This is a genomic window from Sulfurihydrogenibium azorense Az-Fu1 (assembly GCF_000021545.1).
GTDB classification, from domain to species: Bacteria; Aquificota; Aquificia; order Aquificales; family Hydrogenothermaceae; genus Sulfurihydrogenibium; species Sulfurihydrogenibium azorense.
The window spans coordinates 1,145,318-1,260,660 of record NC_012438.1 but is presented as its reverse complement, the minus strand read 5'-3'; the positions used below and the strand labels follow the sequence as shown (position 1 = coordinate 1,260,660).

114 protein-coding genes, 1 tRNA gene, 1 other RNA gene, 4 pseudogenes and 1 riboswitch (2 of these 121 running past the window's edge) are annotated in these 115,343 nt (G+C 32.2%); of the genes and pseudogenes, 45 read left to right on the top strand and 75 right to left on the bottom strand.

Annotated elements, in window-relative coordinates; translation table 11 throughout:
• The 42 genes and pseudogenes from fliP to SULAZ_RS09340 form a co-directional block, all read right to left on the bottom strand.
• Positions 1-14, bottom strand: the start of a protein-coding gene (gene fliP, locus SULAZ_RS06615) for a flagellar type III secretion system pore protein FliP (RefSeq protein ID WP_012674659.1). The gene continues 706 nt to the left of window position 1, outside the view; the window shows 14 of its 720 coding nt (coding positions 1-14); its start codon is at positions 12-14; the stop codon falls past the left edge of the window.
• On the bottom strand, positions 7-222 hold the full coding sequence (locus SULAZ_RS06610) for a flagellar biosynthetic protein FliO (RefSeq protein WP_012673639.1): 216 nt from the start codon (positions 220-222) through the stop codon (positions 7-9). Before SULAZ_RS06610 ends, fliP begins: the two co-directional genes overlap by 8 nt.
• Before the next feature lie 52 nt (positions 223-274).
• The gene (locus tag SULAZ_RS06605) at positions 275-526 is read right to left on the bottom strand and encodes a FliM/FliN family flagellar motor switch protein (protein WP_012674169.1); all 252 of its coding nucleotides are present in this window, start codon (positions 524-526) and stop codon (positions 275-277) included.
• A 3-nt stretch (positions 527-529) separates the two neighbouring features.
• Positions 530-1,039: a flagellar basal body-associated FliL family protein gene (locus SULAZ_RS06600; RefSeq protein WP_012675041.1), complete on the bottom strand. Its 510-nt coding sequence runs from the start codon at positions 1,037-1,039 to the stop codon at positions 530-532.
• Positions 1,040-1,053: 14 nt separating this feature from the next.
• Complete coding sequence (locus tag SULAZ_RS06595; RefSeq protein WP_012673547.1) at positions 1,054-2,283, bottom strand: flagellar hook protein FlgE; 1,230 nt, start codon at positions 2,281-2,283, stop codon at positions 1,054-1,056.
• A gap of 13 nt (positions 2,284-2,296) precedes the next feature.
• Complete coding sequence (locus SULAZ_RS06590) at positions 2,297-2,956, bottom strand: flagellar hook assembly protein FlgD (protein ID WP_012674490.1); 660 nt, start codon at positions 2,954-2,956, stop codon at positions 2,297-2,299.
• Positions 2,953-4,266, bottom strand: coding sequence for a FliI/YscN family ATPase (locus tag SULAZ_RS06585; RefSeq protein ID WP_012673612.1), 1,314 nt, complete (start codon positions 4,264-4,266; stop codon positions 2,953-2,955). The genes SULAZ_RS06590 and SULAZ_RS06585 overlap by 4 nt, the downstream gene beginning before the upstream one ends.
• On the bottom strand, positions 4,226-4,897 hold the full coding sequence (locus SULAZ_RS06580; RefSeq protein WP_012674344.1) for a hypothetical protein: 672 nt from the start codon (positions 4,895-4,897) through the stop codon (positions 4,226-4,228). The genes SULAZ_RS06585 and SULAZ_RS06580 overlap by 41 nt, the downstream gene beginning before the upstream one ends.
• Complete coding sequence (gene fliF / locus SULAZ_RS06575; RefSeq protein ID WP_012673804.1) at positions 4,897-6,501, bottom strand: flagellar basal-body MS-ring/collar protein FliF; 1,605 nt, start codon at positions 6,499-6,501, stop codon at positions 4,897-4,899. The genes SULAZ_RS06580 and fliF overlap by 1 nt, the downstream gene beginning before the upstream one ends.
• Before the next feature lie 3 nt (positions 6,502-6,504).
• On the bottom strand, positions 6,505-6,795 hold the full coding sequence (fliE, locus tag SULAZ_RS06570) for a flagellar hook-basal body complex protein FliE (protein ID WP_012674715.1): 291 nt from the start codon (positions 6,793-6,795) through the stop codon (positions 6,505-6,507).
• An 11-nt stretch (positions 6,796-6,806) separates the two neighbouring features.
• Positions 6,807-7,220, bottom strand: a complete 414-nt coding sequence (gene flgC, locus SULAZ_RS06565) for a flagellar basal body rod protein FlgC (RefSeq protein WP_012673558.1) — start codon at positions 7,218-7,220, stop codon at positions 6,807-6,809.
• Positions 7,221-7,234: 14 nt separating this feature from the next.
• Positions 7,235-7,603: a flagellar basal body rod protein FlgB gene (flgB, locus tag SULAZ_RS06560; protein ID WP_012674293.1), complete on the bottom strand. Its 369-nt coding sequence runs from the start codon at positions 7,601-7,603 to the stop codon at positions 7,235-7,237.
• On the bottom strand, positions 7,593-9,494 hold the full coding sequence (locus tag SULAZ_RS06555) for a tetratricopeptide repeat protein (protein ID WP_012673780.1): 1,902 nt from the start codon (positions 9,492-9,494) through the stop codon (positions 7,593-7,595). Before SULAZ_RS06555 ends, flgB begins: the two co-directional genes overlap by 11 nt.
• Complete coding sequence (locus SULAZ_RS06550) at positions 9,491-10,786, bottom strand: hypothetical protein (protein WP_012674610.1); 1,296 nt, start codon at positions 10,784-10,786, stop codon at positions 9,491-9,493. Before SULAZ_RS06550 ends, SULAZ_RS06555 begins: the two co-directional genes overlap by 4 nt.
• A complete protein-coding gene (locus SULAZ_RS06545) occupies positions 10,755-11,432 on the bottom strand; it encodes a sigma-70 family RNA polymerase sigma factor (protein ID WP_012673989.1) in 678 nt (225 codons plus the stop codon). Before SULAZ_RS06545 ends, SULAZ_RS06550 begins: the two co-directional genes overlap by 32 nt.
• Positions 11,429-12,301 carry a MinD/ParA family protein gene (locus tag SULAZ_RS06540; protein ID WP_012674773.1) on the bottom strand — a complete coding sequence of 291 codons (873 nt, stop codon included), beginning with the start codon at positions 12,299-12,301 and terminating at the stop codon, positions 11,429-11,431. The genes SULAZ_RS06545 and SULAZ_RS06540 overlap by 4 nt, the downstream gene beginning before the upstream one ends.
• Positions 12,301-13,458, bottom strand: coding sequence for a flagellar biosynthesis GTPase FlhF (gene flhF, locus SULAZ_RS06535; protein ID WP_012674660.1), 1,158 nt, complete (start codon positions 13,456-13,458; stop codon positions 12,301-12,303). The genes SULAZ_RS06540 and flhF overlap by 1 nt, the downstream gene beginning before the upstream one ends.
• Entirely contained in the window at positions 13,448-15,529 is a 2,082-nt protein-coding gene (flhA, locus tag SULAZ_RS06530; protein WP_012673713.1) for a flagellar biosynthesis protein FlhA, read from the bottom strand. The genes flhF and flhA overlap by 11 nt, the downstream gene beginning before the upstream one ends.
• 2 nt (positions 15,530-15,531) lie before the next feature.
• Positions 15,532-15,822, bottom strand: coding sequence for a rod-binding protein (locus tag SULAZ_RS06525; RefSeq protein ID WP_012674317.1), 291 nt, complete (start codon positions 15,820-15,822; stop codon positions 15,532-15,534).
• Positions 15,823-15,831: 9 nt separating this feature from the next.
• Positions 15,832-16,926, bottom strand: a complete 1,095-nt coding sequence (locus SULAZ_RS06520) for a flagellar basal body P-ring protein FlgI (RefSeq protein ID WP_041676124.1) — start codon at positions 16,924-16,926, stop codon at positions 15,832-15,834.
• 11 nt (positions 16,927-16,937) lie between these two features.
• Positions 16,938-17,609: a flagellar basal body L-ring protein FlgH gene (locus SULAZ_RS06515; RefSeq protein ID WP_012675066.1), complete on the bottom strand. Its 672-nt coding sequence runs from the start codon at positions 17,607-17,609 to the stop codon at positions 16,938-16,940.
• Positions 17,610-18,113: a flagella basal body P-ring formation protein FlgA gene (locus tag SULAZ_RS06510; protein ID WP_012673869.1), complete on the bottom strand. Its 504-nt coding sequence runs from the start codon at positions 18,111-18,113 to the stop codon at positions 17,610-17,612.
• A gap of 5 nt (positions 18,114-18,118) precedes the next feature.
• Complete coding sequence (flgG, locus tag SULAZ_RS06505) at positions 18,119-18,919, bottom strand: flagellar basal-body rod protein FlgG (protein ID WP_012674855.1); 801 nt, start codon at positions 18,917-18,919, stop codon at positions 18,119-18,121.
• Positions 18,920-18,936: 17 nt separating this feature from the next.
• Positions 18,937-19,650, bottom strand: coding sequence for a flagellar hook basal-body protein (locus SULAZ_RS06500; protein WP_012674505.1), 714 nt, complete (start codon positions 19,648-19,650; stop codon positions 18,937-18,939).
• A 2-nt stretch (positions 19,651-19,652) separates the two neighbouring features.
• A complete protein-coding gene (locus SULAZ_RS06495) occupies positions 19,653-20,231 on the bottom strand; it encodes a FliM/FliN family flagellar motor switch protein (RefSeq protein WP_012673776.1) in 579 nt (192 codons plus the stop codon).
• Positions 20,212-21,180 (bottom strand): flagellar motor switch protein FliM, encoded by a 969-nt coding sequence (fliM, locus tag SULAZ_RS06490; protein WP_012674384.1) that lies wholly within the window; start codon positions 21,178-21,180, stop codon positions 20,212-20,214. Before fliM ends, SULAZ_RS06495 begins: the two co-directional genes overlap by 20 nt.
• Before the next feature lie 24 nt (positions 21,181-21,204).
• Positions 21,205-22,221, bottom strand: a complete 1,017-nt coding sequence (gene fliG, locus SULAZ_RS06485; protein ID WP_012673991.1) for a flagellar motor switch protein FliG — start codon at positions 22,219-22,221, stop codon at positions 21,205-21,207.
• A 4-nt stretch (positions 22,222-22,225) separates the two neighbouring features.
• A complete protein-coding gene (locus tag SULAZ_RS06480) occupies positions 22,226-22,618 on the bottom strand; it encodes a chemotaxis response regulator CheY (protein ID WP_012674925.1) in 393 nt (130 codons plus the stop codon).
• Positions 22,619-22,632: 14 nt separating this feature from the next.
• Entirely contained in the window at positions 22,633-23,190 is a 558-nt protein-coding gene (locus tag SULAZ_RS06475) for a protein phosphatase CheZ (RefSeq protein WP_012674001.1), read from the bottom strand.
• Positions 23,190-23,663, bottom strand: coding sequence for a DnaJ domain-containing protein (locus SULAZ_RS08755; protein WP_012674532.1), 474 nt, complete (start codon positions 23,661-23,663; stop codon positions 23,190-23,192). The genes SULAZ_RS06475 and SULAZ_RS08755 overlap by 1 nt, the downstream gene beginning before the upstream one ends.
• Before the next feature lie 7 nt (positions 23,664-23,670).
• The gene (locus SULAZ_RS06465; RefSeq protein ID WP_012673784.1) at positions 23,671-24,144 is read right to left on the bottom strand and encodes a chemotaxis protein CheW; all 474 of its coding nucleotides are present in this window, start codon (positions 24,142-24,144) and stop codon (positions 23,671-23,673) included.
• 11 nt (positions 24,145-24,155) lie between these two features.
• On the bottom strand, positions 24,156-25,298 hold the full coding sequence (locus SULAZ_RS09130; protein ID WP_012674675.1) for a chemotaxis protein CheA: 1,143 nt from the start codon (positions 25,296-25,298) through the stop codon (positions 24,156-24,158).
• Positions 25,299-25,313: 15 nt separating this feature from the next.
• A complete protein-coding gene (locus tag SULAZ_RS09125) occupies positions 25,314-26,117 on the bottom strand; it encodes an Hpt domain-containing protein (protein WP_012674926.1) in 804 nt (267 codons plus the stop codon).
• A complete protein-coding gene (locus SULAZ_RS06455; protein ID WP_012674195.1) occupies positions 26,114-27,061 on the bottom strand; it encodes a chemotaxis protein in 948 nt (315 codons plus the stop codon). The genes SULAZ_RS09125 and SULAZ_RS06455 overlap by 4 nt, the downstream gene beginning before the upstream one ends.
• Before the next feature lie 15 nt (positions 27,062-27,076).
• Positions 27,077-27,301 (bottom strand): annotated as a pseudogene (locus SULAZ_RS06450) (methyl-accepting chemotaxis protein); the annotation flags it as partial.
• A 44-nt stretch (positions 27,302-27,345) separates the two neighbouring features.
• Positions 27,346-28,851, bottom strand: a complete 1,506-nt coding sequence (locus SULAZ_RS09230; protein WP_012673642.1) for a methyl-accepting chemotaxis protein — start codon at positions 28,849-28,851, stop codon at positions 27,346-27,348.
• A 2-nt stretch (positions 28,852-28,853) separates the two neighbouring features.
• Positions 28,854-29,150 (bottom strand): CZB domain-containing protein, encoded by a 297-nt coding sequence (locus SULAZ_RS09110; protein WP_266105206.1) that lies wholly within the window; start codon positions 29,148-29,150, stop codon positions 28,854-28,856.
• A 123-nt stretch (positions 29,151-29,273) separates the two neighbouring features.
• Positions 29,274-29,765, bottom strand: a pseudogene (locus SULAZ_RS09105) (methyl-accepting chemotaxis protein); the annotation flags it as partial.
• 545 nt (positions 29,766-30,310) lie between these two features.
• Positions 30,311-30,835 carry a PAS domain-containing protein gene (locus SULAZ_RS06435; RefSeq protein WP_012673746.1) on the bottom strand — a complete coding sequence of 175 codons (525 nt, stop codon included), beginning with the start codon at positions 30,833-30,835 and terminating at the stop codon, positions 30,311-30,313.
• Positions 30,836-30,849: 14 nt separating this feature from the next.
• Complete coding sequence (locus SULAZ_RS09370; protein ID WP_012674708.1) at positions 30,850-32,439, bottom strand: methyl-accepting chemotaxis protein; 1,590 nt, start codon at positions 32,437-32,439, stop codon at positions 30,850-30,852.
• A 30-nt stretch (positions 32,440-32,469) separates the two neighbouring features.
• Entirely contained in the window at positions 32,470-34,950 is a 2,481-nt protein-coding gene (locus SULAZ_RS06425) for a diguanylate cyclase (RefSeq protein WP_012674783.1), read from the bottom strand.
• A 42-nt stretch (positions 34,951-34,992) separates the two neighbouring features.
• Positions 34,993-35,323: pseudogene (locus SULAZ_RS09340) on the bottom strand (hypothetical protein).
• Positions 35,324-35,479: 156 nt separating this feature from the next.
• Here SULAZ_RS09340 and SULAZ_RS06415 point away from each other — a divergent pair.
• The 8 genes from SULAZ_RS06415 (at position 35,480) to SULAZ_RS06390 (ending at position 45,514) form a co-directional block, all read left to right on the top strand.
• Positions 35,480-35,704 carry a hypothetical protein gene (locus SULAZ_RS06415; protein WP_012674864.1) on the top strand — a complete coding sequence of 75 codons (225 nt, stop codon included), beginning with the start codon at positions 35,480-35,482 and terminating at the stop codon, positions 35,702-35,704.
• On the top strand, positions 35,694-36,566 hold the full coding sequence (locus tag SULAZ_RS09035) for a hypothetical protein (RefSeq protein WP_012673720.1): 873 nt from the start codon (positions 35,694-35,696) through the stop codon (positions 36,564-36,566). Before SULAZ_RS06415 ends, SULAZ_RS09035 begins: the two co-directional genes overlap by 11 nt.
• A gap of 109 nt (positions 36,567-36,675) precedes the next feature.
• Positions 36,676-36,813: a hypothetical protein gene (locus tag SULAZ_RS09095; protein WP_012674329.1), complete on the top strand. Its 138-nt coding sequence runs from the start codon at positions 36,676-36,678 to the stop codon at positions 36,811-36,813.
• 111 nt (positions 36,814-36,924) lie between these two features.
• Positions 36,925-38,670, top strand: a complete 1,746-nt coding sequence (locus SULAZ_RS08930; protein ID WP_012673785.1) for a site-specific DNA-methyltransferase — start codon at positions 36,925-36,927, stop codon at positions 38,668-38,670.
• 1 nt (position 38,671) lies between these two features.
• Positions 38,672-39,109 (top strand): hypothetical protein, encoded by a 438-nt coding sequence (locus SULAZ_RS06405; RefSeq protein WP_012674684.1) that lies wholly within the window; start codon positions 38,672-38,674, stop codon positions 39,107-39,109.
• A gap of 66 nt (positions 39,110-39,175) precedes the next feature.
• Entirely contained in the window at positions 39,176-42,310 is a 3,135-nt protein-coding gene (locus tag SULAZ_RS06400) for a site-specific DNA-methyltransferase (protein WP_012674425.1), read from the top strand.
• 69 nt (positions 42,311-42,379) lie between these two features.
• On the top strand, positions 42,380-45,319 hold the full coding sequence (locus tag SULAZ_RS06395) for a DEAD/DEAH box helicase family protein (RefSeq protein ID WP_012674934.1): 2,940 nt from the start codon (positions 42,380-42,382) through the stop codon (positions 45,317-45,319).
• A 3-nt stretch (positions 45,320-45,322) separates the two neighbouring features.
• On the top strand, positions 45,323-45,514 hold the full coding sequence (locus SULAZ_RS06390) for a hypothetical protein (RefSeq protein ID WP_012674647.1): 192 nt from the start codon (positions 45,323-45,325) through the stop codon (positions 45,512-45,514).
• On the opposite strand, the pseudogene SULAZ_RS09335 reads toward SULAZ_RS06390, so the two are convergent.
• A pseudogene (locus SULAZ_RS09335) lies at positions 45,492-45,822 on the bottom strand (hypothetical protein). The gene SULAZ_RS06390 and the pseudogene SULAZ_RS09335 sit on opposite strands and share 23 nt — an antisense overlap.
• 208 nt (positions 45,823-46,030) lie before the next feature.
• Here SULAZ_RS09335 and SULAZ_RS06380 point away from each other — a divergent pair.
• From SULAZ_RS06380 to SULAZ_RS06345, 8 genes are all read left to right on the top strand, one after another.
• On the top strand, positions 46,031-47,164 hold the full coding sequence (locus SULAZ_RS06380; RefSeq protein ID WP_012674922.1) for a DNA double-strand break repair nuclease NurA: 1,134 nt from the start codon (positions 46,031-46,033) through the stop codon (positions 47,162-47,164).
• Positions 47,161-47,472, top strand: a complete 312-nt coding sequence (locus tag SULAZ_RS06375) for a ComEA family DNA-binding protein (RefSeq protein ID WP_012673755.1) — start codon at positions 47,161-47,163, stop codon at positions 47,470-47,472. Before SULAZ_RS06380 ends, SULAZ_RS06375 begins: the two co-directional genes overlap by 4 nt.
• A gap of 2 nt (positions 47,473-47,474) precedes the next feature.
• Positions 47,475-47,795 (top strand): tetratricopeptide repeat protein, encoded by a 321-nt coding sequence (locus SULAZ_RS06370; protein WP_012674586.1) that lies wholly within the window; start codon positions 47,475-47,477, stop codon positions 47,793-47,795.
• Complete coding sequence (locus SULAZ_RS06365; RefSeq protein WP_041675881.1) at positions 47,777-48,721, top strand: glycosyltransferase family 9 protein; 945 nt, start codon at positions 47,777-47,779, stop codon at positions 48,719-48,721. The genes SULAZ_RS06370 and SULAZ_RS06365 overlap by 19 nt, the downstream gene beginning before the upstream one ends.
• A gap of 59 nt (positions 48,722-48,780) precedes the next feature.
• Entirely contained in the window at positions 48,781-49,263 is a 483-nt protein-coding gene (locus SULAZ_RS06360) for an NADH-quinone oxidoreductase subunit NuoE family protein (protein WP_012674850.1), read from the top strand.
• The gene (locus SULAZ_RS06355) at positions 49,238-50,527 is read left to right on the top strand and encodes a complex I 51 kDa subunit family protein (RefSeq protein ID WP_012673738.1); all 1,290 of its coding nucleotides are present in this window, start codon (positions 49,238-49,240) and stop codon (positions 50,525-50,527) included. The genes SULAZ_RS06360 and SULAZ_RS06355 overlap by 26 nt, the downstream gene beginning before the upstream one ends.
• A 3-nt stretch (positions 50,528-50,530) precedes the next feature.
• A complete protein-coding gene (locus SULAZ_RS06350) occupies positions 50,531-50,926 on the top strand; it encodes a secondary thiamine-phosphate synthase enzyme YjbQ (protein WP_012674740.1) in 396 nt (131 codons plus the stop codon).
• A gap of 156 nt (positions 50,927-51,082) precedes the next feature.
• Positions 51,083-51,505, top strand: coding sequence for a DUF302 domain-containing protein (locus SULAZ_RS06345; RefSeq protein WP_012674214.1), 423 nt, complete (start codon positions 51,083-51,085; stop codon positions 51,503-51,505).
• A 15-nt stretch (positions 51,506-51,520) separates the two neighbouring features.
• On the opposite strand, the gene SULAZ_RS06340 is transcribed toward SULAZ_RS06345, so the two are convergent.
• The 4 genes from SULAZ_RS06340 to SULAZ_RS06330 all read right to left on the bottom strand — a co-directional run bounded on the left by SULAZ_RS06340 (position 51,521) and on the right by SULAZ_RS06330 (position 52,905).
• On the bottom strand, positions 51,521-52,207 hold the full coding sequence (locus SULAZ_RS06340) for a response regulator transcription factor (protein ID WP_012674954.1): 687 nt from the start codon (positions 52,205-52,207) through the stop codon (positions 51,521-51,523).
• A 2-nt stretch (positions 52,208-52,209) separates the two neighbouring features.
• On the bottom strand, positions 52,210-52,641 hold the full coding sequence (locus tag SULAZ_RS06335) for a phosphate-starvation-inducible PsiE family protein (RefSeq protein ID WP_012673555.1): 432 nt from the start codon (positions 52,639-52,641) through the stop codon (positions 52,210-52,212).
• 61 nt (positions 52,642-52,702) lie between these two features.
• Positions 52,703-52,798: signal recognition particle sRNA small type (gene ffs, locus SULAZ_RS08840), an RNA gene on the bottom strand.
• A gap of 17 nt (positions 52,799-52,815) precedes the next feature.
• A tRNA-Ser gene (locus SULAZ_RS06330) sits at positions 52,816-52,905 on the bottom strand.
• A gap of 170 nt (positions 52,906-53,075) precedes the next feature.
• On the opposite strand from SULAZ_RS06330, the gene SULAZ_RS06325 reads away from it, so the two are divergent.
• From SULAZ_RS06325 to SULAZ_RS06285, 9 genes are all read left to right on the top strand, one after another.
• Complete coding sequence (locus SULAZ_RS06325; protein WP_012674381.1) at positions 53,076-54,368, top strand: OmpH/Skp family outer membrane protein; 1,293 nt, start codon at positions 53,076-53,078, stop codon at positions 54,366-54,368.
• Between the two features lie 112 nt (positions 54,369-54,480).
• The gene (pstS, locus tag SULAZ_RS06320; protein WP_012673764.1) at positions 54,481-55,485 is read left to right on the top strand and encodes a phosphate ABC transporter substrate-binding protein PstS; all 1,005 of its coding nucleotides are present in this window, start codon (positions 54,481-54,483) and stop codon (positions 55,483-55,485) included.
• 97 nt (positions 55,486-55,582) lie between these two features.
• Positions 55,583-56,539 carry a phosphate ABC transporter permease subunit PstC gene (gene pstC, locus SULAZ_RS06315; protein ID WP_012674374.1) on the top strand — a complete coding sequence of 319 codons (957 nt, stop codon included), beginning with the start codon at positions 55,583-55,585 and terminating at the stop codon, positions 56,537-56,539.
• Between the two features lies 1 nt (position 56,540).
• On the top strand, positions 56,541-57,383 hold the full coding sequence (gene pstA / locus SULAZ_RS06310) for a phosphate ABC transporter permease PstA (protein WP_012673434.1): 843 nt from the start codon (positions 56,541-56,543) through the stop codon (positions 57,381-57,383).
• An 18-nt stretch (positions 57,384-57,401) separates the two neighbouring features.
• Positions 57,402-58,166, top strand: a complete 765-nt coding sequence (gene pstB / locus SULAZ_RS06305; protein ID WP_012674002.1) for a phosphate ABC transporter ATP-binding protein PstB — start codon at positions 57,402-57,404, stop codon at positions 58,164-58,166.
• Between the two features lies 1 nt (position 58,167).
• Positions 58,168-58,455 carry a nucleotidyltransferase domain-containing protein gene (locus SULAZ_RS06300; RefSeq protein WP_012673670.1) on the top strand — a complete coding sequence of 96 codons (288 nt, stop codon included), beginning with the start codon at positions 58,168-58,170 and terminating at the stop codon, positions 58,453-58,455.
• A complete protein-coding gene (locus SULAZ_RS06295) occupies positions 58,424-58,864 on the top strand; it encodes a hypothetical protein (protein WP_041675877.1) in 441 nt (146 codons plus the stop codon). Before SULAZ_RS06300 ends, SULAZ_RS06295 begins: the two co-directional genes overlap by 32 nt.
• Positions 58,858-59,517: a phosphate signaling complex protein PhoU gene (gene phoU, locus SULAZ_RS06290; protein WP_012673711.1), complete on the top strand. Its 660-nt coding sequence runs from the start codon at positions 58,858-58,860 to the stop codon at positions 59,515-59,517. Before SULAZ_RS06295 ends, phoU begins: the two co-directional genes overlap by 7 nt.
• Positions 59,507-60,505, top strand: a complete 999-nt coding sequence (locus tag SULAZ_RS06285; protein ID WP_012674843.1) for a sensor histidine kinase — start codon at positions 59,507-59,509, stop codon at positions 60,503-60,505. The genes phoU and SULAZ_RS06285 overlap by 11 nt, the downstream gene beginning before the upstream one ends.
• 412 nt (positions 60,506-60,917) lie before the next feature.
• Here SULAZ_RS06285 and SULAZ_RS06280 read toward each other — a convergent pair whose 3' ends face one another.
• A complete protein-coding gene (locus tag SULAZ_RS06280; protein ID WP_012674979.1) occupies positions 60,918-61,355 on the bottom strand; it encodes a ribonuclease H-like YkuK family protein in 438 nt (145 codons plus the stop codon).
• On the bottom strand, positions 61,352-61,642 hold the full coding sequence (locus SULAZ_RS06275) for a hypothetical protein (RefSeq protein WP_228357441.1): 291 nt from the start codon (positions 61,640-61,642) through the stop codon (positions 61,352-61,354). Before SULAZ_RS06275 ends, SULAZ_RS06280 begins: the two co-directional genes overlap by 4 nt.
• A gap of 64 nt (positions 61,643-61,706) precedes the next feature.
• Between SULAZ_RS06275 and SULAZ_RS06270 the strand changes: the two genes are divergently transcribed.
• From SULAZ_RS06270 to SULAZ_RS06240, 6 genes are all read left to right on the top strand, one after another.
• The gene (locus tag SULAZ_RS06270; protein ID WP_012673576.1) at positions 61,707-61,898 is read left to right on the top strand and encodes a hypothetical protein; all 192 of its coding nucleotides are present in this window, start codon (positions 61,707-61,709) and stop codon (positions 61,896-61,898) included.
• Entirely contained in the window at positions 61,895-63,490 is a 1,596-nt protein-coding gene (locus SULAZ_RS09090) for a 1-acyl-sn-glycerol-3-phosphate acyltransferase (protein WP_012674142.1), read from the top strand. The genes SULAZ_RS06270 and SULAZ_RS09090 overlap by 4 nt, the downstream gene beginning before the upstream one ends.
• Entirely contained in the window at positions 63,475-64,176 is a 702-nt protein-coding gene (locus tag SULAZ_RS06255) for a polysaccharide deacetylase family protein (RefSeq protein WP_012675112.1), read from the top strand. The genes SULAZ_RS09090 and SULAZ_RS06255 overlap by 16 nt, the downstream gene beginning before the upstream one ends.
• 67 nt (positions 64,177-64,243) lie before the next feature.
• Complete coding sequence (locus SULAZ_RS06250; RefSeq protein WP_012673953.1) at positions 64,244-66,550, top strand: glycosyltransferase; 2,307 nt, start codon at positions 64,244-64,246, stop codon at positions 66,548-66,550.
• Positions 66,547-66,678, top strand: coding sequence for a hypothetical protein (locus tag SULAZ_RS09200; RefSeq protein WP_012673889.1), 132 nt, complete (start codon positions 66,547-66,549; stop codon positions 66,676-66,678). Before SULAZ_RS06250 ends, SULAZ_RS09200 begins: the two co-directional genes overlap by 4 nt.
• Positions 66,679-66,784: 106 nt before the next feature.
• Positions 66,785-67,927 carry a glycosyltransferase gene (locus tag SULAZ_RS06240; protein WP_012675057.1) on the top strand — a complete coding sequence of 381 codons (1,143 nt, stop codon included), beginning with the start codon at positions 66,785-66,787 and terminating at the stop codon, positions 67,925-67,927.
• On the opposite strand, the gene SULAZ_RS06235 is transcribed toward SULAZ_RS06240, so the two are convergent.
• The 5 genes from SULAZ_RS06235 to SULAZ_RS06215 are packed head-to-tail and all read right to left on the bottom strand — an operon-like array spanning position 67,903 to position 73,066.
• Complete coding sequence (locus tag SULAZ_RS06235) at positions 67,903-69,072, bottom strand: hypothetical protein (RefSeq protein WP_012673809.1); 1,170 nt, start codon at positions 69,070-69,072, stop codon at positions 67,903-67,905. The two genes, SULAZ_RS06240 and SULAZ_RS06235, sit on opposite strands and share 25 nt — an antisense overlap.
• Before the next feature lie 44 nt (positions 69,073-69,116).
• Positions 69,117-70,349: a HEAT repeat domain-containing protein gene (locus tag SULAZ_RS08735; RefSeq protein ID WP_012674253.1), complete on the bottom strand. Its 1,233-nt coding sequence runs from the start codon at positions 70,347-70,349 to the stop codon at positions 69,117-69,119.
• On the bottom strand, positions 70,346-70,852 hold the full coding sequence (locus SULAZ_RS06225; protein ID WP_012674617.1) for a GTP-binding protein: 507 nt from the start codon (positions 70,850-70,852) through the stop codon (positions 70,346-70,348). The genes SULAZ_RS08735 and SULAZ_RS06225 overlap by 4 nt, the downstream gene beginning before the upstream one ends.
• A gap of 2 nt (positions 70,853-70,854) precedes the next feature.
• The gene (locus SULAZ_RS06220) at positions 70,855-71,307 is read right to left on the bottom strand and encodes a roadblock/LC7 domain-containing protein (protein ID WP_012673684.1); all 453 of its coding nucleotides are present in this window, start codon (positions 71,305-71,307) and stop codon (positions 70,855-70,857) included.
• A gap of 22 nt (positions 71,308-71,329) precedes the next feature.
• A complete protein-coding gene (locus SULAZ_RS06215) occupies positions 71,330-73,066 on the bottom strand; it encodes an EAL domain-containing protein (protein WP_012673654.1) in 1,737 nt (578 codons plus the stop codon).
• A 156-nt stretch (positions 73,067-73,222) separates the two neighbouring features.
• On the opposite strand from SULAZ_RS06215, the gene SULAZ_RS06210 reads away from it, so the two are divergent.
• Positions 73,223-74,605: an amino acid permease gene (locus SULAZ_RS06210; protein ID WP_012674671.1), complete on the top strand. Its 1,383-nt coding sequence runs from the start codon at positions 73,223-73,225 to the stop codon at positions 74,603-74,605.
• A 55-nt stretch (positions 74,606-74,660) separates the two neighbouring features.
• Complete coding sequence (gene mgtA / locus SULAZ_RS06205) at positions 74,661-77,111, top strand: magnesium-translocating P-type ATPase (RefSeq protein WP_012674876.1); 2,451 nt, start codon at positions 74,661-74,663, stop codon at positions 77,109-77,111.
• 21 nt (positions 77,112-77,132) lie between these two features.
• Here the strand turns inward: mgtA and SULAZ_RS06200 are convergent, their stop codons facing one another.
• Positions 77,133-77,495 (bottom strand): winged helix-turn-helix transcriptional regulator, encoded by a 363-nt coding sequence (locus SULAZ_RS06200; RefSeq protein WP_012674153.1) that lies wholly within the window; start codon positions 77,493-77,495, stop codon positions 77,133-77,135.
• 116 nt (positions 77,496-77,611) lie between these two features.
• Between SULAZ_RS06200 and namA the strand changes: the two genes are divergently transcribed.
• Genes namA through SULAZ_RS06180 form a run of 4 tightly spaced genes read left to right on the top strand, consistent with a single transcriptional unit; the run spans position 77,612 to position 82,285 of the window.
• A complete protein-coding gene (gene namA, locus SULAZ_RS06195) occupies positions 77,612-78,664 on the top strand; it encodes an NADPH dehydrogenase NamA (RefSeq protein WP_012673701.1) in 1,053 nt (350 codons plus the stop codon).
• Positions 78,665-78,679: 15 nt separating this feature from the next.
• The gene (locus SULAZ_RS06190) at positions 78,680-79,138 is read left to right on the top strand and encodes a (2Fe-2S)-binding protein (protein WP_012674972.1); all 459 of its coding nucleotides are present in this window, start codon (positions 78,680-78,682) and stop codon (positions 79,136-79,138) included.
• A 3-nt stretch (positions 79,139-79,141) separates the two neighbouring features.
• Entirely contained in the window at positions 79,142-81,271 is a 2,130-nt protein-coding gene (locus SULAZ_RS06185; RefSeq protein WP_012673478.1) for a xanthine dehydrogenase family protein molybdopterin-binding subunit, read from the top strand.
• A 15-nt stretch (positions 81,272-81,286) separates the two neighbouring features.
• The gene (locus SULAZ_RS06180) at positions 81,287-82,285 is read left to right on the top strand and encodes an aldo/keto reductase (RefSeq protein WP_012674125.1); all 999 of its coding nucleotides are present in this window, start codon (positions 81,287-81,289) and stop codon (positions 82,283-82,285) included.
• A 45-nt stretch (positions 82,286-82,330) separates the two neighbouring features.
• Here the strand turns inward: SULAZ_RS06180 and thiC are convergent, their stop codons facing one another.
• Complete coding sequence (gene thiC / locus SULAZ_RS06175) at positions 82,331-83,689, bottom strand: phosphomethylpyrimidine synthase ThiC (RefSeq protein WP_012674814.1); 1,359 nt, start codon at positions 83,687-83,689, stop codon at positions 82,331-82,333.
• A gap of 59 nt (positions 83,690-83,748) precedes the next feature.
• Positions 83,749-83,852, bottom strand: a riboswitch (TPP riboswitch).
• Between the two features lie 88 nt (positions 83,853-83,940).
• Here thiC and SULAZ_RS06170 point away from each other — a divergent pair.
• The gene (locus SULAZ_RS06170) at positions 83,941-84,288 is read left to right on the top strand and encodes a 6-pyruvoyl trahydropterin synthase family protein (protein ID WP_012674960.1); all 348 of its coding nucleotides are present in this window, start codon (positions 83,941-83,943) and stop codon (positions 84,286-84,288) included.
• Here SULAZ_RS06170 and SULAZ_RS06165 read toward each other — a convergent pair.
• The gene (locus SULAZ_RS06165; protein ID WP_012674201.1) at positions 84,276-85,160 is read right to left on the bottom strand and encodes an ROK family protein; all 885 of its coding nucleotides are present in this window, start codon (positions 85,158-85,160) and stop codon (positions 84,276-84,278) included. The genes SULAZ_RS06170 and SULAZ_RS06165 overlap by 13 nt on opposite strands.
• A gap of 68 nt (positions 85,161-85,228) precedes the next feature.
• On the opposite strand from SULAZ_RS06165, the gene flgK reads away from it, so the two are divergent.
• Positions 85,229-86,680 carry a flagellar hook-associated protein FlgK gene (flgK, locus tag SULAZ_RS06160; RefSeq protein WP_012674419.1) on the top strand — a complete coding sequence of 484 codons (1,452 nt, stop codon included), beginning with the start codon at positions 85,229-85,231 and terminating at the stop codon, positions 86,678-86,680.
• A 64-nt stretch (positions 86,681-86,744) separates the two neighbouring features.
• Positions 86,745-87,686 (top strand): flagellin N-terminal helical domain-containing protein, encoded by a 942-nt coding sequence (locus SULAZ_RS06155; RefSeq protein WP_012673455.1) that lies wholly within the window; start codon positions 86,745-86,747, stop codon positions 87,684-87,686.
• A 1-nt stretch (position 87,687) separates the two neighbouring features.
• Here SULAZ_RS06155 and SULAZ_RS06150 read toward each other — a convergent pair whose 3' ends face one another.
• The 7 genes from SULAZ_RS06150 to metG are packed head-to-tail and all read right to left on the bottom strand — an operon-like array spanning position 87,688 to position 96,872.
• Entirely contained in the window at positions 87,688-90,342 is a 2,655-nt protein-coding gene (locus SULAZ_RS06150; RefSeq protein WP_012673954.1) for an AAA family ATPase, read from the bottom strand.
• Positions 90,339-90,653 carry an MTH1187 family thiamine-binding protein gene (locus tag SULAZ_RS06145; RefSeq protein WP_012673613.1) on the bottom strand — a complete coding sequence of 105 codons (315 nt, stop codon included), beginning with the start codon at positions 90,651-90,653 and terminating at the stop codon, positions 90,339-90,341. Before SULAZ_RS06145 ends, SULAZ_RS06150 begins: the two co-directional genes overlap by 4 nt.
• A 3-nt stretch (positions 90,654-90,656) precedes the next feature.
• Positions 90,657-91,055 (bottom strand): EVE domain-containing protein, encoded by a 399-nt coding sequence (locus tag SULAZ_RS06140; RefSeq protein WP_012673610.1) that lies wholly within the window; start codon positions 91,053-91,055, stop codon positions 90,657-90,659.
• 3 nt (positions 91,056-91,058) lie between these two features.
• Positions 91,059-92,252 (bottom strand): cation:proton antiporter, encoded by a 1,194-nt coding sequence (locus tag SULAZ_RS06135; protein ID WP_012674339.1) that lies wholly within the window; start codon positions 92,250-92,252, stop codon positions 91,059-91,061.
• On the bottom strand, positions 92,252-93,976 hold the full coding sequence (locus tag SULAZ_RS06130; protein WP_012675037.1) for an NAD+ synthase: 1,725 nt from the start codon (positions 93,974-93,976) through the stop codon (positions 92,252-92,254). The genes SULAZ_RS06135 and SULAZ_RS06130 overlap by 1 nt, the downstream gene beginning before the upstream one ends.
• Complete coding sequence (locus SULAZ_RS08730; RefSeq protein WP_012674220.1) at positions 93,963-94,958, bottom strand: hypothetical protein; 996 nt, start codon at positions 94,956-94,958, stop codon at positions 93,963-93,965. The genes SULAZ_RS06130 and SULAZ_RS08730 overlap by 14 nt, the downstream gene beginning before the upstream one ends.
• 33 nt (positions 94,959-94,991) lie before the next feature.
• Positions 94,992-96,872, bottom strand: coding sequence for a methionine--tRNA ligase (gene metG / locus SULAZ_RS06120; protein ID WP_012673934.1), 1,881 nt, complete (start codon positions 96,870-96,872; stop codon positions 94,992-94,994).
• A 141-nt stretch (positions 96,873-97,013) separates the two neighbouring features.
• Here metG and SULAZ_RS06115 point away from each other — a divergent pair, with 141 nt between their 5' ends.
• Positions 97,014-98,975 (top strand): EAL domain-containing protein, encoded by a 1,962-nt coding sequence (locus SULAZ_RS06115; RefSeq protein ID WP_012675086.1) that lies wholly within the window; start codon positions 97,014-97,016, stop codon positions 98,973-98,975.
• Positions 98,976-98,994: 19 nt separating this feature from the next.
• Here the strand turns inward: SULAZ_RS06115 and SULAZ_RS06110 are convergent, their stop codons facing one another.
• The 3 genes from SULAZ_RS06110 to SULAZ_RS06100 all read right to left on the bottom strand — a co-directional run bounded on the left by SULAZ_RS06110 (position 98,995) and on the right by SULAZ_RS06100 (position 102,172).
• Positions 98,995-99,921: an RpnC/YadD family protein gene (locus tag SULAZ_RS06110; protein WP_012673772.1), complete on the bottom strand. Its 927-nt coding sequence runs from the start codon at positions 99,919-99,921 to the stop codon at positions 98,995-98,997.
• A gap of 114 nt (positions 99,922-100,035) precedes the next feature.
• On the bottom strand, positions 100,036-100,617 hold the full coding sequence (gene lipB / locus SULAZ_RS06105) for a lipoyl(octanoyl) transferase LipB (protein WP_012674902.1): 582 nt from the start codon (positions 100,615-100,617) through the stop codon (positions 100,036-100,038).
• Positions 100,607-102,172 (bottom strand): helicase HerA domain-containing protein, encoded by a 1,566-nt coding sequence (locus SULAZ_RS06100; RefSeq protein WP_012674322.1) that lies wholly within the window; start codon positions 102,170-102,172, stop codon positions 100,607-100,609. Before SULAZ_RS06100 ends, lipB begins: the two co-directional genes overlap by 11 nt.
• Positions 102,173-102,533: 361 nt before the next feature.
• Between SULAZ_RS06100 and SULAZ_RS06095 the strand changes: the two genes are divergently transcribed.
• Complete coding sequence (locus SULAZ_RS06095; RefSeq protein WP_012675093.1) at positions 102,534-103,097, top strand: DUF488 domain-containing protein; 564 nt, start codon at positions 102,534-102,536, stop codon at positions 103,095-103,097.
• Positions 103,094-103,531 carry a DUF488 domain-containing protein gene (locus SULAZ_RS06090; RefSeq protein ID WP_012674503.1) on the top strand — a complete coding sequence of 146 codons (438 nt, stop codon included), beginning with the start codon at positions 103,094-103,096 and terminating at the stop codon, positions 103,529-103,531. The genes SULAZ_RS06095 and SULAZ_RS06090 overlap by 4 nt, the downstream gene beginning before the upstream one ends.
• Here SULAZ_RS06090 and SULAZ_RS06085 read toward each other — a convergent pair.
• Genes SULAZ_RS06085 through SULAZ_RS06060 form a run of 6 tightly spaced genes read right to left on the bottom strand, consistent with a single transcriptional unit; the run spans position 103,518 to position 112,270 of the window.
• Entirely contained in the window at positions 103,518-105,092 is a 1,575-nt protein-coding gene (locus SULAZ_RS06085) for a DHA2 family efflux MFS transporter permease subunit (protein ID WP_012673940.1), read from the bottom strand. The genes SULAZ_RS06090 and SULAZ_RS06085 overlap by 14 nt on opposite strands.
• A 2-nt stretch (positions 105,093-105,094) precedes the next feature.
• Positions 105,095-106,231 (bottom strand): HlyD family secretion protein, encoded by a 1,137-nt coding sequence (locus tag SULAZ_RS06080; RefSeq protein WP_012673861.1) that lies wholly within the window; start codon positions 106,229-106,231, stop codon positions 105,095-105,097.
• Positions 106,228-107,490, bottom strand: coding sequence for a TolC family protein (locus SULAZ_RS06075; protein WP_012674564.1), 1,263 nt, complete (start codon positions 107,488-107,490; stop codon positions 106,228-106,230). Before SULAZ_RS06075 ends, SULAZ_RS06080 begins: the two co-directional genes overlap by 4 nt.
• A complete protein-coding gene (locus SULAZ_RS06070; protein ID WP_012673465.1) occupies positions 107,487-108,065 on the bottom strand; it encodes a TetR/AcrR family transcriptional regulator in 579 nt (192 codons plus the stop codon). The genes SULAZ_RS06075 and SULAZ_RS06070 overlap by 4 nt, the downstream gene beginning before the upstream one ends.
• Entirely contained in the window at positions 108,062-109,225 is a 1,164-nt protein-coding gene (locus SULAZ_RS06065) for an iron-containing alcohol dehydrogenase (protein WP_012675079.1), read from the bottom strand. Before SULAZ_RS06065 ends, SULAZ_RS06070 begins: the two co-directional genes overlap by 4 nt.
• A 3-nt stretch (positions 109,226-109,228) precedes the next feature.
• Positions 109,229-112,270, bottom strand: coding sequence for an efflux RND transporter permease subunit (locus SULAZ_RS06060; protein WP_012674079.1), 3,042 nt, complete (start codon positions 112,268-112,270; stop codon positions 109,229-109,231).
• A 71-nt stretch (positions 112,271-112,341) separates the two neighbouring features.
• Between SULAZ_RS06060 and SULAZ_RS06055 the strand changes: the two genes are divergently transcribed.
• Both SULAZ_RS06055 and SULAZ_RS06050 read left to right on the top strand, forming a co-directional pair.
• Positions 112,342-113,445, top strand: coding sequence for an efflux RND transporter periplasmic adaptor subunit (locus SULAZ_RS06055; RefSeq protein ID WP_012674919.1), 1,104 nt, complete (start codon positions 112,342-112,344; stop codon positions 113,443-113,445).
• Positions 113,442-114,665 carry a TolC family protein gene (locus SULAZ_RS06050; RefSeq protein WP_012673923.1) on the top strand — a complete coding sequence of 408 codons (1,224 nt, stop codon included), beginning with the start codon at positions 113,442-113,444 and terminating at the stop codon, positions 114,663-114,665. The genes SULAZ_RS06055 and SULAZ_RS06050 overlap by 4 nt, the downstream gene beginning before the upstream one ends.
• Before the next feature lie 48 nt (positions 114,666-114,713).
• On the opposite strand, the gene SULAZ_RS09085 is transcribed toward SULAZ_RS06050, so the two are convergent.
• Positions 114,714-115,256 (bottom strand): RpnC/YadD family protein, encoded by a 543-nt coding sequence (locus SULAZ_RS09085; RefSeq protein ID WP_041675869.1) that lies wholly within the window; start codon positions 115,254-115,256, stop codon positions 114,714-114,716.
• A 2-nt stretch (positions 115,257-115,258) separates the two neighbouring features.
• Positions 115,259-115,343, bottom strand: the 3' portion of a protein-coding gene (locus SULAZ_RS09080; RefSeq protein ID WP_012674217.1) for a hypothetical protein. 80 nt of this gene lie beyond the right edge of the window; 85 of the gene's 165 nt are visible here — the last part of the coding sequence; its start codon lies off the right edge, out of view; the stop codon is at positions 115,259-115,261.

Below are 115,343 nucleotides of genomic sequence, written 5' to 3'. Positions count from 1 at the left end.
AAAGCTTTACCCATTTTCTTTTTTTTCTAACTCCATTTCGTCAATTTTTTCAATATTTGTAGGACTAAAAGAAAATAGAATTACTTTTTTGTTAAACTCTACCGTAAAAAGACCTTTCTCCTTTCCAATAAACTTTAAATCTCTTATCTTTATATCATTTTCAGTGGAAAATCCTGACCCAATGGGAGAGTATTTTTTCACAATAAACAATAAACCGTACATAGTGAGAATAACAATAATCAACGAAAAAATTACTTTAACAATGACAGTAAGTTCAAACATCTTCTTTTATTAAATCTACTATTCTTATTCCGTACTTTTCATTTATGTTAGTCATCTCTCCGATGGCAAAGGGAATATTCCCTACGTGCATTATAAGAAAATCTTCTAAACTTTTTTCAAGGGGGATTATATCTCCTTCTTTTATGTTTAGTAAAAATTCAAAATTTCTAACAATAGTTGAAAGCTCTACCCTTACTTCTACTTCTACATCTTTTAAAAGTTTTAAATCTTCTATCGTTATCATCGTTTAACTAGTTTGTATTATAAATTCTGTAAAGTAAACATCTTTAACACCACCTGTTGGTAAGATGGCATTCACTCTTCTTATGATTTCTTCTTTAAGTCTTTCTATACCTTCTGGAGATTTTAAATCTTCTGACGTTTTTGTAAATAATAGAGTGTTTATTGAGTCTTTTATTTGAGGCATTCTTTTTGTTGCTTCTTCTTTTACTTTCTCATCTTGAACTTCCATCACTATAGTTACTTTTATGTATCTATCAGCATCTTTATCAGCTAAGTTTGCGATAAATGTACCTACTTCCAGTTCAACTCCATGCTCTTCAACGTTTTTTACTTCTTTTGTTACTTTTTCTGCTGGTTTTTCTTCATTTTTTGAAGCAAATAGGAATTTGTAGGCGGCAAAGCCACCGCCTCCAAGTATAAGTAGTAAAACCGGTATAAGTATGATTATTAGCTTTTTCTTGCCACCTTTTCCTTCTTCTTGTTGCAGTTCTTGCTGTTCTTTTTCTTCCGCCATTAACTTACCTCTTATTATCTTTTAATGTTCATTGCCTCTTGTAGAATTTGATCGTCTGTAGTGATTACTCTTGCATTTGCCTGGTAAGCTCTCTGTGCAGTTATAAGATTTATAAATTCTTTAGAGATATCTACGTTAGAGAGTTCTAAAAATCCACTTCTAACCTTACTTAATATCCCCCCTGGTGTGATAATAGGCGTAAAGGATTGAGTGTTAGGTAGATATAAATTATTGCCCTTTCTTACTAACATCTCTTTATCTTTAAAGGTTGCAACTGCAAGTCTTGCAATGAGCTCCACTTTACCGTTAGAGTACATTCCCCTAACTACACCGTCTTCTGATACAGATACCCCTATTAAATCTCCTTTTGCAAATCCGTCTTGATTTGCATAAAAGATAAAGTCAGAGGCAACCTGTTTAACTTGAGTAAGATCCACCGTAACAGTTTGTGGGGTTGTAGCTCCGTTTGTTAAAGGTATACTTAAAGTGATTGGAGAACCAGATATTAATTTTCCTGTAGAATCAAACTGTAAAGTCCCACTTCCAACTGGTGTAGTCGTATTATTATCTACGTAAGCTGCAACATTCCAAGTGTTTGGAGAACTTTTTTGGAAGTAAAATGTTAAAGTATGAGGATTTCCTAAAGAGTCGTATATAGTCATAGAGTTTGCATAGTTGAATGTTGCAGGGTTAGTTGGGTCTATGGTTCCAGAGATTGTATTTACCCTTGAATCTAAGTTTGTAGGTTCTACAAGATTTATTTTTGTGGTTATAGATGGTAGTATAGAGTATGGAATGTTTATTTTGTCTAAAGCAGCGGATATATTTCCAGCAGTATCTAACTTCCACCCTTGAAGTTTCATACCATCTACGTTTACAATATCACCATTAGCGTCTAATCTAAACTGTCCAGCTCTTGTATAGTAAACAGTCCCTTGATTATCTTTTACCATAAAGAATCCTTCTCCATCTAACGCCAAATCCAACGGATTAACTGTATTTTGGAATGACCCCTGTGAAAAATCTTTAGTTGTTAACGCTATAAACGACCCACCACCTATCTCCATATTTTTAGGTGTGTTATTTGCAAAGGTTGTTAAACTTTTTGCTACTAAATCTTCAAAAGTAACTCTCTCTGATTTAAAACCAATTGTGTTAACGTTTGCAATGTTATCAGATATTACGTCTATCCATTTTTGATTACCGTTTAATCCACTTACAGCTGTGTAAAATGATTGAAGCATGGCTACTACCCCCTTACATACTTATTTCTAAAATTTTATCCATAGAAACTGGATCATTTGCTATCTTAGCAGATATTGAACCGTTTTCGTCTTTGTAAACACTGTTAACTATCCCTGTTGAGTATAAAGTGTATGATACGTCTTTACCTTGAGAGTCTACAGCTGATATAGAAACTCTGTAATAACCGTTTTGTAGATTTGTGTTATTTATCTCATAAGGATATATAGTATTACCTTTTAAATCTTTAAATGTATTTTCTTCCACTACATTACCATTTTGGTCTATTATAGAGACTTTCACTAAAGAAGCTGGAGCTTCTAACTTAAACTCTATCTGGGACTTACCATTTTCTAAGTAAGTCTGATTTCCTTCGTACTTTACTTTTTTACCTATTAAAGAAGATGCTGTAAGAATACTGTTTGTAAATTTAGACAGCGCATCTGCTAACTTTTGAAAACTATCTAAGGACTCCATCTGTCTTAGTTTTACTGTATTATCAAGAAAGTCTGATATATCTTTAGCGTTTAATGGATCTTGCCATTGAAGGTCTGTTAGAAGAATTTTTAAGAAGTCTGAGTTTGATATCTTAGAGTTATCATAGTTTGCATCTACGACTTTAGGTTTACCTGTATTTACTGTATCGGGGAACTTTATGAAAGAGGTATCTATCATCTTATCTCACCTCCCATCTTTAGATAATATTCTATCACTTTTTTTAAATTTTCAACAGAAGAGTTAAAGTCAAATTTTTCATTTATACTTTGTCTAATAAAATCTTCTATTATCGGATGCATCTTTATTGCAATATCTATCTCTTTTGAAGAACCTTCTTTATAAAGTCCAAGGTTTATCATATCTTCCATATCTCTGTATTTACTCTCTAAATTTATAATAATCCTTTGATAATTCATTATTTCGTCATTTACCAGTTGGGGCATTAGTCTACTAATACTTTTCAATATATCAACAGCTGGATAGATTCTTTTATTGGCTATCTGTCTTGATAGGAATATATGACCATCTAAGAATGATACAGCTGCGTCTGCCACTGGGTCTGTAGATATTTCTTCTCCTTCTATCAAGACTGTGTATATTCCTGTTATACTTCCCTTGCCTTTAAAGTTTCCGGCTTGTTCTATTATTTTAGGCATAAGAGTAAAGACTGATGGTGTGTAGCCTTTTGTAGTTGGTGGTTCTCCAGCAGAAAGACCTATCTCCCTTTGAGCCATAGCAACTCTTGTTAATGAGTCAAGAAGGTAAAGAACGTTTTTACCTTTGTCTGAGAAATACTTTGCAATAGTTAAAGAAGTCAAAACAGCTCTTATTTTAGCCAGTGGTGACATATCGGATGTTGCAACGACAACCACTGATTTTTTTAAACCTTCTTCTCCCAAGTTATCTTCTATAAACTCCTTTACTTCCCTTCCTCTTTCACCTATTAGAGCAATAACGTTTACATCCGCGTCTGTGTATCTTGCAATCATTCCAAGAAGAGTACTTTTTCCTACTCCAGCCGGAGCAAGTATTCCTACTCTCTGCCCTTTTCCTATTGTAATCAGGGCATTTATTACTTTTACACCAACGTCTAAAACTTCTTTTATCCTTTCTCTTTCAAGGGGATTTATAGACTCTAACTTTAAATAATAACTATTTGAGTAATTTATATTTTCTCTATTGAGTGGTTTTCCGAAAGGGTCTAAAATAGACCCTAAAAGATCATCTCCCACTAAAACATTTCCTTTTGTATAACTTAAAACAACAGGACTGTCTACTTTTACTCCCTCAACATCTTCGTAAGTCATCAGTATTGTGTAGTTATCGTTAAAACCTACCACTTGAGACTCTATTTTACCGTTTATAAAACAGACATCTCCTATACTAACTTCAGGCATAACAGCTTCTATTGTGTTCCCTTTAATTTTCTTTACTTTCCCTATTATCTTATACTTCGGATAGCTTTTTAATCTCTCTTTTAATCTCATCTTTTACCAGTTCTATTTTTTCTTTAACATTATTTTCCATTTTTACAATGTCTAACTCCACTTTAAAATCGTTTGGGTTTAAACTTTCCTCAAGTATTACTTCTACATCTGGTAAAGCTTTTTTTAAGAGTTCCTGTAATTCTTTCGTTCCAACTTTTATCTTAACAAGGTTGTTAGACTTTAAGGTTTCTATTATAGATAGAATGTTATCTTTAATTGTTTGAGGATTGTGATAATTTAAAGATAGAAAATCTAAAATTTCTTCTATAGAGTCAGATATGATTATGTTTATTTTGTCTAAAATCTCTTTCAAGCTTTGATTTAGTTTATAATTTAGATCTTCAAAAGTTTTTTTGTAAGTTTCTAACTTTTGAGCTATTTGTTTTTCAAACTCTTGCTTTAATTGATTGTAATAGTTTTGCTTTTCAAGTTCTAACTCTTTTAACATCTCTTCTTTTGCTCTTTCGTAACCTTCTATTAGGGAAACCTGTCTAACTTCTTCTAACTTTTTTTCAAGTTCTTGAATTTTCTGTTTTAAAATAGAGTTTTCTACCAAGAGTTTTTGATATTTTTCATCATCTTCTAAATTATTGCTTTTATTTATATTACTAAAATCTATCAGGTCTAACATTACTTTTTACCTTCTTCTTTTAACCATTTTGATATGAGATTAGCAATAAGTACAGGGTTTTCTTCCGCTATTTCTAATAGTTTTATATACTCAGGTATTTTTTCAAACTCTGGTTGTAGTTCTTTTTCTTCTTCGTATATTTTAGATAGCTGGGTAGCTAAACTTGAAGGAACTTCTCCAGAAGGTAAAGGTGCGATGATAGTCTCTTGTTTTTTCTTTTTCGTCTTAAGTAATAAGAATACTACTAATCCGAGTAATACTAACCCTAATAAACCTGCAATTATATACTGGATTATATTTGCTTGCTTTACTTCTTGTTTTTGTGTTTCTAATGATTCAAAAGGTACGCTTATTACAGTAACTTGGTCTCCTCTGTTTGGATCAAAACCTATCGCACTTTTTATAAGATTTTCGTAAGATTGGAGTTCTTGTGGAGACCTTGGTTCAAACTCTAACTTTACGTTTCCATCTTTGTCTTTAACTTCTTTATACTTGCCATCTATCATAACACCTACACTTACTTTCTTTATAACAAACAAAGGTTTTTGAGTTTCTATCATAGATTTAGAAACATCGTAGTTTGTTGTTATATCACTTTTTTCTTTTTTCTTACCACCTCCACCAAAAATAGGTGTGTTCATTACTGGTGGAACGTTTGTAGGAGTTCCCGGTGGTGCGTTAATAGTGTTTGCTTCTTCTGTTTCTGATTCTTTTATCTTCCTTTCGCTGACTACTGCTACTTTGTCAGGGTCGTATATTTCATCTTTTTGATTTACTTTTCCTGTTTCAAGTTCTACACTTGCTTTAACAACAACCCTCTCTGGTCCTACTACCTTCGCAAGCATTGATTGAATATCTTTTTCTAACTGTTTTTCAAGTTTTCTTTTTAACTCTACCGTTTTATCTCCTGAAGCTTCTGAAACATTTTCGTCTATTAGGTCTGATAAAACCCTTCCTCTGTTATCTACAACAGTTACATTTTCTGGCTTTAATTTTGGTACTGCATGGGAAACTAAAAATACGATAGCCTTTATCTGTTCTTTTGTTAAGTCTTTGTCAGGCCAGAGTTTTATTATTACTGATGCTTTTGCCTCTTCATCTTCCCTTACAAAGAGAGAGTCTTTTGGCATTGAGATGTTTACTTTTGCATCCATTACGGCATCAAGCTGTTTTATAGTTCTTGTAAGCTCTCCTTCTACAGCTCTTATATAGTTAACGTTTTCTTGGAATTGAGTAGTTCCAAGCTTTGGTTCTTCAAATATCTCAAATCCAACAACTTTCCCAGAAGGAAGTCCTTTTGCAGCAAGTTTTAACCTTGCATCGTAAACCTTATCTTTTGGAACCATTATAATTGTTCCATTCCCTTCAAGCTTATAAGGTATGTTTTCTTGTGATAAAGCTGTAAGTACGTTTCCTGCATCATCAGGAGATAAGCCGGAGTATAAAACTGCGTAATCCTCTTTGTGGAAAGATTTTAGCAGTACTATTGATAGAATAACAACTAAAAAAAGTCCTATAAGACCCGATACTATGTATTTGAGGTTTTTCTTGTCTTTTAAAAATTCTCCTACTTTTTGTTTTATCTGGTTAAAATCTACAGCCAAAGATTACACCTGCATTCTCATTATTTCTTGGTAAGCTTCTAATGCTTTGTTTCTTATTTCTGTTAACAGTTTGAATGATATATCAGCTTTTTCAATTAGATACATAGCTTCTTGAATATTTTCTACCTTTCCTACTGCTAAATCTTGTCCAACCTGCTTTGCCGTTAGAAGGTCGTTGTTTACATCTTGGATAAAGTTTTTTAAAATATCTGCAAAAGATTGTTTTTCTTGACTATTTATTTGTGTTTCTTGGTCTATCTTTAATGGAAGAGTATTTAAACCTTCTACCTTCATAGCTTACTCCTTTACACTCTTATTATTTCAAGACTTTTTAAAATCATATCTTTATGGGTGTTAAAAGCAGTAAGGTTTGCTTCATAACTCCTCATTGCTGACATCATATCTACCATCTCTCTTATAGGGTCTACATTTGGTAGTCTTACGTAGCCGTTTTGGTCAGCGTCAGGATTGTTTGGATCAAACTTTAATTTAAAAGGAGAAGGGTCTGTTTGAATCTCTTTTACTCTTACTTTGTATATAGGCGTATTTTTTGACTGGCTATCTAATACGGCTTCAAATACGGGAACTTTCCTCCTGTAAGGTTGCCCATCTTCTGCCCTTGTTGAGTTGACATTAGCAAGGTTGCTGGCAGATAAGTCTATCCTTACTCTTTCTGCTTGCATCCCTGAAACTGATACTTCAAGCCCCTTAAAAATCATCTTTTAATCCCTCCTTACTTACCTGATATTGCATACTTTAATTTTACCATTTCTTTTTTCATAACTTCAACAAGGGTCTTATACATTATGGAGCTCTCTGCAAGTTTAGCCATCTCCTCTTCAAGATTAACTTTATTTTGGTCGTAGCCTGTTATGTATCCGTTTTCAAAACTCGTTATTTTAATATCTTCACTACCTGCTGGGTTAATGTGCTTTGGATTAGTTAATTTCATAGGAATGAAGTTCTTAAAAACCTCTTCAAATTTTAAATCTTTAGGTTTATAAAACGGTGTATTGACGTTTGCAATGTTTCCTTGAATAACTTTAAACCTTTCAAAGTAAAATGAAGACATCTTATTTATCTTATCTAAATTATCGAACATTTCCCTTCACCTCCTGTATTACTTTTAATGTTTCGTAAAGCTCAAGAGAGACTTTAGCCATTTCTGTATTACAATTTTTAACAGTATTATAATACAAGTCTTTAACGTTAGTTGAGTTTAGTTTAACCTTTGTAATTAGGTAGTAGGAAGATACATCACAAAGTTTTTCTTTTGGTATTAAGTTCTCTGGAATGTTATCTAGAAGCTGGGAAAGTTCTTTATACATTTTACTACCGTAAAGTTTTGAGATTAAGTCTAAAATTTTATTCTTAGTGTTATCGTCATCTTTTAATCTGTTTTTATTCTCTAAAATAGTAGATACTGCTTTTGGTAAATCCTTTTTCATCAAGTAGTAATCAAGAGCAATCTCAAAAGGTAGTTTTAAATCTTTACAGCTTTTTTCCATATTTTCCATATCATCTTTGTAATTCATATTCATAGCTTTTTTAATTAACGCTGAGATAATGTAAAAATCACAGTTTTTATCTTTTATACCAGAAAGGATCTCTAAAGCCTTAGAGTACTGTTTTTCTTCATAGTATATCTTTGCAAGCTGTATTTTATATTCATCTTTATCGTAGTTTTTGATTAGATGTTTTAGTAAATCTTTTCTATAGTAATTATCTGTTAGATTTTGTAGTATTTTTTTGAGAATATTTTCATCAAAAATATCTTTAAAAAACTTGGGATTTGCTTTGTAAAGTTTTATAAGTGCTTTATTATCTAATTTTTCCAAGTAAGGAGTCCACAAACCTCTTATGTACTCTGCTTGTTCATAGGTAAAGTTAGCAGGATACAGAAGAGAAAGTTCATAAGAAAGTTTATCAATTAAAAAATCTGTAGGATTTTGCAAAACTAAAACACCGAAGTTTCCTATAGCGTACTTTCCTATGTAGTTTGTCCTGTTTGACACTAATGTCTGGACTATAAACTTAACAGGGTCTTCAAGCTGTTTTACTTTTTTTATTCTACTTTCTAAATCAGGATACTTTAATCCAAGAGCTAACATTTTGAGTCTTGCTACTGTATTTTCATTTGTCTCAGGAAATCTGTTTATAACTATGTAATAGTTGTTAAATGCTTCATATTTATCGTTTTGTATTACAGCTATATCTCCAAGTCTTAAGTAAGCTTTCCTTATAACATCATCATTTTTCACATTGTTCACAATTTTTCTAAAAATCCTTTTTGCAAAGTCATACTTTTTAAGTCTATACGCAGTCTCTCCAATGTAATAATAAAATTCGGGATTGTAAAGGAGATACTCTTCAAAATCTTGGTAAACCTGTGAAAAATAGTTAAATGCCAAATCGTAATTACCCTCGTAAAAATACTTCATCCCTAAAACGATTGAGAGCTCCTGTCCCTCCCTTGCTTCTAACGGTGCAAGGTACACTATGTACTTTGTTATGTTATCAACCCTTCCCATTAAGATGGAAGTTCTCATAATTCCAAGAATTATTTTGTTTGTAAGATTACTTCTTTCTGATTTTGATAGTAAAGCTATTTTATAGTTTGTAAGTGCTCTTTCATAAAATCCAAGTCTCTCGTATGCCAATCCTTTTGTATAGTAGTAATCTTCATTTCTTTTGCCGTTATAACCTACGTAGTAGTTTAGATAGTAAACTGCGTTCCATAGATATTTTTTTATCCCAGACTTTATTCCTATACTTAAATAAGTTTTTGCTGTTAAAAGTAAAACATCAGGATAAAATTTTAGATTTTTCTTGTAGATTATTTTATCTAACTCTTCTAACGCAGAGTAGTAAGAACCGTAGTTATAGTAAGATAAAGCTTTTTGGTAGATTTGATAATCTTCGTTATTGTTTTTACCGTAAGAGTTTGAAATGATAAAAAGAAAGATAAATGTTATAAAAAAAAGTTTTTTCATACTGCAATATTAATACCTTTTTCGGTTATGGGTTGAGTGTTTTTTTCTACACTATTTAATTTGTAAACTTTTTCTCTATCTTTCAAAGTAAGTTTTAAATCTTTATAACCGTTTGTTTCAAGAATGTTTTTTATACTATCTATCATCTGTGGTGTAAATACTATATCTGAAGTTTTTATGAAAAGGTTTAATGTTGTTTGTGTAATAATAGCGTTGATAGTTGTGTTTTGATAAGTTAGGTTGAAATTTTGGAAGCTGTTTTGTTGAAAAGTATGGGACTGATTTTGAGTAAAATTATTTTGGTTATCACTTGATGATTTTGAGCTATTGTATCCAGAAGTAATGTCGTAGTTGATAGCTGTAAGGTTGTTGCCATTAATAGAATCAAAGTTGTTGTTTTTAGTTGTGTTTTGGTCTATGATCTTGTTATTAAAATTATTATTACTATCCTGTTTCTCTATAGTTTTAAAGTTTTCTATTGAAAAGTTAACATTTAAGTTGTTTACAAGGTCTTCTCTTTCAAGGTTTTGAAGTTTATTGAAATTTTGGTTTTTAGATTCTGTTTTTATATCTAAAAATTTATCATTAGAAGTATCTTTTCGTCCTGTTTGAGTTATATCTTTTTGAATTTCAGATATATTTTTTCCTTTATTATTTTCCCTTTTTAGAGAGGTATTTTGAGGGATTTTCAAGTTTTCGTTAAGTTCTGTAGTCTGTTTTTGTGATTTATTTGATTTTATATCTAATTGATTCTCTAACTGGCTTAGTGTAAGTTTAGGAGCTTGCTGCGGTAAAGTTTTTTTAGTTTTAGGCTCTTCAGAAACTTTTACTTGGTTTAAAAGTTCACTATGCTTTGGTTCTTTAACTTCTTGCTGGGATAAAATCTTTTGAGGTTTATTTTTTTCTTGAAAAGTTTTAATTTCGTTTTTTAAACTTACATTGTTAGAGGTTAATGATTTTTTATCATTATCTATTTTCAATATATTTTTTATTAATGCTTTTTTAGTGAGTTCTAAATTCTTACTTACTTCAAAGCTGTTAAAATCTATTTGCGGTAAAGATGTATTGTCTAGAGTTTTATCGTTTTTTTCTGATTTGGTTCTAAATTTTTTATCTAAGTCTATTAAATTTTTGCCATCTACAGCTGACTTTTCTGATTTTAAAGATTCTTTTGAAATAAACTCTTTAGATAGGATTAAATCAAAAATAGATGTCTTTGGTTTTTGCTTTCCTTTAATACTTTTTGTTTCTATTAAGCTGCTATTTATACTGCTTTCTTTTATAGAGTTCATGTTTCCCTCCAACTTTCTCATTATTATGATACATAATTTCTCTAATTTTTTCCACTGCTTTTGCTTTTATTTGAGATATTCTGCCAAGGCTTATTCCCATAATCTCTTGTATCTCTTTCGGATCTTTTTCTTCAAAAAATAGGTAGTTTATAACTTTTTTTTCATTTTCGTCTAAGTACTGCTCTATTATTTGGGATATTTTCTCAATCTGTTCTTTTAGAGCGTACTCTTCTTCTGGTGTCTTTGAGTTTGATACTATAGAATCTATTAAAGATATACTGTCATCTTCTATGGAAATAATTTTATCAAGGCTAAGTATAACAGCAGTGTTAGAGTAAGGTAAATTATCGTCAGGTTCTGCTTTTTCTACTGTTATATAATCTTTTTCTGTATGTGGAAAAACCTCTAAACTTCTTAAAAAATCTAAAATCTCTCCTCTAATTCTTATGTAAGCGTAAGTTGAAAATTTTCCTTTATCTTGGTGATAGTTTTCTGTAGCTTTAATAAGTCCTATCACTCCTACTTGAAATAAATCATCAAAATCAATACTACAATCTGGTAGTCTATAGTAAATCTTAGATGCAACCTTTTTAACAAGGTTTAGGTTTTCTTCTACTAATCTTTTCTTCTCTTTGTCTAGTTTCATTTACCTTTTATCATAGATAAAAATTTCTTAAAAAAGCTTTTTTCTTCTTTAATTTTAACTTCTTCTCCCGTTTCTTTTACTGCTATTTGGGTAAGTTTTTCTGAAAAGATATCTTTTGGATACTCTTCACATATTAATTTTCTTTCTAAAACTGATTTTTTTAAGTTGTCAGATATAGGTAATAATCCCGAAAACTCTAAATCTAAATCTAAAAACTTTTTACAAGATTCTTTTAATCTTTCAAATACTTCGTACCCTTCTTCCTCTCTCTTCACCATATTTATAACTATTTTAAAGTTTTTATAGTTGTAGATTTTGTATAAAGACTTTATAAAACTGTATGCATCTGTAAGCGCTGTAGGTTCTGGAGTTGTTATAACGTAGGTTTTATCTGATGGAATTACAAAATTTATAACATCTTTTCCTATACCTGCTCCAGTATCTATAATCACGTAATCGTACCGTTTTGAAATTTTATCAAGTTTATCAATCAACATAATTATCTTCTCTTCTTCTAAATCTGATACATTATCTATTCCTGAAAAGCCAGGTATTAAGTCAAAGTTTTTTACATTAAGTATATTTTCTTCTATATCTTTCTTGCCTTCAAAGAAATCTTTTAACGACTTTATTAATGGTATATTTAAAATAACATGAATATTACCAAGACCTATATCTGCATCAATAAGAAGGACTTTTTTATTAAATTTATTAGCCAAAATGTAAGCAAAGTTTATAGAAAAGTTTGTTTTTCCTACTCCTCCTTTTCCAGAAGCTACACATATAAATTTTGAGTTTTTTATAGTATTATCACTGTTATCTAACTTCTGTTTTACTAACTCTTTCAAATGTTGAAGTTGCTGTTCCATCAGTCTGTCTCCTTTAGTAGTAAAGAGACAAGTCTTTCTGGTGTTAAAACTTTTATGTCTTCTGGCACGTTTTGACCCGTACTTATGTAGGTTAGAGGTATTCCTGTTTTAACTGTAAGGTTGAGTATCACTCCAGGATAGGAAGTTTCATCTATTTTTGTAAAAAATAAGTAATCTATCTTAAAAAATTTCTGGTATTTTTTTATAATGTTAAAACTTTCTTTTGTATTCATATTAGCACTAAGAACCATCATATACTGAGCTTCATCTAAAAACCTTAAAGTTTCTTTCATCTCTCCTAACTTCCAGTGGTCGTAATGACTTCTACCAATAGTATCTACGAGTATAACATCTACAAAGTTTAAATCGTCTACAGTTTCTCTTATTTTTTTAGGGTCTGATAGTAGATAAAATGGTATTCCTAAAATATTAGAATAACTCCTCGCCTGATCTGCAGCTCCAGCTTTAAATGTATCTATAGAAAGCACCGCTACTTTTTTATTTTTATTTAAAACCAAGTTTGATGCTATTTTAAATAGATTTGTCGTTTTTCCAACACCTGTTGGACCTAAAAATACTAAAACTTTTTGTCTTGTTAAATTTTCAAATATATCCCCTTTAAAATCAACTTTACTATTTAAACCTTCTATAAGAGACTCTCTAAAAGTAAAGTGTCTTAAATCAAGTTTGTTAGAAGACAACTCTAAACCACATCCTCCTTTTACAACCTCTTTAGCTATGTCTAAGCTTACTTCTTTTTGTGTTAAAATATTTATTAAATCTATAGCTTTACCTGAAAACTCTTTTGTAATCTCTTCTAATTTATTATCGTTTATTGTTATTTCTTTTTTAGTCTCCGGTTCTTTTACAACGCTCTCCTCTACTAATGGATAATTTCTAAGTGGATTGTAAGTAGGTTGATACGTCTCTTTCTCATCTTGTTCAAGTTCTAACTCTTTTTCTAACAATTCTTCAAATTCTTTTTTTTCTTCTTCAGGCTCAACTATAAGTATATGTTTTGTTTTTTTTATAAAAGGTATTTTTGTTTTTACCTTTACCGTATCTCTATACAGTATCTTGTATTTATCTCCTAACTCTTGACTTACCTTATTTAACAGTTCTTCTAAATCAAAACCCTCGTATATTTTAATTTTCATCTACATCCACCATCCCTATTATATTTAATTTTACACTGTTTTCTATCTCTCCGTAAGATAAAACAACAAGATTTGGAAGATAATTTTCAAGCATCTGTTTTATGTGTCTTCTGACAATAGGTGAAGTTATAAGTATGTGCTGGCTTGAGTTAAGTATAAACTTATCTAAGTGTTGGCTTATGGTTGTTATTAATTTTTGTACAAAAACAGGACTTACAGGTAGATTTCCGTTTTTGTTTTCATTAAGCAACTTATTTATATAGTTTTCTGTTCTATTTCCTAAAACTAACGCAATGATTTCTCCATTTTTCTGATACATACTTGTAATTACTCGTTTGAGAGCCATTCTTACGTATTCTGTTAGAATGTCTGGGTCAGCTGTTTTATTTATGTTATCTGACAGTGCTTCTACGATAGTAGGTATGTCTTTTATAGGGATACCTTCTTTTAATAGGTTTTGTAAAACTTTGTGTAAAACGTTTAAAGGTACTTGGTCTGGAACGATATCTTTTACCATAGGATAGTTTTTAGATACAATGTCTAAAAGTTCTTTTACCTGTTGTCTTGTGAGTATTTCGTAAGAGTACTTTTTAATTGTTTCTGAAAGATGTGTTATTATAACTGTGTTTACGTCTACAACTGTATAGCCTGATATCCTCGCTTTATCTTTTAGATTTTCATCTATCCATAGAGCATTTAAACCAAAGGCAGGGTCTTTTGTAGGTACACCTTCAACCTTTTCTCTTATCATTCCTGTATCTATGGCTAGGTACTTTCCTGGGTAAACTTCGTATTTTGCAACTTCTACACCTTTTATCAGTAGTCTATACTCATTTGGTTTTAATTCGAGGTTATCTTTTATATGAACCAATGGTATTAAAAGGCCAAGTTCTTTTGTTAACTGTTTTCTTAGATTTTTTATTCTTTTTAATAACTCTCCTCCTTGATTTTCATCTACAAGGTATATAAGTCCGTATCCTATCTCTAATGTTAGAGGTTCTGGAGGTTGAACATAATCTTCCGGTTTTTCTTCCTCTAAAGACTTAACCATTTCCTTTGCTTTCTCTTCTTTTTCTTTAGCTTCTTTTTCTTTAAGTATCAAACTCATCATATAACCAGAAATACCTACTATAGAAGCCAAGATTAAGAAAGGTAATGTAGGCATTCCCGGAATAATACCCATAACAAATATTGCACCGGCAGCCATAAACAGTGCTTTTGGATAGCTTGTAAGCTGTGTAAATATCTCTCTTCCTAAGTTCATCTCAGAGGCTGCTCTTGTTACCATAAGGCCGGCAGCTGTTGAAGTGATTAAGGCAGGTATCTGGGATACAAGCCCATCACCTATTGTCAGTATTGTGAAGTTTTGTAAAGCTGTTTGAAAGTCCATACCCTTTTGAACCATACCTATTATGATTCCACCTATTATGTTTATAAAAACGATAATTATTCCGGCTACAGCATCTCCCCTTATAAACTTAGTAGCACCATCCATAGCCCCGTAAAAATCAGCTTCTCTTTGAACTTCTTGTCTTCTTCTTTGAGCTTCTTTCTCATCTATAAGACCACTGTTTAAATCAGCATCTATACTCATCTGTTTTCCGGGCATAGCATCAAGTGTAAACCTTGCAGCAACTTCTGATATTCTCTCTGTTCCTTTTGTAATTACAATAAAGTTGATTATAACTAACACCAAAAATACAATAATACCAACTACATAATTACCTCCAACAACAAACTGACCAAAAGCCTGTATAACATGTCCTGCCGCATCAGGTCCTTCGTGTCCGTGAAGAAGTATTCTCCTTGTAGATGCAACGTTTAAAGATAATCTAAAAAGGGTGGCTATAAGTAGTATTGATGGGAAGGATGAAAATTTTAAAGGACTTTCTACATATACAGCGGCCATTAAAATCAGCATAGAAAATGTAATACTAAACGTAAGAAGTATGTCAAGTAAAAAAGGTGGGACAGGTAAAACTAACGAACCTAAAATTATTAAAATAAGAATAACTACTATTGCATCTGAATATTGATTTATTTTCTCAAATACACTTAAAGCTCTTTCCAAATTTAACCCTTGTTGTTTTGGTTTTGGGTGTAGGTTTTTATTGCGTTTAGTATGTAATCTTTTAAACCAAGCTGGTCTGAATCTGCCATTACCTGTGCAAGTTGCATATCAAACATATCAAGGTACATCCTACTTCCAAAGTCGTTTGACGAAAACTGAGGAATAGTTTTTCTCATCTCCTTAACTAACATTGATAGAAAGATAGTTTGAAAGTTTTTTGCTACTTCTTCTGGTGTTTTTGCTTCTTGGATACTTTTTAAATCAAAGTAAGAGTTTATACGATTTATCTCCATTTTAACTCCTCACATGATTATTATGTTTGCGTTAATCTTTCCTGCACTTTTTATTGCTTGAATAATAGCTATCAGGTCGTAAGGGGAAACACCTAAATCATTGAGAGCTTTTACTAAATCTTTTAAAGAAGGCTTTTCTATCTCTATAATTCTTCCTTTTTCTTCAACTACTTTTGTTATGGTCTTCTGAGCAGTTACAGTTTGACCACCTGATAGAGGTGGAGGTTGAGATACTAAAGGAATTGTTTCAACAGATACGTAGATATTACCGTGGGACACGTAAACAGGAGGGTCTATCTTAATGTCTCCACTCATTATAACAGTTCCTGTTTTTTCATAGATAACAATAGTTGGATAGTCTGTATCTAATGAAACTTTTAGGTCTAATATTGAGGCTAAAAACTCTGCTTTTGAGCTTCCGTCTGGGAGTTTAACTTTAACAGAAGTTGCATCTAAAACATTGGCTATGTTTGGATATTTTTTATTGATAGTCTCTGCAATAAGTGTAGACCTTTTAAAGTCCGGGTTTTTCAGGTTAAGGGTTATCTCCGTCAATGAGTTAAAATCAAAAGGAAGTTCCTCTTCTATAACTGCACCGTTTGGTATTATTCCGGCTGTTGTAAATCCTTTTTGGACTTTACCAGTCTTGTTAGATTCACTAAATCCTCCTCCAGTTGATACGGGACCTTGGGCAAAAGCGTATATCTTACCATCTGGACCGTAAAGTGGAGTTCTTATTAAAAGTCCATTTCTTATGTCTTTTGCATCACCTAAGGAAGCTACTTGAACATCTACACTCATTCCCGGTTTTGCAAAAGGTGGAAGGTTTGCTGTAACAATGACAGCTGCTGCGTTTTTTGTCCTTACTTGGGCTGGGTCTATGTATATACCAAGTTTTCTAAGCATGTTGGCAATACTTATAAGAGTGTACCTACTTGTTGTTCCATCTCCCGTACCGTTTAGTCCTACTACAATACCATAACCTGTAAGATAGTTAGTCCTAAATCCTTCTACTTCTACTAAATCTCTAATTTTTATTTCATTAGTAGCACCAAATGTTGTTAGAGATATAAAAAGTAATAAAACGATGATTTTTTTAAACATTTTTCCTACCCTTAAAACGGCCAAATTTTCTTTAAGAATTGGGCAAGCCAACCTGGTTTTGTACTGTCAGCTATATAGCCTTCTCCATTGTATTCAACGTACATATCAGATATTCTTGATGAGTCAACAGAGTTATCTTGTAGTATATCTGTAGGTTTTACTATTCCAGATATTACAAGTGTTTGGTAATCATCGTTTACTTTTACAACTTTTTTTCCTACTATAAATAGATTTCCATTGGGATAAACCTTAGTAACTCTTGCAGATATTGTAGCAATAAGTTTAGAAGACCTGTTTGTTGAAGCTGTTCCTTTATAACTGTCTGAGTTATTTTCTGTAATACCAGCTATAGGTGTTTTATTTGGTACTTGTTTTCCCATTATTGTCGGAGATGGTACACCTAAAGACATTTTAGATTGTTCTTGTGTATTCGTTCCAGAAGCTGTTTGACCTGCTATCGTCTCTACAACTTTTATAGTAATAATGTCTCCGACGTTAAACGCTTTTGAATCTGTAAACAGGTTGTTATAACTTCCAGTGTATAGAGATCCTGCAGTTCTTGAGACTTTTTCTTGAGGAATATCAGGTGGAACAGGGTTGTAAGGTTTAGCGTACTCATCTTTTTTAGATGCACATCCTATAACAAAAGCCGACAGTATTAAAACTAATTTCTTTAATTTCATCTACTCTCCCTCAACTAAAACTGTCTGGTTATCTACAACCTTTCCTACTATCTCTTTTCCGGTGGAGATATTTTTAACTTTTATGTAATCTCCTTCTTTTCCACTTTCCAGTGCAACACCAAGAAGCTGAATCTTTATAGGGCCGTTTATATATAAAATATTCACTTTCTGATTTTTTTGTATAACTGTAATTAATTTTCCGTCTTTTTGCTGACTTATTCTGTAAGTGATTGGTATTTCTACTAAGTTCTTACCATCTTTTAGTACCAAGCAAGACAAATAAAGGTACAGTCCACTGTTTCCTTTACTTTTACAATCTACACTGTCAAAGTCTTGGGGAATCTGTTTTGTATAACTTTCAGGTATCTTAACCATATTTACAATTTCAAACTCTTTAAAGTTCGTCTTTACGTAATTGTCAACTAAATTTTTAAACTTTTCTATGTTATCAGAAGAAAAACTAAACTTAAAAAAAATTAAAATTAATATAAAAACCCATACCATCCTAATTAACTTTTAAGGGTTGAAACAGTCCTTAACATCTCGTCAGCTGTAATTATTCCTTTTGAGTTTACTTCGTAGGCTCTTTGGGCAACTATAAGGTTAACCATCTCTTCTACTATATTTACGTTTGAAGCTTCTAAAAATCCTTGTGTGATTTTTCCAAAGCCGTCTGTGTTAGGGTCTCCTTCTATTGGCTCTCCAGAAGCTTCTGTATACTTAAATAGGTTTTGCCCTATTGCTTTTAATCCTGCTTGGTTCATAAATCTATAAAGTTTTATATCTCCTACTTCTTCCGTTGTTTGTTGTCCTCCGCTATTTCTAACTACGACCACTTTACCGTTTGGGCTAACTGATATATTTATAACCGTCTCAGGAGCTGATATTTGGATGTTTGGACTTAATCTATATCCTTCTGGGTTTACTATATAACCTTCGTTGTCAAGCTGGAAGTTTCCGGCTCTTGTAAATGCTTCACTACCATCTGGCATTTCTATTTTGAAAAAACCATCTCCTTGTATAGCAAGGTCTAATGGATTATCTGTTTTTATAAGGCTTCCTTGGGAAAATATCTTTGCAACGTCAGAAACTTTTACACCTAAACCTATTTGTATCCCTGCTGGAACCCTGTTTTGGGTAGAGCTTAAAACTCCCGGATCTCTTATGTCTTGGTAGATAAGGTCTTCAAAGTTTGCTCTACTTCTTTTAAATCCGACAGTATTAACGTTTGCAATGTTGTGGGATATAACGTCTAAGTTTGTTTGTTGTGCTTCCATTCCTGATGCTGATGTCCAAAGTGCTCTAAGCATTTTTATACACCTCCCTTTTAAGCTTTTCCTATTTCGTTTAATCTTCCTTCAAGTTGGTCCAAAGATTTTGCTAAATTCATATAAATATCAAACCTTCTGTGACTGTTTATCATTTCAACCATCTCTTTTACTATGTTTACGTTAGAACCTTCTAAAAATCCTTGTCTTAATGTGTATCTTTCAGTTGCCTGCTCTTGTCCGTTATAGTATCCATTTCCTACAGGTTGAAGGTTTTGTAGGTTTACTACCCTTAACGTTGCAACAAGTCGGCCGTTTTGATATATTTCTCCTTTAGTTGTAATGTCTACTCTACCGTTTGTATCTAACTTTATTCTCTGTCGGTTTGTATCAAGTATATATCCACCGTTTTGATCAACTAAAAAACCTTCGTTGTTTATAGAAAAGTGTCCATTCCTTGTGTAAAATCTCCCTACATTTGTCTCTACGTTAAAAAATCCTTCTCCTTCTATTGCTACATCTAAAGGGTTATCTGTTTTTATTAAAGCTCCTTGATTGTTTATAACAGGCGTATCTCTAAATCTTGGAAATACAAGTAAGTCTCCTGTCTGTCCTACATTCTCTGGGATTTTTTGGCTTATCTCCCTCATGAGTATTTTTTTAAATCCGGATGTGTTTGCATTTGCTATGTTGTTTGTTATAGTGTCTAACTGCTCTACGGCTCTACTTCCTCCGGAAGCTAAAATATATATTGGTTGAAAGTTTACTGCCATCTTTATAACCTCTTAAATTGTTTTGATATAAGGTTTACTCTTTCTTCTTTGGTCAAAATCTCTTTTATTTTTATTGCAAACTGGTCTTCAACCTGATAAAGCTCTCCTTTTGCTACTAAAACACCGTTTACCTTTAAGTCTATTGGTTCTGTTATGAATCTGTCTAAATCTACCACACTACTTGGAGATAGTTTTACTATCTCTTCAATTGTCATTACTTTTGAGCCTATCTCTACAGTTATAGTTATAGGAAGGTCTAAAAGTAAATTAAGCTTTTTCTCAATATCAGCTGGAAGGTTTTGAAATCTATCTTTTTTCTCTTCTTTACTTTCTATTTTTGGTTGGTCTTTTATAGGTTCTTCATTTATATTTTCTTTCTCTTCATTCTTTTCGGGCTCAAGCATCTGTGCCCATGCAGCTGCCAAGTCTTCTTGAGATTCTGAAGGCGTAGTTTCTTCTTTTTTTTCTTCTTTTTCTTCTACAACAGGCTCTTGCTCAAGCATTTCTGCCCAAGCTTTGGCTAAATCTTCTTGGGATATTTCTTCTTGATTTTCTTGGTTATTATTCTCTTTCTCTTCCATCTTCCTCACCTTTTACTCTATCTACTATCATTGCTGCGTACTTTTTATCGTATCTTCCAAGTTTTGCAGTAAACTTTGGTTTTCCTTCAACCATTAAATTAATACTGTCATCTTTTTTCACATTAAGGATTATATCACTTCCTACCTCTAAGTTTAACAGTTCTTCTACAAGCATAGTAAAACGGCTTAACTCTAATGTAAAGTTTAGTTCTACCTTAGATAGTTTCTTTAGTATGTTCTCTTTCCAATCAGCTGGTATCTCTAAACTTGAAGTTTCTGAGAAGATAATATCTTTTAGTGGTAAAAACATCATCTGTGGAAAGGCAAAACTAAAAGGTACTTCCAAGCCTTCTATGTCAAGTATCATCTCAACCACTATAACTTTTTCAGCTGGAGATACTATCCTTACTAAGAATGGGTTTAGTTCTACAGATTTTCTTTCTACTTCAACGGGATAAACAGTTTGCCATATTTTCTCAAAACTGGTTAAAACTGTATCTACAAAATCATGGATTATATTAAGCTCTAACTTTGTAAAATCTCTTCCCTCTATCTTAAATGGTCTTGCTCCTCCTCCAAACAAAGCACTTATCAAATTAAAAACTACTCTTGAGTCTATTACCAAAAGAGCAGACTCATTAAGTGGTTTCATAGTAAATATTGTGTAAGATGCAGGCAGTGGAATTTTGTTAATAAAATCTCCAAACTTCATTACAGTTATACTGTTTTTAGAGACCATGTTTATAACTGGAAATAAGGATCTTATCTCTTCACGGAAGATTTTAGCCCATCTCTCAAAGATTACCTCTAATCCGGGGAATCCGCCTTTTTTTATCTTTTCAACTTTAGAAAAATCAAAAGGTTTTTCCCTTTTTGTTTCAACAACAGTTTCTTTTTTCCCACCTCCAAGTAGTGCATCAATCTCTTCTTGAGATAAAAATTCAGACATTTAAATCACCCCACTTACTTATAATTATAGCATCTCTTCTCCACCACCACCATACTCAATAACACCAGCCTGAATAAGATTTTTAATAACTTGTATAATTTTCTTACGGGCATTTTCAACATCTGATTTTTTAACAGGTCCAAGTACTTCCATATCTTCCATAAACATTTGGGCAGCTCTCTTTGACATGTTGGCAAGGAATTTGTCAATAATCTCTTGAGGAGCGCCTTTAAGTGCAATAAGAAGGTCGTTTTTGTCAACCTGTTTAAGTATTTCCATAATAGCTCTGTTGTCGAGTTTGATAATATCTTCAAATTTAAACATTCTTTCTTCAATATTGTCTGCCAGAGAAGGAGCTTCTTTTCTAATTTCGTCTAGTATTTCCTGTGCAAAGTCTTTTGGAAGGTTGTTTACAATCTCAGCTGCTATATCTAAACCGCTTAACATCTCTTCTTTTCCAGCTCCTATAGTGTACAGCTCAGCTTCAAGGTTATCAGCAACCATCTTAATCATGTTAGATGACACTTTCTCTAAAGAGGCAAGTCTTTTTATTACTTCTTCTTGAATGTTTGATATTCCTTGTCTTCTTGGTAAAAATTGGATTATCTCAGCTGCTTTATTTGGTTTTAGTTGACTTAGTATAAGTGCTATAACTTGAGGATGCTCATTTTTTATGAGGTTAGCCACCACTTTAGAGGGGAGTTTTTCAAGTTCATTGAATATGGCTTTTCCTTGCTCTGCTAAAAGTAATCCGTCAAAAAGCTCTTTAACTTTCTCAGGGGGAAGAGCTTTTTCCAGTATCTTTCTAAGGTTTTCTGGAAGAAGTCTTAAAGGAGCTGCCTCAGATATTTCCTTATAGGCATCTTCTATAACCTTTTTCAAAGTCTCTTTATCTGGAGATTCAAGTGTAAGGAGTCTTTTAATAATTTTTTCTAAGTCTGTCTGTTTTAAGTGTTTAAAAATCTTTACGTTTTTATCTTCTGGCAGTATTGATAAAAGTATTGCTGCTTTATCTAATCCTGAAAGCTTTTCTTTATCCATTTTATTAACCCTGTAGTTGTGCCCAAACTTTATCCATTTTTTCTTTTAAAGTTTCAGCTGTGAAAGGCTTAACAATGTAATTATTGGCTCCAGTTTGTATAGCTTGTAATACATTTTCTTTTTTTGCCTCAGCTGTAACCATTATAACCGGTATATTTTTCAAATCTGGGTCTTTTTTTATTTCTTGTAGTAATGTGATTCCATCCATCTCTGGCATATTCCAGTCTAATAAAACTAAGTCGTATTTTTGTTGTTTTAACTTTGCTAAAGCCTCTTTTCCGTTTTCAGCTTCATCAACGTTTGTATATCCCAGTTGTGTTAAAAGACTTTTTATTATCTTTCTCATTGTAGCCATATCGTCTACTGTTAAAATTTTAGCATCTGAAGGAAATCCCATTTCGTTAACCTCCTTTATAATCCTAATTCTTCTAAAAGTTTGTCTACGTCTTGTTGGTTAATTCTATCTCCAGTGATAAACTCGTGAACTTTTCCAACTGCTTTTTTCTTATCTTCTTCTGATAAAGAAGACATTTCTATAGATGTAGCTGCAAATTTTAATAGATTTTTCTTTGTTTCTTCAAGTATATTTATAACTTCTTTTATCTGTTGTGCCATAAGGTCTTGAAAAGAAAACAATTCATAAACTTTTATTAGTATATTCATGTTATCTTTATTTTTTTCTTTTATTAAACTTAACTTTTCTTTGATTGTACTTACAGGATTTAGATTTAACAATTCATCTACTGTTTTGTCTATTACTTTACAGTTTTCTTCTACTTTGTCTATCTGCTGTATAATGTTGTTTGCACTCTCTTCACTGAATTTTATCACTTCTCTAAGACTTTCTGTAGCTGTAGGTGTTATGACTTTTGTTGTGTGTGTGGCAACTTTTGCAGTTTCTTCTATCTTCTCTTCAAGTATCTTTACCTCCTCAAGTATGCTCTTTATAACAGTCTTTAGGTCTTCCATTACTCTCCTCCGTACTTTTCTAAAAATGCTTTTAAAATCTGGTAGTGATGGTTTATTTCCATCATTTTTAACGTTGCTTCTTTTTTGTTCGGATGGATGTCAGGATGGTACAACTTCACCATTTCTCTGAACTTTTCCTTAAGCTCTTTTTCTGAAAGTTCTTTTATTCCAAAGAAATCCATCGCAACTTTTATATGGTGTGGCCTTGCGTTTGGGTCATTGCAAAAACTCCAGTAAGCCTTTACGTAAGCCTTTATAACATTTTTATTTTTATTAAAAAACTCGTCTAAATCGTTTCTAAACAAATCCTCTTTAAAGTATGTTTTTAGTGTTGCATAAGTATACCTTCTAAACCATTCTTCTACAAAGTGGTCTGCGTCTCCGTTATACTTCTCATAAAGGTTAAAAAACAAACTTTGAAATAAATCCATTCTTTTACTGTTTATAAATTCCATAATTTTCACTATAAACATTTACCCTTTACTCTTCCCTTGCAGGAAAAAGTTTGTCTAAATCTATTATACTTATAAATCCTTTTGGTGTTAAAGCTACATTTGAAAGGTAATCACTGTATATACTTGTCATTGGGTTTGGCTCTAAGTTATCTTCTGGGATTTTTATTACACCGTAAACAGAGTCTACAAGGATTGCCAACTTACCTAAGTTTGTTTCTAACACTATAAGCCGTGTTGGTTCTTTAGTCTCTTTTACCCCTACCATCTCTTTCACTGACACAACAGGAAGTATCTCACCTCTAAGATTTATCACACCTTTTATATAGTGTTGAGTTAGTGGGACGGGAAATATTTCTAAGATTTTGGATATCTCCAAAACGTTTTTGAGGGATATGCCTATAAACTCATCTTCTAAGTATACCCCCAAGAACTCTAAAATTTTAGATGTATCTTGTCCGTATATTATTGGCTTTTTTTGAGATGACAAAACTAAACTCATAGCTTACCCCCCTAAACTTTTAAAGCGTTACTATTTATATTCTTGAGAAGTTCTACCAAATCAAGTATTAAAACGATTTTACCATCTCCTGTTATAGTAGCTCCTGATATGCCGTGTAAATCTCCAAATATTTTCCCAAGTGGTTTTACAACTATCTCTTCATCTCCAAAAAGGTCTTCTACTGTAAATGCCACCCTTTGATTACCAATTAGACATACTATTATATATCCTGTTTTACATGGAGGGACTTTTAACATATCGTATATGTTTATAAGTGGTAAAGCTTTTTCTCTTAAGAGTAAAACCTGCTTTCCTGATAATGTTTTTATTGTTGCATTTTCCACAGAAATAATTTCTGTCACTAAGAATATAGGTATAGCAAACCTTCTTCCACTTACAGACACAAGCAGAGACCTTATTATTCCAACTGTTAATGGGAATGCCATAGATATCTTAGTTCCCTTACCTTTCTCACTCCATATATCTATGGTTCCTCTAAAGTTTATAACTGTATTCATTACAGCATCCATTCCTACACCACGTCCGGATATCTCTGATACTTTGTCTTTAGTTGAAAAGCCCGGTAAGAAAACAAGTTGCAATATCTCTTTTTCTGTCATCTTTTCCAGTTGTTCTTTTGTTATTATTCCTTTTTCTATGGCTTTTTGAGCTACTTTGGCTGGATCTATTCCTCTTCCATTATCTTCTACTTCAAGATAAACCCTATCTCCTTGATAGTATGCTCTTAGTACCAATTTACCGATAGGTGGTTTTCCAAGTCTCTTTCTTTCTTCAGGAGTTTCTAATCCATGGTCTAAAGCGTTTCTTATAAGATGAACTAAAGGTTCTTCTAATCTTTCAAGGATAGATTTATCCATTTCTGTGTCTTCACCTTCTATTATAAGGTTTACCTCTTTTCCAACTAACTTTGAAAGGTCTCTTACTACTCTGGTAAACTTTTGGAAAAGTCTTTTAACTGGTTGCATACGGGTTTTCATAACTGCAAGTTGTAAATCTCCTACTATCTTGTCTATAGATGATGCAACTGATTCTATCTCTTCTATGTACTTGTTTGAAGTCATGTTTTGTGTCAGTTCCTGCACACTTCTTAAAAGTCTGTTTCTGTCTAAAACTAACTCTCCTACAAGGTTCATAAGGTTTTCTATCTTTTAAACGTCTATTCTTAAAACTCTCTCTTCTTCATCTTTTTTCTGCTGTTTCTGTGGTTTTTTATCTTCCTTTTTAGTTTCTTCTATCTTTGTCTCTTCTACGTTATTTTCTTCTACTGTTGGTGTTTCTAAATCTTTCTTAATTATATCTTCTTCTATAGCTTCTAACATCTTCTGAGCTGTTTCTTCTTCTACTTTTTGGATTATATCTGTAGGTACAGGTTTTGCTTCAGTTTTACCGTTTATTATATTTTCTATGTAATCTACTATCTCTTTAGGTCTTTTGTTTGGTGGCATTAAAACTAACTCTTCAAGTATTTCTTCTATAGTAAGTCCTTTTAAGTGTGATAGTCCATACTTATCTAACAGTCTATCTAAGGTTATCTCTTCTTTGTCTTGAGATGGAGAGTGTTTTGGTTTACCTTCTAGTATTTCAGTAAGATTTTCTATAATATCTGTAGGTTCTTCCGGTTCTTCTCCAGATTGATAGTCTTTTATAGCGTTTTTAATGTAATCAACGGCTTTAAGTAAAACGTCAAGAATTTCTGAGTTAATCTTTAATTTCCCCTCTTTTACTTTTCCAAGTATATCTTCTGCTTTGTGGGCAACTTCTACTATTTTTGTTAACCCTAAAAAACCAGCTCCACCTTTAAGAGTATGCATACTTCTAAAGGCTGAGTTTATTAAATCTTGATTCTCGGCATCTTTCTCAAGGCTTAGTAGTGCTGCTTCTAAATTTTCTAAGTGGTCTGATGCTTCAACTACAAACTCTTCAAAAATTTCTCTGAGTTCATCAGGAATCATTGCCCACCTCCATACTTTTCTATCAGTTCAATTAAATGTTTTACATCAAACTTTACTAAGTAATCATCCGCTCCTACGCTTTTTGCTTTTTGTTGGTTCGCTTCATCAGAAAGTGTTGTGTTTACTATTACAGGTAGGTTTAAAAATCCGGGAGTGTTTTTTATTAAATTTGTCAATGTAAGACCATCCATCTCTGGCATCTCAATGTCTGTCAGTACTAAATCTATGTAATCTCTAACGCTTTTACCGTACGCAGAAGCTTCGTTGTAAATCTCTTGTAGTTTTTCCCACGCCTGCTTTCCACTTTCTGTAAGTATAACTTCGTGTCCTGCAGACTCTAAAATGTCTTTTATTATCTTTCTTGCTACTGCAGAGTCTTCTGCTACAAGTATTCTTAACTTTTTTTTTGCTTCTTTTTTTTCTGACTCAGTAGGTACATTAAATACGTAAAGTAAGTTCATATCGTTTAGTATTCCTTCAAAGTCAAGGATAAGCAAAAGTCCATCTTCTACTTCTACTACACCTGTAATCCTTCCATTTAATCTTTGATTAACGACTTCAGGTGCTTTTTTTATGTCCTTCCAAGATATTCTTCTTATTCTGTTGGCTCTGTGTATGATAACTCCTACTTTCTCCCTTAGGAATTCCATAAAAAGTAGGTACCTTTTTCTTTCTGGTGGTTCGTGAATGTTCATCCATTTTGCAAGGCTGATAACAGGTATAAGTTCTCCCCTTATCTCTGCCATACCTTCTACCTGAGATGGCATATTTGGAATCTTTGTTAATGTTGGAGTCCTCAAAACTTCTCTTACTTTGGCTACATTAACTCCTAATATCCACTCGTATAGTCCTTCTTCTCTATCTTCGTATATTCTAAAGTCTATTATCTCAAGTTCATTCTGTCCGGTTTTTAGTATATCCGGAAGTCCGTAGTTATCACTCATATTAAATCCCTCCAATTAAATGTTATCCTTTTCCTTACACTTTTCCTCTAACTTCTCTAACTCTTGTTGAAGTTCGTTTACGATTATGCCTATTTCAGCTGCTATCTTGTTAGTGTCATCAGCTAACTTCCTAAACTCTCCTGCAACTACCGAGAAACCTTTCCCCATCTCTCCTACCCTTGCAGCTTCAATAGCAGCGTTTAAAGCCAAGAGATTACTCTGTTTTGCAATCTTTTTTATATTTTCTACCATCTTTTTTATTTCATTTATCTTTTCTATATGTTTCATAACTCTCTACCTCCGTTTACTTGAATACAAGATTTGGCTAACTTTAATATATCCTGTATTATATGTTTAGAAAATTCTACCATTTCAAAACCTTTCTCTACCATCTCTTTATACTTGCCTTGTCTTAAAAACTCCATTGCTTCCCTTGCTATATTATGATATTTTTCGTGAGGTGTTTCTAAATCCCTAAAGTATCTTTCCCCATCCAATCCACACATTTTAACATCGCTAACACCTACAGAGTAATACCACTTACCCAAAGCACACTCTCTGTGGGATTGAGTTTCTACATAAGTTCTGTTTTTTATAGCTTTTATTATGTTAATCATAAATTTTGCGTCGTCTAATATTCTATCAAGAAGATTTATGTAAAGTTTTAAGTTTTCAGAGGTAGTTTTTTGAGCAAGTTGTCTTAAAATGTCAAAGTTGTTTACTAACCTTTCAAATGTTTCAAAGGATGCTTTTTCCGATTTTTCTGTAAGACTGTTTATCTCTTCAAATGAAGATTCAAAGTCTTTGGCGTTTGATATTATGGCTTTAACTGAGTTATCTACATCCCTTGTCATTGATCCTACTTCGTTTATAACAGAAGATATAATCTTTCTTACTTCCTCTGTGCTTTTTCCTGTTCTTTCTGCAAGTTTTCTAACCTCATCTGCAACTACTGCAAACCCTCTTCCCATCTCTCCTGCTCTTGCAGCTTCTATCGCTGCGTTTAGAGAAAGAAGGTTTGTTTGTTCTGATATTTCAAGTATCAAACCTAAAACACTCTCAGACTCCTTTATTTTGTTTTGGGTAAAATCGGCTTTATCTTTAACTTTTTCTACCTGTTTTGATATCTCTATAGTTTGCCCTAAAACAGACTTTAAGTTGTCGTCTATATAAACGTCTAATAAAATCTGATATGCCGTTCCTACTGATGCATTATACGCACTCATAGCTACAGTTTCAGCAAGAGATGTTAAAACCTCGCTTTCTACAAATCTACTGTAAGTTACGTCTTTCATAATGGTTTGGTAGTAAATGATGTTTCCTTTCTCGTCGGTTATAGTTGTCCTATTAGATTCTAAAATTGTGTTTCCTACTTGTATATCTGCATTTTTCTTTATCTCACCCGGTTTTAAATCTTTAAGGAGCTGTTTTATCCTGTCTGGATTTTTGTGGAAAATATGTATAGATTTTCCAAGTATGTTTGAAGAGTTTATCTCCATACCTGCTATACTTCTCAAATCAGGTGATAAAGCATCTACTATCTCTTTTGCTCTCCTGTTTAGATAAACAATATCGTTTCCTGCTTTACCTTCTTTAAAGTCTGTTGTAGCAAGGATAACCGCTTCTTCTGTAAGATTGTCAAGTGCTTTTTTGTAAACATCTAACTCTTCTTTGAGTTTGGTTAACTGCTGTAATGACCTTTCCTTTTCTTGAAGCTGACTTTCAAGTCTTGCGATTTCCTGCTTGAGCCTTTCAACTTCTTCTCTGTTGCTTCCACCAAATAAACCCATGTCTAAACCTCCTTAAATAGATGTTGTTTTCTTTCTTCTACCAGTTTATCTATCAAGTTAAATAGTTCTATAGATTCATCTTCAGCTCTTTGAAGGTGGTCAAATATAAACTGTTTATGTTTTACAATGTCTTCTCCTCTCTCTATAAGCTGTATAAGAGGGTAAAGTGTTTGATGGAAGTCTGCGTGATACTGTTCTATCTGTTTGAAAGTAGGGAAGTTTTTAAACTCTTCTGATTCTTGTGAATAATACCACTTTCCGAATCTGCAGCTGTGATGGTCTGTAAACTTAAAGACCATTTTTTCCTGAGATACTGATAAGTATGTGTTGTTTTTAAATATTATGTGGTCTAACTTTCTTGCAGAAAGGTATGCTATATCTGAGATGTAAATAGCTAATCTGTTTACTGTGTCTGCTTGTCTTTGGAATGCTTTTGCTACTTCTTTAAACGATTTAATCTCTTCAATAGAATTCTTAGCCATATCTACCATCTTCTCTGTTTCTTGTGCCACATCTTTACTCTGTGCTTGAAGCTGAGTAATAGACATTGTTATCTCTTCAGTTGCTTTTTGTGTTTTTTCTGCAAGTTTTCTAACCTCATCTGCAACAACTGCAAACCCTCTTCCCATCTCTCCTGCCCTTGCTGCTTCTATCGCTGCATTTAAAGCAAGTAAGTTTGTCTGGTCCGCAATCTCTCTAATAAGGTTAACCACTTCTGAAATATCAGATATTTTTCCTGTAAGGTTAAGTACAACTTCAGAAGACTGTTTTATTGAGTCTATAATTTGGTTTAAATGCTGTACTATCTCTTCTATCTTTTTTAAACCTTCTTCGGATACTTCTTTGGTTTTAATGCTTTCATTTTTTATAGTTTGTATTTCTTGCACAATCCTGTCTAAATCTCTATGTATCATCTGTGGATTTGCAGATATTCCACCACCTAATTTGCTCATCTCTTCAATCATAAGTGTCTTCTCTATAAATCTGTCATTTTCCTCTATAGCTTTTAAAGGTTTTTTCAAAGAAATCATAACAGCCTTAAACGTTCCAGTAAACCCAAAATCTACAGGTTTTCTCCAATATTTTTTATGGGAAGCATACTCTATTGGTGTTTTTAACTCTCTTATAAACACATCAACTTGGTCTAAGAGGTAGTTTATATCATGGGCAAGTTTTAAAAGCTCTCCTTTTTCTTTTTCTTTTATTAACCTTGGTTCAAGATTACCTTTTTCTGCCTCTGTTAGAACGTAAGATATCCTCTTTATAAAACCTTGAACTTTTCTAATGTTTACAAAGATTATCCAAGCTGTTATAAAGTTAATAATGTTTAATACTCTTATCAAATCAAAGCCGTGTTTATAAACCTCTATAACAAGTGCAAAAGAAAATATACCTATGGATACCATGTTAGCATACTGTACTATTGTCAGTGAAGATGGTTTGTTATACTCTTTCATCCTCAATCCTCCTTAAATGTTATTGTAAATATGAACTCTTCATAAGATTTACCCATTTGCTTTAACTTTTCGTCTAAAAGTCTTAATCCTGCTTCCAATCCCCCTCTACTTTCAGCCTCTTTTAGTTCTCTATAGAGAGGTTCTATAACATTTGTAAGAATATCCCTATTTAAAACAGGTCTTCTATCAGAAGTATAACCAACTATTTTCCCACTACTGTCAAATGTTGGCGTTACATGAGCAAAAACCCAGTAATAACTGCCATCCTTTGCCATATTCTTTACATACGCAAATATTTCACTCCCTTTTTGAATTGTGTCCCACAGAAGTTTAAATACGGTTCTTGGCATATCAGGATGTCTTACAATGTTGTGTGGTTTTCCGATAAGTTCCTCTTCTGAGTATCCAGCAATTTCACAAAAGATAGGGTTGGCATAGGTAATAATACCCTTTAGGTCTGTTTTCGATACAAGAAACCTATCTGGTGGTACCTGAATTTCCACCGGTTTTGGTGTTGGTCTTTCCATTTTTTTACCTCCATCTATGATAGTTTAAATTTCATAATCAACTGAGTTATCTCGTTTTTGACTTTGTTTAACTTTTCGGTTGTGTATCGTAACTTTTCACTTATTTCTTTTGTTTCTAAAGATTTTTCGGAAATATCTTCAATCTTTTTACTTATATCTTCTACTGCTTTTGTTATTTCTATAGCAGAGTTTAAAGACTGCTTTGAACTTTCAAGTATTTGTAGTACTTTCTCTTTTGTTAATATAGAGTTTTCTTTAAGTTTTAATATATCATCACTTAAATTTTGAATTTCTCTGGAATTTTTAAGCATACTATCGCTGGTTTGGTATATCTTAGATATAACATCTCCTATTACATTTTCTATCTGAGATATACTACTTTGGGTTTTCTCTGCGAGTTTTCTAACTTCGTCTGCAACGACTGCAAAACCTCTTCCCATCTCTCCTGCCCTTGCTGCTTCTATTGCTGCGTTCAGTGCAAGTAAGTTTGTTTGTTCAGCTATATCTAATATTAATGACATAACTGATTTTATATTTTCAGCTTGATTTTGTAATTTTAAAATTTCCTGAGATATGTTTTGCTCTTCATCACTTATAATGTTTATATCTTTAATTAGATTATCTATCTCTTTTTCAACCTTTTCAAGATTATCTTTACTTTCATTAGCTAACTTTTCTGTCTCCTGTGCAACATTTTTAGACTGGAGAGCTTTATCTTTAATAAAATCACTCATATTTTTAACTTCTTCTATAGATTCATTTTGTTTTATAACTTTTTCTGAAATATTTTCTACACTTTCTGAAACTTCTTTTTCAGACGATACTAAATCATCTACTTTCTTTCTAATGTTTATTAGTACACTTTGAACTTTTTCTATAAACTTATCTATGTATGACGCTGCAATTCCTATTTCGTCTTTACTTTTTATATTTAGTCTCTTTGTTAAATCTCCTTCTCCTTCAGATATATTTTTTGCTGTTTCAGTTAATAAATTTAGAGGTTTAAACAAGAAAAATTCTAAAAAGATTAGAGAAGATACAATAATAACTAAAATTAAAATAATAAACAAACCAACAAGTGTCTTTAAATTGTTAGATATAGTCTCATCTGTTTTCTTCATACTTTTGGTAATATCTATAACACCTAAGACATCTCCTTCTTTTGCATTAACATGACATTTTAAACACATCTGTTCTGCAATGGCAGGTTTTAAGATTCTTAAATGTCTAACTCCATTTTGTGTAAACTCAAATATCTTTTCTTTTTTACTTTCAAAAACTTCTAAAACATCTTTATCGTCTGTATACTTTGCATCTGGTCTAAATAGTTCTATAACTTGCTTAGATTTGTGAACGTTAAAACTATGCATACCCTCAATTCTTTTTATCTCGTCAGCTGCTGATTCAACAAGTTCTGGATTTCCGGTATTCATTGCTATTCTTAGAGACCTAAATGCTGTTTCCGCCAATAAAGAAATCTCATCGTAAGAAGACTCTTTTTGTAATTTTTTAAAGTCAATATATACTGTTAAAGTAATGATAATACAGGCAATAATTGAGCCAACTATTAAACTCCATACAATTTTTCCTTTAATCGTTTTCATGAACATTTAACCTCCTATGGGGTTAATTTTTTATCTAATTGTTAAATTTTTGCCACTTTTCTTTGCTTGGTATAGTTTTTCATCAGCTACCTTTATGAGATCGTCTAAGTTATCTCCGTCCTTTGGATATACTGCCATACCTATACTTACAGTTATATTTAAGATTTTATTATCTGGTGTAAATATAACCTCCGAACTAACCTTCTTTCTTATCCTCTCTGCAATTTGATACGTACTCTCTTCGTCTGAACCTGGCAAAATTACTATAAACTCTTCACCACCCCATCTTCCAACAATATCCATCTCTCTTACGGAATTTAAAAATACATTACTTACCTTTTTTAAACACAAATCCCCAACTAAATGTCCATACGTGTCATTTAACTTTTTAAAGTTATCAACATCTATTACTAATACCCCAATATTGTAATCTAATCTTTTTGCTTTACCTATCTCCTTTGTAAAGAATTCTATTATATATCTTCTATTGTAAAGATTTGTTAACGAATCCTTCAATGATAATTCTTTGTTTATCTCTATTAAATTTAATGTTGAAGCAAATGGAGAAAATGCATTTATTAGGCTTTCTATAAATTCGACTTTTTCTTTTGTAAAAAAGTTTTCTTCCATGCTAATCATATTAATTATAGCTATTGTTTTACCACTGGAAACCACATTACTACATAAAAACGAACCGTGGTTTAACTTTAATTTTCCACATTGAAATGCAAATTTATCATTCTCTACTATAGTATCACCTGATATCATAACTTTACACTCCAGAAGTTCTCCATTTAAACATAAATCTGCTGGCTCTTTATCAAAACCGTAATACAGCTTTTCAACCACTGCATTTAAAGAAGGGTTTATTCTATAAATAATTAATTTATCAATTTTAACAATGTTTAACAAAATTTTTGCTAAGATATTATAAGATTCTTTTATAGAGGTAGCTTTGTTTAAAGCTAAAACAAAGTTGTGTAAAATTTGCATTTGACTATTCCTATAATTTATCTCTTCCTCAAGCTTAATTCTAAGACTTATATCTCGTGCAACTATCAAAATATGAGGATTTCCGTTGAACGTAACACTTGTAGCGTTAACTTCAACAGGTATCTTTCCTCCGTGTACTTCTTTATAGGTGCGTTTTCCACTTACAACCTCTCCCTTCCTAACTATTTTTTCTATATTTTGTTTTAGAAAGTCTTTATCTTCCTCTACAATGTCAAAGATTGTCATATTTTTAAGTTCTTCCTGAGTATATCCCAACTTTTTCATAACAGACCTGTTAAACATTTTAATTCTTCCATTATCTGCTTGATAAATAATTATCATATCTTCTATTGAATCTAAAATAGACTTATAGGTTTGAAGTTCTTTTAAAATGATATTTTGATCTTCTTTTTCTTTAGAGATATCTCTAAGAAGTAATTTTATTTTACCTCTGAATTCTTTAATGTCCGATATTATGTATGACCCCGAAACTTCAAAAACCCTTTCACCATCAGTTACTTTTAATTTTTCAACCTTCTTATCTTTTAATAGTTTTGAGTAAAGGTATCCCCAATCTTTCTCTGGAATTATGGTAACAATATCATTACCAATTAAGTTTCCAAAAAAATCTTTCGCCTTTTTGTTCATCCACTGTATATATTGACTTTCTACCATGTCTATAACTTCAACGATTAATTCAGGGAAAATATCAAGTATGTCTTTTGTACTCTTTAACTTTCTTTCCAAAAAGGTTTCAAAATTTCCACTTATTGCTTTTATAATATCCCTTTGTGTAATAAAACTTACAAATTTACCTTCTTGTGTTAAGACCAATCTACTTATCTTTTTTGAATCCATAACTTTTAAAGCATCGTAAACAGATGTTTCTATATCTATTGTTTCCACTGGAGAAGACATATACATCTCTATTGGCTGATTAGAGTCAAGTTCATCAAACTTGTTTAAAACATCTCTTTCTGTAAATATTCCTACAGGGTGCTCATCATCAACAACCAATATAGAACCAATATTATTTTCAAACATTATTTCTATCGCTTCTTTTACTGGAGTTTTTCTACTGACAGAAATTATGTTCTTTCTTCCTTGAAGATCTTTTAAAGTTAAATTCTTCCTGTATATATCTTCCTCTAACTTTAAAAGTAATTTTTTCATAGTTACTGTGCCTACAAAGTCCCCTTTCTCATCAACTACTATCAACCTTCTGATATTGTTTTCTACTAAGAGATTTACAGCAAAAAATACACTTCTATCTTTTCTAACTGTTATTAGACTTTTAGTTGCAAACTTCATTACATTTTCACTTAAGTCTACTTTTTGTTTAAACAACCTTATTACGTCCCTTTCACTAAGAATACCGACAGCTGATTTATCTTTTAAGATAACCACGAAACCTTGATTATACTCCCTCATCTTTTTTATTGTATCTTCTAACGTATCATTTGAATTAACGATAGGATTATTTTCTTCTAATAAACTTTCTATGGGTACGTTTATCATCTTATCACCTAAGTTAAACTCTAATTTCCAATTTAAATAATTTTAAAACAAACCAAGACAAGTAGCAAAACTTAAAGCTAAAATGAAGAAGTTTATCTTAGCTTTAAATCCTTCTAAAGATACTGCCCTGATATCCTCTATTCCCATATAGTATAACTTGCTAAATACTGTCTCTATTCTCTTCCTTACTCTCTTTAAATTCCTTAAGTGTTATTTTGTAATCACCTTTTCTATAGCTCATAGAAAATATGATGAGAGTTATAAGCTCTACATCAGAGAATTTAGGCTTATTTGTTTTATGTTTATGTTTTATGAGTTTTAGAATTTCATCTGTCAAAATATAAACGTTTATGATATAATTTCTAAATGTCATGGTTTAACCTCCAGTGGTAGTTTTACTTTATGATACCACCGGAGGTTTTTTATTTCATCTTTTTTTTGAATTGGAAATTAGGGTTATATTTCAGTTGTAAATAACCCGCAAGAAGTTGAAAATGTTTTAAAGGAAATCTTGGGAGGTGAAAAAGAGATGATGACATTAACAGAAAAATGGAAAATGGAAGGAATAATTGGAGCTAAGAAAGAAGATATTCTTAAACTTATCAATCTTAAATTTGAAAGAGTTCCTGAGGAATTGGAAAAATTAATTTCAGGCATTAACGACTTAGAAGAATTAGATAAACTATTTACAAAAGTCTTTTTGGCTAATAGTTTAGAAGAGTTGTTGAGAGATGGAGGGATAAATGGGCTTTAAAAATGAACTTGAAAAATTTCAAAATTTAATGAAAGACCTATTTCAGTTTGAGGCATCCGATTTAGATTTTGGAATTTATAGAATTTTAAACTATAAAAGAGAGCAGATAAGAGATTTTATTGAAAATAGGTTAAAAGATATTGTTGAGTCTTCTTTTGAAAAGCATAAAGGTGCTTTAGCTGAGAATATAGATGAAAGGTTTAATAGAGCAAAAGAAAATGTAGAAAAAGCTCTTGGGAAAAATGCAATTTTACCTACCGGAGATCTAAATAAAAGTTTTGAAGAAACACCTCTTGGCCAGGAGTATTTAGAAGTAAAAGAGCAAAAAGAGATGATTGAAAAGATTGATGAGATAAAAGGTCAGGTTTATAATGACCTTTATACTTTCTTTTCAAGATATTATGAAGATGGGGATTTTATACCAAAATACAGATACTCTATAAAAGGTCATAAGTATGCTATACCTTACGATGGTGAGGAAGTGAAACTTTACTGGGCAACCGCTGAGCAGTATTATATAAAAACTGGACTTTTATTTAGAGATTATACTTTTAAATCTGATAATCTTAAGGTTATTTTTAGAGTTGTAGAGGCAAAGGATGAAATCGCATCTAACAAGGCTACAAAGGAAAGGTTTTTTGTTTTAGATGATGAAAATTATTTAGAGATTAAAGACAATGAGATAATCGTAAGATTTCAGTATAGGGAGCTTTCAGATAAGGAAGTTAAAGATTATGATGTCGAAGGTGGCAGTAATACTGCAAAGCAGGAGAAAATCAATAATAAGATTTTCGAAACTCTAAAAGCAGATTTTGGGAAAGAAGAAAAAAAAACTAAATCTTGTCAAATCTTTGATTCTTAAGTTTAAAAATGATAAACCTTTACTTTTATATCATATAAATAGGTTTACCGCTAAGAATACAAAAGATTATTTTATTCATAAAAATTTAAAAAGATTTTTGTCTGAGCAGTTGGATTATTTTATTAAAGCTGAAGTTTTAAATTATGAGACTTTATCGCAGGAGAAGTATTTAGATAAGCATATTACAAGGGCAAAAACTGTTAAGGATATTGGGGAAAAGATAATTGAGTTTTTATCTCAGATTTAGGATTTTCAAAAGAGGCTATGGGAAAAGAAAAAGTTTGTTGTCAGGACTGATTATGTAATTACATTAGATAGGATTAAGGAATGGACTGATGAGGGGTTTTATGAGTGGGTTTTGGATAGGGTATTAGATAATTCTAAACAGTTAGAGGAATGGGAAGAGCTTGGATTTGGTAGCATAAGGAGTAAAGATGATTTAAAAGATAAAAGGCTTCCTATTGATACAAGATATTTTGATGAGGAGTTTAAGTTTAGGCTTTTAGAGAAGATTAGTGAGAGTGTGGATTTGGAAGATGCTTTAGATGGTTTGCTTATAAAGAGTGAAAACTGGCAGGGTTTGAATACGATTTTAAATAAGTATGGCAACCGAGTTCAGACTATTTATATTGATCCGCCGTTTAATAAGGAACAGGATGCTGATTATTTGTATAATGTGAAGTATAAGGATGCTACTTGGATTAGTATGCTTGAAAATAGGTTGAGTTTGGCAAGAGAGTTGTTAAATGAAAAGGGAAGTATTTTCGTAAGATGCGATTATAACGGGAATATGTATGTAAGAATGCTTTTGAATGAGATTTTTGGATGGGAGAATTTTAGGAATGAGATAATAGTAAATAGAATTGTCAAAAAAGGTTTTGGTGCTGATAGATTTCCTACCGCTATTGATTCATTATTTTATTTTGTAAAATCTGAAAATTTTGTATTTAAAGGATACAGAAAATTGCTAGACAAACCTAAAGAGCCTTGGTGGCATGATATGACTTCTATGACAGCTGGTAGAAAAGGAGGGGAACCGAGAATTATCTTTGGCAAAAAATTATACCCGCCTCCTGGAAGAGCATGGACTTTTAGTCAGGAAAGAATAGAAGAGATGGAAAAGGAAGGGAGAATAAGAATTAGATGTAGTGTATGTGGTTATACTCATTATAAAGGAATATGGAAGAAGTGTCCTAAATGCGGAGAAGAAAAAGAAAGAGTAGATTATCTGGTAATTACCGATGGAAGAGAGCCTATTGATAATGACTGGACAGATATTCCGGGTTATTCTTTTGGTTGGGATTTTCAAACCGAAAACTCCGAAATCCTCCTGAAGCGTGTTATAGAATCCACATCCAACGAAGGAGATTTAATCTTAGACTTCTTCCTCGGCTCTGGCACAACAATAGCAGTAGCACACAAACTTAAAAGAAAATGGATTGGAGTTGAGATGGGTGAACATTTCTGGACAGTGGTTTTACCGAGAATGAAGAAGGTTTTAGCTTATGATAAATCAGGCATTTCAAAAGAAGAAGATGTTAAGGAAAAATATAACGAAAAAACAGCGGGAGGCTTCTTCAAATACCACACCTTAGAACAATACGAAGACACATTAGAAAACATTGAGTTTGAACAACAGGATGAAGAACAGCAAAAACTTTTACTGGAATTTCCTGATTACTTTGTCAAATACATGCTTGAATGGGAAACAAAAAACAGCAAAACCTTCCTAAACATTGATGAGTTAAAAGACCCGTTTAACTACAAACTTAAAATCATAGAAAACTACCAGCAGAGAATAGTTAATGTAGATTTGATTGAGACATTTAATTATTTGCTGGGCTTACAGGTTAAGAGTTATAAGATTTTGGAAGAGAATGGCAGAAAGTATGTTTTTGTTTTTGGGGAGAAGGAAGGAAAGAGGGTTGCTATTGTTTGGAGAAGTATTAAAGACATAGACTTTGAGAAGGACAGAGAATTTATTGAAAAAGAGATAAAAGAGTTTGAGCCGGGCGAGATTTACATTAACGGAGATGCAGTAGCTGAAGGCTTTAGAGCGATAGAGCCTCTGTTTAAATCATTAATGTTTGAGAGGGTGGGCTAAGATGGATATGAAACCTGAGAAGCATTTAGTGCTCAGCAGATTCTTTCTCAATCTATTTGGCTTTGATGATTTTAATAAGTTGAGGGAAAAACTGAAAGATACTCAGGAAGGTTATGATTCCACAGGAAGAAGCTATTTTGTTGATGTGTTAATTGGTTTGAAATCGGAATGGGAAGATGCGCTTTTGGGATATGACGAAGCAATTAGAGAATATGTTGAAAAGCTAAGGCGAAACAGGAGACAGCCAAACTTTAACCTTAAATACTTCCAATACTTAGCCGTCTTATTTTCCGAGATTTTCCTTGATAGATATTACAATGTGGAGAAGTTTAACAGCGAAAACAGAACAAAAATAAATCCTTTCACTGAAGAAGACCTTAAAAAGCTTGCATCAAAACACTTGACTTTCCTATGTAGAAAAGTTAAACTAAATTTCTGATAGGGGTGAGCTACCCCCTCACCGTAGGTGAGGGATACTCACGCACATGTTAAGGAGGATGCAAACATGCAAAACAAAGCAAATGGTCTACAGGAAAAACTGAAAGAAAAACTGAGAGAGATTTTCCAATTTGAAAGCGAAGACCTTGATTTTGGAATTTACAGAATAATGAATTACAAAAGAAAAGAAATTGAAGAGTTTATTGAGAAAGAGTTAATCGGTGAAATCAGAAAACAACTGAAATTAGCTGGAGAAGAGGAAATAAAGAAGGTAAAAGAAGAATTTGAGAAGATAAAGCAAAAGGCAAAAGATAATCTTGGGGAAGATGCTTTTGAGAATGGAGAATTAAAAGAAGGATTCAAAGACACACCTTTGGGAAAGAAATATTACGAGAAAAAGAAACAGCTACAGGAGATAAAAATATCCGAAGATTTAGAAAGAGAGATTTACAATCACTTAATCAATTTCTTCTCAAGATATTACGATAAAGGAGATTTCATAAGCAAAAGAAGGTATGGAAAGAATGAGAAGTATGTTGTTCCTTACAATGGAGAGGAAGTTTTACTTTACTGGGCAAACAAAGACCAGTATTACATAAAAACAACGGAGTATTTCAGGAGATACACCTTCAAGAGTAAAGAAGGGCTAACTGTTAATTTCAGGGTTGTTGAAGCAGAAGAAGAAAAAGGAAACATTAAATCTCCCGAAAAGAAGTTTTTCGTCTTAGATGAAAAGGTATTTGATTTTGACGAGGATAAAAAAGAGCTTAACATTTACTTTGAATACAGAGGATTAACCCAAGAAGAGGAAGAAAAATACAAACATGGGCAGTCAGCATCGCAGGATAAGATTAATGAAGAAACAGTGAGAATTTTAGAAGAAAAAATACCACAGAACAGTCTGGCAAGGCTTATATTTGAAAAAGAAGGAGACAAGACCTTAATTGAAAAACATCTTTACAGATACACAAGGCGAAACACAACGGATTATTTCATACATAAAGACTTAAAAGGATTTTTAGAAAGAGAGCTGGATTTTTACATTAAAAACGAGTTTTTACAGTTAGAAGATTTGCAGGTTTTAGAGCAAAGCGGTTATTTTGATAAGTTAAGGCTTTATTTAGTTGGTGTCAGGGCTTTCAGAAACATTGCTTTAAAGATAATTGAATTCCTGGCACAGATTGAAAACTTCCAGAAGAAACTCTGGGAGAAGAAGAAGTTTGTTATTGACACACATTATGTAATAACTCTGGACAAGATTAAAGAGTATGCAGGAGAAGAGTTTTTAGAAAGCATCTTAGATGGGATTTTAAACAATAAAAAGCAATTAGAAGAGTGGAAAGAATTGTTTGGGATAGAGGTTAAAGATAAAAAGGATTTAATGATTAATGAAAGGGAATGGAAGAAGCTACCAATTGATACAAAATACTTTGATGAGGAGTTTAAGTGGAAGTTGCTGGTTGCTTTGAGTGAAGAGAGCGATTTAGATGAGATTTTAGATGGAGTTTTGATAAAGAGTGAAAACTTTCAGGCTTTGAATTTGCTTTTGAATAAGTATAGAGAGAAAGTAAAAACTGTTTATATAGACCCACCTTACAATACTGGAAGCGATGATTTTCTTTATAGGGACAATTATCAGCATTCATCTTGGCTTACAATGATGGAGAATAGATTAAAGTTGGCAAAAGAATTAATGAAAGAAGATGGAGTTATTTTTGTGCAGTGTGATGATAATGAAGTAGATAATTTAAATAAGTTAATGGAATTAGAATATGGCACATATAATAAAATAACCACTTTTTGTTGGGAAAAAACTCAGCATTTTGGGAGGCAAAAACTTAATTATTATTTTAATAGAGATTTTATAATCTGTTTTGCCAAAAATCTTTTGAACAAATCTGATCAAATTAAAGAATTACTTATTGAAGATATAAAAAAAGAGCTAGAAGATGCTCCTTTATATAATGCATCTAACCCTGAAAAAAGTTTAATATTTCCTCCTGACAGTGTGAAGTTTAGTATACCCGATGGAGAATATACACAGACTGACGATGTTAAATATAAATTAGAAGGAAAGGTTATTGTTAAAAATGGAAAAAATGTAAATGAATTGAGATTAAGATTTAGGTCGAGATGGTCTCAAGATAAGATAAATGAAGAAATACCAAAAGGGACAAGATTTTGGATTAAGAGTAAAAATTTTGCTATAAGAGCTATTTATGGGAATAATTCTGTTTCTAAAACTTCTCCAAAACAGATTATTTTTACAAATATTAATAATCCTTTATATGCCAAAAATAAATATGTTTCCAAAGTTGGAACAAACGAGGAAGCTTCTAAAGAGATAAAAAAATTATTTAACAAAGATATTTATACTTATCCGAAGCCAGTATCTTTGGTAAGTTATCTTATTTCTTTAAATAATCTTGAACAGATGAATACTATTATCCTTGACTTCTTCGCAGGCTCTGGCACAACCGCACATGCAGTTATGAAACTAAATAAAGAAGATGGAGGAAAAAGAAAATTTATCTTAGTGGAGATGGCAGATTACTTTGATACAGTTATTATTCCAAGAATTAAGAAGGTAGCATATTCCTTCAACTGGAAAGAAGGAAAACCGCAAGACACAGATGGAATTGGTGTTTTCTTCAAATACCACACCTTAGAACAATACGAAGACGCACTTGACAATATAGAACTACAAGAAAACCAATCAGCACAAAAAGTATTTAAAGACGATTATCTTATAAAATACTTTCTTGATTACGAAACAAGAGAAAGTCCATACCTTCTAAACTTCCAACATCTAAAAAATCCATTCAACTACAAACTAAAAATAAATCTATCAGAAGTCGGAGAACCACAAGAAACAAATATTGATATACCAGAAACATTTAACTACCTTCTTGGAATAAAAATAAAAAAAATCAAAAAAGAACAAAACGAAGGCAAAACATACCAATTCATAATCGGAGAAAAAGACAGTAAAGACTATGCCATAGTATGGAGAGAACACACAGACAATTGGAATGAAGAAGACTACAAAAAAGATAAAGAGTTTATAAAGCAGCAACTTAAACCATACAAACCACAGGTAGTCTACGTAAACTGTAGTAGCATACTAACACCAAATTTTGATGACTATAAAGCAGAAATAAGATACATTGAGCCAGAATTTAAAGCACTTATGGAATCGTGAGAGGTTAGAAAGTGAAAAGTGAAAAGTATTTAGTTTTAAATAAATACATGCTTGACTTATTTGGTGTAGATGAATTTGAAAAGCTTCAAAAAAAAATTTAAAGACGAAAAAGAAGGTACAGACAGCAACGGGAGAAGTTATTATTTAAACACACTTTTAGGCTCAGGAAACTTAAAAATCTCAGAAGACGATTTAATCAAATACGATGAAAACATTCAAGAATACGTAAGAAAGATAAACGAAAAAAGAGGAAACATCAAACTAAAATATTTTCAATATTTAGCAGTTTTATTTACAGAGATTTTTTTAGATAACATCACAAACAGAAAAACGGAATTTATACATAAATTAAATGAATTTTTGGAAGAATACAAACAAAAGGAAAAAATAGAAATAGAGCCATTTATAGAAGAAGACTTTAAAAAACTTGCCTACTGGATGGCTACTGGGTCAGGAAAAACTTTAATTATGCATATGAACTACTTACAATTTTTAAAATACAAACCATTTGAGCCAGATAATATTTTATTGATAACACCAAACCTAAGCTTGTCTTATCAACATTTCCAAGAGTTAGAAAAAAGTGGAATACCGGCTAAGCTTTACAGTGAAAATAAAACAACAGGCTCGGAAGGAGATTATGAGATACTAATAATTGAGATAACAAAACTTGCAGAAGAAAAAAAAGGCAGTGGATTAAGCTTAACAATTGATACTTTTGAAGGTAAAAATCTAATTTTTGTTGATGAAGGACATAAGGGACAAAAATCAGAAGAAAAAAGTTGGATTAAAAAAAGAAAAGAGTTAACAAAAAATGGATTTGCATTTGAATACAGTGCTACATTTGGACAGATTTTAGACTCCGACAAAGAGATATTAAAAGATTATGCAAAGGCTATTATTTTTGATTACTCTTATAAATACTTTTATAATGACGGATACGGCAAAGACTTTCAAGTCTTAAACGTAAAAAAGAATGAAATGAAAGATGAAGAATTTCAAGAAGCTGTATTAGTTGCCAATCTTCTTGACTTTTACCAGCAGATGTTTTTATACAAAACAAAACCAGATTTAGTTAGAGAGTATAACATAGAAAAGCCGCTATGGGTATTTGTGGGTACAACAGTAGCAGGGAAAAATGTTCATGTTCAATCTGATATTTTACAGATTATTAAATTCTTAAGCAAAGCTTTTGATGAAAGATGGTTAAAATCTAAAATTGAAAAGATACTAACAGGTGGGTATAAAAAGGAAAACGGTGAAGATATATTCAAAAATAAATTTGACCTAATCAGAAATAATTTAGATTTAGAAGATTTATATAAATCGGTATTTCACGGAAAAGGAGCATTTAGGATATATGAAATAAAAGATGCGGACGGAGAGCTTGGGCTAAGAGTAGGAGATAATAACTATTTTGGCGTTGTAAATGTGGGCGATCTTTCAGAGTTTAAAAAGCTTCTTGCGAAAGAAGGTTTTATTGTAGAACAGGATGCAATCTCTTCTTCACTTTTTGACAACATCAAAAAACCAGATTCTACAATAAATACCTTGATTGGAGCAAAAAAATTCATAGAAGGGTGGGACACTTGGCGTGTATCTTCAATGGGACTCTTGCATATTGGAAGTGGTAAGGGACCTCAAATAATACAGCTTTTTGGTAGAGGTGTAAGACTAAAAGGTAAAGATATATCTCTAAAAAGGTCTAATAGACCAGAAATTAAACATCTTGAAACTCTAAATATATACGGAATAAAAGCAGACTACATAGATAAATTCCTCTCTGTTATTGCCAAAGAAGATGTAGATTATGATCCTGAAGAAATAAAAATACCTGTAAAAACTTTAGATAAAGAAAAATGGCAAAACTTACCTTACTTATCAAAGAATGATTCTAAAATTTTTGAAGAAGATATTCCACTCAAATTAACAAAAGACGATAAAATCCACTACAAATTAGACCTTTTACCAAAAATAACAATTTATGATGGAACAAAAAAAGATCAGGCAACCTTGCAAGTAAAAGAAAAAACAATTTACGATATAATAGACAGTATAGAGCTATTGAATTGGGGCAAAATTTTCGTAGATATTATCAATTACAAAACTTTAAAAGGGTATTGGAACCTGTACTTTGATATTGAAGATTTGAAAGATGTTTTACATAACTGCAAAATCAGAGAAAAACCAGAATTCTTTAACATTCAAAACATTAAAAAACTTGAAGATATAACAATCTTACTGATTAAAGGCTATATAGATAAATTTTACAAGAACCGTAAAGGAAAGTATGAAACAGAAAATATGCATTATAAAAAGGCAGGAGAACAGCTTAAACTTTTCTTAAATCAAAAAGTAGAATACTATACAGTAAAAGTTAGTAAAAAAGAACATAATCTTATAGAAAATATAAAATCTCTTGCTGAGAATATGGATAAATTGTTAAAAGATGATTTAGACGTTTTACCAAGAATTACAATAGAAAACTCAGTCTTTATACCTATTCTTTTAGAAAGTGAAAAAATAAAAATATCACCTCCGGGGCTTAACGAAAGTGAGAAAAAATTTGTAGAAGGTTTAGAAAAGTATTTAAAAGGAAATTCAAAATCTTTATCTCAGTATGGTATTGTTTTGTTAAGAAATGAATCAAGGTCTGGCTTAGGATTTCAGCTTGACTGGTCAGAGTTTTATCCAGACTTTATAATGTGGATAAAAGACAAAAACACAGACAAGACCCATATTGTATTTATCGATCCTAAGGGACTACTCCACACACAAAAATTAAAAGATGAAAAGGTGCAATTTAAAGAATATTTAAAAGAGATTGAAAAGAATCTTAATAACGGAGTAAATCTTAATAGTTTCATCCTTTCAATTACAAAATACGAAGATTTAATAAAAGGGGAAGTTCCACCAACGCCAAAAGAAGAATTTGAAAAAGCTAATATTCTTTTCTTGAATGATGATTGGGCTGAAAAGTTATTTAAGAAAATTTTAGGAGCAAGATAAAGTATGAAAATCTCAGAAATAGCAAGGCTTTTAAATGGAAAGCTTGAAAACTTTACACAAGATAAAGAGATTAAAAACCTAAAAAGCGTTGAAACTGCAACAGAAGATGATATTACATTTTTAAAGACCAAAAAAGATTTAGATAAAGCTCTAATTTCCAATTTAAATAATTTTAAAACAAACCAAGACAAGTAGCAAAACTTAAAGCTAAAATGAAGAAGTTTATCTTAGCTTTAAATCCTTCTAAAGATACTGCCCTGATATCCTCTATTCCCATATAGTATAACTTGCTAAATACTGTCTCTATTCTCTTCCTTACTCTCTTTAAATTCCTTAAGTGTTATTTTGTAATCACCTTTTCTATAGCTCATAGAAAATATGATGAGAGTTATAAGCTCTACATCAGAGAATTTAGGCTTATTTGTTTTATGTTTATGTTTTATGAGTTTTAGGATTTCATCTGTCAGAATATAAACGTTTATGATATAATCTCTAAAAGTCATGATTTTACCTCCAGTGGTAGTTTTACTTTATGATACCACTGGAGGTTTTTTATTTCATCTTTTTTTCGAATTGGAAATTAGGGTTAAGTTAAATTTTAAAAATTTTAAAAAATATTATATCCCCATAATTATAATACATAAAATTTGTTGATTATTCACATAAAAATGTACTAAAATAGTAGAAAAAAGCAAGTTAGGTGTTCGAAAAATGGTTTATAAACTTTTAGAAGTTATCCGTCAGAAAAAATCATACATATTAAAGTATTTAGAAAACAAGGAATCAGATATATCTTTACAAGAGATTCCAAGTAAGTGGAATAGTTATACACCAGAGGGTAAAGACGTACACATAGCAGCTTCTGATGGGTCTTTTTATAGTAAACAGTATCTTGGATTTTTCTTGGGTGTGTTTAGTGGTTATGCAGAAAGTTTTGACCCAAAAACACAAAAAATTGACAGTGATTTTGTAGGAGATATTTACTTATCGATAATAAAACAGTCTGATAACTTTAAAACTTTACTAACCTTGTTTATGTTTCTATCAGAAGTAAAGGCACTTTACAACCTTGCAAAAAAAGAAAAGCCAGAATTTCTAATATTAGATGGAACAATAACCAGTAAGTTTATAATACCCTTTCCCCTTCCTTACTGGTTTACAAAAGAAGAGCCTTATGACTTGCTAAGCATAGTAAAACAACTTTACCCAAAGGTAAAAGAAAACTGTCTTTCTTACCCTTCTATATACTCTTTATCTAAAGAGATTGAAGAAGATGTTTTAAATCTTCTTTCAGAAAAGAGAAGAGATTTATTAGAAGTAGTTATATCACAACTTACTTACTACGAACACCTTATAACACTTTACCACTTTTTAAATCTTGAATATAAACCTATAATAATAGGCCTTGCAAAAACAAGTACAGGTACAGACCTTTTAAACTCATCTATCCCAGATATAAAGTTGTTTCTTGATTACTGCAAAGATTTAGGCTACTCACAACCCGTTTATCAAAACTTACAAAATTTAAAATCAGAGTTTGGGTTATTAAAAGATATAGACCCTGATTTAAACAATCGGTTATACGATTTAACGATAGAGTCTTTTTATGCAAAGTACAGTGATATTAGGTCCATCAACCTTATAGAGTACTTTCAACATCCGGATAGACCTACCGTAGAAGAAAAAGAGATTTTAGACTATTTAAAAAATACCACTTCCGTTTACAACTACCCCTTAAGACTAAGAATGGTAGACAATCAGGTAAGGATAACAGCTGCAGACTTTGAAAAAATAGAGAAGGAGATAGGGTTAAACTTCTCTATAACAGGAAGAGAGGCACTTTGAAGGTATACGAAGTATTAATAGAGATTCAATCAATTGGTATAATTGTTTTGATAACTTTAACACTTATTTTTTCATATACTCCTTTACTATTTAAAGAAAAATCTAAATACTCAGCTGACGATCTTAAAATAGATGTAAATAAAGCAGACCAAACAACCCTTGAAAAAGTGCCTTACATAGGAGAAAATACTGCGAGTTTAATCATACAAGACCGTCAGATAAGAGGATATTATAAAAGTATTGAAGAGTTAAAATGGATAAGAAATTTTGAAAAAGTAAAAGAATACTTAAAAGTGCAGGAGAGGTAAAGATGAGTAGTAGAATAGAAGCATTAATGAAGGCATTAGAGAAAGACCCTAACAACCCACTTGGACTTTATGGACTTGCCTTAGAGTTTTATAAAGAAGGTAGGTACGAAGATGCGATAGTATACTTAAAGAAGTATCTAAGTGTTTACGACGACCAAGGAGCCGCCTACAGAACTTTAGCCCAAGCTTATATAAACATAGGAGATATAGAGCAAGCTATAGAAACATACGAAAGAGGAATAGAACAGGCAAGGAAATACAACCATCCAACAATGGTAGAAGAGTTTAGACAGGAGATAGAAAGATTAAAGTCCTTGTTATAAGATTTTCATCTTTAGGAGATGTTATACTTTCTACAGCTGCAATAGACCCTTTATATCAACAAGGCTACCAAATAGACTTTTTAACCTTTAAACCTTTTTCTGAAATCTTTATAAAAGATAACAGGATTAACAACTTTATAGCAGCTGACAAAAGGCAGCTGAAAACCTTTAGAGATATACTAAAATTTTCCAAAAATCTTGGAAGGTATGATTATATAGTTGACCTTCACAGTAATTTACGGTCTTTCTTGTTGTCTACATTTACTAAAGGAAAAGTTTTAAGATACAAAAAACAAGGTTTAAAAAGAAGACTAAAAATATTAGACCCAAATTTTAATGTTGTAAAAGCTTACTTAGATACATTAAAACCCTTGGGAATATCAGGAGATTATAAACCTAGAGTTATCTTAGATGAAGAAGATATAAACTCTGTCAAGAACCTTATCCGACAAAACTACATCGTAATAGGTGCAGGGGCAAGGTACTTAAGTAAGATGTATCCACACTACAACCAAGTGGCAAATATTTTTATAAACAAAGGGTATAACGTTGTCTTGGTTGGGAGTAAGGAAGATAAAGAAAAAGATAAAGCTACTTATCCAAATCAAGTAATAGACCTTAGGGGAAAGTTATCTATAAGACAAAGTCTTGCAGTTATCTCAAAATCAAAACTTGTTATAAGTAATGACTCAGCTGTATCTCATATGGCAAGGGCTGTAGGTGTAAAGGTTTTAATGGTATATGGTTCAACCCATCCATACTTTGGATTTGCACCATCAAAAGACGAAGGGGATTACATATTCAAAGGATTAAAATGTCAGCCTTGTACCTTACACGGTAAAGATAGTTGTAAATTTGGTGATTTTAGATGCTTAACCTCAATATCTCCTCAAGAAGTTGTAGAAAAATCTCTTTTATTACTTTAAAAAAATAAAACAATGTTATAAAATATACTCTAACAATGTGAAGATGGAGTTTATAGAAATTGGAGTATGTATACCTAACTCAAGACATTAAAGAAAGGATTGATAAATACTTAGAACGTTTTCCTGTAAAAGAACAGGCCGTAATACAGTCTTTACATCTGATATACTCTAAGTATAGGGATATAACGTTAGAACATATGCAGGAACTGTCAGACTACCTTCAAGTGCCACTTGCCCATATAGAAGGTATTGTAAGTTTTTATGATATGTTTAGAGTAAAGAGAAACGCAAGACATCATATAAGGGTATGTAAAAATCTTCCTTGTCATATAATGGGATGTAAGAAACTACTTGAACTGTTTGAAAAGCTAACTGGAGAAAAAGCAAATGAAGAAAGTAAAAATGGAAGGTTTTATATAGAGACGGTAGAGTGTATAGGGTCTTGTAGTGTAGCACCTGCTTTTATGATAGATGATGATTTATACGATGGAACAAAAATAAATGAAGGTAAGTTAAATGAGATACTATCCAAATATACCTGATTTAAACGCAAACAGCTCTATAAACCTTCTTTTAAAGAGGGCTAAAGAAAATAGAACAGTATGGATAGAAGAGTATGAAACAACGGGAGGATACTCTGCTTTAAAAAAAGCTTTGACAAAATTAACTCCAGAAGATATAGTCATAATGGTAGAAGAAAGTACTCTTAGAGGAAGAGGAGGAGCTGGATTTCCTACTGGAAGAAAGTGGAGATTTGCCCTTGCAAACCCTAAGCCAAGATACCTTATATGTAACGCAGACGAAAGCGAACCCGGAACCTTTAAAGATAGAATTATTATAGAGAGGGACCCTCACCTACTTATAGAAGGAATGATTATATCAGCCTATGCCTTAGGTGCAGAACTTGGATTTATATACATAAGAGGAGAGTACCCAGCTGGTTATATGATACTTGAAGATGCAATAGAAGAGGCAAGGAAAAAAGGCTACTTAGGGAAAAACATTTTAGGAACAGACTTTTCTTTTGATATACTGGTTTACCGGGGAGCGGGAGCTTACATATGTGGAGAAGAGACAGCTTTAATAGAAAGTCTTGAAGGTAAAAGAGGACATCCAAGATTAAGACCTCCTTACCCTGCAAACGAAGGACTATTTGGAAGACCTACAGTCGTAAACAACGTAGAAACTCTATCTAATATCCCTATAATAGTGACTTATGAAAGTTATTATATGAGCATAGGACCTGCTGGATATTACGGACCAAAGCTTTTCCCTATTAGTGGAAAAGTGAAAAATCCGGGTGTGTATGAGTCCACTATGGATATTACACTCCGTGAGCTTATAGATATGGCTGGAGGTATGAAAGACGGAAAGAAGTTTAAAGCAGTTTTTGCAGGAGCATTAGGTGTTTACTCAGAAAGAGATTTAGACACACCTATGGACTACTCACCAAAAGGTTTTGGGGGAACAGGTACAACCATAGTCCTAGCGGAAGATGACTGTATAATAGATGCTTTAATTGTTATAGGTGAGTTTTTCCATCATGAGAGCTGTGGAAAATGTACACCTTGTAGAGTTGGAACTTACGAACTTTTAAATATACTTAAAAAATTCCAAGAAGGAACAGCAACCGAAAAAGATATAAAATACTTAGAACATCTATGTGAAAACATCCCTGTTGGGTCAATATGTGGACTTGGGTACTCAGCTCCTAACGCTGTAAGAGATGCTTTAAAAAAGTTTAGAGATGAGTTTTATTTACACATTGAGAAAAAATGTCCTGCCGGAGTCTGTTTTAAGGAGTAAATGATGTTTTATAAAATCTCAATAAAAACCTCTTCCCATACAGATTTTATAGATATTACACCAAAAGTAAGAGAAGTTGTAAAACAGTCGAAAGTAGAAGAAGGGATATGTGTTATATATGTTCCTCACACAACTGCTGGAGTGTTTATAAACGAAAATGCAGATCCGGATGTAGTTTACGATGTAAAAAACCATCTTGAAAAATTAGTACCGTGGATAAACAACTACAAACACTTAGAAGGAAACGCAGCTGCTCATATAAAATCAATCTTAACCGGAAATTCCATCTCAGTAATCATTGACAAAGGGGATTTAGTTTTAGGAACTTGGCAGGGAATATTCTTTGCCGAGTTTGATGGACCAAGAAGTAGAAACGTTTTTGTAAAAATATTAAAATGATAATAATCATAGTATATATGAATATATATTCATTATAATTAAGTATAATTTTATTATATTAAAATCTGGAGGTTAGTATCATGAGAAAATTTTTAACAGTCCTTTCATTGTCTTTACTATTATCAGTATACTCAGTGTTAGCTGCCGAAGTTCAATTTGAAAAAAGGCTATTACTACGTTGTCATTAAAAATGGGAACTTTGACAAAGTAAATGATGTACTTAAGACAGAGATAGAAAATCACAAATGGGGAGTAATCCATACAATGAACGTAGATAAAACCGTAAAATCAAACACTCCTCATAAAACTTACCTACTATGTAGAGCTGATTACCTTACAGAAGGATTGAAATTCAATAAAGATGTAATAAGTGTTTTAATTCCTTGTAGAATATCCATTTATCAGGATAAAAACAATATTAAAATTTTAGTTGAAGATGTAGAAGCATCTTCGTCTAACTTTGGTGTAGAAGATAAAAGATTTAAAGCATTTTTAAAACAAGTTAGTGAAGAGATGAAAAGTATTCTTCAAAAAACAGCTGACCATTTTGAAAAAAGACAAAATAACCCTTCAATGTAAAAAATACGGGAGTGTTTACTCGCACTCCCATTTGTATCCCACACCTCTAACAGTTTTAATACAGTTTCCATAATCTCCTAAAACTTCTCTTAATTTTTTGATATGAACGTCTATTGTTCTATCGTATATGTCTTTATCCCATTTCCATATATTTTCTAATATGTAATCTCTTGATAAAACTCTACCTTCTGCGTTAACAAGGGCTAAAAGTAGTTTAAACTGTGTTATAGTAAGGTTAATGTGTTGTCCTTTTATAGTTACTTCAAATTTTTCTGGAATAATCTCTAAATCTTTAAATTTATACTTAGGTTTAGATGTTGGAAAGTGGTAAGACTTAGACCTCCTAATTACAGCCTTAACTCTTGCTAGAAGTTCTCTAAAAGAGAAAGGTTTCGTTACGTAATCATCAGCTCCTAATTCTAAACCTACTATTTTATCTATTTCTGTGCTTTTTGCAGTTAGCATAATTAATGGTGTATGGCTTATCTCTTTATCAGACCTTACTAACTTACAAAACTCAAGTCCATCTATCTCTGGCATCATCAAGTCTAAAACTACAGCGTCCGGTTTATCTTCTTTTATATGCTCAAAGGCTACCTTTCCATTTGGAAAGGATTTTACTTCAAATCCTTCTTTTTTAAAGTTGTAGGTTAAAAGTTCGTTAATGTCTTCATCGTCTTCAATTACATAAATAAGTGCCATCTTCATACCTCCAGTTTATATTTATTCGGTGAGTACTTTAATGTTATTACTCTCATTATAACTAATATAAAAGCTATGCCTGTTAGCAGTATAGCAAACTCTGTAGAAATATTATGTTGATATAGTCCTACTACAAGCTCACGAATTAATATTATTATGGATATGTCTATTATTATAGATAGTCTAACTCTTTTTAAAGTTATGTAATCGTTTATGCTTTTTATTATCTCTATCATTATAAAGATAGATAGGGTATTGTTTATAAGACCTTCTACCATTTGCTTTATATTTGGATAGTTCTGGTATAGAGTTAGAAGTATGTTTATTATACTCAATCCAAGTCCAAGAGATATTATTATCTCTAATACAAAGAGAGATAGTAGGATTGCGTTATCCAGCACTTTAAACTTTAAAATTTTTTCTACGGTTACCATAGTTAAGATTTTAGTAAGATTAAGTTAAGATTTTATGAAGATTTTGTTAAGAAATTTTTATATTAACGGGACTTACTCCGGCATAGGAGGTTCGGCTTATCCTTGCTTCCTTCCGGACCTGGGGAGGTTCACCGTCTCCTACCCGGAGGGTCCCGACTGTTTATCACGGCCAAGCGGATGGGGCGGGATTCGAACCCGCGGTACGGGGATTACCCGTACACAGCATTTCCAGTGCTGCTCCTTCGGCCACTCGGACACCCATCCATTAGAAGAATAAATATTAAATATTATACCACACTACAGTTTTTTTCAATTTTAATTTTTCTTAACAATTTATCTCTTATTGTTAACTTTCGTTAATTTTTCTTTCGTTAAATTTTAACAATTCTTTTGTATTCTACTTGCGTAAATAATTTTTGTAGGAGGTTATGTTTATGAAGAAGAGTTTAGCAGTGCTTGCTCTTATGGGGGCAGTAGGTTTTTCACAGGCAGCTGTAGTTGAGAACCCTATTCTCAAAAAATTAGTTGAGAAAGGAATCTTAACAGAGCAGGAAGCGGCAGCGATTGACGAACAACTTGCACAGGAAGAAGCTGAAAAAGCCAAGTATCAGGCCGAAATTGACAAAACAGCTATGGAAGCCAAAGAGAAGTTAAGCAAGTTAGAGAAAAAATGGGGAGACATGCCAGCTTTAGCAGGAAAGTTTAAGAAATTTGAAATCGGTGGAAAGGCTTACATAGGTTATACTTATACAGTTGACAAAAAACAATACACAGGAAATAACGACAGGGGAGACTTTGAAGTAAGAAGGTTCTATTTTGATACAAAAGCATATTTAAATGACAAAGACCACATAAGATTTACTACTGATTTATCAGCTGGTACAGACTATAAGTTAAAAATTAAATACGGATATCTCTACAAAGACATCTCAGGTTTAATACCACATACTGGGTTTGAGTTTGGTGTGGCTCACACCCCTTGGATAGACTTTGAAGAGCATACAGGCTGGTGGTATAGAAGTATAGACAAAACATTTATTGAATCTTCAAATGGTATGGGACTTTGGCCTTCTGCTGACCTTGGAATTAACTTCAAAACAAAAACTCCTTACGTATCTTCTGAAATAGGAATGTTTAACGGAGAAGGTTATGATAAAATAAATACATCTTCTAAAAACTCTTCCGGAATACACAACTCATTTGAAGGTAGAATTACATACCACATACTTGGAAACGGAGACAAGAAGTTAAGCCCAACAAAAGACCAGTATGCAAACGTATCTCTACACTTAGCATCAAACATAGGTTATAACGATGCATATTTAACACACAAAAATCTAAATCTTTACCACATACACGCAGTTTATAACCACCCAATGTTCCTCATAGCAGCTCAGTATGGAAAAGTTGACTACAATACACAATCTGCCAACGCTGGTGATGGATATTCTGTGAACTTTGAAGTAAGACCTGTTAAAGACTGGTCAATCTTTGGAAGATACGACTACTGGAAACCAAAAAATAAACAAGGTACAACAACTGCTTACTGGGATAAGAGAAGAGCTTATTACGTTGGCGTTGCTTACACTATGAACAAGTACGTAAAGTGGATTATAAACTATGAAAACTTTGACTACTCTGGAAAAGATGATTTGGCTAACACAGCTAAATCTTCAAGCTATTTTGATAAATCACAATACAAACTTACAGCTGAGTTAAGTTGGTAATAGGATAAAAGGGGGGAGGGGGATTTGTTAAAAATTCTTAACAAAAAATTAATAAAATTTTAAAAATTTTGATTTAAATTTATTATAACTGAATTTTAAGGAGGTAAGGAAAGTGAAAACAATAGGAAAGTTAGCTATAGGTGGATTGTTAGCAGTATCCACTGCAGTATTTGCAGCTGAGTTAACAGGTGCTGGAGCTACATTTCCATACCCAATATACTCAGCTTGGGCTTTTATGTATGAAAAGGCAACTGGTATAAAGGTAAACTATCAGTCAATAGGTTCCGGTGGTGGTATAAGACAGATTGAAAACAGAACTGTTGACTTTGGAGCTTCTGACGCACCTTTAACTCCACAAGAGTTAAACCAAAAGAAACTTTTACAATTTCCTACTGTTATAGGTGGAGTTGTACCAGTTTATAACCTTCCAGAAGTCCAAGGAAAACAGTTAAACTTTGATGGTAAAGCTCTCTGTGATATTTATATGGGTAAAATCAAAAAGTGGAATGACCCATATTTACAACAGCTAAACCCTGGTGTAAACTTACCTGATAGAGATATCACAGTAGTTAGAAGGTCTGACGGTTCTGGTACAACTTGGATATGGACAAACTACTTATCAAAAGTATGTCCTGATTGGGAAAAACAAGTTGGATTTGGAACGTCTGTTAACTGGCCTGTTGGGGTAGGTGGAAAAGGAAACGAAGGCGTTGCTAACTACGTTAAAAGATTCAGAGGTGCAATAGGATATGTAGAATACATATACGCGAAACAAAACAACATGCCTGCAGGTAAAGTTAAAAACAAAGAAGGAAACTTTGTAGCTCCTTCTGTTGAATCCTTCCAAGCTGCAGCTGCAAACGCTAAATGGGATAAAAAACAACACTTTTACTATGTTTTAACAGACCAGCCGGGTAAAGACAGTTATCCTATAGCTGGAGCTACGTTTATATTACTGGCAAAAGACAAACCTGAATCTTCTAAAAAGGCAGTTCAATTCTTTGACTGGGCATTTAAAAACGGAGACCAAGAAGTTATAAGATTAAACTATATACCTTTACCACAAAACGTAAAAAATCTTATAAGGGAATACTGGAAAGAAAACGGTTTAATGTAAGCTTCTCATGTTTAACCTCCATTACTTTTACCCCCACAGTAAAGTGGGGGATTTTTGTTTTATAATAGTAACGTAAAATAGAATTTAAGGTGGGATTATGAGTAATGTAAACTCTGCATTAAAGAGAGCTAAATTATTAGAATACATATTTAGAGCAGTACTTGGTTTTTCAGCCTTATTTATAGGAATAATACTTCCAATTATAATTTTAATAATCCTGTACAAGGAAGCTTCGTTAGCCATAGATAAGTTTGGAGTAATAAACTTTATAACTTCTACAGATTGGGACCCTGTTGCTGGAAAGTTTGGAGGTTTAGCTCCTTTAGTAGGTACCTTAATAGCAACATTATTGGCAACTTTGATAGCAGCTCCTATATCTATGGGTATCGCTATATTCCTTACAGAGTTATCTCCAAATAAACTAAAACCTATATTTTCAACAGCTATTGAGCTTTTGGCTGCAATACCAAGTATTATCTACGGTATGTGGGGACTTTTCGTTGTTGCACCTTTATTCGGTGAAAAAGTAGAACCATGGCTTCAAGATAAATTGGGAAATGTTCCAGTAATAGGTAAACTTTTTGAAGGTTCTCCTACAGGGATTGACGTTTTAACAACTTCTCTAGTTTTAGCTATAATGATAATTCCATTTATGAGCTCTGTAGTAAAAGACGCTTTTAATATGGTTCCTCCAATTATGAAAGAGTCGGCTTACGCTCTTGGTGCAACTAAGTGGGAAGTTATAAAGCAAGTTATGATACCTATTACAGCTTCAGGTATAGCCGGAGGACTTATCTTAAGTGTAGGTAGAGCTCTTGGAGAGACAATGGCAGTTACATTTTTAGCAGGAAACGTAAACCAAATACCTAAATCACTTTTAGACCCTTTTACAACTATTACCGTAGCTTTAGCTAACCAATTTACAGAAGCTGATACAGATATTTACTTATCTTCTCTATACTTTTTAGCGTTAATCCTGTTTATCATGTCTTTTGTGATTTTATATTTATCTAAATTGATGTTATTACAATTAGAAAAAAAGTGGAAGGTTTAAAATGGCTACTAACAAGTTAAAAAGGAAAGTTGAAAACTACGTATTTTTAACCCTTTCTCTATTTTCAGCCGTTTTTGGACTGTTTTTCTTATTCTGGATACTGGGAGACTTGTTTATAAACGGGTTTAAATACATAAACATAGACCTGTTTACAAAAGACCCAGTCCCACCAGGTATGGAAGGAGGAGGTTTGAAACACGCATTTATAGGGCACATAATAATTACATTTTTAGGGACTGTAATAGGAACTCCGATAGGAATACTTGCAGGTATATACTTTGCAGAGTATGGAAGAAATTCAAAGATAGCAAGAATAGGAAGAAACATAGTTGACATTATGGTTAGTAATCCTTCTATAGTTATCGGAGCTGTTGTGTATGCTATCCTTGTTAAACCTGTTGGACACTTTATGGGAATAGCAGGTGGTGTTGCCTTAGCACTTTTAATGATACCAGTTATAGTTATCACAACCGATGAAATGATGAAGTTGGTTCCAAAAGAAACAAGAGAAGCTGCTTATGCACTTGGAGCTCAACCGTGGCAGGTTAGTTTTCAAGTTGTTTTAAGAGCTGCAAAAGTAGGTGTTTTAACTGGAGTTATACTGGGAGTTGCAAGAATATCAGGAGAGACTGCACCACTGTTGTTTACAGCTTTCAACAACAGCTTCACAACTTTAGACCCTACAAAACCGATGGCTTCTTTAACAGTTACAGTATTCCAGTACGCTATGGGTCCTTACGACGAGTGGCACAGACAGGCTTGGGCTGCATCTTTTATACTTACTTTTGGTGTTTTAATTGCTTCTATTACAGCAAGATACTTAATCCAAAGGAAAAAGCATTAACAGGAGGAATTTTATAAAATGGCAGAAAACTTGAAAATGGAAGTAAAGAATCTTAACTTTTACTACTCAGGCAATAAACTTGCTTTAAAAAATATTAACATGCCTATTTACGAAAAGAAGATTACAGCTCTTATAGGTCCTTCAGGTTGTGGTAAAACAACACTTTTAAGATGTTTCAACAGAATGCACGACCTATACCCAGGAAACAGGTACGAAGGAGAGATACTTTTAGATGGGAAAAACATATTAGATAAAGATGTAGACTTAATGGAACTAAGAACGAAAGTAGGAATGGTTTTCCAAAAACCTACACCGTTTCCTATGTCAATTTTTGAAAATATAGCTTACGGTCTTAAACTTCAAGGTATAAAAAACAAAACAGAGTTAAAAGACAGAGTGGAGCAAGCTTTAAAGGAAGCTGCACTTTGGGAAGAAGTAAAAGATAGATTAGATACTTCTGCATTTGGACTTTCTGGTGGACAACAACAAAGGTTATGTATAGCAAGGACAATAGCAGTTAAACCAGAAGTTATACTATTTGACGAGCCTACTTCCGCCCTTGACCCAATATCAACAGCTAAAATAGAAGAACTAATAGTAGAACTTAAGAAAAACCACACTATAATAATAGTTACTCACAACATGCAACAAGCTGCAAGGGTATCAGACTACACAGCGTTTATGTACTTAGGAGAGCTTATTGAATTTGATTCTACAGACATTATATTTACAAAACCAAACAAAAAACTTACAGAAGATTACATTTCAGGAAGATTTGGATAATATGAGACTGTATGAGTTTGAAAAAGAAGCTCTAAAGGAAGTTTTTAAAGACTTTGAAGGGGAGATTTACATATTTGGATCAAGAGTAAAAGAAGATTCAAAAGGAGGAGATATAGATATAATCTTAAAAACAGACAAAAACCTAACATTAGAAGATATTTTAAAGTATCAATCTAAGTACTTTCTCCTTACAGACACAAACATAGATATAGTAAAGTACAGAGAAAACGACCCGTTTATAAAGGAAGTAATGAACGATGCAGAAAGACTTGATCTGTCAAGCTTATAAAGATTTGGAAAGCAGTGTAAAGCTTTTAGAATACTCCCTATCCAAGTACAAACCCTTTGACCCTACAGTAGTTTACTCTTACGAAGATTTAGAGTATTACGACTCACTATCTTTTAGATTTGAAAAAGCAGTAGAGATGTTTTTCAGTTTTTTTAAAACCCTTGAGCTTTACCTTTACGGAGAGTTATCACAAACCATAAGACAGAGACTTCAAAAAATGGAAAAAATAGGAATAATTAATAACTTAGAAGATTACATGGAAGCAAAGCTTCTTAGAAACAAGGTTGTTCATGCATATTTACCAGAAAAGTTAGAAGAGATTTACTCAACTGTTGAAAAATTAAGTAAAATTCTTTTACAAGATTTTGATAAAATAGAAAAATACATTCAGGAGGAAATAAAATGCTAATAGAACCAAGACTTACAGAAATAAGAGAAAGACTTTTAAAAATGGCAGAAATAGCAGAGAATATGATAGATAACGCAATAAAAGCCATAATTGAACATGATCCACAGTATCTTAAGTATGTTGAAGAAAATGAAGATGTAGTAGATAAAATGGAAGTAGAAAATGAAAGCCTAATAATAACCACAATGGCAAGATACCAGCCAGAAGCAAAGTATTTAAGATTCTTAGTGATGGATCTATTCGTTAACAGAGACTTAGAAAGGATAGGAGACCACGCAGAAAACATAAAAGAGCATGCCCAATCAATCCTACAAAAACCAAAACTAAAAGAGTACGTAGACCTACCAATTATGACCCAATTGGCAATTCAGATGTTAAAAGATGCTATCAAATCCTTTGCAGAAATGGACACAGAACTTGCAAGAGATGTTATAAAAAGAGATGACAAAATAGATGCTTTAGAAGACCAAATCATTAGAGAGTTATACACCTACATGGTAGAAGACCCTACAACTATAAAAGTAGGTCTTAGATTAATTGATGTAGTAAAGAACATAGAAAGAGTAGCTGACATAGCTACAAATCTTGCAGAAGAAGTAATCTATATGAAAGAAGGAAAAATGCTAAGACATCAGGAGATAGATGAAGAGTAATATTAACGACGGCATTTTAATAACTTTTTTAGACTTTTTAAAAGAAGGGATAATAATAGTTGACGATGAAACAAAAGTAATAGAGTTTGTCAATAGATTTGCAAAAAAGTTTTTAAAAGATGAAAACTACGAAGGAAAAAACTTTAAGGAAGTTATAGATAACGATTACATCTACTCCCTCATATCTTACAACCAAGAAAAAGACGTAAAAGCAGAGGTAAACATAGACAACCAAAAGTATCTAATCAACGTTTACAGGATAGAAGGTAAAAAGATAATACATATTCAAGATATTACACCATTTGAAGTATATAAGCAAGCAAAAAAAGACTTTGTATCAAACGTATCTCACGAACTAAAAACACCTATATCAGTGCTAAAGTCAGCTGTAGAGACAATAGAAGAAGAAAAAGACCCGGTAATGATAAAAAAGTTTGTAAACATTGCAAAAAAGAGAATAGAACAGATGGACCATCTTATAAACGACCTTTTAATTCTTGCAAGGTTAGAATCCCAAGAAGACCAAGTTAAAAAAGAAAGATATGATTTACACAAACAGATAGAAGAAATATTTGAAGACTTAAAACATCTAACAGAAGAAAAAGAGATTCAACTTATCAATCAAGTACCTAATAAATTTGATGTTTATGCAGATGAACAGAAGTTAAGTATAGCTTTAAAAAACTTGATAGAAAATGCAATAAAGTATAACAAACAAAACGGTAAAGTTATAGTAAAAGCCGTAAAAGACAGTAAATATACAACAATTACCGTAGAAGACACAGGAATAGGTATCCCTGAAGAGTCAATACCACTTATATTTGAGAGATTTTATAGAGTCGATAAGTCAAGAAGTAGAAATATAGGTGGAACCGGACTTGGACTATCAATTGTCAAACATATCACAGAAGCCCACAAAGGAAAGGTATGGGTAGAGAGTAAACTAGGTGAAGGTTCAAAATTTTTCATTAAAATACCAAATACTTAATCTTTTTAACAAAATCTTAACAAAACTTTAACACAAATTTAAAAAGTCTAATGTATACTTAATTATAATCGTCAATTAAAAATTTAGGTGTTAAATATGGAGAAAAATGTAGAATTTTTAAGTTTTGAAACTGTTAGTATACTACTTGCAACATTTCCAAACAGTGATGGAGAGTTTGAAAACATACTTAAAAAAAACAGTTTAATGACAATATAAAAAATCTACAAGGTATTCCTTATAAAATAAAGGAAATAAAACTTGGAAAAATAAAGATTAAAAATCAAATAATACTGTCTTTTAAAGATTTAAAAAAATTAATAGACAATCCATCTAACATTTTAAGGTTTGTTTTAAATGGTAGAGTAAATATAAAAGGAAATATTAAAGAGATACTTAAGGTTCTTGAAAAGATTTAACAGTGGTTAACCATATAGTTTGCAACAGAAAAAGCTGCAATTGAGTTAGGTTTTAAAACAGGTTTTAACCCTTGAGCCATTACATAGCTTATAGCCTCTTTTACAACCATATTAGACTTATGCTTTTCACTTGGATTTATATCAAGGTGTATCTCTAACCTTCTATTCTCTATAACATCTAAAATATTCAAAGCTGCATAAACAGAAAGGTCTACTTCCTTTAAAAGCCTCTCCCTTAAAGACTCTATTCTCCTTGTCTTTTGAACTTCTGAAAATATTTTAGCTCCTCGACAAGAATCTATATGAACGACTATCACTGTAACAAAAAGAGTGTAAGTTTGAAACTGTTTAGAATCACATCCTACATAGATAGAAGTTTCCTGTGAGGTGTTTCTTATGTACCGCTTTACTTCATCAAAATTAAACTTTTTCATATTAATCTTGAGATAGCCTTACTTACTAAATTTTCTACAATGTTAGCTATAACAAAAGTTTCTATTAAAATTTCTTTATCTTTAGGAGTAAAGTGGACATCCTGCTGTCTTTTTCTTACTCTCTCTTTTTCTTTTAGGTACCTTGAATATCTTTTTTCAAGAGATTTTATCTCTAACGCAATCTCATCTAACTTTTCCATTCTAAACTCCTTCTCTTTTCTTTTAAAGATAATTATAAGTAAAAAATTTTTAAATTTCATTAACTTTAAGCTAAAAATCTTTAACATTAACTTAAATAAAAATTAATCTTTTTTATCTATAATCATAAAAAACTAAGAAGGAGATAACAACATGGAAAATAGGGAGATAGTTGAAAAAGTTGCCTTAAAAATATGGGAAATAACAGGAAAAACAGACGACAGAACAGACCAAAACTGGAAAGATGCTGAAGAGATAGTTAATATGGTTATCCAACACTTAAAAGATAAAGATTTACTGAAAAAAGACCCGCTAAAAAGAAAGTATAGAAGGAGGTTAACATGATAGCTATAAATAAAATAAAAAATGTTAAAAACATTCCGGTAAGCTTTTACAAATACAAAATAAAAAATTTTAAAAGTAAAGTAAATATACACATAGAGACAAACTCTTATGTTGTAAAAACAGCCAAGACTATGAATGAACTTTTAGACTTGCTAAAACTTAGATTTGAAGTGTTTTTAGAGGGAAAAAGGAAGATGATTCCGTTAGACTTTGACGAGTATGACCTTGTAGCAGACCATATAATGATTTTAGATAAAAAGTCAGGTAAACCTGTAGGAACTTATAGACTAATATCATCTATATTTTCTAACAAATTCTACTCAGAAACAGAGTTTTACATAGACAAGATTAAAAAATTGAATGGAAATATTTTAGAGATGGGAAGAGCTGCAATAAAAAAAGACTACAGAAACGGCATTACAATAGCACTTTTATGGAAAGGAATAGCCCAGTATGTAAAACAGACAAACTCTAAATTTTTGTTTGGATGTTCCAGTGTTTACACGACAGACCCGGTAGAAGCTGCCTACCTGTACCTTTACCTTAAGAAAAACTATTTTAAAGAAAGTTTACTGTGCGAAGTAAAACCAAACTACGTTATGCCAAACTTCCAAAAGTACTTAAACCTCTTAGAGAATCTAAACCCGGATTTTAAAAAAGCAGAAGAGTTTATTCCACCTCTATTAAAAGCTTACTTAAACGCAGGAGCTTTCGTGTGTAGTTATCCTGCTTTAGACAGAGAGTTTAACTGTATTGATTTTATAACTGTTTTAAACACTGACAATCTAGCAAAAACTTTTGAAAGAAAATACAAAAAAGTGAAGTACATTAAGTTTTTACACAAACTTGGAGTTTTTTTAGTTTTAACCCTTTTATTTATTACCTCTTCTACTTTTATCTACTTTTTTACTGTAGATAAAAAAAAGAGGTTAAAGAAACTGGTTAAAAACAGTAATTTTTACAGAGATTTAGCTTTAAAACTTTTCAATGTTAAAGTCTATATAAACAACTTTAATCTAAACACGGAAGAAAACTATATCATAACACCGAACCATCTTTCTTACTTAGATATTATTGTTTTAAAAAATAACGATAAAAACCTTTTTGTATCAACTCATGAAGTAAAGGAAACGTTTTTGTTTGGAAAGGTGGCAGAGTTTGGAGGTAGTGTTTTTATAAACAGACAGTCTAAAAACGGTATAAAACAAGAGATTGAAACTCTAAAAGAGGTTTTAAAAGAAGGCTTTAGCATAGTCATATTCTTAGAGGGAACTACCTCAAACGGTGAAACAGTTTTACCTTTTAAATCTTCTTTTGTAGAGATAGCTTTTGAGCTGGGGGTAAAGATAGTTCCTACCTGTATAAGGTACAGGACTGTAAACGGAGAAGAAATAAATGAGAAAAACAGAGACTTAATTTTTTACTACGGAGATATGAACCTATTTAAACACGTATTTAACTTCCTTCTAAATGTAAACAGTGTAGAAGTAGAAGTTATTTTTTTAAACCCTATCAACCCATCGGATTTTAAAGACAGAAAAGAGTTGTCAAAGTATCTACACTCAGAGATACTAAAATGCTATACAGGTTAAACGTATCTGTACACGATATTACAAAGTCAAACCTTGAGATGGTTGAAGAGATGTTAGAGTTTTTAGATAACCTGTCTGTAGAAAAGTTAACCTTACTGCTTATACCCTTTTATCACGAAAAAGAGAGTTTACTTGAGATAAAACAGTGGATAGATAAAAATGTAAAAGATAATGAAGTAGTCCTTCATGGATACACCCATAAATCAGGAAGGTTCTACGACTTTAGAGACCTACTTACAAACCAAGAAGGAGAGTTTGCCTACTACCAAGACATTGAAGAAAGGATTAAAAAAGGTTTAGAAGTTTTAAAAACTTTAGGGTACGATCCAGAAGGCTTTATACCACCTGCTTGGCTTATGAGAAAATCAGATTTTCCTTTACTAAAAAAGTATGGCTTTAAATTTACAACAGATAGAAGGTACATATACGATATTCAAAATAATAGGAAGATACTCTCACCAGTTATATCCTTTGGTTCAAGGGGTTTTATAGAAGCTTTATCAGTTATTACCTTTAAAAAACAGTTTTATATCCTAAAACTTTTAAACCCCGTAGTCATCAGGATAGCATTACACCCGGTAGATGTACTAAACAAAAAGAAGCTACAGTATGTAAAAGAGATTTTAGATAATCAAGATTTTGAATTTATCTTCTTAAAAGAAGCCCTAAACTTTAATAAAAGTTAACTCTTTTTTCATAATAACTTAAAAATATAACTTTAAAATCTTTAAGGAGTAAGTTAGGAGGATTAAGATGATAAAGGTTGACCTACATTTACACTCTGAAGCTTCAAACAAACCGGGAGGGTACTTTTCTCAAAAGCTTAAAATAAGCGAAAGTTATGTTAAACCTATAAAACTCTACAACACTTTAAAGGATAGAGGAATGACACTTATAACTATAACAGACCACGATACGATAGATGGTTGTCTTGAGATAGCACACCTTCCTGACACGTTTATCTCAGAAGAGATAACCACCTACTTTCCGGAAGACAGATGTAAGGTCCACGTTATAGCAATAGATATAAACGAAAAACAACATCAAGACATACAACATCTGAGGGGGAATATATACGAGCTTGTTGATTATCTTCAAAAAAACAACATAGTCCATATTTTAGCCCACCCTTTATACAATATGGATGGAAAACTAAAAAAAGAACATATAGAGAAGTTTGCACTTTTATTTGACAACTGGGAGATACTCAACGGAACAAGGTCTAAAACCTCAGCCCATATAACAGAAAAGATAGCAAAGTCCTTTACAAAGGAAAAATTAGAAGAGTTAGCAAACAGATACAACATCTACAAAAGAACAAGGGATCATATCAGCTTCACAGGAGGGTCAGACGACCACGGAGGTATAGACTTAGGAACAGGATACACAGTAGCAGAAGGAAACACTTTAGAAGATCTAAAACAAGCTATACTAACAGGAAAAACATACTACGAAGGAGATTACGGCAACCCCAAAAAACTTACCCATATGGTGATGAATATAGGGAAAGAAGGTGTTAAGAGAAGATACAACTTAGGTGATATAGGTTATTTACTTGACCAACTTTTTGACCCAAAACCTCAGTCCCACTCAATCATAGACCAGATTTTAGGGAGAAACTCTGCATCTATTTTTATAGAAAATGTTATAAAGTTTAAAGGAAAAGTCATTAAAGACAACCACGAAAACATATTTAACTTTTTCTCAAATCTACTACCTTACACATTAAACCAGATAAAGAATCAAAAAAGTTTTGATTTTGACAAAGTAAGTATGTACTTAGGTAAAGCTTTAATCTTTTCAACTGTGTACTTAGTTTACCTTTCTGTTTACAAACAGAGAGCTGAAGAAAAAAACACATCTTTAAATCTACATAAAGAGTTTTTTGGAAACGGTCACGTGGAAGGTAAAGTAGCTTACCTGAGTGATACGTTTTTTGAGATTAACGGTGTGTCAAGGACAACACAAAAACTCTTTAAACTAGTTCAAGAAGAAGGTTATAACGTTAAGTTTTTAATATCTCACAAGAAGAAGGTAGAAAGTGATTACATAAAAAACTTTGAGCCTGTGCTAACCTTTGACTTACCAGAGTACGAGGATATTCCTATAAATATTCCTAACCTACTTGAAGTTTTAGACTATATAGAATCAGAAAACTTTGATGTTATATATAGTGCAACACCTGGAGTAATGGGTATTTACGGACTTGTAATATCTAAGATTTTAAATATTCCTTTTGTGACGGCTTACCACACAGATTTTCCTCAGTACGTTTACAGATACACCCAGGACCATACCATAACTAATATAGTTACATCTTTAATTAAACTCTTTTACAACTCTGCGGACAGAGTGTTAGTTCCTTCAAAGGAGTATTACAACAAACTTAAAGAGTTAGGTATAAACAAAGACAAGATGGTTGTCTTTAGAAGGGGAGTAAATACCCAAAAGTTTAACCCATCATACAGAGACAAGAACTTTTGGAAAAATTACATAAAGGATTACAACAACCAGTTTGTAGTAATGTACGCTGGAAGGGTGTCTAAAGAGAAAGATTTAGATGTGTTTATAGAAGTTTACGAAAGGATGAAAAATAACCCAAAAGTTAGGTTTGCGATAGTGGGAGATGGACCATACAAAAAAGAACTTTTACAAACCTACTCAAGTAAGATTGCATTTACTGGCTTTTTAGAGGGTGAAAGTTTAGCCAGAGCTTACGCAAGTGCAGACTTTTTCTTATTTCCAAGTACAACTGATACATTTGGAAACGTAGTTTTAGAAGCAATGGCAAGTGGACTTATACCTCTTTTATCAGACAAAGGTGGTGCAAAAGAAAACATTGTAGACGAAGTAACAGGTTTTATTGTAAAAGACAACAACCCGGAGGAGTACAAAATTTTAATAGAAAGACTGATAGACAATGATACCCTTCGAAGCAGCATCAAGAAAAATATACTTCAGTACATTCAAAACTTTGATGAGAGAGATTTACTAATAGAAATGTTAAAACTTCTGTCGTTAGAAAGACTTTCTAAAGTAAATCAGGAGGTGGTTGTATGAAAACAAAGAGAAGTTACTACCCTGTTGACCCTACACCTACAGTAAAATCAAAGGACAGTGAGTGGTGGATTGCAACTGACATACAAAAAGAAGTTATAAAGAGAACAAAAAGTATATCAGTCTCATAATGATAGGGAAAATTGCTAAACAGTACAACCTTTTCCAAAAAACATCTTACGGTTTTAAACTTTACCACAAAGACCTTGTAAAAATAATAGTGAAGAATTTAACTAAATGAAAGTTCTTGATATAACCCATTTTTACAGTAGTAGGGGAGGGGGAATAAAAACATACATAAACAACAAAATGAACTACTTCTCAAAGTGTGAAGATATACATCATACTCTCCTAATCCCTGCAGAAGAAGACAGCTGCTACTACAAAGAAAAAACAAAGGTTATAACCCTAAAGTCCCCCCAGCTTTTATTTTCAAAAAATTACAGGCTAATCATAAATCCTATCAAACTGGCTAAAGTTATAGAAGAGGAAAATCCTGATGTAGTTGAGATTGGATCACCATTCTTAATACCATCAGTGGTTAACTATCTAAAAGAAAAAAGTGGTTTTAAAGTAGTAGGATTTTTTCACTCAGATTTAGAAAAAGTCTCAACAAATCTACTAAAAGGGAAAAACATAATAAGACCAATAATAAAAAAGTACGTGTATAAAACTTACAGTAGTATGGACCTGGTAATTGCACCATCTAACTATATAAAAAACTATCTTAGAAGTATTAACATACAAAATGTTGAAGTTGTCTATCACGGAATAGATTTAGATGTCTTTACCAATACTCATGTTGATAAATCTTTGAGACTACATTACGCAATAGAAAAAGATAAGGTTGTTTTAATATACGTAGGAAGATTCTCTCCAGATAAAAATTTTTCCCATCTTTTAAAGATATTTAAAACACTTAATTTTATAAAACCTAAAAAGTTTCACTTTCTACTTGTAGGAGATGGACCACTCAAAGAAGAGGTGTACGACCAGCTTGAAAGCGATTTTACCGTTGTAGATTATATTGAAGACAGAGAAGAAATAGCCAAACTGTATAAAATCTCTGATATATTCGTTACAGCTTCTAAAAGTGATACTTTTGGAATATCATTGATTGAAGCTCAAGCCTGTGGTCTTCCTGTAGTTGCCTACAAGGAAAACTCTTTTCCGGAAATTTGTTACTATAAAGATTTACTCTGTACAGACAGTCTTGATTTTATATACAAAGTAGTGAATCTATCAGAAAGTTTAGAAAGAGTTGAGAAAGATAAGATCCAGCAGTTTGTTAAAAAAAATTTTGACGTAAACATAACAATGGAAAAGCTTGTTAATGTTTATAAAAAGCTTTTAAATCATCGATTTTGCCCTTTAAAGTAGTTTTCAGCAATTCCAAACATTAAAAAGTAAAGGGGAAGTATTGCATCCCATATTCCACTGAAAATCCCGCCAACTAAAAAGTAAGTAGGAAAAACTAAAAAAGGTAAAGCTACTATCTGGTCTTTACTTTGAAGTTTAGTAAATAGTACAAATTTAAAATACTTATACATCAAAAATATAAGTCCTAAAAGACCAATTAAACCAATATTTATAAACTCTGATATTAAAAAGATAGACTCGTAAGACCTCCCTACAGGAGAAGGAGGGTCTAACCTTGCTCCTGCGTTATAACCATGTCCTATAAGGATAGGAAGAATATTTTTATTCTCAAAGTCCTTTCTTATAACTTCTAAACCTTTCTTACCTATTTCCCACCTTGCACTTGAAAACTCGTTTAGTTCCCCTTCAGAGAGTGTTTTTCCTGTAAACACAGCTTCAAGTAAGATCTTATATTTGGGGAATTTTTCAAAAGCAACGTAAGTTCCAGCTAAGACTACTACAAAAAACAATCCCGATAGTGCATATAAAACTTTCTTTCCTACATGTGAAAATCTAAGTAAAACAACAAATAAAACTACATAAGAGAAAAAGATTCCTAATATTGGATTTCTCTTTCCTGTGTAAAAGACAAGAAAAGTAAATATTAAGAATAAAATTAGATAAACTCCTTTTTTTAGTTTATCTTTCTCTAATAAAAACATAACAAAAGCCGACAAACTGCCTAAGGAAAAAACTATCCCTATCTCAAAAACTCCACCCCATATAGGCTGTTCTAAACCTCTGTAGTAGTTAAACACAGTTATTACAGCTTCTACTGTACAAAAGATAACTATGGTAAGATTTACCTTGTAAAAAAGTCTCTCTGTAGGGTTAAACATGTCTTTTGCAAAGTATGAGATATTAAAAAATGTTTGACTTAACACCCCTGTAAACTCTTTTAGATTACCATACACTGCAGTAGATATTAACGATGGAGTAATTATCATAAATAGAGAAAGTTTTAACTCTCCATTTATTGTTAACTGCCTTTTTACTATCTTAAAAATTTCGTAAACTAAAAACAATACAATAAGAGCCGTAAACAGAGATATTGATATATAAGCAGCTGCAAAAAGTACTATAAGCCAGTTTTCCTTACTCTTCAATAAAACCCTCCTAAAAAATTGAGAGTAAATTATAATATCAGAATTTAAGACAAAAGAATTTTTGAGATTTTTTCTAGAGTTGTCCTCGCTTTGTTTCTTACTATTGCGTATTTATGTTCTGATAGCTTCTTCAAAAGAGGTATAACAGAAGGCGTTGATATTTTTACTAAAGTATCAACAATTTCTATAAGTATGAATGGGTCTTGTTCTTTATCTATCATAATATCTAAGTAGGGGATGGCCTCTTCTAATCTTTTTATTCCTATTACGTGGACTACGTTTTTTCTCCATTCTTTTACAGGATGTTCAAGACTCAAAAGTAGTTTGTATTCGTAATCCATATTATGAAACTCAGTAAGGTCAAAGCCACAGTTAGGACAAATTTTATCTTCTTCTTTTATAACAGACCAGCAAGCAGGACAAAAGTATGTAATAACACCTTGGTAATCTTTCAATGATTTTATATTTAAAGTATCTGATTTTGACATAAAATCAAATATATCAACTCCTTGAATTTTCTCAGGAAGTTTTATTACTTCATATATCTCATAATAAAAACATTTTTGGAAGTTATCACTCTGAAATACAAAATCACCATCAAATATTCCAAAACCTACTTCGTTTGGATTTATGCTCTGTATGAAGTACATTTTGTTTTTATCAATAACTTCAAATAAGTCTTCATATTTTTCTAAAGTAATAATATACCTAACTTTAGCAAGATAAAAGATTAAAATTTCATCCGGAACGGTGAATGTTCCTACCTCGCAGGGATAATTTTTCATATCATGTATTATATCTTCAAGGACAGAAGGGGTTAAAATACTATCTTTCTTACCAGCTACTGCCTCTCCCATATAAAAAAATATGAAACTTTTGCTAAAATGAATTCTGTTATAAACTTTTACAAAACCTGTTAAAGGTAAGTTTTGAAGTTTCTTAAAAAATTCGTAAATATTCATATTTATTGAATCTAAGTTAACCCACACAGGTTCCTTTTCATAGTAAAGAATAGATGGAATCTCATTTAATCTAAAATAGTGAATAAGGAAATTTTTGTTTGTTTTATACACACTAAAAACATCAAAGTCTTTGAAGTATTTTTTGTTTAACTCTCCTTCTATTATAGGATATTCAACAACACCATCAAAAGATTTTAACTCTAGCACACCGTTAAATTTTTTGTATTTTAACAGCTCCAACACTTTCTCTAAGTTGGTAAGGTCTTTGTGAACTTCGTAGTACACAGCAATACTTTTATCTTTCCAACCTTTCATCTTAAAATCTCCCTAAGTATAGCTTGAAAAGTTTCCTTTACACCTTTGTTATCCTTTGCAACAGCTTCTATTGTAGTAAAATCTTTAAAGATTCTTTTAATTTCCTCTACTTTTTTTTGTTCTGTTAAGTCTACTTTGTTTATTTGTATCACTTTAGGCAGTTTTGATTCGTATATCTCTTTAAAAGCTTTTAAATTTTCATTATGGTTCACTGTAGGGTCATACACAAACACAAATCCGTTGGCGTTGTTAAGTATCCAAGGTCTTAGTATCTCAAACCTATCCTGTCCCGGGGTAGACATTAATCTAACCTTTAGTTTAAAATCTAAGTTTTTGATGTTTATTCCTAACAAAAGTGTATCTAAAAATATTGTTCTGTTTTCAACTGTTTTAGCATGAAACCTGTCTATAACGTAATTTGAAAATATATCTTTTAACGAGTCTAAATTGGTGGTTTTCCCTGCCATTCCTATTCCGTGATAAACTATTAAAACCTCTTTCATAGTTAAAACTCCAGCATATCAAAGCTTATTTTAAAATTGTCCTTTTTACGGTTCCTTATTTGATTAAATATCGGGTCAAGTTCTTTTAAGGCTTTTTCTGTAAACAACTTAACAGATCCAAGAGGGACTTTCTTATCAAAAATAGAAGCAATAAAGAAGTTATACTGACTTATTCTTATGTATATAGACTTATTTATACCTTCTGTAAAAAATGTGTTTTTTTCATGAATAATATGGTTTAATTGATCTAAAGCCCCTAAAACACCTGCACAAACAACAGCAAACCTTGAAGCTTCCCTTTCGTCTTTAACATCAGAGGATAAAAACGATACAACCCTTCCTCCTTCATCTCCTATCAAAACTAAATCAACATAAGTAGCCATTATAAACTTTTCTAATATACTTTCTATGTACTCTAAATCTTTTTTCTCTATAGTGTAGCTTACGATGTCCATTCAAACTCCTTAATAGTGGTTTTTAGTAGACACACAGACTGAATATATTTTTTTGTTCTTTTGCCTCTTTTTTGGCTTGGGCTATTATCTCGTCTAATACACTCTGATTTAATTTTTTTCCTTTTGGTATATAAACTATGGCAGCTGAAACTGTCAAGAATTCAAACTTTCTCTCAACACCGTTTCTATCTCTTGATACTATGTATCCTTTCTCTATATCATCTCTATCGTACAGTGAAATTACATCGTGATTAAACTTTTCAACAACAAATTTTACTTTACTGTACAAACTTTCATAATCTATATCTTTAGATCCAAGGAAAAAGTCATCCCCTCCAACATGCCCTACGAAAAAGTTATCACTATGAAAGTTTGATTTTAGTATCTCTGAAAACATTAAAATTGATCTATCTCCTCTTCTAAAGCCGTAATAATCGTTAAATGGTTTAAAGTTGTTAAAATCGAAGTATACAGCAAAGAACTCTTCTTGATTATTTAAATTTTGATCTATGTACTTTTTGATAGATATGTTTCCTGGTAGTTTAGTTAATGGATTTTTATCTATAGCTTCTAAAAGTTTCTCTCTTAGTACTAATTTTAGTAGATTTTTATAGTGAATTACTCCTTTAAACTTTAAGTTTTCTGAAATTACAAAGTAATTTTTATCACTGTTTTCTAATAAGTTTTCAATCATATTAAAATCTAAATTTTTTGATAAATCTATAAAGACTATAGGTTCAAATAAATCGTTTAAATCATAAATTTTTTTGTCTCTTCTTAAAAAGTATAAACTTTTAAGCACGCTATTATTGAAAGTTTTCATAAGTTTTTTGGCAGATATAGAAGCTATTGGATGTTTCTTTTGGTCTAAAACTACTATTGGCTTTTCTATCTCGTGGTGATTGTTATTTAAAAATTCGTATAAAATGATAGAATTATCATCAACACTTACTGTATAACAGTCATCTATAAATTGTTCTAGTTTTATTTGTATGTTTTCACTTTCTGATTTTCTTTTGAAATCTAAATTTAACTCTATGTAGTCCTTCTTTTGTTCTATTTTAGAAGGTGGTTGTATAAAGTATCCTTGGGATAAGTATATTTCGTTTTCTTCTAAAACGTAAACTATCTTTTTATCTTCAACTTTTTCTGCTATAACTTTTATGTTTAGTTTGCTACACAGCTTGTTAAGAAAATTGATTATACTAAGCTTTGTAAAATCTTTGTTTATACCGTTTATAAAAAATCCATCTATCTTCAAATAGTTAGGATACAGTCTATATAGAGTTTCTAGACATACAGACCCTACTCCAAAATCATCCAGGGCAAGCTCAAAGCCCTGTTGTTTATAATTTTTGATTATGGCTGATAATGATGCCTTATCTACTGAGAATCTTTCAGAGACCTCAAATACAAGTAAATTTTTAGGCACATTATAATTTTGTAGTATTCTAATGGTTTCTCCTTCTTTGTAGTTTACATCAGATATTATTCTACTGTCTAAGTTATAGAAAAGTCTATGGCCTAAGCTAAAGTTATCTAAAAATTCTAAAATTACTTTTTCCCTCAACTTTATATCAACTTTAAAAAGTAAGTTGTTTTTACTTAAGTAATCAAATAATTCATGAGGATTTTTAAAGCCTAATTTATCAAAACCTCTTATTAATGCTTCATAACCAAAAATTTCGCCGGTTCTTATATTAGCAATCGGTTGGTACACAAAGTATAAATTGTCTATAATACTATCTATTTCTGTCATAAATCGTACCTTTTTCAAAATTTATCATCTAAAAGATAATACAGTAATGTTAAGTTTTTTTTAAAAAATGATTAATTCCCTTTAACATTTATACTGGCTTTTAGGTATGTTAAAATTTTATTTACAATACACAAATTATAAATGCAGGAGGTGTCTGTGAAAGACTTTTTTAGGAAAAGGTACTATGATGGGATAAAAGATACAAAATTAAAGAGAAGTCTTGGTTTATGGGATTTAGTTTTTATAGGGGTTGGTGGGATTATAGGAGCTGGTATTTTTGTTATTACCGGGCAGGCAGCAGCTGCATATGCAGGTCCGGGTATAATTCTCTCTTTTGTACTTTCTGCAATTGCAATAGGTATAACTGCTTTAGTGTATGCTGAGTTTAGTTCTGCTTTTCCTATATCTGGGAGTGCTTACAGTTATACCTACGCTACTTTAGGAGAGGTGATAGCATGGCTTGTTGCTTGGAATATCTTACTTGAATACGGTGTGGCAGCTGCGGCAGTTGCAACGGGATGGTCAGGGTATTTAAGAACTTTTTTAGAAAACAACTTCGGTTTTACACTTCCTGTAGCGTTAAGTGGTGCCTTTGATCCTTCCAAAGGGACTGTCATAGATCTGTTTGCCTTCTTGGGTATGGCTGGTGTTTTTGCTTTATTAACCATAGGTATAAAAGAAAGTGCAAGGGTTAACTTTTTCATAGTACTGCTAAAGTTAGCTGTATTATTAGTCTTTATATTTATTGGATTAAAGTACGTAAAACTTGAAAATATAACTTCAAATTTCCTTCCTTATGGATGGCAAGGTGTATGGAGTGCTGCATCTTTAATTGTTTTTGCATACCTTGGTTTTGATGCAGTATCAACCTTAGCAGAAGAGACAAAGGATCCACAGAAGACACTTCCAAAAGGGCTAATATTATCTTTAAGTATAAGCACTGTCTTGTACATAACCGTTTCTTTTGTTCTTGTTGGTATACTTCCTTATTACTCTTACGAAGGTAAACCTGACTCTCTTGCTTACGCTATGTACCAAGTAAATGAAAAATGGGTTGCAGACTTTATATCTTTAGGAGCTGTAATAACTATAACAAGTGTTATGATAGTTATGGGACTTGGATTTACGAGAGTTTTATACTCACTGGCAAGAGATAGACTTTTCTTTAAAACCTTTGCAGACATACATCCAAAGTTTAACACACCTTACAAAGCCTCCATTTTAGGGGGTGTTTTTTTATCTGTTCTAGCTGGCTTTTTACCTTTGAAAATACTTGCTGAAATGGTAAATATAGGAACCCTTTTTGCTTACTTTATGGTGGGAGTTGCTGCAATTGTTATAAAAAATAGACCAGATATAAGACCTATTTTTAAAGTCCCTTATCCAAACCTACTACTACCTTTAAACCTTATCTTCCTAATGTTTATTATGGCAGGATTACCATTTGATACTTGGATGAGATTTTTTATCTGGACAATAATTGGTATTTTAATTTACTTTTTCTATGGTTATAAAAACAGTATTTTAGGAAAAAGTTAAAAAACCTTAATGTAATTTGAATTGTTTTTTAAATTATTTTCTTTAAAATTAGAGTATGAATATAGCAGAACTTGTAAAGAAACTTAATACTGATATTGAAAAAGGTCTAACAGAAGAAGAAGCTAAAAGAAGATTAAAGATATACGGTTATAACACTATAAAAGAAGAAGATCGTTTTTCTGATTTAAAACTTTTTATAAATCAGTTTAAAAATCCTTTTATTCTACTTCTTCTGTTTGCTTCTTTCCTATCATACCTTTTAGGAGACAAGTTTGAATCTTTGATAATCATACTTATAGTATTTCTTGGTGGAGTAGTTGACTTTTTTCAAGAAAGGTCAGCTCATAAAACAATTGAAAGTCTCAGGTCTTTAGTAAAAGTTAAAGCAACAGTAATAAGAAGTGGTCAAAAAAAAGAAATACATCTCGAAGATATTGTGGTTGGAGACATTGTAATACTTACAGCTGGGGATGTTGTCCCAGCTGATTGTATAGTTATAGAGTCAAAAGATTTATTTGTAAATGAGTCTATTTTAACAGGAGAGTCCTACCCTGTTGAAAAAATGGAAACAGAGAAAGTTTTTAAAGGAAGTTATGTAGTAAGCGGTTTTGCAAAAGCTTTATGTATAGCTATTGGGAAAGATACAGAGTTTGGAAAAATTGCGTCTAAGTATAGTGAGATTAAGTATGAAACTGATTTTGAAAGAAATCTGAGAAGATTTGGTTATCTTCTAACGGAAGTAGCCTTTGTTTTAATACTGATTGTTTTTTTTGTAAACGTTTATTTTCATAGACCTGTTGTTGAATCATTTTTATTTGCTTTATCTTTGTCAATAGGAATAACTCCTACCCTTCTTCCTGCCATCGTTACTGTTGCCCTTTCTGTTGGTGCAAAGAAAATGGCTGATAAAAAAGTCGTAGTAAAAAGATTAATTTCTATAGAAAACTTTGGAAGTATGAATGTTTTGTGCTGTGATAAAACAGGTACAATTACCCAAGGAATTATGAAACTAGTATCGTACAAAGATTTAAACAATAAAGAAAATGAGAAAGTATTCTTACTGGCTTATCTTAACGCTTACTTTCAAACTGGATTTAAGAATCCGATAGATGAAGCCTTAATCTCTTATAAAAGTTTAGATATTGATGCTTATAAAAAGATAGATGAAATCCCTTACGACTTTAATAGAAAAAGACTTTCAATATTTGTAAAGACTCCTGACAGTAAAAACCTTTTAATAACAAAAGGAGCTGTTAAAAACATTCTACAGGTTTGTGAGTTTGTTGAAATAAATAACAAAGTAAACCCATTAACAGATGAATATAAAGAAAAAATTTTAAACAATTTAGAAGATTTTTCTAAAAAGGGTTATAGGGTTTTAGCAGTAGCTTACAAGTTTAATGATAAAGATATTATAGGATTTTCAGATGAATCAAAAATGATATTTTTAGGATTTTTAATATTTGAAGACCCACTTAAAGAAGATGTTTTAGATGCTATAAATATACTAAAAGAAAAAGGTATAAAGCTGAAAATTTTAACTGGCGATAACAGGTTTGTTGCAAAACATATAGGAGAAAAGTTAAACTTAAACAATGTCTTGACTTCTGAAGATTTACATAATATTCATCCAGATGCCCTTGTTAAAGTTGTAGAAAAGTATGATATATTTGCTGAGCTTACTCCTTCTCAAAAGGAAGATATAATACAAGCCTTAAGAAAAGGTGGAAACGTTGTTGGTTATATAGGAGATGGTGTTAACGATGTTCCGCCTATGAAGTCAGCTGACGTATCAATCTCAGTTGACAATGCAGTTGATATAGCCAAAGAATCAGCTGATATAGTCTTGTTAGAAAAAAGTTTGAAAGTTCTTTTAGATGGTGTGCTGGAAGGTAGAAAGGCATTTGTAAACACTTTAAAGTACATATTTATGCAAACAAGTTCAAACTTTGGAAATATTTTTAGTATGGCTGGAGCTTCCTTTATTATACCGTTTTTACCACTCTTACCAAAACAGGTTTTAGCATCTAACTTTTTGACAGACTTTGCAGTTATAACCATACCAAACGACAATGTGGATGAAGATTGGATAAACACTCCAAAAAAGTGGGATTTTAACTTTATAAAAAGTTTTATGGTTGTTTTTGGTTTGATTAGTTCATTTTTTGATTATGTAACCTTTGGGGTTTTACTTTTTATCTTTCATCTTTCCCCTGAGTATTTTAGAAGTGGATGGTTTATAGAAGCTATGCTTACTCAACTTTTAGTTATACTGGTTTTAAGAACAAAAAACAGTTTTTACAGATCTAAACCAAGTAATTATTTAGCTTTTTCTATACTTACCATAGTTTCCCTAACATTTATCATTCCTTACACACCAATTGGAGAAATTTTGGAAATAAAACCACTACCTTTAAATCTCTTGATAATAATCTTATCTATAGTTTTCCTTTATATAGCGGTTGTTGAATTTGTTAAGTTAAAGTTTTATAAAGTTTACTCTTAAATGTTTATGACAGTTTCACTTTTAAACTTTTTGTGTAAACTGAAGTTTTGTTTCACACTCTTTGTAGGATGTATCTACACCCTTACTTTTAATGTATTCCACTCCCCATTGGTGTAAAGTAAGTAAGACAGGATGTAGTTTTTCTCCCAAGTCGGTTAATGAATACTCCACTTTTGGAGGAATTTGTGGGTAAACTTTTCTCTCTATGATACCTTCTCTTTCAAGCTCCCTAAGTTGTTTTGTAAGCATTCTTTGATTTATTCCTTTTATAGATCGGTTCAACTGAGAGAATCTTTTTGGACCATCTATAAGTTCTTTTATTATTAAGAATTTCCATTTACCACTAATAATATTTAAAGTTATCTCAATAGGACATTCGTTCATTCCCTTTACCTCATTATAGTTACTTTTATGTTAGTATATCACAAATAAGTCTGTACTTGACAAAAAATTATTTAATTTCTAAAATTAAGGTAAAATAATATTAAGAGGTAGAATCAATGCTTTACTCTCATGAAAAGATTAGAGGTGTCACATTGAAAAATCGGATAGTAATGTCTCCTATGTGTATGTATTCATCACATGACGGTTTTGTTAGTGATTGGCATATGGTTCATTTAGGTTCAAGGGCAGTAGGTGGTGCAGGTTTAATATTTTTAGAAGCTACTGCCGTAGAACCACGAGGTAGAATATCCCCTTCAGATCTTGGTATATGGAAAGATGAGCATATTGAAGGTTTAAGAAATATAGTTAACTTTTGCCATAATTTTGGAGCAAAAGTAGGAATACAGCTTGCCCATGCAGGAAGAAAAGCAGAGGATTACAATCCATGGGAAAGGGAAAGTGTCAAAATAAAAGGTTCTAAAGATGCAATTGCTCCATCACCTTTACAATTTGGAAATAACTGGCATATTCCAAAAGAAATGAATAAAAAAGATATAGAAGAAGTTCAAAATTCATTTGTAAATGCTGCTAAACGGGCAGTTGAAGCTGGTTTTGATATTATAGAAATTCACGCTGCACATGGATATCTTATTCACGAATTTTTATCACTAATATCAAATCATAGAACAGATGAGTATGGAGGGAGTCTTGAAAATAGAGAAAGATTTTTACTGGAAGTGGTAAAAAAAGTTAGAAATGTAATTCCTGAAAGTATGCCTTTGTTTGTTAGACTTTCTTGTGTAGATCATGTAGAAGATGGATGGACACTTGAAGATAGTATTCATCTTGCAAAAAGATTAAAAGAAGAGGGCTGTGATGTAATTGATTGTTCATCTGGAGGAATTTTAGAATCAGAAGTAGTAAATGCATATCCAGGATTTCAAGTTCCATACTCTGAAAAAATTAAAAGGGAAGCTAAAATAAAAACAATGACAGTAGGTCTTATTAAGAGTTATTACCAAGCTGAGGAGATAATTTCTAATAATAGGGCAGATTTAGTTGCTATTGGAAGGGAATTTTTAAAAGATCCTTATTTGCCAATTAGATGGGCTTTATCAAACAATATAAAAATTCAAATTCCAAAGCAATATTTAAGAGGATGGTTTTAAGGAGGTTTTACAACCATGAAAAAGTTAAAAATCAATGGAAAATTTTTTAATGTAAATCTATCAGACGATACACCACTTTTATGGGTAATAAGAGATCATATAGGTTTAACTGGAACAAAGTTTGGATGTGGGAAGGGAATTTGTGGGTCATGTACGATTTTATTAGATGGAAATCCTGTTAGATCCTGTATAACACCTCTTAAACTTGCTATTAACAAAGAAATCATAACCATTGAAGGAATTCCAGAAGATCATCCATTAAAAAGAGCGTGGATAGAGTTACAAGTACCTCAGTGTGGATATTGCCAGTCTGGTCAGATAGTAGAAGCCTATGCCTTACTTAAAAATAATTTAAATGCAAGTGATAACGAGATTGTATCTATAATGTCTTCCCATCTTTGTAGATGCGGAACGTACAACAGAATTAAAAAAGCAATAAAACGCGCTCAATCTCTTTTAAAGAAGGAGGGTTAAAAAATGATTACAAGGAGAGATTTTATAAAGATTTCAGGACTTGCAATTGGATTAATTATCGCTCCTTCAGGATTTCAGATACTAAAAGCGGAAGAGATTATGAACAACAATTTAAAACCAGTTTTGTGGCTACAAATTACAAAAAATAATGAACTAATAATACTTTCTAATAAATCTGAGATGGGACAGGGAGTTTACACGGGACTTGCTATGCTTGTAGCTGATGAGCTTGATTTTCCATGGGAAAAAGTAAAAGTTAAAGCCGCTCCTGCTTCAGATATATACAAAGATGAAAAGTTTGGATCTCAACTTACAGGAGGAAGTACAAGCTTAAGCCATATGCATGAATTTTATAGATATTTAGGAGCAACTGCTAAAGAGATGATTTTAAATGCAGCTTCCGAAAAATTAAATATTTCTAAATCAAATCTTAAAGTAAAAGAAGGTTATTTATGGTATAAAGACAAAAGGTATCCTTACTCTCATTTTTGGGATTACGCTTTAAAACTTCCTATTCCACAAGAAGTAAATTTGAAAAATCCGGAAGAATTTATCTATATAGGAAAGAATGTTCCACGTATAGATGTACCTGAAAAAGTAAACGGTAGGGCTATCTTTGGTATTGATGTTAAACTAAAAAATATGGTATATGCAGTTGTAGAAAGACCTAACTATTTTGATTCAAAGGTAGAAGATTTTAATAAAGATGACATCTTAAAAGAAAAGGGTATTATAGATGCTTTTCCTATTCAGACGGGAGTTGCTATTGTTGGAGAAACCTTTGAAAGTTTATTAAAAGTTAGAAACAAAGTCAAAGTTAAGTGGAGTAGAAGTTCTATAGAAGGATATGATGACAACAAGCTTCAAGAGTATTATTTAAACAAATTAAACGAAAATGGAAATATAGCCAGAAACGATGGAAATGTCATTAAGGTAATACAGAATGTAAATAAAAAAATAGAGGAAACATATCTTCTACCGTATTTGTATCATGGAACAATAGAACCTATGAACTGTGTTGCTAATATCACTGATGACAGATGTGAAATTTATGCACCAATACAGGCACAAACCTTCGCTCAAAAAGTAGCTATGGAAGTTACAGGATTTGATAAAAATAAAGTAGACGTTTATACAACATATTTAGGTGGGGGCTTTGGTAGAAAGTCTAATGTTCTTTTTGTTAAAGAAGCTGTAGAAATTTCCAAAAAATTAAAAAGACCGGTAAAACTTATATATACAAGGGAAGATGATGTAAAATCACAATGGTATAGACCAATGAATGCAACAATTTTGAAAGCAGGTTTAGATAATAACGGAAATTTAATTGCCCTATATCATAAAATAGCTGTTCCAGCAGTCTTTGAATGGGCAGGAAGACCCTCAAAAATAGATAGAGCAGCAGTTGAGGGAATAGAAAATATGTTTTATGATATTCCAAATGTTCATGTTGAATTTGTTAAAGTAGACTTACCTATACCAGTTTGGTTTTGGAGATCTGTTGGTAGTTCTCATAACGCCTTCACGTTAGAGACATTTATTGATAGAGTAGCAAAATTATCACATAAAGATCCTGTTGAGTTAAGATTGAAATTGTTATCTAAAAATCAAAGAGCTCAAAATGTTATTCAAACTGTGGCTGAAAAAGCAGGTTGGGGAAAAACTCCAAAATATGGAGCAGCAATGGGAATTGCTTATCACTATTCTTTCGGAACACATGTTGCCCAAGTCGCAGAAGTATCTTTAGACAAATCTACAGGTATAGTTAAAGTTCACAGAGTTGTTTGTGCTATCGATCTTGGTCCTACAGTAATTAATCCAGATTTAGTTATTGCTCAAGTAGAAAGTGCTGTAAATATGGGTTTAAGTGCAGCTTTAAAAGAAGCTGTTCATTTTGGTAAATCAGGGCCATCAAACTTAAATTTTGATACTTATCCGATTTTAACTATGGATGAGGCACCTGATGAAATAGAAGTTCATATAGTAAAAGGAGAAGGTAGTATGGGAGGTGTAGGTGAACCTGGTCTTCCACCAATAGCACCTGCAGTTGCAAATGCATTATTCTGGGGTTATGACATAAAGGTAAACAGACTTCCGATGACTCCTGATTATATAAAATTTTTAATACTTTAAAGGAGGTAAGATAAATTGGTTGAGTATCTTAAAATTCCTGGGACAGAAATTGAGGTTTCAAGAATTGCCATTGGAACGTGGGCAATTGGAGGATGGATGTGGGGTGGAACAGATGAGCAAAAAGCAATAGAAGCAATTTTAAATGGACTGGATAAGGGATTAAATCTTATTGATACAGCTCCTGTTTACGGATTTGGGCTATCGGAAGAAATTGTTGGGAAAGCATTAAAAGAATATGGAAGTAGAGACAAAGTTGTTATTGCTACAAAAGTAGGCTTAGAGTGGGAAGATAAGCATTCAAAAGTATGGAGGAACTCTACAAAAGAAAGAATTTTTAAAGAAGTAGAAGACTCACTGAAAAGATTACAAACAGATTATATAGACATATATCAAGTTCACTGGCCTGACACTAAAACACCTTTTGAAGAAACAGCAGAAGCAATGTATAAACTTTATAAAGAAGGAAAAATCAGAGCCATAGGAGTGAGTAACTACTCCCCTGAGCAAATGGAAGAATTTAGAAAAGTTGCTCCTATTTACACTAATCAACCTCCTTATAATTTATTTGAGAGACAAATCGAAAAAGATGTAATTCTTTATTGTGAAAAAAATAACATTGCATTACTTTTCTATGGAGCGATATGCAGAGGTCTTTTAAGCGGTAAAATAAACAAAAACACAAAATTTGAAGGAGATGATTTAAGAAAAGTTGATCCAAAATTCCAGGAACCTAGATTTTCAGAATATTTGAGTGCTGTTGAAGAATTAGATAAATATGCTCAGGAAAGATTTGGAAAAAGGGTTATTCATCTTGCTGTCAGATGGATGTTAGATAAATCTCCTTTAGGAGTAGCTCTTTGGGGAGTAAGGAAAAAAGAACATTTAAACGATATACCTGAAGTTTTTGGATGGCACTTATCAGAAGAAGATTTTAAAAATATGGATAAAATTATAAATGAAAATGTAAAACATCCAGTAGGGCCAGAATTCATGTCTCCCCCTGAAAGACCTTAAAAATATATTTAATCACCCCCCTTTAAAAAAGGGGGTGTTAAGTTCTTATTTTATTATAGGAAGGAATTCTACTTCGTTTTCTTTTACAGCTTCTTGAACGTTTTGGGATATCTTGTAAGCACAGAAAGATGGTCCACACATAGAGCAGAACTTAGCAGATTTAAATCCTTCTTGAGGTAGTGTTTCGTCGTGGTATTTTCTTGCTGTTTCCGGGTCTATTGCAAGCTCAAACTGTCTTTCCCAGTCAAAGTTGTACCTTGCCCTTGACATTTCATCGTCCCACTCTTTAGCACCTTTTCTGTGTCTCGCAAGGTCTGCTGCGTGAGCTGCTATCTTGTATGCAATTAATCCTTGTTTTACATCTTCAGGATTTGGTAAACCTAAGTGTTCTTTTGGTGTTACATAACATAGCATTGCAGCTCCGTACCATCCTGCCATTGCTGCTCCAATAGCTGAAGCTATATGGTCATAACCGGGAGCTATATCTGTTACTAACGGTCCAAGTACGTAGAATGGAGCTTCATGGCATAATTCCATCTGTTTTTTAATGTTCATCTCTATCTGATCCATAGGAACGTGTCCCGGGCCTTCTACCATAACTTGAACATCATGCTCCCATGCCTTCTTAGTAAGTTCTCCTAAAACCTTTAACTCTGCAAACTGTGCTTCATCTGATGCATCGTTTATGCAACCTGGTCTTAATCCATCACCAAGAGAGAATGTAACGTCGTACTTTTTAAATATCTCACAAATCTTATCAAAGTTTGTGTAAAGAGGATTCTGTTTTCCATGGACTATCATCCACTGAGCTATAATTGACCCACCCCTTGATACTATACCCATAAGTCTATGATTTACAAGAGGTAAAAATTCTCTTAACAGTCCAGCGTGGATAGTCATATAATCAACACCTTGTTGAGCTTGAAGTTCTATAATATCAAGGATATCTTGCTCTGTAAGTTTCTCTATACTTCTTACTTCTTGAAGTGCTTGATATATTGGAACTGTTCCAACAGGGACAGGAGAGTTTTCTATTATGGCCTTTCTTATCTCGTTTAGATTACCACCAGTTGATAAGTCCATAACTGTGTCTGCACCATACTTTAGAGCTACTCTTAACTTTTCAAGCTCTGTCTCTATGTCTGAAGTGATGGCAGAGTTTCCAATGTTTGCGTTTACTTTACACTTTGCAGCGATACCTATTGCCATAGGTTCAAGGTTTATGTGATTGATGTTAGCGGGTATAACCATCCTTCCCCTTGCAACCTCTTCCCTAACAAGCTCAACGGGAAGGTCTTCCCTTTTCGCAACGTACTCCATCTCTTCTGTGATTATTCCCTGACGTGCATAGTGCATCTGTGTAACATTTTTTTGACCTCTACGTTTTGATACATAGAACCTCATAATAAAACCTCCAAGTGTAGTTTTTTAAATGCCTGCTTTAAGGAAGATGGCTTGGAGGTTTTTTCCAACGCCCGCTTCCCTACGGCAGGATTACCTGCATCAGGTTCAAGGGGTATACTCTCAGGCTATCCATAAAAACGGATAACCACCCCCCGCGGTGCTTATTGCAAATAAATATATAACTATGTTATAAATATTTCAAGTTAAGTTTTATGTAAATTGTCATAAAAACATTTAAAGAGGTAAAAATCATGCCATATATCGTAAGAGTAAAACAAAAGTTTAACGCAGCTCACTTTTTAACAGACTACCACGGAAAACCAGAACCTTTACACGGTCATACTTGGATGGTAGAACTTTACATAAAGGCAGACAAGTTAGATAACGGTGGAATGGGATACGACTTTTTAGAGATAAAGGATTTACTAAAAGAAATATTACCTGATTACAAGTGTATGAATGATATATACGACTTTTCTCCAAGTGCTGAAAACGTAGCAAAGTACATCTACGACCAAGTTAAGAAAAAGTACCCAACACTTGTGAAAGTTGTAGTGTGGGAAACGGAAGAAGGAGGAGCTGAATACTATGAAGAGTAAATTTCTGCCAGTGCGAGAGCTCCGTAAGCACCACTCCAACTTCCAAGTTTTGCAGTATCAATATGTAAATCTCTAAGTGGAAGAGGAAACACAAGCTTTTCAACTTTACTTTTAGTAAGAGTTAAAACCATTGGATAGTTTTCAATAATTCCACCTGCGAGTAAAACTGTGTCCGGATTAAATATGTGGGCAATACTCATTATTCCTATTGCAAGGTAGTCTGTAAAAACTTCAAAAGTTTGAACAGCTTTCTCATCATTTTGCTTTGCAAGGTTTATTATATCAAAAGAGGTTTTTCTATCTTCTGAGATAAGACAGTAAAGTCTTTCAAGTCCGTAAGAAGATACATAACTCTCCAGACAACCTTTTCTTCCACAGTGGCATAAAAACCCATCTTTTTCAATAGTTATATGACCTATCTCCATAGCACTTCCTGATACACCAGAAAAAATCTTTCCATCTATCACTAATCCACCACCAAGACCAGTACCCAATGTTAGACAAACTAAAACTTTACTGTCTTTACCGTTGCCGTATACATACTCTCCATAAGCTGCAACATTTGCATCGTTTTCTACAAATACTTCAACGTTAAACTCTCTTTCTATAAACTCTTTAAGGTTTAGCCCTTCTAAAAATTTAAGGTTTGGAGAGTTTGTTAAAAGACCTGTTTTTTTATCAACAAGACCAGCTATAGCGATTCCTATTCTATGGGGATTGTACTTCTTTATGACTTGGCTTAAACTCCTTAAAAAATAATCTTTTTTTTGAATGTCTTTAACTGCTACTTTTTCTGTTTTAATCTCATCATCTTCTTTGAAGGCAACCTTTAAGAAAGTCCCACCAATATCTACACCTAAAAATCTACTCATCTTTCTCCTTTTAAAAAATATCTAAAAAAATGCGATAATAATATTATAAGACTATCAGGAGGAAAACTATGTCTTTACTTGGAATTTTATCAACAGCAGGACAGAGTTTACTAACATTTCAAAGAGGTATAAACTCAACAAATAAAAATATATCAAACGCTACTACAGAAGGCTACAACAGAGAAGTACCTGTTTTCCAAGACTTTCCAAGAAGTGGCGTTTTTATGAATAAAATAATAAGAGTATTTGACCGGTCTCTTTTTAACAGGTCCATCGAACTGAATCAGCAGTTAAACTCTGACAACTCATTTTCTGAGATTTTATCAAACATAGAGACTATGTTTAACGATACTTTAGGAAGTGGTTTTTCATCAGATTTAAACAACTTTTTTAACTCAATAAACGATATGCTTATAAAACCTGATGATATAGCAGCAAGGTCACAGTTTTTAGCAAATGCCCAGACTTTAGTAGGAAAAATAAGAAGTATAAATGATAGTTTAGACAATCAAAAACAAGATATTACTTTAAAAGTAAGAGACCAAGTAAAGCAGATAAACCAAATAACAGACCAACTTGCAAAACTAAACCAAACGATAAAAACAAAAACGTTAGATATTGAAGCAAACAACGAGTATTTAAACGAAAGAGACAGACTTATAAAACAGTTAAGTGATTTAATAGATACTAAAGTTGTGTTTAACGAAGACAATACGGTAAACGTATTTACAGCAAAAGGATACGGACTTGTAGTAGGCATACAAAGTACACCTTTATCTTTTGAAACTGATACAAACGGCAATCCTGTAGTAAAGTGGAACGGTGTTGCTGATATAACTACCGAAATTCAAAATGGTCAGTTAGGAGGAAACCTAAAAGGAATAAAATCAATAAACGACCAGTTAAATAAACTCAACGACTTTACAACAGTTTTTGCAACAGTCTTCAATAAAGTACACAAAAAAGGCTACGGACTAGATGGAAGTACGAATTTAGACTTCTTTACTATAGACCCATCAAAATCTTCAACTAAAATAGATGCATCAAACATATACTTAAACATAACAGACCCAAAAAAAGTAGCCCTTGCACAAAATTCTACTTACCTAAACTCAGACAACACAAACGGTAAAGACCTACTTGGATTAAAAAATAACATAAGAGTTTTATACACAAACCCATCCCAACCAGTTTTAACACCTGCTGAAGAAGCTGCATTACAATCCTCCCTTAACGATTCTACCAACTACACATATATAAAAGACCATACATTTGCAGAGTTTTATAACACAAAGTTAGTTGCAGACATATCTTCTACCTCTTCTTACATAAAACAACAACAGCAAAACAACAAATATCTATATGATGCAATTACAGAAAAGATGAAGAATATTGCTGGTGTAAATATGGATGAGGAACTTATAAACCTTTCAAAACTTCAAAGGTCTTATCAGGCTTCTGCAAGAATAATAACAGTTACAGATGAACTTATGCAGACTATACTTAATTTAGGAAAATGATTAAAAATTTTTTAAAATTACACGATAATAATAGTAAGATTAAGCCTTATAAAAGAGGTGGGCTATGAGAATCGCTGACCTAATAAAATATGATAACTATATAAAAAACGACCAAATAAGACAAAATGAGATAGAAAAATACACTAGACAAATAGCCACAGGAATTAAATTACTATCTCCATCTGACGATACTGTAGGTACTGTAAGTGCACTCCGTCTAAAAACAATAAATGAGGATATAGAGAGATATGGAAGAAATATGGACTTTGTCAATACCATTTTAGATTCTGCAGAAACACAACTTAACTCTATAGCAGCAGCTGGACAGGAAGTTAGAGTTGAGATTGTAAGGCTCTTAAATACAGGTGTGTTAGATAAAGAAGATGCAAAAGTGTTAAGGGATTACTTTGTAAATATGAAAGATTACATTATAAAGCAGGCAAACTTTAAAATAGGAGATACAGCTTTATTTGGTGGTGTTAAAACTCAAACTGACCCGTTTGCACCGGATGGCACTTACCAAGGTGAAACAGTAGAAACAAAAGTGCCAACAGCTCCGGGTGTAGAACTTAACACTACTTTCAACGGGAGAGTTTATTTAGGTGTAAACAACGATACAAATAAAATGATACTGACAGAAACTATAGATAAAATAGTTAACATCATAGACAACGCTATAAGTGGTACAGGAAGCCTTGGAGATTTAAACACTGCTACCATTAGTGTAAATGGTAAAAATGTAAAACTTTTAGAAGCTTTTGATATTGGTTTAAATACAGTTATGCAGTACAGGTCTGTAATAGGAACTCAAGTAAAAACTATTCAAGACTTAAAAACAATAAACGATCAAAACAAAGTGTTTAACAAAGACCTTATCTCAAAACTTGAAGATGTAGATGTTGCAGAAGCAATAACCAACTTACAAAAGGCACAGGTTGCATACCAAGCACTTATATCCGTATTCAACCAAAATAGACAGCTCTCTTTACTGGATTTTTTCAAGTAATTTAACTTATTAGCTCTACAGAGCCATCTTTTACTTTGTATATTACGTTAGCCCAGCCTTCTAACTCTTCGTCGTGGGTTGTTATTATAAGTTGTTTGATAAAATTACTCTCTTTAAGCTCTCCAAAGAGATCAACAAGCTCTTTCTTCCTTTCATCATCTAAAAATATTGTAGGTTCATCTAATATTAAAAAGTCTGCCTTTTCGTTAAGGAGTTTTGCTATAGCAAGTCTTAAAGCTATTGAGAGGGCAACTCTCTGCCCTCCACTTAATGCATCTATATTTACTTCTACGTTAGAGGAAGAAACTGTATTTGCTGTCAAGACAATATCGTACTTTTCTGAAAACTTAAGATTTATAAATTGATTAAATCCAAATCTGTTGAATATCTCTTCTGTGATTTTTGGAAGGTTATACATAGCGTTTTGTTTTAAAAGTTTTTGTATCTGCTGTATAGCGTTTTCCACTTTGTAGTATTTTTTAACTTTACCTGATAAATGCTCTATTCTTTCCTCTTGTTCTTCAGCTTTTTTTAACCCATCTTCTAAAATACTTTTTTGACCTTTTAGATGTCCAAGTTGCTGATTTTTTTCTGATATCTCTTTGTTTTTTTCTTCTATTTGAGCTTTAATCTTTTCTTTTTCTTCTTTGAATTTTTCAATGTCTAAATCTTTTAACTTTTCTTCAATATCATTGAGCTGATTTTCTAACTGAGTTTTAGTGTTTTCACTTTCTTGAAGCTGCCTTTCTAAACTGTCTTCTTCCTTTAGTTTAGGTAGGATTTGATTGTAGCTATCATTAAAAGGTTTTAACTGCTGGATTTTATTACTGGCTTCAGAAATTTCTTGCTTTATTTGTAAAGGTTCTACTTTTAGTCCAATACTTTCTATATCTTTTAAAATCATGTTTTGCTCTTCTATTAATTTTTGTTTAATTTCTTCAAGGTTCTCTTGAAGTATCTTTTGATAGTATCCAAAGTCTTGACTGTGAGATAATATAAACTTTTCTATATCTTCTTTTTGAGATTTTAGCAGGTCTAAATCTTTTATTTGGTGCTGTTTTGCTTTTATTTTAGATTCGTAAGTTGATATTTCCTTTTCAACTTCCTTAATACTATCATAAATAGGTTTTAACTGGTTTAGGAGCTGTTCTATCTCTTTTTGTTTTTTTAACTCTTCTTCAATTTCTTTTTGTTTTTGTGTTAGCTGCTTGTGTTTATTTCTCTTTTCTTCTAACACTTTGTTTATTTCGTTTATAAGTTCTTCTTTTTGATGTTCTTCAAGGGGTCTTCCACAGGTTGGACAGTCTCCATGTATTGATGATAGGTTTGATAATTTTTCTTTTAGTTGTTTACCTTCAGCTTCTATATCTGCTTTTTCTTGTTTAACTTTATCAAGCTCTTTGGAAAGATTTTCCATTTTATATCTGTTTTGATTTATATGTTCATCTATCATAAAAGGATTTAAAAATAGTTGCTGAAACTTTGAATAATAATGTAATAACTGTTTTACAATTTGGTCGTATTTCTGTTTTTTTGTCGCAAGGTCTTTTTGTTTTTCTTTTAATTGTTTTTCAAGTTGTTCTATCTCTCCTTTAATTTTCTCTAGTCTTATAATTTCTTGGGATATTTGTTTTAGCTGATCTTGTTTTTGTGTTATATCTTGATAAATAGGCTGGAATTTTTGTTTAAATTCTATTTTTTTTTGAATTTCTTCTAAATCTTTCTCAACGTGAGACAGTTTAATGTAGAGATTTTCTAAATTTTTAAGTTTTTCGTAGTGCTTTTCAATATCTTGGAGCTGTTTAACTTTTTCTTGCAACTCAGGAAGCTGCTGTTTAAGACCTTCTATTTCTTTTATTTTTTTGTTTATCTCTTCTATCTTTTGCTCTATGTTATCAATCTTTGTTTCTAATAATCTTTTTTCATTTTCTAGAAGACTGTACTGGTTTATTTTTTCTTCTGTTTGATTTAGCTGTTGTTCTAAACTTTGTTTTTCTTGGGTTAGCTGGTTTAAAACAGTTTCTAACTGGTTTATCTGATCTGTTATGGTTTTTATCTGGTCTTCTAAAGACTGTTTATCTACTTTTTCTGTTTTTAGTATCTCTAACTGTTTTTCGTAATTTTTTCTTTTGTCTGCGTACTTTTCTAAAAGTTTAGCGTACATATGAAGGTCTAAAATTTCTTCTATAGTTTTTTCTCTGTCTGCTGGTTTTTGTTTTATAAAGCCTTCTATCTCCCCTTGTCTTATTAGAATAGAGTTTAAAAAGGTTTTTTCTGATATTCCGGTTATTTTGGGGAGTTCTTGTTTTAGATTTTTTTGTCTTTCTAAGACTTGTCTACCGCTTTCTATCCTGTATAGTAATGCAGTTGAAGAGACAGTTCTACCTTTTTTATCTAACTCTCTTACTATTTTGTAAGTAGTACCGTTTTTTATAAACTCAAGTTCAACTAAGGCTTTATTTCTTCCCCATTTTATTAGGTCTATTTGGTTCCCTTTAGATGATTTTCCAAAAAGGGCAAACATTATTCCTTCTAAGATAGATGTTTTACCAGACCCGTTTTCCCCTATTATGGCAGTAATTCCAGAAGGAGAAAACTCTACTTGTGTGTTATCATGGGCTAAAAAGTTTTTTAAAGTTAACTTTGTGATTATCATTTCTTCACTTCTTTACCTAACTTTTCCTCTACTGATTTTACTTTTCCTTCTATTCTATTTTCTGCGTTTTTTCTTATATCCATTTTTATTACTGTGTAAACCCTATTACAGTCCGGTTCAAGTTGTTTGTATGCTTGGTTTATTATGTTTAAAGCCTCTTCCATTGTGTTTGTTTCAAAAACTGTTCCCATAGGTGTTAATTTGTAAGGTACTCCTGAGCTATCTATCATCTTTATTATTCTGCTTACGTACTGACTTACACTTTCTCCTTTGTCTGTAGGAAACATTGAAAACTCAACTAAAAACGACACGATTCAACCTCCATCACTTTTTTCTAATATTAATTTTACCAAATTTTCTGGGACTGGCATAACACTTAATCTTGGCATTCTTACTAAGTAAAAATCTTTAAAGTCTGTAATAGATTTTATTTCTTTCAATGTTAGAAGTTTTAACCTTTTTAAAGGTTTTATGTCTACAACGTATAGATTATTTTCATCTAAGTAAGGTTCTGAGATGACCTCTCCAAGTCCTACTATTGCTTTTTCTTTACCTGAGTGGTATATAAACACTTTATCTTTTGGTTTCATACTTTTTATAAACTTTTGAGCCAGTGGGTTTTTGACTCCGTTCCAAACTGTTCTACCTTCCTTTTCTAAATCGTCGTATGAGTACTCTGAGGGCTCTGTTTTAAGTAAGTAGTAGTTTTCCATCTTTTAACCCTTTACAAGAATTTTTAATATTATTGGAGATATTAAAGTTGTGAAGGCTACTACAAATATTATGACAGCGTAAAGAAGGTCGTCAAAAAGTTTAGCTTGTTTTCCCAGTTCTGCAAATATTAAACCTACTTCTCCCCGTGGAAGCATTGAAAAACCTATTAGTAATTTTTCTTTTGAAGTTCCTTTTACAAAGAATCCTGACAAGACTTTTCCAAGTATTGCAACTATAAGTAAAACAATAGATATTTTCCAAAAATCTAAAGATGTAAAGTCAATTGCTTTTAAATTTAAACTAAGTCCTATTGATACAAAGAAGATAGGTGTAAGTATTGAGACAAGAGGGTTTATTGAATGTTCTACCTTTTCTACCATTTTTTCTTTTTCTTCTATCTTTAAGAATACTGCAAATGGAATTACGAACCTTCTTGAAAGTGCAAGGCCTACTGTAAATGCTCCCAATATCTCAGGTGAACCAACTTCGTGGGATAAAAAGGCAAATAAAAAAATTAAAGACATCACAGCAACTGGAATAAAATCTTCACTTTTTAGTTTTATAGCAAATACATTAATCAACTTGGCAAAAACTTTAGCTAAAACAGGTGCAAGTACAAAGAATGTAGCAATGTAGAAAATCATGGTAATAGTGGATGTTATATCAACTGTTCCTTTTTTCGCAAACTCGTAAAGTACCGCTAAAACTATCACTCCAAAAATATCGTCTAACACAGCTGCAGCTAAAACTATCTGGGCAAATCTTTGATTCATCTTACCAAGGTCTGTTAAAACTTTTACTGTTATACCTATACTTGTAGCAGTTAACGTTCCTCCTATAAATAAGGATGTTGTAAGGGGAAGGTTGAATAGGTAATAACTCAATAAACTTCCAAATAACATTGGAAGAGCTGCACCTACTGTTGCAACAATAAAAGCAGGAATTCCAACTTTTTTAAGTTGATGGATGTCTGCTTCAAGACCTACTTTAAACAAAAGAAGGATTATACCTATTTCAGCCAGAACCTTTATTGCATCGTTTACCTCAATGAGACCTAAAACACTTGTCCCAAGTACAATCCCTGCAAAAATCTCACCCAAAACAGCTGGGATGCCAAATTTATTGAATAAATCTCCTAAAACCCTTCCAACGAATATTATTGCTGCCAAGGATAAAAATAGATAGTGTAAATCCATTATATCTCCTTAAACCTATTTGTTATAGGCATTCTCCTGTCTTTTCCAAAAGCTCTTTCTGTTATCTTTATACCTATTGGAGACTGTCTTCTTTTGTATTCGTTTGTGTCTATAAGTTTTACTATCTTTTTGACAGTCTTTTCATCAAATCCAGCTTTTATAATCTCTTCTACAGAGCAATCTTGTTCTACGTACATTTTTATTATCTCATCTAAGATATGGTAAGGTGCAAGTTCTGCTTCGTCTGTTTGGTTTGGTCTAAGTTCTGCTGAAGGTGGTTTTATTAAAACTCTATCAGGAATAACTTTTGAAATGCTGTTTCTATACTCACAAAGCTGATAAACCTTTGTCTTTAACACATCCTTAATAACCGCAAACCCTCCTACCATATCACCGTAAAGGGTTGAGTACCCTACACTCATCTCACTTTTATTTCCTGTTGCCAAAACTATCCAGCCAAACTTGTTAGAAAGAGCCATAAGTATATTTCCTCTTATCCTTGCTTGAAGGTTCTCTTCCGTTGTATCTGGTTTTAGTCCTTTAAAAATCTCTTTAAATTCGTCTAAGTATGTTTGGAAGATGTTTGTTATAGGGATAATGAAAGTTTCTATATTTAGATTTTTAGCAAGTTCAAGGGCATCTTCTATTGACTCTTTTGATGTGTAAGGAGAAGGCATAAGTACACCTTTTACATTTTCATTACCAAGGGCATCTACAGCAATGGTTGCAACTAATGAACTGTCCACTCCTCCACTAAGACCTATCACTACCTTTTTAAATCCATTTTTTGTTATATAGTCTCTAAGTCCTAAAACAAGGGTATTGTAAGTGTTTTCTATATCTGGTTTATCAAGGACTATCTTTTGCTCTATGTTTACTGTCTTTTCTTTTATTTGGTAATCAACTTTTATATAATTTACTTTATCTGATCTTCTGTACTCTGACCTAAGGTTTTTTAGTCTGTTGTCTTTTAGCTGGTATCTAAAAATTTCATCTAAATCTATGTCTGCAACCACTAAATCCTCTTTGAATGACTCTCCTTTTCCAAGGATTTCTCCGTTTGGATTCACAAAAAAGCTGTTTCCATCAAAAACAAGTTCGTCTTGTCCACCTACGAGATTTACGTAAGCAATCGATACAAGGTTATCCCTTGACCTTACTTTTAACAGTTCTTCTCTCTTTTTAACTTTTCCTTCACTGTATGGTGATGCATTAATATTAAAAATAACTTCACAACCTTCTACTGCATAAGTGTTTATAGGGTTTTCTGGATACCAGATATCCTCACATATAGATACTCCAAATTTATAACCTTCTATCTCAAATACTGTTAACCCATTTCCTTTTTGGAAGTATCTGTTTTCATCAAAAACTCCGTAGTTGGGTAAAAACTGTTTGTGGTATGTGGCGATTATATTTTTATTGTGTATAATTGCAGCTGCGTTGTATATGTCCTCTTTTTTATCAATAAAGCCAACTATAACTACGATGTCTTCAACATTTTCTGTTAATTTTTTGATGTATTGTAGATTTTTCTCAATAAAGGAAGGCTTTAAAATAAGGTCTTCTGGTGGATATCCTGTTAAAGCAAGTTCTGGAAATGCTATAATATCTACCTGTAAATCTTTAGCTTTTTTTATGTAGTCTAAAATTTTTTGCAGATTATAGTCAAAATCACCAACAATTGGGTTTATCTGTCCAAGTGCTACTCTAATTTTTCTCAAAGCCTTTTTTTACCTCACTGTAGTTTAGTAAATCCATTTCAGACCCTTTAAAAGCAAGGGCGTATATACCATTTTTTGTCAAAAGGTTTACTATATCTTCACTTAAGTATATTGAAGAAAATACTGGGATAAGTTTTTTATTTTTATACTCAGGGAAGTATTCAAAAAATTTTTTACTACTGATAAATTCTGCAAATTTTATTACATCTTCAGCTCTTGGTTTTGATTTTGTCTCATTTAACACTACAACTTCTTCACAGACTACTATAAAGTCAAACTCTCTTCTTTTACTTTTATCTATAGTATTTTGCTTTTTGACTCTTATACCTTCAAACTCAACATCGACACAGCTAAAATATTTCTGAGCGATAGTTCTTATGTTTGGTGCTACTATATCTTCTACTAAAGTTCCAAGTCTATCACTAATCTCAGCCCATCTCTTGTTTGCAATCTCTTTTTCTTTTTCAAACTTTTCTTCCCACACTCTTTTTTCTTCTTCTAATTTTTTCAGCCATTCTTGTCTCTCTTTTTCCAGTTTTTCATTCCATTTTTTAAAGTCCTCTTCCAGCTTCCTGTTCCACTCTTCCCAGTCTTTTTTCCGTTCTTCTTCTCTAAGTTTTCTTTCTTCTTCAAGTTTTTTTAGCCATTCTTCTCTGTCTTTCTTTCTCTCCTCTTCTCGTTGTTTTCTTTCTTCTTCAAGTTTTTCGTTCCACTTTTTCAAGCTTTCTTCTAGCTTTCTGTTCCATTCTTCCCAGTCTCTTTTTCGCTCTTCTTCTCTCTGTTTTCTCTCTCTTTCAAATCTTTCGTTCCACTCTAATCGTTCTTTTTCAAAACGTTTTTCCCATTCTCTAAATCTTTCTTTGGTTAAAAGCTCGTTTTTAAGTAGTATATCGTAAACTCTTTCAAAGTTTGCTTCTAAAACTTTTGCCAAATCTTCTACAAGATGTTCAAGTCTATCTACTCTCTCTTCTACAGTAGCCATAGAGTTTACCTCTTAAAGATGATACTTATAAATCTATGATACTGGACTGCCTACATCAACTTCTTTATCTACTGTTAGTATGGTTAATCTTTCTCCGTCTTTTGCTGCAAGTAGCATTCCATGGGACTCTATTCCAAAAATCTTCCTTGGTTTAAGGTTTGCAAGTACTATTACATACTTACCAATTAACTCCTCTGGTTTGTAGTACTGAGCTATTCCGGATACTATAGTTCTCTCTTCATCTCCAAGACTAACTTTTAATTTTAGTAGTTTGTCTGATTTTTCAACTTTCTCAGCTTCTAAAACTTTTCCTACTCTCATCTTTACTTTTGCAAAATCATCAATTGTTATGTACTCTTGTTGTTTTTCTTCTTGTTTTTCTTCCATTTTTTGCTCCTTAGGTTTTATTTCTATTCTTGGAAATAGTGGTTTTACTTCTTGGATTTTTATGTTAGTTGGTAGTGAAAAAGGTTGTATACTGTTTTTAACTTCATTGTATCCAAGCATATTTAGAGCTTCTTGTATTTTTGTAGGCATAAAAGGTTTTAACATCCATAAAATAGCGTATATTCCATCGGCTAAAACGTATAAAACAGTTTTTAAGTACTCTTTATTTTCTTTGTTTAACTTCCATGGTTCTACTTTTACGATGTACTTATTTAACCAGTCTATAAACTGCCATACTTCTTCTAAGCTTCTGCTAAACTCTAAGTTAGATAGATATTTATCAAAGTTTTCTATTGTTTTCTCGTAGATGTTTTTATACTCATCTTCTAAATCTGTTAGTTGTGTGTAAGGTAAGATATTACCTTCTTGAAATTTTTGAATCATTGTTAAACTTCTTGATACTAAGTTTCCAAGATCGTTTGCAAGGTCTGAGTTTATTCTGTTTACAACAGCTTGGTTTGAAAAGTCTCCATCAAGTCCAAATGGTACTTCTCTAAGTAAAAAGTATCTCAGTTGGTCGACTCCATACTCATCTGCAGCTTTAAACGGGTCTACTACATTACCCAAAGATTTAGACATTTTATGTCCTTCTACAGTCCACCAACCATGAGCAAAAACTTTTTTAGGTATTTCAATACCTGCACTCATTAAAAATGCAGGCCAGTAAACTGCATGAAATCTTAGTATATCTTTACCCACTACATGAACGTCAGCTGGCCAGAACTTGTTTAAGTTATCAGGGTATCCTACAGCTGTTAGGTAGTTTGTTAAAGCATCAAACCAGACGTATATCGTATGACTTTCATCAAAAGGAACAGGAATGCCCCACCAAACTCTGTCCTTTTTTCTTGAAACAGATAAGTCTTTCAATCCTTGTTTTACAAAAGATACAACCTCGTTTCTTCTAAAATCAGGCTGAATAAAATCCGGATTTTTTTCGTAAAACTCAAGTAGTTTTTCAGTATACTTAGACAATCTAAAAAAGTAACTCTCTTCTTTGACTTTTTCACAAGGCTTTAAATGGATTGGGCATTTATAATCGTAATCTTTTATCTCTGTTTCTGTTTTAAACTCTTCACAACCTACACAGTAGTAGCTTTCGTACTCTGCTAGGTAAATATCTCCATTTTCATAACATTTTTGGAAGATATGTTGAACTGCCTTTATGTGGTCAGGGTCAGTTGTCCTTATAAATCTATCGTAAGATATGTTTAACTTTTCCCAAAGATTTTTAAAAGATAGATGGGTTTTGTCTGCCAACTCTTTTGGGTGAATTCCTTTTTCTTCAGCTGCTTTTTGGATTTTTTGTCCGTGTTCATCTGTACCTGTTAAAAAAAATGTATCTACACCTTTTTGTCTGTAATACCTTGCCATAACATCACAGGCAATAGTTGTATAAGCGTGTCCCAGATGTGGTACGTCGTTAACGTAGTAAATAGGTGTTGTTATATAAAACTTATTCTGCATCTTCACCCCTTTTAAGGATTTTATAAAATTATAACAAAAAACGGTAATCTAAAACTTCTCTACTTATCCTTGCTCATAAAACTAAATTTTTTTGAAAAAATGACTATAATATAGTAGATAATTTTTAACTTGTGGGGTAGTATGTTTTTAAAAGAAACATCACAAAACTTTGAGCTTTTACGTAGAATAATAGATAAATCACCAGATATTATATTTACAATAGATTTAGACGGTAAAATCCTATATGTAAATGATACTTTCTCTGAAATCTTAGGTTATAGTAAAGAAGAAGTTATAGGAAAACATATAATGGAGATAGCCACTGAGGAAAGTATCTATAACGCTTGTATGATATCTGTAAAATCAACTGGAAAATGTTTAGACCAAGAGACTATTTTTAGAAAGAAAGATGGAACACTAGTTCATGTAGTTAAAAACGTAAATGCTCTCTATAATGAAAAAGGTGATATAGAGTATCTTATAGTAAATGCAAGAGATTTAACCCATTTAGATAACTTAAACAAACAACTTCAAACACTAAAAGAACAGTTAGAAAAAAGGTATGAGCTTATATACAGTATTTTCTTGAATATCAGTGATGCTGTTGCTATTTTAGATAAAGATGGATATTATTTAGAGCAGAACAAATCCCATGAAAATCTAATAGGATACTCTATTGAAGAACTTATAGGAAAAACTCCTAATATTCATATGAAAAAGGATGATTTAGAAAAGATATTTCAAGAGATTAAATCAAAAGGCTCTTATCTAGGTGAGATTCAAATTAAAACAAAATCTGGTGAACACAAAGATGTAGAGCTTTTTGCCTTTGCTTTGTATGACGAAAATGGAAAAATATCAAACATTATTGGAATAAAGAAGGATAGATCTTTAGAGAAAGAGTTAATCTACTTAGATAAATTAACCAACCTTCCAAACAGAATTAAGCTTATGGAAGATTTAAAAAATCTTAAAGAATACAAAGTTATTATTGTAAATATAGATTCCTTTAAAGAGATAAATGATGTATATGGAATAAAAATAGGTGATATGCTTTTAAATGCTTTGGGAAATAGATTAAAAGATATAGGAAAAAAACACAACTTTAACGTTTATAAACTATCTGGTGATGAGTTTTTAATACTGATAGATAGATTCTATCCAAAAACTTTCCTTGAGTCTCTTGTAAACGAGATTTTTTATGAGGTTCAATCAAAACCTTTTGAAATTGAAGGGTTATCTATCCCTATAGACATTACAATAGGAGCTGCAGAAGGAAGTAAAGATGAAACAAAAGCGTTAGAGAAGGCTGATATGGCTTTAAAGTATGCAAAACAAAGTAAGAAAAATTTTGTATGTTATGATGAGACTTTAAAAATTCAAGAGATTTATCAAAACAATATCTCTTGGGTAAGGAATCTTAAAAAAGCGATAGATGAAGATGGATTTTTAGTTTACTACCAACCTATCTTAAACAATCAAACGAACAAGATAGAAAAGTATGAAAGCCTTGTAAGAGTGAAAATAGACAACACGGTTTACTCTCCTTTTTACTTTTTAGAGATTGCAAAAAAATCTAAACTGTATCTAGCCATAACAAAGAAAGTATTTAAAGAAGCCATAAAACATGCAAAAGATTATGAAATTTCTATAAACTTATCCGTTTTAGATATACTTAACGAGGAAATATCTACTGAAATTATTAAAACTTTAAAAGAGAGCGATTTAAAGATAACGTTTGAGATATTAGAATCAGAAGGTATAGAGAACTATGAAGATGTTTCAGGATTTATCAAAAACGTTAAAAGTTTTGGTGCTAAAGTAGCTATAGATGATTTTGGGTCTGGGTATTCAAACTTTGCTTATATACTAAAATTAGATGTAGATTATATAAAAATAGATGCTTCTTTAATAAAGAATATACATCAAGATATAAACTCTCAAATAATAGTAGAAAACATAGTAAATCTTGCCAAAAAGTTAGGTATAAAAACAATCGCAGAGTTTGTCCACTGTAAAGAAGTCTTTGAAAAAGTGAAAGAGTTAGGTATAGATTACTCTCAAGGTTATTACATAAGTGAGCCTAAAGATAGAATTAGCTAAAAATACTCTAACTTCCAATTCAAAAATAAGAAACTATCTCATCTAAACTATTTGCAAGAACAACTTTTCTGTGTAATTCTTTTAACTGGTTAACATCAGATATTTGATTTACCTTCTCCTTTAAATCATATCCCACATAACCAAATTTAAACTCTATAGCATCAATCACACTCTGTCTTAATCCTTCTATTAAACCTTGTTGTAATCCTTGCTGTAAACCCTCTTGAATACCTTTCTCTATTCCCTCTTTAAAACCTTCCTCTTTCCCAATCTTTAAAACATCTCTTAACACTGGATAACTCTCTATCTCTTCCCTTGTCCATTCTACAGTGATTGGCATCTCAAAATCCTCCTGTGTTATATAACTTCTTATCTCTTCCTCTATATTATTCCTTATTTTACTTATTTCAAGAAACAGTGTAAATAGTTCTTTTCTATCTTTTGGATTTGCGTTCTTTATCTCTTTTATCACATTTTCTACATAAAACTTAGGGTCCTCTATCTTACATAGACCTGCAAGTAGTTTGTCTGTGATATTTTGACTTGTTATTAACTCTTTACACGGTATATCTTTAATATCTATCAGTCTATACCTGTAGGTCCAGTCTGAAAACTGTATCTTGTCTGACATTTTTAAAGGCTCTTTTCCTATGTATATACATACTTGAATTAAGTCTTTTGGCTTGTATTTATCAGTGATAAGGTAGAAGTATTCAAACATTCTATATGGCATAGAAGGGTCATTTGTGCTTTGTATTTCAATATGTAGAATGGTATTATCTTCCAATTTAACAACCAAGTCAGCTTCTCTATTTTTAACTATTTTAAGGTCAGTATCTTGAAGGAGCTGCCAGTCTACTTTTTTACCGAGTATTATCTCTATGAGTTTTGTTGCTGGGTTTTTAAACAGATGTTTTAGTAGTAGGTCGGTTTTAATTTTTTCCATCTGTTTTGCTCTTGGGGGATTTTTTCTAATATGATAGCATTATTTATGTTAATCTGATGTGTTTTTTATCCTACTTTCCGATTCCAAACTCTTAATATTGATTGGAAATCAGTGTTAGCTAAAATTTTTGTATAGTTTCTTAATCACTTCATTTTTTAAATTGTCTATATCTATGTTTATTCCTTCTGCTATTAGTGAAGTGGCAGTGTAACCATCTAAATTGCAAGGTTTAATAAGGTTAAACTTTTCAAGGTTTACACTGTGGTTTACAGCTACTCCGTGAAGTGAATAACCCTTTGAGTATCTAAAACCAAGGGAAGCTAACTTTCTTTTTTCTATGTAAAAACCCGGATTTTTAAAATCGTGGTAAATTTTGTCTGATAGAGATTTAAAAACTTCATCAAAGGACTTAACCACTTTCCTGTAAAAGATTTTTGGACTGTTTACTCTAAAAACAAAGTAAAAGATAGGTTGTCCAATTCCATGGAAAGTTATAGACCCTCCTCTGTCTGTTTTTACCACAGGAACTGGAAAGTTCTCTTCTTTTTCATTCTCTCCTACTGTGTAAACATCGTAATGTTGACATAAGATAAGGTAGTTTTCCCCTGATTCTACGGCTTTAGAGTGAATATTTCTCATTTCTTTATAACCTTCTAAATAATCTAATATTCCTAAATCTATTATCTTAAAACTCATCTAAAGCCTTTAAATCGGACCTTTTTTCTTCTGTGGTAGTCCATAAGTCTACTACTTGAATATCGTTTCCTTGGACTTTTCCTTTTGCTTTGTCTATTTTTACTAGTAAAGGTAGTTTTGTCATATTTCCAATTATTATGGCTTCTCCCGGGTTTAAAGATGGAAGATAACTCATCAGCTCCGACGATAAGGCTTCACTTGCACTTTGGACATGTTTTTGGTCTTCTGGTTCAACTAACTTTAGTATAATCATATTATTCATCTGAGATAGTATCTCTTTGTCTAAGCCTTTTGGTCTTTGGGTTACTACACAAAGTCCAAGACCAAACTTCCTTCCTTCCCTTGCTATTCTCATCATATAGTACTTTGAGTCTGTATCTCTCTTATCTCCTGCAAGTATGTGAGCTTCTTCTACTACTACAAGTATAGGTTTTTCAAGTTTAGAATTTTTACCTCTTACGGCTTTTTTCCTTTCTTCTAATGCATGTTTTAACACGTTTGACACTATAGCGTCAGCTACATCCTCGTCTACTTCTGATAAATCAAATACGTTTATTTTCCCAGCTTGTATATTTTCTATTAAATCTTTTGCACCTATCTTTATTATATGGCTAAGTTCATTTTGAGTGTCGTTTAACTTGTTTATAACTTCATACAAAGAGTCTTCCCTTATCTTACCTTTAATAGGTACGTTATCATTATCATCATCTAACCAACTTTCAAGCTCTTGTTCTAATCTATTAAAAAATTGGTCTGTATCTATCCACCTTTTCCAGTCATTTCCTTTTTCATCTCTTATACTTTGGATTACCTTATCTACAGCTACTTTAAAATATCTAAACTGAACCGTAGCGTTATACTTTATTCCTATAAGTTTTGCAAAGTCTCTTATGTCAAGAGTCGTAGGGTCAACTACTGGTTTTATTACATTTACAACACTTTTACCATCTCTTTTAAAATCTGACTTTGTATACTCTCCATGAAAGTCAAACACTACAACTGTACCTTTTAAATTAACTATATTCTCAAGGAGAACTGATACTGTGTTAGATTTTCCAGCTCCGGTTATTGCCAAAATAGCCAGATGTCTTAAAACTATCTGATTTACATCTACATACACAGGAATTTCTTTATCTTCTGCCAGTAGTCTTCCTATTCTTATATGGCTTTTACTTTTTGCACCAAAAAGTTTTTCTAACACTTTAGGGTCTGGTTTTAAGACTTCTGATGCTGGAAGGGGCGGAACTCTCTGGAGCTGTAAGAAAACTTGGTCTTGGGTCTCTATAATTTCTCCTAATATCTGGATTTCTCCTATTACTTTTGTATCTTTTTCACTCTCTTTAAAGAGTCTTTCATAGTTATTTATACTTGGTAGGTCTTCTGGAATGTAGGTATTTTTCCTTTGAACGTTTATAACCATTCCAAGTAGTTTATTTTCTTTACCATTTTCTGTGTACTTTACGTTTACAAACTGACCTAACTTTACAGGTTTTTGGGATATAAAAGTTACTCTGTTTGGGCTTGTTGTCCCTACACAGATACCTATTTTTTCCATATTTTATCCTCTTTATGAAGTAGTATAATTTTTCATTCATTATAACATAGGGGAGTAGCTTGAAGGATATTTAGCTAAAAATGCCCTTACTGATTTTTTATCAGTGATATTACTTCAACTTCAAAATCCTCTTTGTAGGTATTATTACAGTTATCTTTTATAACTTTTCCTACTATGAAAATACTTCACCTTCTATTTCTATTCTATTGTATGGTTTAAGATATTCTATAATTGTATATATTTCGGTATTCAGTTAAAAATTACCTAAACAGTTGTAAATTCCATCTATATAACACTAAATTATTCCTCATTCTGTTTCTTAAGTTGTATTTAACTAAATACCTATCTTATTCATCCCAATATGGTTTATGATATAAATGTTTTAATTGATGTTAGAAGTGTTCCTTTTTCTAAATATGCTAATCAGTTCAACTCAGACAACTTAAAGTTATTCCTGAAGGAGAGAGGAATTTATTATATTTATATGGGAAAAAATCTTGGAGCAAGGTGGTTTCAAAAAAATCTACTATTTGAAGACGGAAAAGTTAACTTTGAAAAGGTAAAAAAAACAAAAGAATTTCAAGAAGGAATTTTAAGAATACAAAATGGAGTAGATAAAGGATATACAATTGCTTTAATGTGTTCAGAAGAAGAAGCATTAAATTGTCATAGGTTTGTTTTAATATCACCAGTTTTAGCTGAAAGAGGGTATCAAGTTTATCATATATATCCTGAATATCTTCTTTCGCAAAATGATCTTATTAGTAGAATGATAAATATGTATAAACATAAATTAATGCAGAAATCTTTATTCAAAACAGCAGAAGACTTAGAAAATGATAAAGACATAGTAAAAAAAGCTTTTATACTTAGAAACAAAGATATAGCTTATAATGCTTATACAAAAGTAGGAGATGAAGAATGAATATATATACAATTGGTTTTAGTGGCAAAACAGCTGAAGAGTTTTTCACAACACTTAGAAAGCATAATGTTAAAAAGTTAATAGATATAAGATTGAACAACAAATCTCAACTGGCAGGGTTTACTAACATAAAACATTTACCTTACTTTTTAAAGCTACATAATATTGAATATATGTATCTTCCAATCTTTGCACCTACTAAAGAGTTGTTATATAGTTATGATAAAAAAAAGATTGATTGGGAAGATTATGAGAAAATATTTTTACAAATACTTGAAAAGAGGAAGATTTTAGAAAAGGTTAAAATAGAAGATTTTGACAATGCTGTCTTATTGTGTAGTGAGCCAACAGCAGAAAAATGCCACAGAAGACTCACGGCAGAATATTTAAAAGAAAACTTTCCTGAAAAAGAAATAAAAATCATTCATTTATAGATTTATCACTGTTTGAATTTTTGTGAATTATATCCGATATAAACATATATATAACAGGTAATGAGCCGACTAAACCAAACAGTCCAGCTATGAAAAAAGTATCTTGAAAAGAAAAGTTTAAGCTGTGTAAATACTCAACACTGTAAAGCAGTGCTTTTGCTTTTGCTTCAGCTATCTGGTCTGGTAAAGATACTATACTTTCTTTTACTTTATCTATAAAACTTTGAACGTAGGTGTTGTTTTGCATTGCGTTAATACCTTCAAAATGTTCCCACTGGTGCTTATACAGGTCGTTTGTTGCTATTGCCGTCCCAAAAGAGCCTCCTACAAACCTTCCATAGTGCATAAGTCCAGTTCCTAAAGATGTCTTCTCTCCAAGCTTCCTAAGTGCTAAAGTAGTCACGGGGGCAAAAAACATTCCCATTGCTATCCCAAGTGGTATAGTCATTAAGGCAGCTCTAACTTTTGGTGTGTAGTAATCAAGATTTGGAAGGATGAAGATTGAAGATATAAGGTATATAGCTGTTGCTATGTATAAAACGTACCTTTCGTTCCATTTGTCTGAAAGTATTCCTGCAACTGGTGAAAAAATAGCTATAAACATTGCAAAAGCAAGTATATGTAGTCCTGCATCAAAGGTTGAAAGTCCCTTTAGATTTTCGTAGTATAGAGGTATTAGATAAAAAACCTGATACATTGAGAATCCAAGGAGTAAAAAGAAAACAGAAAATCCTACAAAGTACTCTTTTATCAGGAATATTCTAAAGTCTATCAAAGGTTCTTTTGACAAGATTTCAGACAGGATGTATAGAAGTAAAGACAGTATAGATACTATAAAAAGGTAAACAATTACGTCTGACATAAACCAGCCAAGCTGTTGTCCCTTAGATAGAAAAATCAAAAGGGATATTGTAAAAACAGATAAGAAAAAGTAAGATACAAAGTTAAGTTTTGCCTTTTCTCTTATCATACTTGTCTCAGGTAAATAGAATATGGCTAAAATCGTTGTTAAAATACCAAAAGGTATATTTATAAAAAATACCCATCTCCAGTTTAAGTACTCTGTGATATAACCTCCCAAAGTAGGTCCCAAAGCAGGTGCAAAGCTAACACCAAGTCCAAATATACCCATAGCCATTCCTTTCTTTTCCTCAGGATACACTGAGAAAAGTATCGTTTGAGCTGTAGCCATTATTAGAGCTTCTCCGATACCTTGGAAAACCCTTGCAGTAATCATCCAATCTAAGTTTTGAGCTTGACCACACATAAATGAAGAAAAAGTAAAGAGAACTATTCCGGCTATATAAACCTTTCTAAGGCCAATCACTTTATCAAGCCATTCTGATAGAATAAGCATCACAGCTGAGGCTATCATGTAAGCTGTTATAACCCATTGAATACCGTAAAGGTCTGTTTGAAGAGGTCCCATCATTTTAGGAACTACAACATCAACGATAGTTGTATCAAGTATAGCCATAAAGGCTCCACTCATAACAATAAAGGTTATTAGAGCTCTTTCTAAGGTTGTTATTCTTTCGTAAATTGGTTTTGTATTTTCCATCTTTACCTGCTTTTTTCTATCTCAACTTCACCGCCTAATCCAACTCTGAGTAAAGATATATCTCCCTTAGTTATTCTTATTTTTACCGGTATTCTCTGGGCAAGTTTTGTAAACTCTCCTGCTGATATATCCCTTGGAACCAAGGCAAACTTTGCAGCTGAGGCAACATCTATACTTTCAACGACACCTTCAAAGGTCTTATCAGGGTAAGCATCTAACTTAATATAAGCTTTATTACCTACTTTTACACCTTCTAACTTGGTTTCTTCAAGTAGCACTTTTACGTAGAAGCTGTCAGACTTTAAAATAGCGTACACAGGCTGTCCTGCCTTTACTACATCACCGATAGAGACAAACTTTTTTGCAACAACACCATTGAAAGGAGCTTTTAACTCTGTGTATTGGAGCTGATTTTCAAGGTCTTGTTTTTTCTTAAGTAAAGATTCTATCTGACTGCTGATAGCGTTTATCTGGTTTTGTAATTCTTCAGTTATACTTTTTTGTGTTTTTGCGTACTCTACAGACTTTTTAGACTTTTCCATAGAAACTTTAAGCTCACTTATATTTTTCTCAATTGCTAATTTCTGTTTTTCTAAAACTTCAAGGTTTGTATGTACTTCTTCATACTTTCTTTTGGCTACCAATCCTTTTTCTAAAAGGTTTCTATATCTTTCTTCATCTTTTTTAGCCAACTTGATTTGAGATTCTATCTGGTCTTTTTGAGCTTTTAGGCTCTCTAACTTTTTACTTATTTCTTCAACTGTTAAGGCTGATATACTCTCGTTTATATCTGTCTCTCTTGCTACTCTTTGGAGCTGACTTTCAAGTTGTTTTTTTTGGTAGGTTAAAGCTTCTATCTCTTTTTCTAAAGCCTCTATTTGTAGTTTATAGTCTGTATCATCTATCTTTGCTATCACTTCTCCAGCCTTTACTTCGTCAGACTCTTTTTTGTAAAGCTGAACTACTCTTCCTGAGACTCTGTTAAAACCTATATTTGAAAGATAGTCAGACTCAACAAAAACTGCATCTGATATAGCATACTTCATTCTATGGTTTATCCATTTAACTGCATAGATTAGGAAAACTACGATTAAAAGTACAGTTATAATCAGTCCTACCTTCTTTCCTTTTCCATTCATGGAATATCTTCCCCCACAGCTTTTTTAATATCTATGTAAGACTTTAAAAGGTTGTAATAGTTTATCTCTTTGCTTTCTAAGGCTCTTGTAAGGGCACTTTCTGCGTTTAAAAGGTCTGTGTTTGTGGCAAGCTGGTTAGTATACTGTTCTTTTACCAACTCAAAGTACTCTTTAGCATAATCAAGGCTTTCTAAGGCAACTTTGTAATTTTCTTTGGCTGTAATATAATTTTCATAGGCTGTTTTTAGCTCTAACTTGATTTTCTCTTTTGTATCTTGTAAATCAAACCTTAACTTTTTGGCGTTTGACTTTGCTTGAAGTATCTTATAGTAAGGTTGTGTTGTCTGAAATTCTATGGAAGCTCCCAATGTTAAAAGAAAGTTTCCTTTTGGGTCTAAGTATGGGCTTTGGTTTGTGTAAATGTAATCTCCCTGTAGAAAGACTTTGGGTAAAAATGCTGATTTTTCTATCTCTACAACTTTTTCTGCTTGATTGATGTTTTCTTTATAAAAATCTAGTATTTTTCTTTTCTGATAAGCTGTTTCTATCAGTGTATCTAAACTTGGAATGTCCTTTATCTCTATATTAAGAGGTTCAAAATTTTCATCTTTTAAATCTTCTCCTATTAACTGTGATAGTCTTGATAGTGCTATTTTATAGTTACCTTCTGCTTGCTGAAGGTCTCTCTTTACTTCTGCAAGTCTTACCTTAGATTGGAGTAAGTCTACTTTTGTTATTATACCTTCTTTGAAAAATGCTTCTTGTTGTTTGTATATAGACTCCACAGCTTCAAGCTCTTTTTTGTATATATCTATAAGAGATTTTGATATAAAAACATCTATGTATGCCTTTATAACCTCTGCTTTTATTTGATTTTCTTTTTCTTTGTAAAAGGATTGTGTGGCTTTTAGGTTATACTTTGAAGCTTCTATCTTAGCTTGAGTTAAACCTCCTGTATATAAACTTTGAGAAAATCCTATATCAAACTTTAAAAAATCTCTGTTAGACTGTTTAAAGGATACAGGAAAGTTAGGTATCTTTGTCATTGGTGTTTGGTTGTAGAAGCTCTGGGATACTTGGGTATAAATAGTAGGAAGATAAAGAGTTTGGTCTACTTTTAGCTGAAATTCTGCTGTTTTTATCTGCTGCTTATAAGATAGTATCTCTTTGTTGTTTTCCAGTGCTTTATTAACAGCTTCCTGTAGTGTTATGGCATTTGCAGATGAGATAAAGATTAAAGAAAATATTAACTTTTTCAACTTTTTCGTTCCTCCGAGTATATTCCTTGAAAAATTATATCAATTCCTTTTTCGGCTTTTGATAACATCTGGTCTAAACTTAAATTTTTATTTGTTAAGCAGTTAAAAAATATCTGCCTAACAAATCCAAGTATCAACGTTGATAAAATCTGACTTTCTTCCTCTGGGAAGTATCTATTTACAACTCTAAAGATAAGATTTTGTATGTCTGATATCTTCTTTAGGTAAAGTTTTTTAAAATCTTGGTTTAATCCAAAAAGCTGGGAAAAGAATATCTCTGCTATCTCTCTGTTGTTGTAAACTTCTGTTAAAAACTCTTTTACGAAGTCTTTTATAAGACTTTGGCAATCTTTTTCTATTTTTATATACTTTCCAAGTCTTTCCATAAGGTCTAGGTGGAGAGATTTTACAAGCTCTAAAAATATCTCTTCTTTACTTTTAAAGTAAATGTAAAAAGTCCCTTGAGCCACTCCTGATTTTTCTACTATATCTGAGACTTTTGTTTCGTAGTAGCTTTTTTTTGAAAAAAGCTCTTTGGCAGACTGTAAAAGTTTTTCCCTTGTTTCTAACTTCACTCTATATTACTCCTTAAAGCAAGGTATAAAATCTCTTTTATTTTATCAACGGTGTAAACTTTATCTAATCCCCAAAGGACTGCCGTTGTATGATAAACGTGGTTTGCTATCTTATCTATGTCTGATGAAGGTATATTTCCATCTTGAAGTGATACGGGAGCTCCTATCTTTTTAAACCAACTTTTTAATGCTTTTATTCCTTCTTCTTTTTTGTTTAACCCAAAAATCTCTTTTGCAAACCTTTCAAACTGAGTTGGGTTTTTATCTTTATACCACCACATCCAAGCAGGAATTACGATAGACAGACAAGCTCCGTGAGGTAAGTCGTAGAGAGCTCCAAGAGAGTGGGCAATCATGTGGTTTACATAAACACCTCCTCCATAGCCTGTCCTTGTGATGCCATTAAGTGCAAGGGTAGCAGCCCACATAAACTCAGCTCTTGCATTGTAATCGTAAGGATTTTCAAGTATCTTTTCTGTAGTTTCCATAACTGTTTTTACTATGCTCTCTACAAGCCTGTTTTGTAAGTTAGGGCAGACATTACAGGTAAAGTACCACTCTATTGTATGGGCTATTGCATCTACAGCTGCGTAGGCTTGATACTGTGGAGATACACTAAAAGTTAGCTCCGGATTAAAGATTGAGACTTTTGGGTATATTAGTATGGATGAGATGGACAACTTTTCCTGTGTATCTTCGTTTGTTATAACAGCATAACCATTCATCTCACTGCCAGTTGCTGCTAACGTAAGTATGGTGTAGTTTGGTAAAGCATCTGTTATAGGCTCTCCTTTAAAAAACTGCCATACATCTTTATCTGCTACAGCTCCAACTGCTATGGCTTTACCTTCATCTAAAACTGACCCACCACCTACTGATAAAATTGCGTCTACTTTCTCTTTCTTTGCTTTTTCTATTCCTTCTCTTGTATGAGATAAAACAGGGTTAGGTTTTACTCCACCGTGTTCTACAAACTCTATACCGTTTTCCTTAAGACTGTTTACAACTCTATCGTATAAACCTGTCTTTTTTATAGAAGACTGTCCATACACAAAAAGTACTTTTTTAATACCGTCTTCCTTAAGTACTTTACCTATAAGGTTTTCTTTTCCTCTTCCAAAGATTATCTTGGTTGGGTTGTGAAATTCAAAATCCTGCATCTTCTACACCTCCCTTTTTACTAAAAATCTGATTTTATCAATGATTACGTACATTATAGGTATTACGAAAAGACTAAGAGGTAATGCTGTTATTAATCCACCTATAACAGCTATAGCAAGTGGTTGTCTCATCTCTGAACCTTCTGTTAGCCCTAAAGATACAGGTATCAAAGATGCAAATATGGTTAAAGTTGTCATAAGGATTGGTCTTAGTCTTTCTTTCCTAGCCTGAAGGATTGCGTTTATTGTGTCTAATCCTTCTTTTTTCAGCTGAATTATTCTCTCTATAAATAAAACACTGTCTCTGGTTACAAGTCCTATCAAAAGAATTATTCCAAAGTATGAAGTTACGTTTAAGGTCTGCCCTGTAATTAAAATCAAACCAAAAACACCTGATACAGCAAAAGGAAGTGTAAGTAAAACTGTAAAAGGATGAATTAGACTTTCAAATAAAGAAGCTAAAACCATATAAACAGCTATCAATGCTACTATTAAAGCAACTGCTAAATAACCGAAGGTTCTTTTAAACTCTTTCGTCTGACCTCCTATTTCATAGGTATACCCTGATGGAAGTGCTTGTTTTATCATGTTTTCAACTTCTATAACACCTTCTCCTACTGACTTTCCACCTGTCACGTTTGCGTAAAGTGTAACTGCATACTGTCTGTTGTATCTGTTTATAACGTTATAACCTGGTGCAAGCTGATATGTTATAAGAGAGGATAGAGGTATTAAAGACCCATCTTTTGCCTTTACGTAAATCTTTGATAGATTATCAAAACTTGTTAAAAAGGATTCATCAGCTTTCACATAGAAGTTATAACTCTCAGAGCCTTTTTCATAAGTTCCTATTTTGTATTTGCCAAACAAAAAGTTAAGTGTGTTTGCTATATCTTCTACTGACACACCTAAATTTAAAGCTTTATCTCTATCTATCTCTACCCTCACTTCAGGCTGGTTTATCCTTAAGTCAGTGTCTATATCTGTGTACCCTGGAGTTTGTCTGAGTTTAGTTTCAAGTTGAGAAGATATTTTTGCAAGTTCGTTTAAATCCGTCCCTTTTATTATGTACATAATATCAGCTGACCTTCCACCCCTTGGTCCGACAGCTGAAGGAATATCTATAATAGCTCTAACATCACTTACTTTTGCAAACTCTTTTCTAAATTGGTCCATTATAACTTTTTGATGGGGTCTGCCTGTTGACCTATCTTTAAGGGTTATGAAAAATATACCACCATTCACTGTAGGTCTTCCTGCTATACCTTCACCAAAAGCAACACCATAACGTAGTACGTAAGGATTACTCGATACAATTTTTTCAAGCTCCTTAGCCTTTTTATCAACAAAGTCAAAAGAAGACCCTGTAGGCGTCTCAAACCTTACTAAAAACCTTCCTTCATCAACGATAGGTGTAAACTCTTTTGGAGTTATAGATGCCAGCTTAAAACCTATTATTATCGTTGCCAAAGATATTGCTAAAACTATAACTTTATTATTTAAAGACCATCTTAAAGCTTTGTCAAACCAGTTTTCAAACCTATCGTAAGCTCTTTGGAAGATGTTTTTCTCTCCTGCTTCAACTAACCTTGCTGAAATCATTGGAGTAAAGCTTAAAGACACTATGTAGGATATAGCAATTGCAACAATCAGTGTTAAAGCAAACCCAAAGAAAAACTTTCCTATAACACTTTTTAAAAATAAAACGGGAATAAATATAGCAATTAAGGAAGCTGTAGAAGCAAGTAAGGCAAATATAACAACTTTTGTTCCCTTTTCGGCTGCTTCTATACCCCTTAAACCTTCTTCATTTCTCCTGTATATACTTTCCATTACAACAATAGCATCGTCAATAACAAGTCCAACTGCAACAGCTAAAGCCAAAAGCGTAAAAGTATTTAAAGACTGTCCAAAGAAAAATAAGGCCGCTATGGCACCTAAGATTGATACAGGAATAGCCATAGAAGGTATAAAAGTCATTTTAAAACTTCCCAAGAATAAGAAAACCATAAAGGCTGTAAGTATGGACCCCAAGACAATCTCGTGAAGAGCATCGTTTACACTTCTTTCTATAAAAGTAGATGCGTCATAGTTTATATCAAGTCTTAAACCTTGTGGGAGCTGTTTATTGAGTTCATTCATCTTATCTATAACTCTTTTTGCTACTGCAACGGTGTTTTCTTTTGACTGTTTGTATACGATTATAGCTATACCCGGTTCTGCCTCTTTAGAATCAAAAGCTTTAAATCTAACTATTCCTCTTTTTTCATCAAAGGTAAACTCTGCTCTACCTACATCTTTTATCCTTACATTATTTTTTATTATTATGTTTTCTATCTCTTGGGGAGACCTTCCCTTCCCGTAGACTCTTAAGACATACTCCCTATCCTTACTGTCAATTCTTCCCGATGGAATTTCCACATTGTTTGATTTTAATGCATTTATAACGTCCATAGGAGTGAGCTTAAACCCTGCAAGCTTTAGAGGGTCTATCCTGACCCACATTACATAGTCCCTAAATCCTCCTAAATCTACCTCACCAACACCTTGGACTCTTTCAAACTCCCTTTTTAAAACTTTATCTGCAAGGTAAGACATAGTACCGTAATCTGCATAACCGTGAAGTAAGATAGCCATAATAGGAGCTAAAGATGTATCAACCTTTCTAACTACTGGAGGGTCAGTATTAGGAGGAAACTGTCTTTGAGCCCTGTTAACTGCATCCCTAACTTCCTGTGCTGCAATGTTTATATCTTTATCAAGGTCAAATATTACGGTTATCCTTGATACTCCTGTATAACTTGAAGAGTTTATAGCCTCTATACCACTTATAGTAGCAAGTTCATCTTCTATCTTCCTTGTTATGTTAGTGTCTATAACATAAGGGTTTGCTCCTGCGTAGGTAGTACTTATTGATACAACTGGAAAGTCAACATCCGGGTTTCTATCTACTGGTATGTACTTTAAAGCGTAAATTCCAGCTATTATAAAGGATAAGATAAACATCCAAGTTGTTATCGGTCTTGTTATAAAAAACTTATACATCTATAAACTCCTTGACTGTTTTGTCTCTTTATTTTATAATATGACTGACAAATCAGTCAAGAGAGGAAGTTATGAATAAAAAAGTTATTACTGCTATATCTGTTGTAGTTATTATTGCAGTAGCTTTCTTTATACTTAAATCTATAGAAAAAAAATCAAAAAGTCAAACAGATCAAAGACCTCAAAAACCAGCTCCTGCAGTTAAAGTTATCATACCAGAAAAACAAGAAGTGCCTATATATTACACTGCAAACGCAGTTTTACAAGCAAAAACCTCTGCAAAACTAAAACCGCAAGTAAGTGGAAGAGTTGAAAAGATATTTGCAGAAGAAGGAAGCTTCGTAAAAGCAGGACAACCTCTTGCAGTAATTCAACCAGAAAAGGAAGAATACCAGATAGAATCTCAACTTGCAGTTATAAACCAACTTGAAGCAAACTACCTAAACAAAAAATCAATATACGAAAGAAGAAAACAGCTATATGAAAAAGAACTAATAGCCAAAGAAGAGTTAGACAACGCAAAAACAGATATGGAAGTGGCTCTAAATCAGTTAAACTCTGCCAAAGCAACCTTAAAAGAGTATAAAAGACAAAAGAATGAAACAGTTATAAGAGCTCCCTTTGACGGCTACTTAGATAAAAGATACGTTAGCATAGGAGATTACGTTGATAGCCAAAAAGACATGTTTTACATCTTAAAACTAAATCCTATATGGGCAGTCTTTGAACTTCCTCAACAGTATGTAAAAAATCTATCTTTAGGTAAAGAAGTTGAAATAGATGTAGATGGTATAGGAGCAGTAAAAGGCAAGATAGATTACATTTCGTCTTCTTTAAATGAAAACAACTTAATCGTTGTAAAAGTCTTACTTGACAACAAAGATGGTTTACTTAGAGAAAATATGTATGGAAAGGCAAAAATATTAGTTGATAAAGTGGAAGGTTATAAACTTCCAGAAGACGCAGTACAACTTGCAGGTAATGACAATTTTGTTTATAAAGTTGTAGACTCAAAAGCTGAAAAAGTATTAGTTAACGTTTTAAAGCAAGAATATGGATATGTTTACGTATCTGGGGATTTAAAACAAGATGATAAAGTTATAGTGTCTAACCTTATGAACGTAAAACACGGAATGCCAGTTAAAGTAATACAACAACCAGAGGTAGCAAAATGAAAAAAATACTACTTACATTCTTAATATCCTTTTCAAGCTCCTTTGCAATTACATACGATGAAGTCCTCTCTATCGCTGAAAAGAACGCTACTAACATAAAGTTATCTGAAAAAGATATAGAAAAAGTAGAATACCAAATAAAAGAAGCATACAGTAATATCTATCCTCAAGTAAACTTAACAGGAACCTATACAAGATGGGACCCTAACTACATCTTTGGCTTTACACCTAAAAATCAATACTCAGCAAAAATAGGTTTAACTCAAAAGATATTTGATTACCAAGTTCTTAATCTTTTACAACTTTCAAAACAGAACTTAGAGCTTCAAAAAGTAGTAAAGCAAGATGTAATCCAAAAAGTAAAAGATACAGCAAGAAGACTATTTTTAGCCAGTTTATACTACAAACAAGTTATGGATATAAAACAGGAAAACCTTAAATACTGGGAAGAAAACTTTAAATACGTTGAAGGAAAATACAAAGCAGGTTTACTTGCAAAGTATGATTACATGAGAGCTTCATCTCAGCTTCAAACTGCAATATCAGACTACCAGCTTGCAAAAGCAAACTATGAAAAATCCATAGAAGACCTAAAAAGATTTTTAATGTTAGAGGATATTACACCACCTGAAGGTAGTTTAGAAAAGTTAGATATTCCAAAAGAAAACCAAGATATTAAAAACAACACAGAAATAAAAGTTTTAATATCCCAAATACAAACAGCTGAAAAACAAATAGAGTACCAAAAGTCAGCCAACTATCCTAACTTATCCTTATTTGTAAACTATCAAACCAACAACCAATTTAAATTCCCTTCAACCTCTGAAGTATGGAAAAAAGGCTATAACTTAGGACTTTCTTTAAACTGGAGCATCTTTGACGGAATGGCAAAAGATAGTAGAGTTCTACAGGCAAAAACAGACAAATCAAAGTATGAGATACAGCTCCAAGATAAAATAAAACAAGTAGAAACGGAAATAAAAAAGGCAAAGATAGACCTACAAGCCCTTGAAAATCAGCTAAAAGCAGAAGAAGAAAACTTAAAAGTTGCAAAAGAGTCTATGAGATTATCTACAGAGAGGTTTAAAGCAAACATCACAAACACCTTAGAAGTATTAGAATCCCAATCAAACTACCTAAACACTCAGCTGTCTTACATCTCTACCCTATACCAGTACAACCTCCGGGTCTTCGACTTACTGAACCTTTATGGTAGATAATTAAGTACTTTTATTTTAATTTTCACCTCTGGATATCAATTTTACTTACTAAATTATATCATTTAAACTATTTGCAAGAACAACTTTTCTGTGCAATTCTTTTAACTGGTTAACATCAGATATTTGATTTACCTTCTCCCTTACATCTTCTCCCACATAACCAAATTTAAACTCTATAGCATCAATCACACTCTGTCTTAATCCTTCTATTAAACCTTCTTCTTTCCCAATCTTTAAAACATCTCTTAACACTGGATAACTCTCTATCTCTTCCCTTGTCCACTCTATTGTAATTGGCATCTCAAAATCCTCCTGTGTTATATAACTTCTTATCTCTTCCTCTATATTATTCCTTATTTTACTTATTTCAAGAAACAGTGTAAATAACTCTTTTCTGTCTTTTGGATTTGCTTTCTTTATCTCTTTTATCACATTCTCTACATAAAACTTAGGGTCTTCTATCTTACACAGTCCTGCAAGTAGTTTGTCTGTGATATTTGGACTTGCTACTAACTCTCTACATGGTATATCCTTCATATCTATCAGTCTATACCTGTAAGTCCAATCTGAAAACTGTATCTTGTCTGACATTTTTAACGGCTCTTTTCTATGTAGATACATACTTGAATTAAGTCTTTTGGTTTATACTTGTCAGTGATAAGATAAAAATACTCAAAC

What these genes read in the sequence shown, in the direction of transcription:
- SULAZ_RS06610 (WP_012673639.1), bottom strand. Translation starts at nt 222, where the DNA reads ATGTACGGTTTATTGTTTATTGTGAAAAAATACTCTCCCATTGGGTCA.
- SULAZ_RS06605 (WP_012674169.1), bottom strand. Translation starts at nt 526, where the DNA reads ATGATAACGATAGAAGATTTAAAACTTTTAAAAGATGTAGAAGTAGAA.
- SULAZ_RS06600 (WP_012675041.1), bottom strand. Translation starts at nt 1,039, where the DNA reads ATGGCGGAAGAAAAAGAACAGCAAGAACTGCAACAAGAAGAAGGAAAA.
- SULAZ_RS06595 (WP_012673547.1), bottom strand. Translation starts at nt 2,283, where the DNA reads ATGCTTCAATCATTTTACACAGCTGTAAGTGGATTAAACGGTAATCAA.
- SULAZ_RS06590 (WP_012674490.1), bottom strand. Translation starts at nt 2,956, where the DNA reads ATGATAGATACCTCTTTCATAAAGTTCCCCGATACAGTAAATACAGGT.
- SULAZ_RS06585 (WP_012673612.1), bottom strand. Translation starts at nt 4,266, where the DNA reads ATGAGATTAAAAGAGAGATTAAAAAGCTATCCGAAGTATAAGATAATA.
- SULAZ_RS06580 (WP_012674344.1), bottom strand. Translation starts at nt 4,897, where the DNA reads ATGTTAGACCTGATAGATTTTAGTAATATAAATAAAAGCAATAATTTA.
- fliE (WP_012674715.1), bottom strand. Translation starts at nt 6,795, where the DNA reads ATGAAGGTAGAAGGTTTAAATACTCTTCCATTAAAGATAGACCAAGAA.
- flgC (WP_012673558.1), bottom strand. Translation starts at nt 7,220, where the DNA reads ATGATTTTTAAGGGGCTTGAAGTATCAGTTTCAGGGATGCAAGCAGAA.
- flgB (WP_012674293.1), bottom strand. Translation starts at nt 7,603, where the DNA reads ATGTTCGATAATTTAGATAAGATAAATAAGATGTCTTCATTTTACTTT.
- SULAZ_RS06555 (WP_012673780.1), bottom strand. Translation starts at nt 9,494, where the DNA reads ATGAAAAAACTTTTTTTTATAACATTTATCTTTCTTTTTATCATTTCA.
- SULAZ_RS06550 (WP_012674610.1), bottom strand. Translation starts at nt 10,786, where the DNA reads ATGAACTCTATAAAAGAAAGCAGTATAAATAGCAGCTTAATAGAAACA.
- SULAZ_RS06545 (WP_012673989.1), bottom strand. Translation starts at nt 11,432, where the DNA reads ATGAAACTAGACAAAGAGAAGAAAAGATTAGTAGAAGAAAACCTAAAC.
- SULAZ_RS06540 (WP_012674773.1), bottom strand. Translation starts at nt 12,301, where the DNA reads ATGGAACAGCAACTTCAACATTTGAAAGAGTTAGTAAAACAGAAGTTA.
- flhF (WP_012674660.1), bottom strand. Translation starts at nt 13,458, where the DNA reads ATGAAAATTAAAATATACGAGGGTTTTGATTTAGAAGAACTGTTAAAT.
- SULAZ_RS06525 (WP_012674317.1), bottom strand. Translation starts at nt 15,822, where the DNA reads ATGGAGATAAATCGTATAAACTCTTACTTTGATTTAAAAAGTATCCAA.
- SULAZ_RS06520 (WP_041676124.1), bottom strand. Translation starts at nt 16,926, where the DNA reads ATGTTTAAAAAAATCATCGTTTTATTACTTTTTATATCTCTAACAACA.
- SULAZ_RS06515 (WP_012675066.1), bottom strand. Translation starts at nt 17,609, where the DNA reads ATGAAATTAAAGAAATTAGTTTTAATACTGTCGGCTTTTGTTATAGGA.
- SULAZ_RS06510 (WP_012673869.1), bottom strand. Translation starts at nt 18,113, where the DNA reads ATGGTATGGGTTTTTATATTAATTTTAATTTTTTTTAAGTTTAGTTTT.
- flgG (WP_012674855.1), bottom strand. Translation starts at nt 18,919, where the DNA reads ATGCTTAGAGCACTTTGGACATCAGCATCAGGAATGGAAGCACAACAA.
- SULAZ_RS06500 (WP_012674505.1), bottom strand. Translation starts at nt 19,650, where the DNA reads ATGGCAGTAAACTTTCAACCAATATATATTTTAGCTTCCGGAGGAAGT.
- SULAZ_RS06495 (WP_012673776.1), bottom strand. Translation starts at nt 20,231, where the DNA reads ATGGAAGAGAAAGAGAATAATAACCAAGAAAATCAAGAAGAAATATCC.
- fliM (WP_012674384.1), bottom strand. Translation starts at nt 21,180, where the DNA reads ATGTCTGAATTTTTATCTCAAGAAGAGATTGATGCACTACTTGGAGGT.
- fliG (WP_012673991.1), bottom strand. Translation starts at nt 22,221, where the DNA reads ATGGATAAAGAAAAGCTTTCAGGATTAGATAAAGCAGCAATACTTTTA.
- SULAZ_RS06480 (WP_012674925.1), bottom strand. Translation starts at nt 22,618, where the DNA reads ATGGGATTTCCTTCAGATGCTAAAATTTTAACAGTAGACGATATGGCT.
- SULAZ_RS06475 (WP_012674001.1), bottom strand. Translation starts at nt 23,190, where the DNA reads ATGGAAGACCTAAAGACTGTTATAAAGAGCATACTTGAGGAGGTAAAG.
- SULAZ_RS08755 (WP_012674532.1), bottom strand. Translation starts at nt 23,663, where the DNA reads ATGTTTATAGTGAAAATTATGGAATTTATAAACAGTAAAAGAATGGAT.
- SULAZ_RS06465 (WP_012673784.1), bottom strand. Translation starts at nt 24,144, where the DNA reads ATGAGTTTAGTTTTGTCATCTCAAAAAAAGCCAATAATATACGGACAA.
- SULAZ_RS09130 (WP_012674675.1), bottom strand. Translation starts at nt 25,298, where the DNA reads ATGAACCTTGTAGGAGAGTTAGTTTTAGACAGAAACAGACTTTTAAGA.
- SULAZ_RS09125 (WP_012674926.1), bottom strand. Translation starts at nt 26,117, where the DNA reads ATGATTCCTGATGAACTCAGAGAAATTTTTGAAGAGTTTGTAGTTGAA.
- SULAZ_RS06455 (WP_012674195.1), bottom strand. Translation starts at nt 27,061, where the DNA reads ATGAGTGATAACTACGGACTTCCGGATATACTAAAAACCGGACAGAAT.
- SULAZ_RS09230 (WP_012673642.1), bottom strand. Translation starts at nt 28,851, where the DNA reads ATGGGTTTATTTGGTGGAAGCAACAGAGAAGAAGTTGAAAGGCTCAAG.
- SULAZ_RS09110 (WP_266105206.1), bottom strand. Translation starts at nt 29,150, where the DNA reads ATGGTCTTTAAGTTTACAGACCATCACAGCTGCAGATTCGGAAAGTGG.
- SULAZ_RS06435 (WP_012673746.1), bottom strand. Translation starts at nt 30,835, where the DNA reads ATGGAAAGACCAACACCAAAACCGGTGGAAATTCAGGTACCACCAGAT.
- SULAZ_RS09370 (WP_012674708.1), bottom strand. Translation starts at nt 32,439, where the DNA reads ATGAAAACGATTAAAGGAAAAATTGTATGGAGTTTAATAGTTGGCTCA.
- SULAZ_RS06425 (WP_012674783.1), bottom strand. Translation starts at nt 34,950, where the DNA reads ATGATAAACGTACCCATAGAAAGTTTATTAGAAGAAAATAATCCTATC.
- SULAZ_RS06415 (WP_012674864.1), top strand. Translation starts at nt 35,480, where the DNA reads ATGATGACATTAACAGAAAAATGGAAAATGGAAGGAATAATTGGAGCT.
- SULAZ_RS09035 (WP_012673720.1), top strand. Translation starts at nt 35,694, where the DNA reads ATGGGCTTTAAAAATGAACTTGAAAAATTTCAAAATTTAATGAAAGAC.
- SULAZ_RS06405 (WP_012674684.1), top strand. Translation starts at nt 38,672, where the DNA reads ATGGATATGAAACCTGAGAAGCATTTAGTGCTCAGCAGATTCTTTCTC.
- SULAZ_RS06400 (WP_012674425.1), top strand. Translation starts at nt 39,176, where the DNA reads ATGCAAAACAAAGCAAATGGTCTACAGGAAAAACTGAAAGAAAAACTG.
- SULAZ_RS06395 (WP_012674934.1), top strand. Translation starts at nt 42,380, where the DNA reads ATGAATTTGAAAAGCTTCAAAAAAAAATTTAAAGACGAAAAAGAAGGT.
- SULAZ_RS06390 (WP_012674647.1), top strand. Translation starts at nt 45,323, where the DNA reads ATGAAAATCTCAGAAATAGCAAGGCTTTTAAATGGAAAGCTTGAAAAC.
- SULAZ_RS06380 (WP_012674922.1), top strand. Translation starts at nt 46,031, where the DNA reads ATGGTTTATAAACTTTTAGAAGTTATCCGTCAGAAAAAATCATACATA.
- SULAZ_RS06370 (WP_012674586.1), top strand. Translation starts at nt 47,475, where the DNA reads ATGAGTAGTAGAATAGAAGCATTAATGAAGGCATTAGAGAAAGACCCT.
- SULAZ_RS06355 (WP_012673738.1), top strand. Translation starts at nt 49,238, where the DNA reads ATGAGATACTATCCAAATATACCTGATTTAAACGCAAACAGCTCTATA.
- SULAZ_RS06350 (WP_012674740.1), top strand. Translation starts at nt 50,531, where the DNA reads ATGTTTTATAAAATCTCAATAAAAACCTCTTCCCATACAGATTTTATA.
- SULAZ_RS06340 (WP_012674954.1), bottom strand. Translation starts at nt 52,207, where the DNA reads ATGGCACTTATTTATGTAATTGAAGACGATGAAGACATTAACGAACTT.
- SULAZ_RS06335 (WP_012673555.1), bottom strand. Translation starts at nt 52,641, where the DNA reads ATGGTAACCGTAGAAAAAATTTTAAAGTTTAAAGTGCTGGATAACGCA.
- SULAZ_RS06325 (WP_012674381.1), top strand. Translation starts at nt 53,076, where the DNA reads ATGAAGAAGAGTTTAGCAGTGCTTGCTCTTATGGGGGCAGTAGGTTTT.
- pstC (WP_012674374.1), top strand. Translation starts at nt 55,583, where the DNA reads ATGAGTAATGTAAACTCTGCATTAAAGAGAGCTAAATTATTAGAATAC.
- pstA (WP_012673434.1), top strand. Translation starts at nt 56,541, where the DNA reads ATGGCTACTAACAAGTTAAAAAGGAAAGTTGAAAACTACGTATTTTTA.
- pstB (WP_012674002.1), top strand. Translation starts at nt 57,402, where the DNA reads ATGGCAGAAAACTTGAAAATGGAAGTAAAGAATCTTAACTTTTACTAC.
- SULAZ_RS06300 (WP_012673670.1), top strand. Translation starts at nt 58,168, where the DNA reads ATGAGACTGTATGAGTTTGAAAAAGAAGCTCTAAAGGAAGTTTTTAAA.
- SULAZ_RS06295 (WP_041675877.1), top strand. Translation starts at nt 58,424, where the DNA reads ATGCAGAAAGACTTGATCTGTCAAGCTTATAAAGATTTGGAAAGCAGT.
- phoU (WP_012673711.1), top strand. Translation starts at nt 58,858, where the DNA reads ATGCTAATAGAACCAAGACTTACAGAAATAAGAGAAAGACTTTTAAAA.
- SULAZ_RS06285 (WP_012674843.1), top strand. Translation starts at nt 59,507, where the DNA reads ATGAAGAGTAATATTAACGACGGCATTTTAATAACTTTTTTAGACTTT.
- SULAZ_RS06280 (WP_012674979.1), bottom strand. Translation starts at nt 61,355, where the DNA reads ATGAAAAAGTTTAATTTTGATGAAGTAAAGCGGTACATAAGAAACACC.
- SULAZ_RS06275 (WP_228357441.1), bottom strand. Translation starts at nt 61,642, where the DNA reads ATGTTAAAGATTTTTAGCTTAAAGTTAATGAAATTTAAAAATTTTTTA.
- SULAZ_RS06270 (WP_012673576.1), top strand. Translation starts at nt 61,707, where the DNA reads ATGGAAAATAGGGAGATAGTTGAAAAAGTTGCCTTAAAAATATGGGAA.
- SULAZ_RS09090 (WP_012674142.1), top strand. Translation starts at nt 61,895, where the DNA reads ATGATAGCTATAAATAAAATAAAAAATGTTAAAAACATTCCGGTAAGC.
- SULAZ_RS06255 (WP_012675112.1), top strand. Translation starts at nt 63,475, where the DNA reads ATGCTATACAGGTTAAACGTATCTGTACACGATATTACAAAGTCAAAC.
- SULAZ_RS06250 (WP_012673953.1), top strand. Translation starts at nt 64,244, where the DNA reads ATGATAAAGGTTGACCTACATTTACACTCTGAAGCTTCAAACAAACCG.
- SULAZ_RS09200 (WP_012673889.1), top strand. Translation starts at nt 66,547, where the DNA reads ATGAAAACAAAGAGAAGTTACTACCCTGTTGACCCTACACCTACAGTA.
- SULAZ_RS06240 (WP_012675057.1), top strand. Translation starts at nt 66,785, where the DNA reads ATGAAAGTTCTTGATATAACCCATTTTTACAGTAGTAGGGGAGGGGGA.
- SULAZ_RS08735 (WP_012674253.1), bottom strand. Translation starts at nt 70,349, where the DNA reads ATGAAAGGTTGGAAAGATAAAAGTATTGCTGTGTACTACGAAGTTCAC.
- SULAZ_RS06225 (WP_012674617.1), bottom strand. Translation starts at nt 70,852, where the DNA reads ATGAAAGAGGTTTTAATAGTTTATCACGGAATAGGAATGGCAGGGAAA.
- SULAZ_RS06220 (WP_012673684.1), bottom strand. Translation starts at nt 71,307, where the DNA reads ATGGACATCGTAAGCTACACTATAGAGAAAAAAGATTTAGAGTACATA.
- SULAZ_RS06215 (WP_012673654.1), bottom strand. Translation starts at nt 73,066, where the DNA reads ATGACAGAAATAGATAGTATTATAGACAATTTATACTTTGTGTACCAA.
- mgtA (WP_012674876.1), top strand. Translation starts at nt 74,661, where the DNA reads ATGAATATAGCAGAACTTGTAAAGAAACTTAATACTGATATTGAAAAA.
- SULAZ_RS06200 (WP_012674153.1), bottom strand. Translation starts at nt 77,495, where the DNA reads ATGAACGAATGTCCTATTGAGATAACTTTAAATATTATTAGTGGTAAA.
- namA (WP_012673701.1), top strand. Translation starts at nt 77,612, where the DNA reads ATGCTTTACTCTCATGAAAAGATTAGAGGTGTCACATTGAAAAATCGG.
- SULAZ_RS06190 (WP_012674972.1), top strand. Translation starts at nt 78,680, where the DNA reads ATGAAAAAGTTAAAAATCAATGGAAAATTTTTTAATGTAAATCTATCA.
- SULAZ_RS06185 (WP_012673478.1), top strand. Translation starts at nt 79,142, where the DNA reads ATGATTACAAGGAGAGATTTTATAAAGATTTCAGGACTTGCAATTGGA.
- thiC (WP_012674814.1), bottom strand. Translation starts at nt 83,689, where the DNA reads ATGAGGTTCTATGTATCAAAACGTAGAGGTCAAAAAAATGTTACACAG.
- SULAZ_RS06170 (WP_012674960.1), top strand. Translation starts at nt 83,941, where the DNA reads ATGCCATATATCGTAAGAGTAAAACAAAAGTTTAACGCAGCTCACTTT.
- SULAZ_RS06165 (WP_012674201.1), bottom strand. Translation starts at nt 85,160, where the DNA reads ATGAGTAGATTTTTAGGTGTAGATATTGGTGGGACTTTCTTAAAGGTT.
- flgK (WP_012674419.1), top strand. Translation starts at nt 85,229, where the DNA reads ATGTCTTTACTTGGAATTTTATCAACAGCAGGACAGAGTTTACTAACA.
- SULAZ_RS06155 (WP_012673455.1), top strand. Translation starts at nt 86,745, where the DNA reads ATGAGAATCGCTGACCTAATAAAATATGATAACTATATAAAAAACGAC.
- SULAZ_RS06150 (WP_012673954.1), bottom strand. Translation starts at nt 90,342, where the DNA reads ATGATAATCACAAAGTTAACTTTAAAAAACTTTTTAGCCCATGATAAC.
- SULAZ_RS06140 (WP_012673610.1), bottom strand. Translation starts at nt 91,055, where the DNA reads ATGGAAAACTACTACTTACTTAAAACAGAGCCCTCAGAGTACTCATAC.
- SULAZ_RS06135 (WP_012674339.1), bottom strand. Translation starts at nt 92,252, where the DNA reads ATGGATTTACACTATCTATTTTTATCCTTGGCAGCAATAATATTCGTT.
- SULAZ_RS08730 (WP_012674220.1), bottom strand. Translation starts at nt 94,958, where the DNA reads ATGGCTACTGTAGAAGAGAGAGTAGATAGACTTGAACATCTTGTAGAA.
- metG (WP_012673934.1), bottom strand. Translation starts at nt 96,872, where the DNA reads ATGCAGAATAAGTTTTATATAACAACACCTATTTACTACGTTAACGAC.
- SULAZ_RS06115 (WP_012675086.1), top strand. Translation starts at nt 97,014, where the DNA reads ATGTTTTTAAAAGAAACATCACAAAACTTTGAGCTTTTACGTAGAATA.
- SULAZ_RS06110 (WP_012673772.1), bottom strand. Translation starts at nt 99,921, where the DNA reads ATGGAAAAAATTAAAACCGACCTACTACTAAAACATCTGTTTAAAAAC.
- lipB (WP_012674902.1), bottom strand. Translation starts at nt 100,617, where the DNA reads ATGAGTTTTAAGATAATAGATTTAGGAATATTAGATTATTTAGAAGGT.
- SULAZ_RS06100 (WP_012674322.1), bottom strand. Translation starts at nt 102,172, where the DNA reads ATGGAAAAAATAGGTATCTGTGTAGGGACAACAAGCCCAAACAGAGTA.
- SULAZ_RS06095 (WP_012675093.1), top strand. Translation starts at nt 102,534, where the DNA reads ATGGTTTATGATATAAATGTTTTAATTGATGTTAGAAGTGTTCCTTTT.
- SULAZ_RS06090 (WP_012674503.1), top strand. Translation starts at nt 103,094, where the DNA reads ATGAATATATATACAATTGGTTTTAGTGGCAAAACAGCTGAAGAGTTT.
- SULAZ_RS06085 (WP_012673940.1), bottom strand. Translation starts at nt 105,092, where the DNA reads ATGGAAAATACAAAACCAATTTACGAAAGAATAACAACCTTAGAAAGA.
- SULAZ_RS06080 (WP_012673861.1), bottom strand. Translation starts at nt 106,231, where the DNA reads ATGAATGGAAAAGGAAAGAAGGTAGGACTGATTATAACTGTACTTTTA.
- SULAZ_RS06065 (WP_012675079.1), bottom strand. Translation starts at nt 109,225, where the DNA reads ATGCAGGATTTTGAATTTCACAACCCAACCAAGATAATCTTTGGAAGA.
- SULAZ_RS06060 (WP_012674079.1), bottom strand. Translation starts at nt 112,270, where the DNA reads ATGTATAAGTTTTTTATAACAAGACCGATAACAACTTGGATGTTTATC.
- SULAZ_RS06055 (WP_012674919.1), top strand. Translation starts at nt 112,342, where the DNA reads ATGAATAAAAAAGTTATTACTGCTATATCTGTTGTAGTTATTATTGCA.
- SULAZ_RS06050 (WP_012673923.1), top strand. Translation starts at nt 113,442, where the DNA reads ATGAAAAAAATACTACTTACATTCTTAATATCCTTTTCAAGCTCCTTT.
- SULAZ_RS09085 (WP_041675869.1), bottom strand. Translation starts at nt 115,256, where the DNA reads ATGTCAGACAAGATACAGTTTTCAGATTGGACTTACAGGTATAGACTG.